The following is a 111859-nucleotide window of genomic DNA, read 5'->3' as shown; positions in this document are numbered from 1 at the left end:
CTGGTGGCCAACCTCGTCGACCCGGCACCGACCGCCGCGCCGACCACCGCGGTGACCAGTGCGGCAGCCGTCCCCGGCGGGCCGTCCTCCTCCGATCCGGCCACCCCGACCACGGCGCCGCACACCACGCTGGTCGACGGCTGCGCGCTGCTGCGCCCGGAGACGGTCGAGCGCTACGTCAAGGGAGCCACCTGCACCGCGCCGACGTCCGTCGGTGGTACGACCCTGTCGAGGGGGGCTTGGACGAGCAAGGACTCCGGCTACGCCGACGCGCAGGTCGGCGTCATGCTGTCCCCGCTGGCGGAGAGCGTCTACCAGCAGACGCTGACCACCAGTCGGACCATGGCGACCACCACCGGCGCGAAGATCACCGATGACCGGGCCGTACCCGGCCTCGGCGACAAGGCGACCCTGCTCTACACCTCCTACAGCGGCTTCGGCCACGTCGACCTCACGGTGGTCCAGCGCAATGCGCTCGTCACCGTCAGGTACTCTGCGCTCACCCACTCCGGCCTGACCCTCAAGGACGTTCCCAGCGACACCGCCGAGGCCGCCGCCATCGCCTGTGCCAAGGACGCCCTTGCCACGCTCACCACGTCGTGAACCCCGTCCCGGTCGCCTTTTTCGACCGACCGACCGACCGACTCGCCGTCGCCGCAGGGCCGTTTCAGTGGGGGCGCTCAGTCGCGTGGCGCGGGGCCCGCTTCGGGGCGCAGGTCTTCGAGGAGTCCCGCGCGGTCGGTCAGCAGGGCGGTGAGGATGGAGCGGGCGACGGTGAGGAGTTCGCCGATCTCGGGGCTGGTGAGCCGGTAGAGGACGGAGGCGCCCTCGCGCCGGGACGTGACGACGCCGGTGCGGCGCAGGATGGCGAGTTGCTGGGACAGGTGGGCCGCCTCGACGCCGACCTCGGGGAGGAGTTCGGCGACGGCGTGCTCGCGTTCGCTGAGGAGTTCCAAGACGCGGATGCGCACGGGGTGGCCGAGGGTTTTGAAGAACTCGGCCTTGTGCTGGTAGAGCGGCACGGCGGTGACGGAGGGCTGTCGCGGAGTTTCGCCGGTCATGGCGTCACCGCCCCCGTCGGCTGGTGGGTGGGGTGGTCATCATCGCTTCAGACTCTAGCAACGCCGGGAAAGCGCCCTGGTCAGTGCGGGTCGAGGGCGCGCGCCGCTCTGGTCGACGGCCACGGCCAACGGGGCCGCCACGTTCTCGCCGACGAAGCCGGACAGGCGCAGCACGCCGATGTCACCGGTTCGCTCCAGCTCCCCTTGCATGCTCACCGCCACCTCTTCTCAGCACACCCGAGGTGGCGGTGAGCACCGGCGAGGCCCCGACGACCCATCAGGGGCAGGGGTCCGGGATACCCGCCCGGTGTGTGCCGGTGCCGTCCAGCTGCCGGCGGACGCCACAAGTCGTCCGCCGCCGCCACGAACGGAGCAGGCGGCACCCGTGCACACCGGTGCGTTGCAACACGCATCCCGATCCCCTTCCTCGCTGTTGCCAATATTAGCAACTGCTAAGCTCTGCAATGTGCAGGGCCGGAAGCGCCTGTCACACCGTGGCCGCCCTGGAACCGACGCCGGGGCGGCCACGTCGGCGTGGGCCGGGGCGAATGGGGCGCCCCGGCCCACGGCCGCCCGTTCCGGTCGGGCTGGGGTGGTCAGTGGCGGTTGCCGAGGGCGAAGAGCAGGATCACGAAGCCGGCGAACAGGTGGGTGCCGGCGACGTAGATCGAGGCGCGGATCACCATGGCCTTGCGGCGCTTCTTCTCGTCATCGCCGGCCGAGCTCATCTGTGCTCCTCGGGGTGTGTGCGGGTGCCGGCCGGGGCCGCGGGTGGATGTGCAGGCGCCGCCCGGTGACGGCCGCGCGGGCGAGGTGTTCGCGTAGCTGTGCCAGGTCGGAGGTGACGGTCGGGTGGGGCGTTCCGTGGTCCTCGTGGAGGGTGATCTCGAAGCGCAAACGTGGCTCCTACGGTCGGGGCGGTGGGGGTGGCGGGAGCGGGACGGCGGGTCACGGCCGCCCCGCCTCCGTCGTCTTTGTCGCAGCGGGTTGCGTGCCCGTCAGGTGGCGCCTGGCGTAGCCGATGGCGTCGGGGGTTGCGGCGAACACCCGGTGCCGGGTGTGCAGGGCATCGAGGACACCGAGGGCGTCGAGCGTCTTCAGGTGGTCCTCCCGGGCGCCGGAGACCAGGACGAGGATGCCGCGCCGTTCCAGTTTGGTGATGGCGTCTCCCAGGACGAGGGCGCCGGTGGCGTCGATCGCGCTGACCCCCGACAGGCGCAGGATGACGGCCTTGACGTCGGTGGTCTCGGCGAGTTCGAGGAGGAAGCGGTGGGCGCCGGCGAAGAAGACGGGGCCGTCGATGCGGTAGGCGACGATGTGCTCGGCGAGCAGGGCCTGCTCCTCGGCGTGGTGGTCGGCCGGGGGCAGGCCTTCGTGCAGCGGCACCCTGGTGAGTGCGGCGGAGCGGGCGACCTGGCGCAGGGCCAGCGCGCCGGCGACCAGCAGGCCGACGATGACGGCGGTGACCAGGTCGAAGGCCAGGGTCGCGGCGGCGGTCAGGGCGAGGATCGCGGCCTCGCCCCGGCCGCTGCGCGCCAGCGCCCGCAGTGAGGCGACCTCGACCATCCGGATCGCGGTGGCGATCAGCACCCCGGCGAGCGCGGCCAGCGGGATGCCCGCCACCAGCGGGGCGGCGGCGAACACCACGACGGCCAGCACGGCGGCGTGGACGAGCGCGGCGAGGCGGGAGGCGGCGCCGGAGCGGACGTTGACGGCGGTGCGGGCGATCGCTCCGGTCGCGGCGACGCCGCCGAACAGCGGGGCGACCAGGTTGGCGATGCCCTGGCCGAACAGTTCACGGTCGCTGTCGTGCCGCTCCGAGACGCTCATCGCGTCCGCCGCCGTGGCCGACATCAGCGACTCCAGGGCCGCGAGGGCGGCCACGGCGAGGGCGGCGGTGGCCAGGTGCGGGATGTCACCGAGGTTCAGGAAGCCGAGGGAGGGGGCGGGCAGCCCGGCGGGCAGGTGCCCGATCGTGGCCACGTCCAGATCGGCCAGGCTGGTGGCCAGGGTGGCGGCGACCACCGCGATCAGCGAGAACGGGATGCCCGGGCGCAGCCGGGCGCCGATCAGCATCACCGCCGCGACCCCGGCGGACAGCGCGAGCGCGGCAGGGTGCGGGTCGTGGGCGAAACCGGCGAGCGCATCCCGGGCGGCGGCCATGACGTTGTCCGCGCCGGAGGCCTTCACCCCGAGTGCGGCGGGTACCTGCTGGAGGCCGATCACCCCGGCGATGCCCAGGGTGAAGCCTTCCACCACCGGGGCCGGCACGTATGCCATGAACCGCCCGGCGCCGCCGAGCGCGGCGGCGACCAGAAGTACCCCGGCCAGCAGCCCGACCGTCAGCACCCCGGCGGTCCCGTACCGGTGGACGATCGGGACCAGGACGACCGTCATCGCCCCGGTCGGCCCCGACACCTGGAGGTTGGAGCCGCCGAAGAACGCGGCCAGCGCGCCGGCCACCACCGCGGTGGCTAGCCCGGCCTCGGCCCCCGCACCGGAGGCCACCCCGAAGCCGAGTGCCAGCGGCAGCGCGACGATCGCCACCGTCAGCCCCGCCAGCAGGTCCTTGCGCGGCGAACGGCCCAACGTCGCCATCGTCGCCCGGTTCGGCAGCACCGCGCGCAGCCGTGCGTCCGCCCGCCGGGCAAGGGTCGCGAACGTGGAAGGCGCGGTGAAGCCCGTGGGAGTCCCGCTCATGCGCCGTGCGCCTGCCGTTCGGGCTCGCGCAGCTCGGCCAGGAGCGTCCCCTGCTCGTTGATCATCTCGGTGAGGATCCGCCGGGCGGCACGCAGCAGCTCGGCCACGTCCGGCGTACTCAGCGCGTAGACCACGGTGTTGCCCTCCCGGGTCGCCGTGACCAGCTGGGTTCGGCGCAGCACGGCGAGCTGCTGGGAGAGGTTCGAGGGCTCGATCTCGATGGCGGCCAGTAGTTCGCGCACCGGGCGCGGGCCGTCCTGGAGCAGCTCCAGGACCCGGATCCGGACCGGGTGGCCGAGGGTGCGGAAGAACTCCGCCTTGGCCTGGTACAGCGGCACCGCCATCGTTCAGTCCTCTTCTTCCTCGTCCGCCACGCGCACCACGGCGATGCCGTAGTGCGCGGCGATCCGCAGCAACTGCGTCACCCGGCCCGCGTAGGCCTGGACGCCGTCCTCGTCACCGGCCTCCCGTGCTCGGGCACGCATCCTGCGGGCCTCGGCCAGCTGCTCGCGCAGCTCCTCGTCGAACACGTCGCTCATCGTCGCCCTCCCGGGCCGGGCGCCATGGCGGCAGCCGACCTCACTGACCCTCTCGATACAAGAATGCAGCATCTATGAATGTGAAGAATTCTTCAACTTCTTATCAAGGCAAGCTGCTCTCGGCGCGCAACGGGTCGATCACGATCCCTCTCCTTCGAGACGCCGATGCTCTTCGCGGTGAGTGACGCACCGGTCGCGGCCCTGCACCAGGGCGGCACGCCCGGCGCCCCGGGTAGGCGCCCTTGCCCGCCGCCGGCCCGTGCGCCGCCCTGCTCCGGTGGACCGGGGCGGTCGAGCAGGCCTCCGGTGGACGGTGGCCGCGCACCGCCTCGTGAGTCGGCTGTGCGGCGGAGCCACAGCCGGGTGAGGATCCTCCTGATCCGGGCAGACGCGCTCGTGGGAGGCCCGCGGCGTTGCGGGCCGAGCCCCTGTGCCCCAGCTGTCAGGAGTGACCGCGATGACCACCACGCCCACGTCCGGACCCTTCTTGTCCCGCGCCCTCGCACAGCCGTGCCCGGTCTGTGGACACCCACGCCGCTGGATTCTCGGCGAGACCGCCGTCCCAGCCGGTCACCGGACCGGCGTCCGGCGGCCCGAGCCCTGCCCCGACCCGCACTGCCCCGGGCCGAAGGCGCTCGGCGCAGCCGATTGACCTGGAAGGAAGCCGCCCATGGCTGCACGGATCGCCTACCGGCGGATCTACGAGGGAGCCTCGCCACAGGACGGGCGGCGGGTGCTCGTCGATCGGCTCTGGCCGCGCGGGATGACTAAGGAGGACGCCGACCTGGACGAGTGGCTGCGCGACGTCGCCCCGTCGAGCGAACTGCGCCGCTGGTACGGCCACGACCCGGAGCGCTTCGCCGAGTTCCGGCGCCGCTACCTGGCCGAACTACGGGATGCGCGGCACCGCGAGGCGGCCGGACACCTCCGCGACCTCGCCGCCACCGACAAGCTCACGCTGCTGACCGCCACCAAGGACGCGGACCACAGCCAGGCCGCCGTACTCGCCGAATGGCTGGCCGGGAGGGGACGCTGACCGGGACCGGCCCCGGCTGCGGACGCAATCCCCGTCGCGGGCCTGGTACGAGCGCTGGGTTCGCGGCACCGGCCGGCCCGGCCGGCTCCCACAAGCTCAGGGCTATGGACGCAGGTGGGTCTGCAGCAAGCCCAGCGCTTCGGCCACGCACTGCCGCTGGATGCTGTGCCGGTCGCCGTCCAGGTGCGGCGAGATGACCTGCGTGCCCCGGGTGTCGGCGAGCGCGATGAAGACGGTGCCGACCGGTCGGCCGTCCTGGGGCTGCGGACCGGCCACTCCGGTGGTGGACAGGGCGTACGTGCTGCCCAGGAGCCGCCGTACTCCCTGCGCCATCTGCCGGGCGACCTCGGCGTTCACCGCGCCGTGGCGCTCCAGCAGGGCCCGCTCGACACCGAGAGCCCGATGCTTGGCGTCGTCCGTGTAGGCCGTGACCGAGCCGACGAACACGTCGCTCGCGCCGGGGGCGTCCGTGAACGTGAACGCCAGCAGGCCACCGGTGAGTGACTCCGCCACCGCCACCGTGCTGTCGGCGGCCTGGAGCGCCCCGTGGAGTTCGCGCGCCACCCTTCCCTGGCTGCCTTCATCCATCGACGTGCCCGCGATCACGGGGCGTCACGGCGCGGGCCGGTGCCCGCCCGCGCCTCGCCGGGGTGGGGCGTGAGGACGGCGGCGCTGACCGATCGGTGCCAGCCGTTCAGGGTGCGGGCCTGGTCGGCGGCCCGCTCGGAAAGGCGGTCCAGCTCCACCTGGTCGAGGCGTGGATCGGTGTCGGCGATCGCGCGCAGCGCCCGCCACAGCGCGGCCTTGCCCTCCACGCCGGTGCGCAGCGTCTCCAGTTCGATCAGGTCGCTGAGCGGGGAGCGGCGCACGACGGTCCCGTTGGGCTTGAGGCGGCCCAGGCGTTCACCGGCGAGGCCGAGCCACGTCCGGTAGTGCCGTACGGGCACGCCGAGGCGATTCATGATCCGGACGAGGTCGTCGCGGTCCTGTTCGATGTCGCCGGCCAGACGCTTCAGGTCCCCCGCGCGGCTGTCGGGATGGGCGCGGGCCATGCGGGCGGCAAGCGCGGCGCCGCCGAACGCGCCGGTCAGGTGATCGTTCAGGTAAATGTGCAGGGGCTCGGCCAGGGGCTGGGGAGACACTACGACTCCTCCCAGATGGGGCCGGTCGTGGGGGCGCCCAGATGGGCGGTGCGTCCCCGCGGCCGTCGACGGACAGCGGGATGGTCTGGTCATTTCATCGTGCCGCGTGCCGTCGCCGGGCGCTCGCCGTCAGACAGGGCGTCCGGCTCGGCCGGCTCGTGCGCGCCGTCGAAGCCGGCCAACGGCAGGGGGCCGGCCGGGGGTCTCGTCCGGCGGCGCCGCGGACCGCCGCGCCGAGGCGGTGCGGCCCCGCCGAGCGGTCGCCCCCGGAGACGTCGCGCTACCCGCCGCACGCGGATTGACCACCGGGCCGAGGGGTAGGCGCACGGTATGGCGGACATCGAACCCCCGGCGGGCGACCGGCCCGGCGGCGACGTCGACGCGTACGACCTGTGCGACCAGTGCGGCCGGGTCGTGCCGGAGGAGGACCTGCTCGGCATCCTGGTGCCGGACTCCTCCGCCCTGCACGCCACCGACCCGGAGCTGGACGGCAAGCGGCTGGTCACAGCCTGCTGCGTCGCCCACCTGGACACGCTGGTCGACGAGTACCGCCGCCGCCCGTTCGTCCCCGAGGAGCAGTGGGCCGCCAAGGTGTGCCGGGCGCTCGCCGGCTACGACGAGCCCGTGCCGCTCGGCACGGTGGCCGCCCTGACCGGCCTCTCCGAGCAGCAGGCCCAGGAGGGCGTCGACTGGCACAACGCCCGCGCCCGCGAATGGCAGGAGCGCTACGGGGACCCCGGTGGGGACGCCGCCACCGAGGAGGAGCAATGAGAGGAGCAATGAACAGGGTTGAGCGCCGCCGCCGGACCATGGCCGACCTGGCACGGCGGTGACGGAGCGAGGCCCACGTGGCTCGGAGGTCCCGGCCCCGGCCCGGGGCTCCCGGCCCGCGGCGGGCCGAGTGGCGCGCGTTTGACCGGGGGGCGAGCGGGGACACGTCCTGCCGGACGGGGGAGACGTCGAGAAGGAGTGCAGCGATGTCGAACGATGCCATCGTCCTGCTGCGCGAGGACCACAAGGAAGTGCGCCGGCTGTTCCGTGAGTACCGGGAGACGACCGGGGCGACGGGCGGTGGGAGCGGTGACGGAGCCCGCGGCGACCGCGCGGCGCGACGCGAGACGGTCGACCGGATCGTCGAGGCGCTGACCGTCCACACCTACCTGGAGGAGGAACTGTTCTACCCGCGCGTCCGCCGGGAGGTGCCCGGACTGGCGGAGGAGATGGACCGCGCCCGGGAGGAACACCACGTCGCCGACGTGCTCTGCGAGGAACTGAGCCGGATGAGCCCGGAGGACGAGGGCTACGACGCCAAGACCGCCGTGCTGATCGACGCCGTGGAGCGTCACATCGCCGAGGAGGAGGGCGACTGGTTCCCGCTGGTGAGGGCCGCGCTCGGCCGGAAGGAACTCCAGGAGGTCGGCGAGCGGATGCGAGTGGTCCGCGAGACCGCGCCGCGCCGTCCGATCGGCGGCGGCGTCCTGCACCGGATCGCCGACGCGATCGAGCGCTGACCGCCGCGTCCGCACGAAGGGAAGTGCAGCCGTGCACCACGACCATCACCAGGACCTGCTGGACCAACTCATCGCCGACCACCGGTCGATGGTCGTTCACTTCAGCGAACTCAGTGGCATCCCCGGCGGGGACCCGCAGCGTAAGGAGATCGTCGACCTGGTGACCGATCAGCTGGTCCGCCACACTCGGGTCGAGGAGGAACACCTCTACCCGGTGGCCCGCGACCGGCTGGCCGACGGCCCGGCCGTCGTCGAGCGCGAACTCGCCGATCACCACGCGGTCGAGGCACTGCTGGGCGAACTGCGCCCGACCCACGTCACCTCACCCCACTTCGACCGCCTGGTGGCCCGCCTCGTCGAGGAGGTCACCCGGCACGCCAACGACGAGGAGGCCCGGCTCTTTCCGGCCGTCCGGGCCGTGACCACCGAGGACGAACGGCGGCTGCTCGGCGCGCGCGCCCGGGAGACCAGGGCGAACGACTCCGGCCGGCCCCGCCACCAGCCCCCGAGCGCACGCCCCGCCGATCACCTGCCGCCCCCCGAACGCCCGCTGCACGAGCGGATCCGGGACTTCCTTCTCCCGGGGTGGCCGGGCTCCCGGGGTGACCGGGCTGGTCGCCGATGGCCCGGTCGGGCGTGACCGGCCCAGGAGGACGTACTTCGGCGCTGCGGCGTAGTGTCGGTGGTGAGGGCCGGCGCGTGTGCCGCGGTGTGCGGTGCGCACTGCGGAGGTGGCCGGTATGGGTGTCGGTGGGCCGGGCGCGGGGGAGGCGCCGTACGGCGGTGGTGACGCGTTGCTGGGGGCTGTGCTGGCGCAGGCGCTGGAGGCCTCGCACCGGATCGCGCCCCGGGAACTCGCCGACGTGGTGGGCGGTGCCGCGCGGGCACTGGGTCTGGGGACGGCGGAGGTGTACCTCTCGGACCTTCAGCAGCGGGTGCTGGTGCCGTTGCCCGATCCGGAGCTGCGGGAGCCGCCGGGGGCACTGGACGTGGACGGCACGCTGGCGGGTCGCGCCTACCGGATGGGGCGGACGGAGACGGTCGCGGGGCCGCCGGGGGTGGGTTGGGTGCCGCTGGTCGACGGGATCGAGCGCGTCGGTGTGCTGCGCGTCGGCGTCCACATCCCGCCGGGGCCGCTGCTGGCACGGGCCCGTGCCCTGGCGTCCCTGGTGACGCTCCTCGTCATATCGAAGTCCGCTTGCGGCGACGTGCTCGTCCGCACGGCCCGGACCCGCCCGATGAGCCTGCAGTCGGAGCTGCTGTGGGCGTTCGTGCCGCCACGGACCATCGGGACCAGGCACGTCACGTCCAGTGCCGTGCTGGAGCCCGCGTACGAGGTCGCGGGAGACGCCTTCGACCACAGCCTGGCCGGTGACCTCTTCCACCTGACGGTGGTCGACGCGATGGGGCACGACCTCGCGTCGGGCGGGTCGAGCGCCGTCGCCCTCGCCGCCTGCCGCTCGACCCGCCGCGCGGACGGCACGCTCGCCGACATCGCGGAGGCGATCGACACCACGCTGACCCGCTGGATCCCGGACCGGCTGCTGACGGCAGTGATCGCCGACCTCGACACCGTCACCGGACACCTGTCGTGGGTCAACTGCGGCCATCCGCCGCCGCTGCTCATCCGCGGCGGCCGCGTCGTGCCCGGCGCGCTGGAGCGCCACGCGAACCCCCCACTGGGCATCGACGTGCACCACCGGCCGGTGCCCGTCCACCAGGCCCGCCTCCAACCGGGGGACCGCATCCTCGTCCACACCGACGGCGTCACCGAGGCCCGCTCCGCCGACGGCGACCTCTTCGGCGAGCAGCGCCTCATCGACACCGTCGTCCGTGCCATCGCCACCGGCCTCCCGGCGCCCGAGGCCCTGCGCCGACTCATGCACGGTCTCCTCGCCCACCGCGACCACGACCTGCGCGACGACGCCACCGTCATGCTCGTCGAATGGCATCCCGACCGGTGAACGTGCGCCGCCGCCGGCCCCGTGCCGCTCATCGCCGCGGCCGCCCGGTACGGCTCAGGCGGGTGGGTCGGGCTTATAGCCGAGAACCCACCCGAGGGCCTGGGCGACGCCGCGGGCCTGCCGGCGTTGTTGCGGGGACCGGTGCGGGTCGTACCGGACGGCGAGAGCCGTGCGCTCCTGCATCATCAGGCGCAGCAGGGCGTCGGCGGGGGCCGGTTCCATGGCGAGGGGCGGCGTCTGCCAGGGGTCGAGTGCCCAGCGCAGGGCGGCGCGGGCGCCGCGGACGCGCGGCTTGTCCCGGCAGCCCCGCAGCCGGTGCAGGACGCCCTGGATCTCGTAGCCGGAGCGGATGCCGACGCTGTGCTTCGGGAGGGTACCGATGCTCATGTCTCCACCGTAGAGAGCCCACCCGCGGGACGTCCTGCGTTCCGTCCGCCGGATGGCAGGCAATCCCGGACGGCACCCCGGGACGGCAGGCAGGCCCGGGTGGGAGAGCGGGGCCCCGGCCGGCGGGGAGCAACGATTGGACGTGCCGCTCGCGGGTAACCGCCGGATATGGTCACCGTGGGTGTGGAGGAGGAGTACCTGCTCCTCGACGCTGCCACCGGTGTCCCCGTCGCCCGGGCCGAGCAGGTCCGGCAGACGGCTCACCTGCAGCCGGCGGTCGAGAAGGCCGAGGTGCAGCGCGAACTCCTCCAGGCCCAACTGGAGATCGCCACCCCGGTCTGCCGGACCCTGGAGGAGGTCGGCACCCACCTGGAGCGGCTGCGCCGCGCGCTCTCGGCAGCCGCCCGGGTGCACGGCTGCCGGCTCGCGGCCTGCGGCGCCGCACCCTTCGCCGACCGCCGGCCCGTACCGGTCAGCGACGCCCCCCGGTACCGTGCCATCCGCGCCGAGGCCCCCCAGCTGACGGACGAACAACTGATCACCGGCATGCACGTCCACGTCGGCGTACCGGACCGCGGTGCCGGCGTCGCCGTCCTCAACGGCCTGCGCCCCTGGCTGCCGCTGGTCGTCGCCCTGTCGGCCAACTCGCCCCTGTGGCACGGCGTCGACACCGGCTTCGCCAGCTGGCGGACGGTGGTCTTCGGCCGCTGGCCCGTCAGCGGGGTACCGCCGGAGTTCGACGGTGCCACGGACTACGACCACCGGATCCACAGCCTCGTCGAAACCGGCCTGATCGGCGACGTGGGCCAGCTCTACTGGCAGGTCAGGCTCTCCGAGCGCTACCCCACGGTGGAGATCAGGGCCATGGACGTCCAGCTCCGCGTCGACGAGGCGGTGATGCTGACCGGGCTGGTCCGGGCGGTCGCCACCACCCTCCTCATCGACCACGGCCGGCACCGTCCACGCCCCGGGCGGTGCCCCGCCCCCCGCCCCGAGGCGCTGGCCGCCGCGGTCTGGTACGCCGCCCGCCACGGCTGCACCGATCGGCTCTACGACCCCCTCACCGGCACGCTGGACGCCCCGCCGGCGGTCGTGGCCCGCATCCTCGACGTTCTCGGTCCCGCACTCGCCCGCAGCGGCGACACCTCCCGGGTGGAGCCCGCCCTGCGACGCCTCCTCCGGGACGGCAACGGCGCGGCCCGCCAGCGCCGGGAACTGCGCCGCGGCGGCCGGAACGGACTCGTCGGGCTCATCGGAGCCGTCGACGGGACGGCCGCCGGATGACGTGACGGACGGCGGCGCCACTCGCGCCCCGGCGGGCGGGGTCGGCAGCTGTTTCCGTCCTGGCCGGCGGGGCACGCGCCCGTCATGGACCAGTCCCAGGCGCCCGTACCGGAGGCCCTCGCGGCTGAGGCTGGATCAGGTCCTGCTCCCGCGGGCCGCGTTCTTCGGGTCCGTGGAGCGGGTGCCGATCGAGGAGGCCGAGGACCGGATCACCGCCGAGATGCTCACCCCCTACCCGCCCGGCACCCGGCACGGCGGCGGCGGGTCGGCGAGCGGCTCGGACGGCGCCGGCCCACGGCCTCCGTCGGTGGCCCGGAAGCGGGTGTCACGCGCTGGTGAGCAGTTGCGGGGACAGGGTCTGGATCATGGTGTTGGTCCAGCGCATCTGCCGCAGGGTCTGCGGGTGGCAGGCGGTGGCGAGTTCGAGCAGGCGGCTGTCGTTGCCGGCCTGGGCGGCCTGGGCGAGCATTTCCCAGTTCAGGGAGTTCTCGGTGGCGGCGAGGTGGAGGTCGCGCAGGCTGTGCAGGAGGAGCAGACCGGCTTCGGGGCGCCGGCCGAGGGCTTCGGCACTCGTCCGGGCCGCCGTCCACGGGCCGGGGCCCGGGGTGTCGGCGGGGCCGGGCAGGTCCAGGCCGTAGTGGCGGCCGGTGTCCGCGATCCGTTCGGTGTGTTCGTGGGACCAGCGGGCGATGTCGGTGGCGACGTGGCGGACCTCGTGGTCGGCGCGGTGGCGTTCGGCGGCGGCGAGCAGCGCGCGTTCCAGTCGCCGTTCGCCGTCGTACAGCGACTGCAGGGTGATCGAGATGCCGCTCACGGTCGGTCTCCTTCGGGGGCCGGAGTGGATTGGGTGGCGACGGCGGTCGGCCCTCCGGTCGTCGATGGGGCGGAGGACGGGTCGGCCGGGGCGGAGGCAGTGGTGGTGGGCGCCGGTGACACGGCGCCTTCAGCCCGCTCGATCAGCCTGAGGCGGGCGGCGGCGGTCTTGAACAGCGGCTGTTTGGAGACCGGGTCCCAGTCGTTGACGGTGCTCTCGTTGGCGGCGCGGCCGCCGGCCTCGCCGGGCCGGGGGCCTGCCGGGGTGTCCCAGTAGCCGTAGTGGAACGGCAGGAAGACCGTGCCGTCCCGGATGCCGGTGATCCGCAGGCGGCCGCGGACCGAGCCGCGCGGGCTGGCGACCTCGACGAGGTCGCCCTCGGCGACGCCGTGGCGCCGGGCTTCGGCGGGTGAGAGTTCCACCCACACGTCGGGGGCGGCGGCGTTCAGCTGGGGGGCGCGGCCGGTCTTGGTGCGGGTGTGGAAGTGGTAGAGGGTGCGTCCGGTGTTCAGCTGGAGGGGGTACTGCCGGGTGGTGTCCTCGTGCGGGGGCAGGTATTCGGCGGCCTTGATCACCGCCCTGCCGTGCGGGTTGAGTGCCCGGTACTCGGTCTCGGACACGGACGCGCCGGTCACCAGGTCCTTGCCGTAGGTCTCGCAGTCTTCCGGCGCCGCCCAGCTGATGCCGTGGGTGTAGAGCCGTTCGGTTCCGCCGGGTGCGTCCGGCGTGCAGGGCCACTGGATGCCGCTGCCGCCTCGGAGCTTTCGGTAGGTCAGGCCGGTGTAGTCGCAGGGCCGTCCGGCCGAGCAGCGTTTCCACGCCTCGAAGGCGGACTCGGCGTCGTGCCAGCCGACCAGTGGTGAGCCGTCCTTGTCGCGGAGGTCCATCCGGCGTGCGAAGTCGAGGAAGATGTCCAGGTCGGCCCGGGCTTCGCCAGGAGGGTCCACGGCCTTCTCGGACAGGTGGACGGTGCGGTCGGCGTTGGTGAACGTGCCGGTCTTCTCGCCCCAGGTCGCGGCCGGCAGCACCACGTCGGCCAGCTGCGCCGTCTCGGTCAGGAAGAGGTCCTGGACGACGGTGAACAGCTGCTCCTGTCCGAGGATCGACCGGATGCGGTGGAGGTCCGGCAGGGAGACGGCCGGGTTGGTGGCGCTGATCCACAGCATGCGGATCGACCCCTGCTCGGCGTAGCGGAACATCTGCATCGCGGGGGTGGGGGGTGCGTAGTGCGGGATCGCCGACGGGTCGACGTTCCAGACCCGGGCGAGATCGGCGACGTGCTGTTCGTTCTCCCAGTTGCGGAAGCCCGGCAGGTCGCCGTTGGCGCCGCACTCGCGGGTGTTCTGCGCCGTGGGTTGGCCGTTCATCTGCAGCACCCCGCAGCCGGGGCGGCCGAGCATGCCGCGAAGCAGGTGCAGGTTGTTGACCTGGACGGCTGCCGCCGTGGCCTGGTGGGACTGGTAGAAGCCCTGGAGCACGGTGGACAGCAACCGCTGGGCGCCGCCCAGGATTTCCGCGGCGTGCTCGATGTCCCGGGCCGGGACGTCGCAGATCCGTCCCGCCCACGCAGGTGTGCAGTCGGCGACCTTCTCGCGGAGTTCGTCGAAGCCGACGGTGTGGGGTTCGAGGTAGCCGTGGTCGATGCGGTCGGCGCGGATGATCTCGTGCAGCAGGGCGTTCATCAGGGCGACGTTGGTGCCCGAGCGGGGTGCGAGGTGGACGGTGGCGCTGCGGGCGACCGGGGTGGGGCGCGGGTCGACGCAGACCAGACGCGGCGGTTCGGCGCCGGCCAGCCGGTCGAGGACACGCATCCACAGCACCGGCTGGGTCTCCGCCATGTTGTGGCCGAACAGGGCGATGACATCGGCGTGGTCGACGTCCGTGCAGGAGCCGGGCTGGCCGTCGGAGCCGAAGGTCTGCTTCAGCGCCTCCGCGGCGGTCGCCGTGCACAGCCGGGTGTTGCCGTCCAGGTGGTTGGTGCCGATCCCGGCGCGGGCGATCACCGCCAGCGTGTAGTACTCCTCCAGGAACAATTGTCCGGTGGTGTAGAAGCCGATCGATCCCGGGCCGCGCTCGCGCAGCAGCCGCTGGGACTCGGTGACGACCCGGGCCATGGCGGTGTCCCAGTCGCACGCCACCAGCAGCCCGTCCCGGCGGACGAGGGGGCCGGTCAGCCGGTCCGGCGATCCGTTGGCCTGCCAGCCGAACAGGTCCTTGGGGCCGAGCCGGCCGTGGTTGACCCGGTCCCCGGACCGTCCGCGGACCCCGACGATCCGGCCGCCGCTCACCGCGATGTCCATCGCGTCGCCGTTGGAGTGCAGGAGCGACGCCGACTGCACCCACCGCTCCACCGCGGCCGCCTCCGTACCGGGGGCGAGGAACGTGTCCACCCGCACGGGCCACCGCTCGCCGGGGCCGAAGGGGGTGCGGTCCCCCCAGGGCTGCGCAATCCGGTCCACTGTGGGCTGCATCGCCGACCTCCCTGCTTACTTCCCGGGGTGAGGCGTGTGTCCGCGCCGCCGCGCGGACGCTCCCGTTCCGGCCGCGGGCGGCTGCGCCCCGTCTCATCGTGCGGGGCGCCGGAAGGGCTCGCGCGGCGGCGGGATACCGGAACCCCCGCGTGCTGGTCACCGGACGTCGCAGCCGGAATGGCCCGGACGAGCGCGCACACCGGCCCGACAGGCGGGCTCGCGACCGCCGTGGCAGCCTGTCGGTGTCCGGCACCCCGTGCCGGCCCGGGCGAGGCGGGCGGCCGGGCGGAGCCTCCTTCCCCCGCCGCCCGGCGCCGTGCCCCGCTTCCCGGCCGCCCGCGACCCGCGACCCGCTCACCTCACACCGAGGAATTGCTCATGATCACGCTGCAAGGCATGACCGTCGCGCTGCTCGTCGCCCCCGAAGGGGTCGAGCAGGTCGAGCTGACCGAACCTCGCCGGGCCGTTCTCGAAGCCGGGGGCGCGGCGTCGCTGCTGTCCACTCGCGAAGGCAGAATCCAGGCGTTCCACCACCTCGACCGGGGTGACACCTTCGCCGTCGACGCGGTGGTCGCCGACGCCGCCCCGGACGACTACGACGCCCTGATCCTTCCGGGCGGAGTGGCGAACCCCGACGCCCTGCGCCTGGACCCCGCCGCCGTCGGTTTCGTCCGATCGTTCTTCCGCGGGGGAAAGCCCGTCGCGGCCATCTGCCACGCCCCCTGGACCCTGATCGAGGCCGAGGTGGTGCGCGGGCGCAGCCTGACGTCCTGGCCCAGCCTGCGCACCGACCTCGTCAACGCGGGGGCACGGTGGGCCGACGAGCAGGTGGTCATCTGCCGGGACGGTCCGAGCGTCCTCGTGACCAGCCGCAAGCCGGACGACCTGCCCGCGTTCAACGAATCCCTGGTCACGGTCTTCGCCGCGCACGCACGCTGATCGGACACGGCTCGGACCGTACCGCTGGGCCCGGGCACGCGGTCTGTCCGGGCCCGCGATGATGAACGGCTCCGACAGCGTCGGCCGCCACAGAGCCCCTACCCGGTTCGCCGGTACTGACGCGTGCAGCACGCCACCGGCCGGTCTCAGGGCATTCGGCCGCGCCGGTAGGAGGAGAATGGAAGGCCCCCATCTCCTCGGTCGGTGCTGGCAGGCCGGCCGCGCGCGGAGTTCCCATGCACCAGACGTACGTGATCACGTTCCCCGGTCCCGTCGGCGCCCACGCCCTGCAGCGCCAGGTCACCGTCACCGCGACCGGTGACCTCAGCCCCCTCGGCAACCCCGTCTACAGTGACCCGGTCGGCGCCCTCCGGGTGGAGATCACCCCGGACGGGAATGCCTGCCTGCTGACCGCGGGCACCGACGCACCGTTGCACGCCCAGCCCCTCGACTGATCCCGCGCGGACACCCTGCCACCACACCGTCCGCGCGTGAGCGACGAGGCCCGGCGGTGTCACGCCCTCTCGGCGCCCGCCACGTTCAGCCTTTCCACGAGGTCGGCCCGGTGCAGAACGGCGACGGGCTCCAGCAGGTCCGGATGGCGCAGCAGGGCGGCGGCCTCGGTGTCGTGGGCGCCGGGGTCGGTGAGGCGTCGCAGGGCGCCGGTCTCGGCGTGGTGCTCGGTCGCGGCGAGAGCCTGGCGGGCGGGTGCGAGGAGGGCGGGATCGGCGAGCAGGCAGGCGGCCCAGCTGACGACGGTCTCGTCGACCCAGGTCCGCCAGGCGGCGTCGTCGGGATGGGCCTCGCAGCCGGTGAGCCAGTCCAGGCGGTCGGCTCCGCCGGGGCCGAGCAGCTCCAGGAGCTGGACGTCCATGGCGGTGGGGTAGCGCAGGCCGGCGGCGAGCGTGCTGGCCTGCCGGGCCTGGGTGTGGGCCAGCGCGCGGCTGAGCGCGCCCTCCGGCGGCGGGTAGGCGTTGAGGAGCCAGCGGGCGCTGGCGGCTATGACGGGTGTCAGGTCGGGCACGGCGATCCGTCCTCGGGGAAGGTGCTCGCCTGTGTCCGGTTGGGTTCGGGGCGCGAGCTGCGGGGATGCGGAGCCGCGCTGCCCCGCTCGTGGCCGACCAGTGTAGGCAGCTGTCCGCCGCCGGGTGCATGACCCGCGTCACGCCTGCCCGCTCGGGTGCTGGGGCCGGACCGGCCATGTGCGGTCCGGCCCCAGGGCGCCGCCCGCCCGCCGGCGGGCGGCGCGGGTCAGGCGGTCAGGAGGTCAGGAGATCAGGACTTGCCGCGGCCGGAGACGAAGTCGCGGGCCCGGTCGACCAGACCGACACCGGGGGCGAGCAGCTTGCTGGCCATCGGGCTGTCGGGTGCGGCGGGGTGCGGGCGGGTCGGGGCCATGGACTTGGCCCGGCGGACCTTGTTCCCGAGGTCGTTCAACTGCTCCGGGGTACAGGCCTGGCGCAGCATCGGGAAGAGGTTCACCTCCTCGTCCTGGACGTGGGCGGCGACCTCGTCCATGAGCTGCTGCAGCAGCGGGCTCATCCGCGGGTCGTCCGTTCCCGTGCTCTCCAGCTTCTTGAGGATCGTCTCGACCCGGGCGTGGTCGGCGGTCTCCTTGTCCGCGAGCCGGTCGCCGCCCTGGAGGTGTTCGCGCACCGCCGGGTAGAGGTACTGCTCCTCGGCGACGGAGTGGCGCACCAGCTCGATGGTGACCTCGTCGACGGCGTCCCGCAGCTGCTGGCCGCCGCCGGGCATCGCCTGGATACGGGCGAACATCTCCTCCACCTCCCGGTGGTCGGTCATCAGTTCGTCGATCACGTTTCCGCCGTGTGCCATGACGTGCCTGCCTCTCGTTGGTTCCGTTCAGGTCGGGCCTCTCCCGGCCACCTGGCAGTCGTTCCCGGGCAGGCGCGCGGGGTGAGCGTCGGCGAAGGCACCTCACCCGATCGGCGGCCGACCGCCGTCATGTCCACGGCCGTGGCCCCGAGACCGGAAGGCGGCCTCCGCATGCGGCCTGAGTCTTCGGGCCCGTTCCAGGGGGAGGTACGGGACGGCTCACCGACCGGATCCGCGCGGGCGGGCCCACGAGTCGGCCCTCGCGTTCCGGGTAGACGCCGAGGCGGACCGCGAGAAGGAGGAGCCATGCCTGCCGGTTCGAACAAGAAGCGTGAACGACAGTACGAACACATCAAGGACAGCGCCCTGGAGCGCGGGGAGAGCCAGAAGAGGGCCAAGGAGATCGCGGCCCGGACCGTGAACAAGGAACGGGCCCGGCACGGCGAGTCGAAGACCGCCAGCCGCTCCTCCACCCACGACACCTCCTCCTCCCGGCGCGGCGGACAGCGCTCGCACTCCGGCTCGCAGGGGCCGACGAAGGAGCAGCTGTACAACGAGGCCAAGCAGCGCAACATCCACGGCCGCTCGAAGATGAACAAGAAGGAACTTGCCAGCGCCCTCGGCCACTGACCCGGGCGCCGGCCACTGGCCCGGCCCGGCCCACAGTTCACGCCTGCGGTCGGTGCAGCCGGTAGACGGTGTACGCCCGCCCGATCACCGGCTGTGCCACGTTCCGGACGCGGACTCCGCAGGCGGTGAGGCCGCGTTCCGTCCCCAGATGGGCGTGGCCGTGCACGGCGAGGTCCGCACCGGCCTCGTCGATGGCCTCGGCCAGCAGGTAGCTGCCCAGGAAGGGGTAGATCTCGGGCGGCTCACCGGCCACTGTGGCGGGTACGGGCGCGAAGTGCAGAAGCGCGATCCGGACATCGCACCGCTGCGACGCCAGCTCGTCGAGCGCGCCGCGCAGACCGTCGGCGCAGGTACGGGTGTGACGGATGAAGGCCTTCATCTCCGGCTCGCCGAACTCGCCGCCGCTACCACCGGCGAAGCCACCGCCGAAGCCCTTCGTTCCCGCGACGCCGACCAGCGTGGCATCCACCCGGACGGTCGTCGCGCTCCGTTCCAGCACCCGGATGCCGCGTTCGCCGAGGATCCCGGTGACCTCCTCGGGCCGGCCGGCGTCGTAGTCGTGGTTGCCGAGCACCGCGATCACCGGGACGCCCAGCCCCTCGAACTCCTCGGCCACCACGGCCGCCTCCTCCGGAGTGCCGTGGCGGGTCAGGTCGCCGGCGAGCAGCAGGACGTCCGCCCGGTCTTCGAGGTGGGCGAACGACGGGCGCAGCAGTCCCCGGCTGTCGGGACCGAGGTGGATGTCCCCGACGGCGGCGACGCGGATCATGTCAGGTCCTCGGCGGTGACGGGCGGCCGGACGTCGGCGAGCACGATGTCGGTGTGGACGGCCAGCCCGGCCAGCGCGTCGGCGAGGATGCGTTCCACCGCCGCCCGCCGCTGCTCCGTGGCCACGGTGCCGTAGACGGCGACGTGGCCGCCGTGCAGTTCGATCCGCAGCCCGAGTTCGCCGATCTCGTCGCCCGCGAGGCGATCGCGCAGGTGGGCGATCCGGTACTCGGTGTCGTCGACGGCGGTCATCGCCGGGCCTCCTCGCGGTCGGCTTCCTCGGGGGCGGCTTCCTGCGGCTCGATCACCTGGAGCCGTTCCAGCAGGAAGAGGAACGCGGCGGGCATCGGTGCGTCACCGCGCTCGGCCCGGACCCGCCGCCAGTCGACCTTCTCGCGCAGCGGCCGGACCACCGAGAGCACGGCGCCGAAGTCGCAGTGGTGTTCCGAGAAGGCCGCCAGCAGGCTGCTGACCAGGTCGGTGGCGGAGAGCACCGGCATGTGGACGGAGTCGACGGGCAGCACCTCGGCCCGGTCGAGCAACTCGGTGGTGACGGGGCGCTTGGCCAGTTCCAGGATGAGGTCGACGTCCTGGCCGAGGCAGCGGGCCTTGATCAGCCAGTCCTCCGGCGGCAGGTAGACCTGAAGTCCGGCTTGGCGCAGGGTGCGGGTGACGTCGTCCGCGTCCTCCCGTCTGATGCAGAAGTCGGCGTCGTGCTGGAGCCGGACGACCGCGCCGTGGGCGTAGGCGGCGACACCGCCGGCCAAGGCGAAGGGGTGGCCCTTGGTCTTGAGGAGGGAGCCCATCTGCTTGGCCGCCTCCAGGATGGCCTGGGTGCGGTCGGGCGGCAGTCCGTCGTCGCCGCGCAGACGCGACCCGTCCGCCTGGAGGTGCGGGACCGTCGTGCTCTCCTGGCCCATGGCGACCTCCTCGGCGGTCGGATCCCGGGGGAACGCTGCGGCGGGTACCCCGGGCTGCCCGGGTTCACTCGGCCGTTCCAGCGCGACAGGGCGGGGCGCGGGTCAGGGAGCAGCCCGGCTTCAGGCCTCAGCCCGGGGCCTGGAGAGCAGGCTCCCGTCCAGGCTTTCCAGCAGTGCGGCGGTGTCCCGGTGGATCTCGGCCGCGCCGGCGCCGAGCAGTTCCTGGGCGGCGAAGCCGCCGCTCTCCACGGCGACGCACGGGACGTGGGCCCGCTCGGCCGCGATCACGTCCCAGACGGTGTCCCCGACGAACACCACGTGCTCTGCCTCTCCACCGGCGCGGTCGATGGCGGCCCGCACGAGGTCCGGTGCGGGCTTGGTCGTGTCGACGTCGTCCGCCGTGGTCACGGCCGTGATCACGTCATCGGCCCCGAGCGCGCCGCGCAGGACCGTCAGTTCGCGTCCTGAGGCGGAGCTGGCCAGGACGACCTGCCAGCCTCGGTCCGCGCAGGCGCGTAGGAGCTCCGGGGCCCCGGGCAACGGCTGGATCACTGGCCAGAAGCGGGCGTAGAGCGCGTCGTGGGCGCCGGTGATCGCCGGATCGTCGTCGCGGTCGCGGTCGGTGCCGAGCAGGTGGTCGAGCAGTTGGTCGGCGCCCATGCCCACGGACCGGTGGACCCGGGAGGCGGGGACCGTCCGCTGGTACTGGCGCAGGGCCTCCCACCAGGCCAGCGTGTGGAAGTACGTGGTGTCGAGCAGGGTCCCGTCGACATCGAACAGTGCGGCCGCGGTGCTTCTCATGGGTGCGTCCTCCTCATGACGTGGTCGATGACCCCGGCGGCGCGGCTGTCCGCCGTCGGTCCGGAGAGGCCCGGAGAGCGGCGTCAGCCCGGGGCCTCCGGCGGGAGCGGGCCCGACGGGTCGGACTCCGCGGAGGGGACCGGTCCGTCGGGCCCGTCCACCCGTTCCGGGGCCGCCCGGTCCTCCAGTTGTTCGCGCAGGCGCGCGAGAGTGGTGCTGAGCAGCCGCGAGACGTGCATCTGGGAAACGCCGATGCTGTCGGCGATCTCCGACTGCGTCCGGCCTTCCCAGAACCGAAGCCTGAGTACGGTCTGCTCGCGGCGCGGCAGTCGGGACAGCAGTGGGCGCACGGCGGCGCGGAACTCGGCGAGTTCGATGCCCGGGTCGCAGGCGCCGAGCCGGTCGAGCATGGCGTTGCCGCTCAGGCCGCTGTCCTGGTCGCGCAGTGCGTCCAGTGAGTCGGGCCGGTAGACCCGGCCGGCGATCAGCCCCTCGATCACCTGCTCCTCGGTCAGGCCGAGGTCCGCCGCGATCTCGTCGGGGTGCGGGAGGCGGCCGAGGAGCTGTTCGAGCCGATCGGAGCCCCGGGCCACGGTCAGGTAGAGCTCCTGCATGCTGCGCGGGACGCGCACCACCCACGAGGTGTCGCGGAAGAACCGCTTGATCTCGCCCGCGATGGTGGGGATGGCATAGGTGACGAAGGCGACGCCGCGCTGCGGGTCGTAGCCGTCGACGGCCTTGATCAGGCCGATGGTCCCCACCTGGAGGATGTCGTCCATGTCCTCGGCACGGTGGCGGAAACGGCCCGCGATGAAGCGGACCAGTGCCATGTTGAGTTCGATGAGGGTGCCGCGCACGTAACTGTAGGAGTGGCTCTCCCGGGCGAGCCCGGTCAGACGTTCGAAGAGCGCGTCGCTGAGTTCCCGAGCCTCCGACGTGTCCATGGTGCGCAGCTGCGCCTCGGTCGGGCGCGGTGGCACGTCGGGCGGGAGGTCGGACGGCGGCGTGACCGTCCGGCCGGCAGGAAGACCGGTTTCCAGCATGGGGGACACGGTTGCCTCCTGGGGAGGAGGAACGCCTCGGCCTGCGGGGGCGTGCCGCGGCTTCGTCAGTGGACCTGTGCCCGGCTACTTCACGCGGTGGTCCCGGTGACACCCGATCGGCGTGCGAAGGCCGGCACGGTGACCGCCTCATTCGTGTGCTACCCGATACACGACATCTCATTCATATGTTCCCGTGGTTCGTCCGTTCCCCGGGTAGCCGGCTCACCGGCTCACCGGCCGGGCCGGGGCCGCGAGACGGACCCGCGCCGTGCGCCTGCCCGTCCTGGCCGCGGGCAATCGCGCACCCGGGGGGGCGGGTCCGGCCAGGACGGCCGCGGCAGTCCGCGCGGGGCGGACGCCGGACGCCGGCGGGGCGGGGACACGGTGGCGACGCGTCACCGCACCGCGTGCCGGCCGAGCGGGGAGGGCACCTCCAGCCAGACCAGCTTTCCCGTGCCCTCCGGCAGCGAGCCCCAGGCCCGCGCGAGCCGGTCCACCACGCGCAGACCGTGTCCGCCGGGCCGCCCCGGGTCGGCATGGAGCACCGGGCGCGGCGGCTCCGGGCTGGCGTCCGTGACCTCCACCCGCAGCAGCGTGCCGTCCCAGCTCAGCCGCAGCTCCGTCGGGCCTCCGGGGGTGTGCAGGCACGCGTTGGCCACCAGCTCGGAGACCATCAGCAGGACGTCGTCCGCCGCCGCCAGTTGTTCCTCGTCGAAGGCGGGCAGCCAGTGCCACTCGACCAGGGCGTGCCGGCTGAAGTCGCGGGAACGCTGGACGGCGCCCGGGCTGTCGTCCAGCACCAGCCGTCTGGTCTGCCACGCGCCGCTCGGCGGCCGCTCGTAAGGAACGGACATCCCACAGCCTCACTCGGCGCCGGAGAGGTCACCTCGGTCCCGGGCCATCCGGCCGTGGCCCGGCCGCACACAGGGAGCGAGCCCGGCATCGGCCGGGGTGGCCGGGTGGCCTTCCATCGCCCGAACCCGGCGTGTGCCCGGGGAGGGCCTCGTTACACGCGTCCGTGGAACGGACCAGGCCGTACCCGTGCGGGAAGAGGCACGGTAGGCACCGACGGACAGTGGACGAGTGCCGGTGTACGGCACCGGACGTCCGCGCGGTGTCCCACTGGGCGGACCGGGGCGCGGGTTCGAGCGCGACCTAGTCGGAGGGCGGTAGCAGGTTCCCCAGGGGCCCCAGATCCAGGTTGAGGTCCTCCATGGTCAGGCCGTAGCGGCTGCAGAGTTCGCCCATGCGGTCGTGAAGGGCCATCAGTGTCGCGCCGAGCGCCTCCTCCTGTTCTTCGGTGAGGTCACCGGCGTCGACGCGGTGGAGGGCCTGCCGCTCCATGAGCTGACGCAGCAGTTCGACGATCGTGAGGACGAGCTTCATCAGGTCCCGCTCGACCGTCTCCGGGTTGGTGGAGAGCCTCTGCGGCCGCCCCGGTGATGTGCCCTGCCCTTCGTGCTGCCCCTGCGATGTCGCGGGCAGAAGGCGGAAGGCCCGGGCGGCCGCTTCAGCGACCTCGTCGAATCGGTCGGGGGGCCGGCGGGGGTCACCGGTCATGGCGGTTCCCCGCCTGGTGGAACGCTGATCGTGCGAGCGGAGGGGTTCTGTTCGCCGACGGAGAGGATGAGCGCGCGCAGGGAGATCCGGACGAGATCGATGTCCGCGATGGACAGGACGAGGTCGCCGGTGAGGACCACCCCGCCGCTGAGCAGCCGGTCCAGCAGGTCGATGAGGGCGGCCCGGCGTTGCGGCGCGGGCGCACCGGACGGTGTGCCGGGGGCTCCGTTCATGGTGCGGTCTCCCCGGCCGGGCCCGGGGCGGCGAAGGAGTAGGGAGCCCATGGCCCGGTGACGACGACGCGCACCCCGGTCAGGCCGTCGGTCGAGTTCAGCACGTCGGCCCGGAACGCTTCGGCGTGGTCCAGCGGCACGAGGTAGGCGTCGTTCATGACGTTCACGCCCGGTTCGAGCGCCAGCTCGCCTTGCTGCACCCGGTGCCGGGCACGGCCGGCGCCGTGCTCGCGGGCCGCCGCCCCGATCCGCTCGGCCGCTTCCTCGGCGGCGCGGAAGGCGTCGTGCTGCGACTCCTGCTCGGCCCGGCGCCGGTGCAGGTACGCGCGCCCGGGGCTGAGGTCCGGCGCTCGGGACGGCGCCGCCTGCGAGGCGGCCGGAGCCTCGACGTACAGCTTGACTCCCCACTCCACGTGCTCGGCCAGGCGGGACAGCTGGTCCAGGAAGGCGCCTTGCCCGTCGTCGAGCACGCTCCGTACCCGGTCGTCGTCGAGGTACACCGTTGCCAGGCGCAGTGGGAGAACGGTGGTGCACCTGGCGATGGCCTCGATCACGCCGTGGTGGGAGCGGGCGAGTGCTTCGAGCCAGGGGAGGTCCTCCAGATGGGCGGCGAGCGCGGCCTGGTCGAAGTCCTCGGCCGGCACGGGGCTCACGGCGGCCACGGGGTCCCCGCCGCGGGTCGGGCGCACCAGGTGTACCGGCTCGCGGAGGACTCCGGTGAGGCCGTCCAGGGCACTCCGCAGGCCGGGCGCGTCCTGTGCCACGGCGTAGGCGTAGGCGAGTGACCGGGCGGTCATGCTTCACCCCGCCGCGTGGCGGACCGGGTCGCGGGTTCTGCTCGCTTCGGGCGGGCCGGACGGCGGGGGGCCGCCGCGTTCTCCGCCGTGCCTTCGGTGGGTGGCAGCGCGGCGGGGTCGGCACGCAGGGCACTGAGCTCTTCGCGCAGGCGCCGGTTCTCCTCGATCTGCTCCCGCAGGAGCCGGTTCTCCTCCTCCAGGGACGGGGCGCTGCCCGCTCGGGAGGAGAGCGAAGGATCGTGTTCCCACCAGTCGATACCCATCTCCTTCGCCTTGTCCACCGAGGCGATCAGCAGGCGGAGCTTGATCGTGAGCAGTTCGATGTCCAGGAGGTTGATCTGGATGTCGCCGGCGATGACGATGCCCTTGTCGAGGACGCGTTCCAGGATGTCCGCGAGGCTGGCGGAGGACTGGCCGTACGGCGGCGCGGATCTGGAGGGGAGGGGGCCGAGGCGGTTGGCGATGGGGTCTGTCACGGCTCGACCTCGTTTCGCTGGCGGGTGCGGCGGGTGCGGCGGGTGCGGCGGGTGCCGCAGGTGCGGCGGGCGCGCTTACGGGGCGCCGCGTTGCCTGTGGGCGCTTATCTCGTCGAGCCGGTCGAGGAGTTCGTCCTCGCGGCGGTCGAAGGTCTCCTCGTCGATTTCTCCGGCCAGGAGTGCCCTTTCGAGTTCGGCGAGTTCCCGTTCGACCGGCGCGGGATCGTAGTACTCGTCCTCCGCCGCCTCGACCACACGCTCCAGGACCCACACGGTGGCGCGCACCGGTGCGAGCGGGAGGGTGATGAGCTGGGTGAGCAGGCCCACGGGGTGCCTCCCTAGACGAAGCTGTAGGGCGGCAGCGGACCGTAGAGGCGGAAGTCGAACTCCTGGCCCAGTTCGTGGGTGAGGCCCTTCTCCGCGGCGAGGAAGACCTGCCGGTGTTCGTCGTCCACGAGGAAGGAGATGTTCAGGAAGTCGTCGCCGGTCGGCTCGGAGACCCGCTCCTGCCGGGTGTGGGGGCGCAGTGCCTCGACGACGCCGGAAGCCAGGGCCTGGTGGCGGGCCAGGACTTCGTGGGCGACGAGTTCACCCAGGGCGAGTGGCAGTTCCGGTCTGGTGCTGCCGGCCCTGATCTCGTCGTTGAGCCGTCTGGCCTCGGGTGTCTCCTGAAGGATCCGGCGCAGCAGCACCTCCTCGTCGATGGCCGCCTTGACGTGGTATTCGGCGCACCCCTCCAGCGCCGTCAGGCGCTGGGTGTACTCCTCCCGGCGCTCCGTGAGCACGGCGCGTACGGCGTCGTCGTCGGGCGCGGTGAAGCCGAAGCGCAAGGGCAGGACGGGGCCGGCGGCCATGAGGCGCTCCTGGACGGCCTGGTGGGCCACGAGGTCGCGCCGCTTGGACCGGAGCCCTTCGGGTGCGTCGCTGACCACTGCGCACAGCGGTCCCGCGCACACGGTACGCAGCTCCGCAGGGGTTTCCCCCACCCCGGTCAGGCCGTGGAGGTCGGGGGCGTGCGGGGCAGCGGTGATCGAGTAGACGTAGACGGCCACGTCATTCCTCCCGTCGCCTGGTGGGCCGTCGAGTGGGTCGGGCCCGCTTCGGCTCGGCCTCCTCTTCCTCCGTGTCGTCCTTGTCGCGTCCCAGGTGGAGGGAGTCGGTGACGGCCTCGACGGCGCCGGTGAGCGCGCCCTTGCTCTTGCCGCGCGCCCCGCTCTCGGTCGCCTCGCCGACGATGTCGGTGAGCTGCGTCGGCGCCTTGCGCCCGGATTCCAGGTCCAGGCGGTTGCACGCTTCGGCGAACCGGAGGTAGGTGTCGACGCTGGCGACGACGATCCGGATATCGATCTTGAGGATCTCGATCCCGACCAGCGACACCCGGACGAAGACATCGATGACCAGTCCGCGGTCCAGGATCAGTTCGAGGATGTCGTAGAGGTTCCCGGTGTTTCCGCTGCGGGACACGCTGGCTGTGCTTTGCGGCACCACAGTCACGGTGCCTCCCTTCGCCGGTCCGCCGTCGCGGTGGGGGAGCGGTCGGCTCCGCTGCGAAGCGGCGGTGTGTGTTCAGGGGCGGGGGTCGATCTGACCGCGGGTGTATCGGCGGATCCGCTCGTACGCCACCAGTTCGCCCTCCTCGTCGAGTGACACCCGGTAACTGGCCATCACGCTGGTCGTCTCGGGAATGCGTTCCAGTTCCACCACCTCCACGTCGGCGCGCCACCCGTCCTCGGTGGGCTTGAGTGCCGAAACCGACTCGGGCACCCGGCCCAGGAGTTGGCCGAGCTGTTCGGCGGCGTAGCTGATGGCCTGCGGGGCCGAGACACGGCGGGGGCGCCGCCTCGCCGCGCCCGCCTCGCCCGTCGCGCGGCGACCGGCGGAGCCGGTGCGGGCGGGGGGCGGATCCGCGGGGGCGGATCGACGCTCCCTGACGCCGTTCTCTCGCTTCTCTGGGGCCATCTTCCCTCTCCGGAATCGGAGGTGACGTACCAGGTTGAGTGGATTTGGAGCTTATTTCATGATAGACGGCATTCTCCGCCGGGTGGCGTGGTCGGCCGCCCCCGGCCGGTCCGCAGGGTTGCGAGGCGATGAACTCGGTGCGACCCCAAGGCTGTTGGCGGTGCGGCCCCGGCAGCGCGCCGGTCTGCGGAGGCCGGGGGCGTCCGGATGGGCCGGTGGCCACGTGGCGCGCAGTTTCGTGTCTGGCCAGACTGGACATACGGAGTGCTGGTACGAACATCGGGCCGGGACTCGTGGTCGCAAGCGGACCGGCAGATGGGCGGGCATCGCGCATGTGCCAGTGCGAGAGCGGACACCGCCCGCGTCCCGGCTCCACCGATCGCGGTTGTGGCCTGCGGCAGACGTCGCCCCCACGCTGTGCGGTCGATTTCGCCCGCCTCGGGTGGTGGGAGATCTTGACGATGGCGCCGCGGTCATCGACAGGCCGCCCGCGTCGCCGGGCCACGCGGTCAGGGCGGGCGCCGGAAGGGATGACCCATGAAGGACACCACCAAAGCGGCTCTGGCGGCGGCGGTCGCCGGGGGATACGTGCTGGGCCGCGCGAAGAAGGGACGGCTCGCATTCGCCGCCGCGACGTATCTCGCGGGCAGGCGGTTCGGGCTGGATCCGCGCCGGCTCGCCACCGAGGGACTGCGGCGGCTCACCGAGATGCCGCAGGTCGCCGAGCTGAACGAGCAGGTCCGGGGCGAGCTTCTCGACGCCGGTAAGCGCGCGGTGGCCGCCGCGGCCGACCGGCGGATCGGCGAGTTCGCGGACACCCTGCGGGAGCGCACCCTGAGCGTCGGCAAGCCGAAGGAGGCCGAACCGGACGAGGAGGAGGACGAGGAGCCGTACGACGCGGAGGAACCGGAGGAGGCGGACGAGGAGGAGGAGCCCGAGGAGGCGGACGAGGAGGAGCCCGAGGGAGAGGAGCCCGAGGAGGCCGAGGCCGAGGAGGCACCGCAGCGCGAGCGCGCACCGCGCCGCCGCCGGACTGCCGCCGCCACCGACGAACGACCGAGCTCCCGCGCCTCCCGGGCGGCACCCAAGGCCGCGTCGAGGTCCTCCGCCGAGCGCAAGCCCGCCAAGAAGTCCGCAGCTCCGGCGAAGAAGACCGCCCCGGCCGCGAAGAAGTCCCCCTCGAAGACGGCCCCGCCTGCCAAGCGGTCGTCGACCCGCTCGACCCCGTCGAAGGCCACCGCCGGCAGGGCCCCGGGCAAGAAGGCGGCCGCGCCCGCGAAGAAGACTGCAGCGAAGAAGACCGCAGCGAAGAAGACCGCGGCCAACAAGACGGCCGCCTCATCCTCCACGCGGCCCTCCCGGCGGAGGTAGGTCATGGCCAGGACGGAAGAGAAGCCCCCCGAGGTATCGGGTGTCGATCGGCTCAAGGAAGAAGCCGTCCACTACCTGGGCGCCCAGGTGGAGCACCTGGTCGGGAAGGCCGGCGACAAGGTGGCCGACATCGCCGGCCAGCTGGGCGAGGTGGCGGAGAACGGCGGCGTGTTGCCCAAAGTGGGCGCCCGGGTTCTGCAGGGCGACTCACCGGCCGCGGCGTTCCTCGGTGAGAAGGCGAAGAGCATCAAGGACGACGTCGTCGACAAGGTCAAGGGAGCCTTCGGCAGGGGAAAGGCCGGACGCAAGGCCGGCAAGAAGGTCATGAACATCGTCGAGACGCTCGACGTCGGCGTGCCGGTACGGACCGCGTACGACCACTGGACCCAGTACGAGGACTTCAGCGGCTTCGCCAAGGGTGTCCAGGACGTCTCGCAGGGCGACGAGGTGACCACCGACTGGAAGGTCAAGGTCGGACCGTCCAAGCGCAGCTTCAAGGCGACGGTCCAGGAGCAGATTCCGGACGAGCGAATCGTCTGGTCCTCGTCGGGGGCCAAGGGCAGCACCCGCGGGGCCGTGAGTTTCCACGAGATCACTCCGACCCTGACGCGCATCGTGCTGGTCGTCGAGTACTACCCCTCGGGCCTGTTCGAGAAGACCGGGAACATCTGGCGCGCCCAGGGCCGCCGCCTGCGGCTGGACTTCAAGAACTTCCAGCGGCACGTCTCCCTCACCAACGACGAGGCCGAGGGGTGGCGCGGCGAGATCCGCGACGGCGAGGTCGTCCGCACCCACGACGAAGCCGTGGAGGAGGAACAGGCGGCCGAGAACGAGCACCAGGACGAGGAACCCGAAGGCGAGGACTACGAGGACTACGGGGACGAGGAACCGGAGGAGGGCGAGGAGTACGACGGTGCGGAGGCCGAGGACGAAGCGTACGACGCGGAGGAGCCCGAGGACGAGGAGTACGAGGACGCCGGAGCCGACGAGGAGGAGTTCGAGGAGAACGAGGACGAGCCCGAGTATGCGGACGAGGCCGAGGACGAGGCCGAGGACGAATACGAGGACGAGGACGAGGACGAATACGAGGAGGAGCGCGGCCCGCGGACACGATGAATGAATGGCGCCAAATCGGGCAACCGCAGGGTGACGCACCGATCCGGAACAGGAGAACGCCATGAGTGCGGGCAAGAAGATCAAGCACACCGCAGAGACAGTCGAGGGCAAGGTCAAGGAGGCGACCGGGAAGGCCGTGGGAAACGAGAGTCTCGTCGTCAAGGGCAAGGCCAAGCAGGCCAAGGGCGACATGGCCCAGGCCGGCCAGAAGGCCAAGGACGCTCTGAAGCACTAGCGGCGTACCTCATGGGGCCTGGGCGGTTTGTTCCGTTGCGTCGAACCGGTGGTCGGCACCCCGTGCGGGTGTCGGCACCGGGAGGAGGTGGAACGGGTACCCCGGGTGGCCCGGTCTGTGGCCCCTGACCGGCCATGAAAGGTCCCGCATGACTCCTGCCAACGAGACCGCCGTCACCTTGGAGGTGAACGGCGAAGGCCACGACCTGCGGCTGGACAACCGGTGCACGCTGCTGGACGTGCTGCGCGAGCGGCTGACGCTGACCGGCGCCAAGAAGGGCTGCGACCACGGGCAGTGCGGGGCCTGCACGGTGCTGCTGGACGGCCGCCGTGTGAACAGCTGCCTGGTACTCGCCGTCACGGTCGACGGCTGCGCGGTGACCACCGTCGAGGGCCTCGCCCCCGACGGTGGACTGCACCCGCTGCAACAGGCCTTCCTGGACCACGACGCCTTCCAGTGCGGGTTCTGCACTCCAGGCCAACTCTGCTCCGCCGCAGGGCTGCTCGCCGAGGCGAAGGCCGGCGGGGAGGCCCTGCGGGAGTCTGCGGTCAGGGAGGGGATGAGCGGCAACATCTGCCGCTGCGGCGCGTACCCCCATATCGTGCGGGCCGTCCTGGAGGCGGCGCGGTGAGGGAGTTCGCCTACGTCCGGCCGACCGGTCCGGAGGAAGCCGTCCGGCTTCGTCTCGACGGCACCGAAGTCCGCTACCTGGCCGGCGGCACCAACCTGGTCGACCTGATGAAGCTCGGCGTGGAACAACCGCGCCTGGTGGTCGACCTCGGCCGGATGCCGTTCGGCGACGTCACGCCGACCCCCGACGGTGGCCTGCGCATCGGCGCCCTGGTGTCCAACGCCGACCTCGCAGCGAATCCGCGGGTGCGCGCCGCGTACCCGCTCCTGTGCCAGGCACTTCTCTCCGGTGCGTCCGGACAGTTGCGCAACCGTGCGACCACCGCGGGCAATCTGTTGCAGCGCACCCGCTGTCTCTACTTCCAGGACGTCACGAAGCCGTGCAACAAGCGCCGTCCCGGCAGCGGCTGCCCTGCCCGCGAAGGCGTGCACCGCGACCTTGCGGTGCTGGGCGCGTCCGAGCACTGCATCGCCACCCATCCCTCGGACCTCGCGGTCGCACTCGCCGCGGTCGACGCCGCCGTGGAACTGCTCGGGCCGGACGGCCCGCGGACCCTGCCCGTCACCGACCTGCACCGGCTGCCGGGCGACCGGCCGCACGAGGAACACCGACTGCTGCCCGGTGAGTTGATCACAGCCGTCACGCTCCCTCCCCCGGTGCCGGACGCGGCGTCCGCCTATCGAAAGGTCCGCGACCGTGCCTCGTTCGCTTTCGCGCTGGCCTCGGCCGCGGGCGTTCTCGCCGTACGCGCGGGTCGGGTCACGCACGTGACGCTTGCTCTCGGCGGGCTGGCGCCGAAGCCGTGGCGCGCCCGTGTCGCCGAGCAGCGGCTGACCGGAGCGGTCGCCGACGAGGCGGCGTTCACCGCGGCGGTGGAGGGCGAACTCTCGGCCGCCCGGCCGCTGCGCGACAACGCCTACAAGATCCCACTGGCCCGCAACCTGACGGTCCGACTGCTGTGCGACCTCGCCGCGAGGGGGGAGTCACGATGAGTGGCCACGCCCGGTTGGAGGGCCGGGACAAGGTCACCGGCTCCGCCCGGTACGCCGACGACCAGCGGCCGGTCGACTGCCTGTACGCCTGCCCGGTGCCGGCCACCGTCGCCCGTGGCGCCGTCGCCGCGATCAACAGCTCGCCGGCCCTCGCCGACCGGCGAGTGGTGGCGGTGCTGACCCACCTGGGCGCCCCGAAGCTCCAGGCGGTGGAGGACCCGACGCTGGCGGTCCTCCAGTCGGCCGCCGTCGCCCACCGGGGGCAGTACGTGGCGCTGGTCGTCGCCGAGACCCTCGAAGCCGCCGAGCAGGGCGCGTCCGACGTCAGGGTGACGTACACCGCGGAACCGCACGACGTCGTGCTGGCGGACGACCATCCGGGGATCTACGCCCCGGAGGTGGCCAACGGCGGCTACCCGGCCGACCGCGCAAGAGGCGACTTCGCCGCCGCCTGGGCCGCCTCCGAGGTACGGATCGACGCCACCTACCGGATCTCGCCGCTGCACAATCACCCGATGGAGCCGCACGCCGCAACGGCCTGGTGGGAGGACGGACGACTCGTCGTCCACGACTCCAGCCAGGGCACCGCCGAGGTCCAGAAGACCCTCGCCGCACTGTTCGGGCTGGACCGCGCGCAGGTGCTGGCGGTGAGCGAGCACGTCGGCGGCGGCTTCGGCTGCAAGGGCACCCCCCGGCCCCATGTGGTGCTGGCCGCGATGGCCGCTCGGGTGGTGCGCCGGCCGGTGCGGCTCGCCCTGCCACGCGCACAGCTCGCCGCCGTCGTGGGCCATCGCGCGCCGACCGTGCAACGGGTACGGCTGGCGGCCGGGCGCGACGGGCGGATCACCGGGCTCGCCCAGGAGATCCTGACCCGCTGCTCGACGCTGAAGGAGTTCGTGGAACAGGCCGCGGTGCCGGCTCGGGTGATGTACGGCTCCTCCAGTTCGCTGACCACCCACCGCGTGGTGCGGCAGGACGTGCCGGCGCCGTCCTGGATGCGTGCCCCCGGTGAGGCACCCGGCATGTTCGCCCTGGAGTCGGCGATGGACGAACTGGCCCTGGCGTGCGGCATCGATCCGGTGGAGCTGCGACTTCGGAACGAGCCCGACACCGAACCGGACAGCGGCCGGCCCTTCTCCAGCCGGCATCTGGCCGATTGCCTGCGCGAGGGTGCCCGCCGCTTCGGGTGGGAGCGGCGTGGCACCGCGGGTCGCGTCGAGGGCCGGCTGCTGGTGGGGACGGGAGTGGCGGCCTCCACGTACCCGGTGCTGATCAGCCCGGCCGCCGCCGAAGTACGGGCGGCCGCGGACGGAACCTTCGTGGTGCGGGTCAACGCCACCGACATCGGGACGGGTGCCCGGACCGTGCTGGCGGTGATCGCCGCCGAGGTGCTGGCGGTACCGGTGGACCGCCTCGGGATCGAGATCGGGCGCAGCGACCTGCCGCACGGCGGGGTGGCGGGCGGCTCCAGCGGCACGTCGTCCTGGGGGTGGGCGGTCCACGCGGCTGCGTCCGAGCTGGCCCGGCAACTCGCGGCGGGTGTCCCGGTACCAGCGGAGGGCCTGTCGGCGAGCGCCGACACCGGGGAGCTCGTCCGGCAGGGCACCGACTACGCCCGGCACGCGTTCGGTGCGCAGTTCGCCGAGGTGCAGGTCGATCGGGACACGGGCGAGGTGCGACTGCGGCGGCTGCTCGGGGTGTTCGCGGCGGGGCGGATCCTGAACCCGCGCACGGCCCGGTCCCAGCTGCTCGGTGGCATGGTCATGGGGGCGTCGATGGCGTTGCTGGAGGAGTCGACGATGGACCCGCGGTTCGGTGACCATGCGGAGCGGGACCTCGCCTCGTACCACGTCGCGGTGAATGCCGACGTCCCGGATGTGCAGGCCTACTGGATCGAGGAGGACGACCGGCACGTCAGTCCGATGGGTTCGAAGGGCATCGGCGAGCTCGGCATCGTCGGCACGGCCGCGGCGATCGCCAACGCGGTGCATCAGGCAACCGGAGTACGGGTGAGGGAGCTCCCGATCGGGGCGCGCACCCTGCTCGGGCAGGTGGGTGGACATTGAGCCCACCGGCCGGTCCTCCACGGCCGTTTCGCAAATAGACCTCTGGACCCAATTGGTTTGTCATGCAGGGCCTTGTGGCCATGACGACCCACCCTGCCCCGTCCCCGGGCGACCCCCGCCCTCTCCGGGTCCTGGAGAAGGCCGGGCTGGTCACGATCGACAAGGGTTACGAGGGAAACGCGCCCGCACCTGGAACAGGTCGTCGGGTTCACTGCCGATATGACGATTCACCCTTGTAGGTACGGTTTCTGTACATACCAGCTTTGCCGTGGCCAGTTCGTGCTGTCATAGCTCTGCCAGATCCCCCGGCACGTATCGCATTTTCGCGGGAAGGCAGGAAGATGGGCAGATCCACGTTCGCGGCCACGGCGACGGCCGTCGTACTGACGGCTTCGGGGTTGCTCGCCGCAGCAGGGAGCCCGGCCCACGCCGAGGCGGGGCAGGACAACATCGGCATGTACAAGCAGGAGAAGACCCAGTGGTGCTGGGTGGCCTCCGGGTTGACGATCGCCAAGTTCCAGGGCTACGGCAGTACGCAGACGGACTTCTGCAACCGGGCCCAGCCCACCTACGGTTGCAACAACCAGCCCGCCACGCTCGGCGACATGGCCAAGGGCTGGACCAGCCTCGGCATGACCCACTCCGGTTCGGGCCTGGAGAGTGCGGCCACGTTCAATCAGGTCTACACCGACGTCAAGGCGGCCCGGCCGGTCGCCGCCCGCATCGGGTGGACGTCCGGCGGTGGCCACATGAACGTCGTCTACGGCTTCGACACGTCGAACAACACCATCGGCGTCGCCGACCCGTGGCCGGACACCGCCACCTACACGTGGTGGAACTACAACGACTACGTCAGCAACAGCTCGTTCAAGTGGACCCACTCCCGGATCGGCATCTCCCGTTAAGGCAGGCGGCATGCACGACACACGCACCTCCAGCAAGCGGGCGGCCTCCCGCCGCGCCCGCCTGACCACCGTCCTGGTGCTGAGCGCATCCGCGCTCCTGTCCGTCGCCGGCCCCGCCCGTGCGACCGCGCCCACGGACCCGCTCCCGGCGGACATCCCGGACTACCGGGCCGCCCTCGACCTGGTGAAGTCGGCCGACGTCCGCAACACCGTCTGCCGGTTCCTCAGCGTTCCGGTGCCCCAGGGGGACGGGGCCGGGACGCCGCAGCCGATCCCCGACAAGGCCGACCCCTGCGAGGGCATGCCGGCCTTCACCGTCAACGACCCGTTGGCCCTGAACGAGATCACCCCCGGCTTCGTCGCGGGGACGTCGCTGCCGATCGCCACCGAGGCGGTCAAGCTGAGTCACCTGGTCTCGGCGCTGAACGCCCCGGTCAACGGGCGGAACGCCACCGTCATGCTCGCCCCCACGCAGGGTGGCGGCTGGCACTTGGCGGCCGTGCGCGAGGGCGACAGCGACGCGACGTACGCGGGCAAGGCCACGGTGGGGACTCTGGTGTTCACCGAGCCGCAGATCCGCGGCTGGTACCAGCTGAGGCTCACCACGGTCGAACCGCTCAACGACCAGGCGCGGCAGGGCCTGGACGGCCGGTCGTCGGTCTCGCTGAGTGACTACCAGAAGCTGGTCAAGGCCCGCTACGCCGACAAGCTGCCCGGCTCGGAGTACGACACCGCGGGCATGTCCAGCGGCTACGGTGCTGCGACGAAGACGGAGGACGCCTCCTCCACGACACCCGTGCTCGTCGGCGGTTCGAGTGCGGCCCTCGCGCTCGCGGGCGGTGCCTTCGCCCTCCGCCGCCGGCGTAACACCACCGGCTGAACCCGGCCCCCGCACCCCCGCCTCCGGCCGTCGGCCAGGGGCGGGGCGCAGCCGTTTCCCCACCGCGTCGCCATCGGTGATGATGCGTCGGCACGGATGGTGTTGCACTCGGAGCACCGGGGCGTGGAGAACCTCATGGTCCTGGACACGTGCCGGTACTGATTTCCCCCCACGGAACCGACGGGCCGTCACGAGCCGGGTCGGACGACTGCGTCGAAGCCCTGATGCGGCTCGGTAAACAGTTTGCCGCCCTATCGGGCGTGTGCCACTGTTCGGCCTGGATCGGCAGTCGGTCGATGGTGGCGATGCCGGTCGCCTCTCAGCGAATCCGTTGAAGAGACTTGGGAATCACGAGGATCGGTGCCATGGGGAACCAGTACGAAGACGAGTGCCGCCGAGCGTTGGCCGCAGAGCAGGCGAAGAGTCTTGCCGAGACCAACCACTGGGAGCATGTGGACCGGGATCAGGTCCACCAGGACTGGGATGTGCTGTACCGGGAGATTGCGGCCTGCCTGGACGGCTCACTGCCCGGGGATCGACACGTTCAGGAGCTCGTTCACAGGCACTTCGACATAGTGTGCCGATTCTACGTCCCTACCGGGAAGGCTTACGCCGGCATGGCGCTCTTCTATGCGGAAGACGATGCCATGAGGGCGTTCCACGATTCCTACCATCCTCGGCTGGTGGAATTCCTGGGTGCGGCCATGAACGTATTCGCTGAACGGGGAGTCGGTTTCGTTCCGTCGCTGGTTCCGCCCGCCCTCGACCGGACCCGGGAGTAGCCCGAGGTCGCGGGCGCTCGGGCACCTCCGGAGCCACGGTGCGGCCGCCGCCGACACCCGTCGCGATCAGTGCGCCGCGCCCTCCCAGCCCTCCCCGCACGGCCCTCCATCGAGGGCTTCGGCCAGGTCGACCTCGCTGCCGTCCGGGGCGACCAGCGGCAGGTACGGGCGGGCGATCTCGACGCTCGCCCGAGGCACGTAGTGGAAGATGAGCGAACGACGGAAGCGGTCCGCGGTGGTGTTGGGCAAGGACCCGTGGACGGTGCTGCCGTGGAAGAACAGGACGTCGCCCGCCCGCATGTCGGTCTGGACGGCGGACAGACCCTCCGGCGGGCGGACGAGTCCGCGGGTGAAGGATTCCGCCGGGTCGGCCTCCTCGGGGCAGACCACCTCCAGGGTGTGGCTGCCGGGAACCACGCCCAGTCCTCCGTTCGTCGCGTCACAGTGGTCGATCGCGATCCACGCCGCGACGCAGGTCTCGGGGTGAGCGCGAAGGAAGTAGTTGTCCTGGTGCATCGCCTGGCCGCGTGCGCCCGGGGGCTTGAAGTAGAACATCGACTGGGCTCCGTACACGGGGCCCACCAGAGCTGTGACCACGTCGAGGACGCGCGCGTCGGTCATGAGCGTGCGGGCGACGCGGCCGATCTCCAGGTCCGGACGGCGATGCGGGTTCATGAAGCGCGGGTACCGGGCGAGGATGTCGTCGGCCGGTACCTCGTCCACGGCACCGACCGCTCGGCGGTCCGTCTCGACCTGGACCATGAACGCCGCCCGGACCGTCTCGACCTCGGCGTCGGACAACAGGCCGTCGACCTGGATCACGCCGTCACGCTGATAGCGTTCGCGCAGGGCGTCGGTGTCTTCGGGCGCGAGCGAGAGTGCGCTGGTAGTCATGGGTACATCGTCGTGTTCACGAGCAGGTAAGGGCATGGCAGAACCGGTCGACGGCATGGACGATCCTGTCGCAACCCCACCCCGCGCAGCGGTGACCATCGCGTCCGCACATGATCGCGTCGTGTGCGGAGAGCTGGACGAGGGCCGCACGTACCGCACCGTGCGATCAGGGGGTACGACCGACTGGGTCCTGTTCGTCACCCTGGCGGGGCGCGGCAGGTTCCGACTGCCCGGTCACCCCGACCTCCTCGCCGGACCCGATCTCATCACGGCCGTCGAACCCGGCACTCCCCACGACTACGGCACCGACCACGAAGCCCGCGGGTGGTCTCTCCGGTGGGCGCACCTGAACCCGCGCCCCGACTGGCTGTCCCTGCTCGACTGGCCCACCGCTGCCCCCGGCATCCGTCAGGTGGAAGTGGACGACACCGTGCGGACCCGCGTCGTCCAGGCACTCGATCGCGCCATCTCCGCCCGGCGCGCAGGCCTTCGCCGCAGCACTCTCTTCGCCATGAACGCCGTCGAGGAGGCACTGCTGTGGTGCGACACGCGCAACCCGGGCGGGACGGTCCTCGATCCGAGGCTCCTGACCGTTCTGGAACACGTCGGCAACACCATCGAAGAGCCGCACACGGTCGACTCGCTGGCCCGGATCGGTGGGCTGTCGCCGTCCCGCCTCGCCCACCTCGCCTCGGCGCAGCTCGGCACCGGCCTGATGTCCTACGTGGACCGTCGGCGGATGGACCTGGCCCGTCAACTGCTCATGGTGACCGACCTGCCCGTGGCCACGATCGCCGCCCGAACCGGCTTCACCGACCCGCTGTACTTCTCCCGACGGTTCCGCGTCGCCACCTCGCTGTCCCCCACCGCCTTCCGAGCCCGTGAGCAGGGGAGGACGGAGGAGCGAGGGGCCGAGGAGGATCCCCCGCGCACCGGGTCATGACCTGGGAGGACGTACCGGTGTCCGGCCGGCCCGGCCCGCCCGGCCGGGCCATGGGAAGGGATGCCGGCCCTGGAAGGTCGGGTGCTCGGGGCCGCTGCCGTGCGGTGTCGGGTCCGGCGGTCCGGCTCCCCGCCCCGGCGGTCGGGATGCGGCCCGACCGGGCGGGGGGCAGGGTCGAGGTATGAGCGGAGTGGTCGTGCTGGTCGAGCTGGAGTCGTCCACGGAGGTGCTGGACGCGGGGGAGGTCGATGTGGGCGCCCGGATTCGCTGGGTGCACGCGGCGCCGGCCGACCCGGACGTGCCGGACGACCCGGGGCCGGTCACGTTCTGCGGGATCGACACCGGGGACCTCGAACGGGAGAGCTATCAGCCGTCCGGGCCGGGGGAGCCCTGGTACCCGCCGTCCCAGCGCACGCGACGGTGCCGGGAGTGCGAGGCCGCGCTCAGGGCACTCTGAGCGCGGCGCGCGACCTGGGCGCGACCGTCCGCCGGGCCTCGGCCCGGCCGCCCGCCCGCCCGGCGGGGCTCCCCGGTCAGGCCTCCCGGTCAGACCTTGCCGGGCCCGGCCGTGCCTTGCGGTCGGACCGGAAGGCCACGGTTCGGTGCCCCGCAGGGCCACTGCGGATGCCCCGAAGGGCGGCTGCCCCGGACCCGAAAGGGCGGATCGGCGGGCCGACGCCCGAGGGGAGGAGCCGCCGGGGGTTCAGGGCGTGGGGTCGACGATGTGGCCGTCGCGGAGTTCGATGACGTGATCGGCGAGTTCCATGAGGGTGGGGTCGTGGGTGGCGACGAGGGCCGTGACGCCTTCACTGCGAACGACGGCGCGGAGCAGTTCCATGATGGAGCGGCCGGTCTCGGAGTCGAGTTGACCGGTGGGTTCGTCGGCGATGATGAGGTCGGGGCGGTTGGCGAGGGCGCGGGCGATGGCGACGCGTTGCTGCTGGCCGCCGGAGAGCTCGGCGGGGCGCTGGTTGGCGTGGTCGGCGAGGCCGACGAGGGCGAGAAGGGTGCGGGCGCGCTCCTCGCGTTCGGCGGCGGGCGTGTTGCACAGGCGCATCGGGATGCCGACGTTCTCGGTGGCGGTGAGGACGGGGATCAGGCCGAAGGACTGGAAGACGAAGCCGATGCGGTCGCGGCGCAGGGCGAGCCGGCCGTTCTCGTCGAGGCGGTCGAGGTCGGTGCCGTCGAGGGTGATGGTGCCGCCGGTGGGGGTGTCGAGGCCACCGACGAGGTTGAGGAGGGTGGTCTTTCCGGAGCCGGAGCGGCCTTTGAGGGCGGTGAGTTCGCCGCGGCGGGCGCTGAAGGAGACGCCCCGCAGTGCGTGCACGGTGCGGTCGCCGGTGCCGAAGCTGTGGGTGAGGTCGGTGACGGTGACCATGTCGGTGGTGACGGTGGCGGCCGATTGCTGCGTCATAAGGCGTCCCCCTGGATGTTCCTCGACTGAAGTGAAGTACTCATGACGGGCGATGATATTGAGGAGTACATGGCATATTGAGCGGTCATTGAACCGCCCTGCGCCGCCGAGGCGTTGACCATGCATCGGCGGTGCGGATCCACTGAGCTGCTAACGCGGAGAATTTGCTCACTAGTTACATGATTCGCGCAAGTCCCTTCCGTTCGAAGAGCGAATCTGACAGCATCGTCCGCTATCCGGTGATCAAGCGCCGGTGGTCACCGTAGCGGTGCGTGACAGGCGTCCATCCCGTGGCAGGAGTGCACGGACGGAGAAGCCGGACGCGACCGGGATGTACCGGGGGAGGAAAAGGATGCTCGGCTTTGTCGTGCGCCGTCTGCGCGGGCGACTGCCGTTGGCCACCGCCGTCCTGCTCACGGTGTTGATCACCACGGCGGTGCTCACCGCACTGGTGGCGTTCAATCGCACCGTGGGGGAGGCGGGGCTTCGGCAGTCGCTCCAGGGGCCGGGCCAGGCCCGGACCGTCGTCCTGGTCAAGGCCGAACACGGCCTGGACAAGCGGGCCGCGGACGACACGGCCGTCGCCGCCTATGCCGGCCGGCTCTTCGGTGACCTGCCCGCGCACAGCGAGAGCCTGGCCCGCAGCCGCTCCTACGGTCTCCCGGCCGAGGCTGCCGGTGGTGCCGCCGCCGGTGGTGCCGCCGCCGGTGCGGTCGCCCCTGGTGCCGGAGCCCCCGCTGCCGGAGCCGCCGCTGCCCAGGCGGCAGGAAGGCCGACCGATCTCACCGTGCTCGCGGCGCTCGACCACGACCGTGTCACCCTCCTGGCCGGATCGTGGCCCGCCGGCGGGTCCGCGGCCTCGGCCGGAGCGGGGCCGGTGCAGGTCGCCGTTCCGCAGGCCGCGCTGGTCCGGTTGGGGCTGAGCGCCGAGGCGTTGCCCGCCGAGGTCCGGTTGGACGACCGGCTGAGCGGTGCGCCGCTCACCGTCCGGGTCACGGGTGTCTACCGTGCCGCCGACCCCGCCGATCCGTACTGGCGGCTGGATCCGGTGGGTGGCCACGAGATCCTGGTCGGTGGCTTCACCACCTACGGCCCGCTGCTGGTCGACGACACCGCCTTCACCACGGCGGGCGTCCCGCAGAACGGCCGGAGCTGGTTGCTCCGGGCGGACTTCACCTCGGTCCGTGCCACCGAGGCCACCGCCCTGCGGGACCGGGCCGCCGGCCTGGCCGGGGAGCTGGGCAACTCCTCGGGCCTCCAGGTCTCGACCGAACTGCCGGTGCTCCTGCAGGAGCTGGAGTCCAGTGCCCTGGTCGCCCGGTCGACCCTGCTGATCGGCGCCCTGCAACTGGTGGTGCTCGCCGGCGCCGTGCTGCTGCTGGTGGTCCATCTGATGGCAGCCCGGCAGGTGGGTGAGAACGCCCTGCTGGCCGCGCGGGGTGCGTCCGGGGTGCGTCTGGGGGTGTTCACGGCTGCCGAGTCCCTGCTGCTGGCCCTTCCGGCGGCGGTGCTCGCGCCGTTGCTCACGCCGCTTCTGCTGCGGGCGCTCGCGGGGTTCGGGCCGTTGTCCCGGGTGCCGTTGGACACCGGGCTGAGCTGGACGCTGTGGCCGGTCGCGGCGGCCTGTGCCCTCGCCTGTGTCGTGTTGACCACCGCGCCCGCCCTGCTGCGTGGCGCCGGTGGTGCGGTGCTGCGCCGGGCGGGGCGGCGTCAGGCGCTCGTGGCGGGGGCGGTGCGTTCGGGCGCGGACCTCGCGGTGGTCGCTCTGGCAGCGCTCGGCTACTACCAACTGTCGCAGTACAGCGGCGGGTTGTCGGCGGACTCGGCCGGGCGGCTGGGCCTTGACCCGGTGTTGATCGCCGCTCCGACCTTGGCGTTGTGCGCGGGGACGCTGTTGGTGCTGCGGCTGTTGCCGTTCGCGGCCCGGCTGGGCGGCAGGTTGGCCGCGCGGCGGCGTGGTCTGGTGCCGGCGTTGGCGGGTTGGCAGTTGGCCCGTCGGCCGGGGCGGGCGACCGGGCCGGTGCTGTTGCTGGTGTTGGCGGTCTCGACGGGGGTGTTGGCGCTCGGTCAGCACTCCAGTTGGGAGGGTTCGCAGCGCGACCAGGCGGACTTCGTGACGGCGGGTGGTCTGCGGATCGTCGGTTCGACGACGGCGTCGATGGGGCAGGGCGGCCGGTACGGGGCGCTGCCGGGTGGTGACCGGTTGATACCGGTGGTCCGGCAGGAGAGCTCGCTGCCGAACGGTGCGGCCGGGCAGTTGCTGGCGCTGGATGTCGCGGGGTTCGCCGACCGGGTGCCGGTACGGGCGGATCTGCTCGACGGGCAGCGACCTCGGGAGGTGTTCGCGCCGCTGGCCGAGCCCGCGCCCACCGGCGTCCAGGCCGGGCTGCCGCTGCCGGGCCGGCCCCGGCGGATCGACGTCGACCTCACCAACGCGCCGGCCGAGGTGTCCGATGCCCACCCGGAGGTGTGGCTGTTGCTGCGCGACCGGTTCGGCAGCACGTTCCGTGCCCCGCTGACCGGTGTCCCCAACCAGGGCGATGCCGTGGCCACCGCCGATCTCGCGGCGCTCACCGGCGTGCCGGTCGGCTCCGCCGCCGCCCCGCTCACGCTGGCCGGACTGGTCGTCGTGTTCGGTACGGACCGCACCCCCGCGCTCCTCGGCGATCTGACCCTCCGGGGGGTCCGCGTCTCCGACAGCGCAACCGGGCCGGCCACTCCCGTCACCGCGCCGGGCGGCCTCGGCTGGAGCACCGTCGCCCCCGCGGGTGCGGAGACGTCGGCGTCCACCGTCGTTCCCCCCGGAGCGGGCGAGCAACAGCTGGTCAAGATCCACTACCAGAAGGGGCGCGGTGGCGTCGACAGCGTTCAGGTCAACGTCGCCCCCGCCGGCGCCCCGGTCCCGAGCGGCGTCTCCGGGGTCGCCACGCACGCCTACCTGACCGCCGTCGGAGCGGCGGTCGGCGACATCATCAAGGTGCCGTTCGCCGGCGCCGTCCTCCAGGTCAAGGTCACCGGTGTGGTCGAGGCCCTGCCCGTGGCCGGGGACACGGCGATCGTCCTCGACCTCGCCACCACCGGGCGGCTGCTCGCCACCTCGGGCCGCCAGCTGCCGGCCACCTCCGAGTGGTGGCTGCCCGCCACCGGGCCGGGGGACGAGGCGCCCGCCGCGGCCGCCGCCAAGCTGCGCGCGGAACCGGGCGGCCAGCAACTGCTGCTGCGTGACGAGGTGGCGGCCGATCTGCTCGCCGACCCGCTCAGCGCCGCCCCGCAGAGTGCGCTCGCCGCGATCGCCCTGGTCAGCACCGTCCTGGCCGCAATCGGCTTCGCCGCCGCCTCGGCGGCCTCCGCCCGCGAACGCGCCGGGGAGTTCACCGTACTGCTCGCGCTCGGCACGCCACGGCGGTGGCTGCGATGGACGGTCGCCGCCGAGCAGAGCGTCCTGGTCGGTCTCGGCAGCCTCGTCGGGCTGGCCCTGGGCGGCCTGATCGTCCATCTGATCGTGCCGCTCGTGGTGCTCACCCCGGCCGCCCGCCGCCCGGTGCCCGAGCTCCTGGTCGACCTGCCGCTCGGCCGGGCCGTGCTGCTCGCGGCCGCGATCACCGCCGTTGCCCTGCTGTCGGCCGCCCTCAGCGGGCGCCGCCGTCGAGACGTGGCCGACCGGCTGCGGCACGTGGAGGAGATGTGAGCACCCCGGCCGGCACCGGCACGCCCGGCAGCACCGGTACCACTCCCAGCCCCGGCGGCGCCGACCGGGGCGCCGGACACCGGCCCGCGCCCTGGGTGCGGACCAGGCTGCGCTCGGCGCCGCTGGCCGCCGCGCTCATGGCGCTGCTCGCCTTCGGCACCGTCTTCCTGGCCGCCGCCTTCCCCCGCGCCGTCGACCGGGGAACGGACGACGCGCTGCGCGAGTACCTGAAGGACCGCGGCCCGTCCTGGACCAGCATGCTGGCCACCTCCAGCCACCGCCTCGGCGAGGCCGACCTCGACCAGGTGGCGCAGAAGCTCACCTCGTACCCGAAGGAGACGTTCAGGATCGCCGCGAGCGGCCCGGTGTACGGAACGCGCGGCAACAAGCCGCGCAAGATGTGGAACCCCGGCTTCGCCACCCTCGGCGAGGCGAAGCCCGTGCTCGACCTGCTCTCCTTGCACGGCATCACCGACCGCGCCACCCTGGCGGAAGGCCGCTGGCCCGCCCCGCCGGAGCCTGACCAGGGCGGCGTCAAGCCGGTCGCGATCGCGCTCAGCAAGAGCGCCGCCGACACCATCCGGATCCACCTGGGCGACATCATCGACGGTGGGACCGCCCCCTCCGGCGGCCGGTTCCAGGCCGAGGTGGTCGGCCTCTACACGGCCGACGACCCGAGCGACCGGTACTGGTACGACCTGCCGTGCCCCGAGCGGGCCTGTGTGGAGGGCGCCAAGGAGCAGTTCTGGCACACCGCCGGCGTGGTCTCGCCCGGGGCGATCGACTCGATCGGCCCGTGGGGAGGCGGCGCGACCGACTTCTGGCGGCTGCCCGTCGACATCAGCGCCCTGCGCGCCGACCAGCTGGACCGGAGCGGCAAGGAGATCTCCTCCTACGTCGCCGGCCCCACCGCCACGCGGCTGTCCGTCGTCACCGGCCGCGAGGACCTGCGCATCGGCTCGGAGCTGCCGCAGCTGTTCCAGCAGGCCATCGCTCGGCACGATGCGGCCGCCCCGTTGGCGGCGGTCGGTCCGGCCGGGCTGGCCGGTGTCGCCGCGGTGGTGCTCTGTCTGGCGGCGGGTCTGACCGGGGACCGGCGGGTCGGCGAACTCCGGTTGCTCCAGGCCCGTGGCGGGTCGCGGGGCGGGGTGTTGCGGCGGCTGCTCGGCGAGGGCGCGGTGACGGTGTTGCCCGCCGGGGTGCTGGCGGCGGCCTTGGCGCTGTGGCTGTTGCCGACGCCGCGCTGGTCGGGTTCGGTGCTGGCGGCGCTGGCCGTTCTGCTGCTCGCTCTGCTGGGATTTCCGGCCCGGGCGGCGCTGCTCTGGTCAGCGCCGCGTGCCCCGGGTTCGGGTGGGCGGCGTCGGTTGGTGGGCGAACTCGTCGTCCTGGCCGTCACGGTCGCGGCGGTGCTGGAGGTCCGGCGCCGGGGCGTCGTCCCGCCGGGGGAGGGGCTGGACCCGATGCTGGTGGCGGCTCCGCTGCTGCTGGCCCTGACGGGTGGCCTGGTCCTGGCGCGGCTCCAGCCGGTGCTGGTGGGTGCGCTCGCCCGGGTGGCCGGCCGGGGTACGGGACTGATCGGGTTCCTCGGTCTGGCCCGGGCGGCGCGGGGGACCGGCGGCCGGCCGCGCCCGTCCGTGCTGCCGCTGCTCGCGCTGATGCTCGCGGTGACCACGGCGGGTTTCGGAGCCACCGTCCTGGACGCCGTGGACCGTGACCGCGCGCACGCCGCCCGGAGCGCGGTCGGCGGTGACGCGGCCGTCGGGACACCGTCCGGTGTCGTCCTCCCGCCCGGCTTCCTCGCGGCGGCCGCCGCCCTGCCCGGGGTGAGGACGGCGACCGGCGTCTGGTGGGAGAACGAGGCGTTCCTCCTCGGCGCCGACAGCGGGCTCATCCGGGTCAGCACGTTGATCGTGGACCCGGTGGCGTACGCCGAGCTGTCCCGGACCGTCGGGCGCGGCGCGTTCGACCCGGCCGTCCTCGCGGGCGACGGCGGCGGGAGCGACAGCCCCGTGCCGGCGCTGTTCAGCACCGAACTCGCGAAGAAGATCACCGGCGGGAGCTACCGCCTGCGGATGCCCAACGGGAAGGAGCTCCTCGCGAAATCGGCCGGCACCGTCGACGGCACACCCGCGCTGGAGGAGACGACCCGACGATTCGTCGTGCTGCCGTCCGGCCCCGTGACCGCGAGCCTTCCCGAACTCGGGCAGGCCAACCTCTGGTTCGCCACCGGTGACATCGACGATCGGCAGCTGAAGGGGCTGGTGCGCGAGCTGGAACCGATGAGGATCGGCGGCGTCGCCCCGTCCACCACCGGCGTCGCCCCGTCCACCACCGGCGCGTCGGCAGGCGCCTCGCCGGCCGCCCCCTCGCCTGTCGCGTCCGGGCCGGCCCCGGCGGCCCAGGCCCCCGCGGACACCGATCCCGAAGCGGTACCGCCCGGGTACATGGTCCGGACCAGTGCCGCCCGGGCTGCCGAGCTCGCCACCGATCCGCTCCAGCTGTCGGCCGCGCGGCTGTTCTGGGCCGCGGTGATCGGCGCCGCCGGCTTCGCTCTGCTCGCCGTCCTGCTGACGCTGCTCCGGGCCGCCCCCGAACGGGTGGCCGTGCTGGCGCGGTTGCGCACGATGGGTCTGCGGCCCCGCCAGGGCCTGGCGCTGATCGTCGCCGAGACACTGCCGCAGACCTTCGCCGCGGCGGTCGGCGGAGGAGTGGTCGCGCTCGCCGCGGTCGCCCTGCTCGGTCCGGCGATCGACCTGTCCGCCCTGGTCGGCGCCCCGGTGCCGGCCGGCCTGCGACCTGCGGTGCTGCCGGTCCTGTTCCAGGTCCTCGGTCTGGCGGCGCTGGTCACGGCCGGTGTGCTGGTCGAGGCACTGATCTCCGGCCGACGCCAGATCAGTACCGAACTGCGGGCGGGGGAGCAGCGATGACCACAGCCCGGGCAGCGCGGCCGGTCCGGCCGGATAGGCCGGTTGGGCCGGCCGGCCCCGACGGACCCGGCCCGGCAGGCGGCGACGGCGCGCCCCACCGGGCAGCCGGCACGGCAATCGACTCGCGGCAACCGCGATCAGGAGCGCACCCAGGCGCAGCGGCGACAGGAGATCAGTGGTGAACGGTGGCCTCGAGGGCCGGGCGGTTGTCCAGGCTCCGACTCTTCAGGAGTTGCAGGACCGGGCGTTGGCGGCTGCGGCGCCGAGGGCGCATGCGGCGGATGCGGCGATCGTGTGTGAGCGGTTGGTGCGGATCTTCAGCGCCGAGGGTGTGGAGGTGCAGGCGCTCCAGGGACTGGAGTTGACGATCCGTCAGGGTGATCTGGTGGCGTTGGTGGGTGCGTCGGGCAGTGGCAAGTCGACGCTGTTGACGATTCTGGCGGGGCTGGACGTGCCGACGGCCGGGACGGCGACGGTCGCGGGCTGCGACCTGCTGGAGATGTCGGCCCGGGAACGGCTGCGCTACCGCCGAGAGGTGGCCGGGTTCATCTGGCAGCAGACCGCCCGCAACCTGCTGCCCTTCCTCACCGCCGCCGAGAACATCGCCCTGCCGATGCAACTGCGCGGCCGCGCCGGCGGCGCCGCCCGCTCCAGGCAGCAGGCGGCCCGGGTCGCCGAACTCCTGGAGGCCATGGAGCTGGGCGACCTCGCCCACCGCCGCCCGGCCGAACTCTCCGGAGGCCAGCAGCAACGCGTGGCCATCGCCGTGGGCATGGCCAACAACCCGCCCGTGCTGCTCGCCGACGAGCCCACCGGCGAACTCGACTCCGAGACCGCTGCCGGCATCTTCGCGGCCTTCCGCACCGTCAACCGCGAACTCGGCGCGACCGTCGTCATCGTCACCCACGACCCCATGGTCGCCGCCGAGGTCCGCCGCACCGTCGCCATCCGCGACGGCCGTACCAGCAGCGAGGTGCTGCGCCGGACGGTGACGGACGAGCACGGCGAGGAGTCGGTGAACGAGCGTGAGTACGTGATGCTCGACCGCACCGGCCGGGTGCAGCTGCCGGTCAAGTTCCTGGAGGCGCTGGGCATGGAACACCGGGTCGCCGTCGACCTGGGCGCCGACCACATCGCGGTGCGCCCGGACGACATCGCCGGCCACTGACGGGCGGGTGCCCGGCCCCACGGCACCGGGGCCGGGCGCGGTGGGATACTGAACCGGACGTTCCGGGCGAGAGGTGCCGCATGAGCAGCCGAGTGAGGGTGCTGAGGAAGCAGAACCGGCTGAGCCTGGAGGCGCTGGCGGCGCGGGTCGGGGTGACCAAGAGTTACCTCTCCAAGGTGGAGCGGGGGCTCAGCGATCCCTCCATCTCGACCGCCCTCAAGCTGGCGCACGCGCTGAAGGTCGACGTCGGCCGGCTGTTCTCGGAGGACGTGGAGCCGGAGCTGATCACGGTGGTCCGGGCCGGCGAGCGGACGCCGATGGCGGACGGCGCCGGCCCCGGCGCCCCGCACTACGAGGGCATCGCGACCGGCCTCAGCGGTAAGCGGATGGTGCCGTTCATGGTGTACCCGCCGGTCGAGCCGGGCGACTCGCCCTTCAAGTCCCATGCGGGCGAGGAGTTCTTCTTCGTCCACGCCGGGACGGTCGACCTGGAGTTTCCCGAACGGACGGTCGAGCTCGCCCCGGGGGACAGCGTCTACTTCAACTCGGCGCTGCCGCACCGCTGCCGGAGCACCGGCCCGGTGCCGGCCGCGGTCCTCGTGGTGATCCACGACGACCCGGCCGGCCCGTCGGAGCGGGTGCCCAGCCTGCCCTGACGGCGGGTCGGTCCAGCGCCGCGAGGAGTTCGGCGGGGCGGCGCGTGCGCGGCACCGGCCGGCCGCGAACGGGGGCACCGGACAGGCGATGATCTCCTCCAGGGTCGGCCCGGCCGTCTCAGGCGCCGCCCTCCGGGGCGAAGGTGTCGAGCGCGTCGCCGTGGCCGGCCCGCAGGGCACGGCGGGCGTAGTAGCCGAAGGAGGCCTGGCCGCGCTTGGGGGTGGAGATCCAGTCGTGGGCCTCGCGGGCCAGCAGGTCGGGGATCTCCCGGATCCGGCCGGCCGCCGAGGCCAGCAGCTGGAGTTCGGCGGCCCGCTCGAACAGCACGGCGAGGACGCAGGACTCCTCGACGCTGCCGGTGGCCACCAGCTGGCCGTGGTGGGCGAGGAGCAGAGCGCGCTTGTCGCCGAGCGCGGCCGTGATGATCTCGCCCTCCTCGTTGCCGACCGGGATTCCGGGCCACTTCTCCAGGAACGCGCAGTCGTCGTAGAGCGGGCAGAGGTCCATGTGCGAGACGACCAGTGGTGTCTCCAGCATCGACAGCGCGGAGATGTGCAGCGGATGGGTGTGGATGACGCAGTCGACGTCCGGGCGGGCCCGGTACACCCAACTGTGGAAGCGGTTGGCGGGGTTGGCCATGCCCTCGCCGGCCAGGACGTTGAGGTCCTCGTCCACCAGCAGCAGGTTGGACTCGGTGATCTCGTCGAAGCCGAGCCCCAGCCGCTGGGTGTAGTAGGTGCCGGGTTGTTCGGCGCGGGCGGTGATCTGGCCGGCCAGGCCGGAGTCGTGACCGGCGTCGAACAGGATCCGGCAGGTCAGCGCGAGCTTCTGTCGGGTGGTCCAGTCGTTGTCGGGGATGGCGGTCTGCATCCTGCGGTGGGCGAGCTCCACCAGCTCCGCCTTGGTGGCGGTGAGGGTCCCTGCCATGGCCGTGCTCTTCTCCTTCGTGCGGGAACGCCCGGGTGTGGCACGGCCGTTGAGCAGGCGGCGGCGCCGTGCCGGCCGCCGGAAGGCGGGCGGGGTGACACGTTCTTCACCCTAGGACACGTGGTGTCCTGGCGTCGACGGTGCGCGCGGTCGGGCCGGCGGTCGCTCATGCCGTCACCGCCAGGCCCGGCCGCCGCCCTGCCCGGCCGTCGAGGGCCCTCCGTCGTCCGGTCCACCGCTGCCAGGCTGTCCCGGGGTCAGACACCGCCGCCGCAGCCCCCGCACCCGCCGCCGCATCCCGACCCGCCGCCGCAACCGGAGGACCCGCCGCACCCCGCGGAGCCACCGCAGGCGGACGCCCCCCGCCCGTGACCCGAGCCCGAGGCACCGCCGGAAGCGCCGCACCAGCTGCCGACACCGGCGCCGCCGTCGCCGGACTGCCACCCGCCGCCCGACGCCGCCTGGACCTTCATGGCCTCCTCCCGGGTCGCGGCGGTCAACAGGGCTGTCTGGACTGCCGGATCCTCCACCGACAGCGCGCCGTTGACGGCCACCGCGCCGAGAACCGTCAGGCCCGTCACGCGTACGACCTCTGGCGCGACATGCGCCCGCGCGGCCTCTGCCGAGTGGTCGGTCGAGGCTCCGAACCACTGGAGCTTGCGGCGCACCCAGCGCGGTACCCGGTCACGCCCGGGGCCGACCAGCCGGACGATCAGCGTCATGAGCGCACCGGCCGCGGCCACGAGCAGCAGGGCCCACCAACTCGGCCGGGGTGTGGAGTCGTCGACCAGGGCGAGTGCACCGGCGACGGCTGCCACCAGGACGGCGGCGAGTGGTGCGGCCGACAGGACCTGCCGGCTCCGGGCGTAGCGGCGTCGCAGTGAGCGGCTGATCAGCAGGCGGTCCGCCTCCAGTCGGTCGCCGATGCACTGCACGGCGGTGCTCCGTGCGACTTCCGGCCGCAGCGTGGTGAGTTCCGCGCGCCGCAGCGGACCGGTGGCGTCGATCACCGCCTGCTCGACCGGGGTGGCCGACGCGCCGCCGGTACCGGCGGCGATGTCGGCTCCCGGGTCGGCGGCGGTGAGGGTGACCTCGCCCGCCCGGGAGATCACCAACCGCCCCTCGCGCTCCATCCCGACCAGGACGGTGTCCACCACCCGCCCCGGCCCGCCGGCCAGGAAGGCCACTTCGAGCAGCGACAGTTCCCGGCTGAGGGCGCCCGCCCGCTCGACGGCGTTGTCCCTCGCCAGCGCGCCCCCGAGGCCGGTGAGCCAGGCCGCCAGGGTCAGCCCGGCCGCAATCCAGAAGTACGTGTCAAGCCACATTCGCCGGCCCCCCTGCCGCGGCGCCTCGCGCGCCCTCACGTGAGGTTCCCGCCACTGGCCTTTCACTGCAAGGGGCTTTGGGCCGTCGGACGATGTGCTCAGCGGTCGCCGTCCATGCGTCGGATCAGCCCACTGCGCTCGGCCTCGTCGCGCAGATCCCGCTGCGGGTCGTCGCGGCTGCCGCGGTCGCCCCGGGCGGCGGCGGTGCAGAGGGCGAAGACCAGCAGAGCGCTGGCGGCCACGGCGAGGATGCCGAGTGCGGTCAGGACGCGGAGCCAGGTCACGACGGGTGCCTCCGATGGGCGGTGCGACGGGAGTTGTGCCGGGAGTATCGGCAGGACGCCCCACGAGGTCGAGCGTCCACGGGCGGTTCCGCCGTGCGCCCGCCGCCGGTGTGGGAGCATGCGCGGGCAGTCGAGGCGTCGGCAGCGCGCACCAGTTCTCGGTCTGCGCCCCCGGTGCTCCCACGCGCCTCCCCGGCAGGGGCTTTCCTCCGCGGGTCCCGCCGCTCGTGCCGGTCCGGCCGGTGGGCGGGCCGGCCTGCCCTTCCGCACCCGGGAGCGGTGCCCTCCCGGCCCTGGCCTCAAGGCCGCCACCACCGAGAGAATCGCGATTTCTACATGACATCAGCGCACGGAGGAAGACGCGCGGGTCCGTCTCGTCATATGAGGTCACATCAGCTCGGGTCGTGTGACGGGGAGTTGACACGGTGCGCTGGACGACGAATCAGCTCGGCGAGGCAGAGCCTGCCCGTCTCCTTCGATCTCGGACAGGGAGTACCATGCCTCGTTCCACTCTTCGCGGCGTCCGCAGCGGGCCACGGGAATGGCGCCGCCGGCTGACGCATCTCGTGGCTCTGGGCGTCGCCGTGAGCGCGACACTGCTCGTGCCGGGCTCCGCCACCGCGGCCGGATCGGTGTACACCGACGCCGTCGAGCTCGGGTCGACGACTCGGGCGGACTGGATGAACAACATCGCCGGGGGGACCTCGCTGTCGGCGCTGTCACTGCCCGGAACCCATGAGACGCTCGCCATCCACGGGATCGAACTGACTAAGACGCAGCATGACTTCGGCGACAGTGCCGAAACGCTGACCGCACAACTGGAGCGAGGCATTCGTGCCGTCGACATCAGGGTGCGCGTCACCGAGGGCAAGTACTTCACGGTCCATCATGCGGTGCAGTACCAGAACGCCAACTTCGACGACGTACTGACCAAGGCGCAGGCCTTCCTCAGGCAGCACCCGAGCGAAACCATCGTGATGCGCCTGAGGGCCGAGTGTCCTCGTCCGAAGGGTGGCGCCACCGACTGCACCAACGATCCGTCGACCGTGGACAGCACAGCGGTCGAGGACATCTTCCGCGGCTATGCCACCTCACCCAAATATCCGAACCTCTTCTACGCCCCGTCGACGGTCCCGGGAGTGCCCACGGAGATCCCCACCCTGTCGGACGTGCGCGGCAAGATCACGTTGAGCAACTTCGACAACGTCGACCGCCAGTACGGCATCAAGGCCTTCAACGCCCACACCGAGGACACCTGGGCGGACCCGGGCGTCAACAACAAGTGGGACAAGGTCCAGGCGAACATCAGGAAGGCGGTCGCCGCCGGCAGCGACCAGATGTTCGTGACCTACACGTCCGCGAGCGGTGTCGGCGCCTCCCCGTTCTCGTACGCGGGCGGCAGTGGCTGGGACTCGACCAGAAAGGAACCCGCTGTTCTGGGCATCAACCCCCGGTTGATGCGCTACCTCAACGGCGGCGGCGGGAACGGGCGCATCGGCGTCATCATGATGGACTACCCCGGCTGGGCCCTGGTGGAGGACATCATCGCCCGCAATGACGGGTACGTCGTCAAGGGGGCCCACCAGGCGATCTGGCAGGTCAGGGCCGACAAGACCTACGTCGACACCAGGTACGGCCGGTGCATGGTGCGGGGGCCCGAGTTCGACGGTTCCAAGACCGGCGGGCTGGTCACCCAGCGTGCCTGTCAGTCGACGGCGCCCAGCAGCCACCAGTGGGGCGCCGAGCGTCCTTTGACCTACGACGGCCAGGGCTACTACTGGATCAGGGCCAGCAACGGCAAGTGCCTGACGGCTCCTTACAACAACGGCACGCCGCCGCCGGCCGGGACCCAGTTGTACTGGTGGGGCTGCGAGACCCGCTGGTTCTCCGGCAACCAGCTGTGGAACGTCATCCCGACTCCGATCAAGGTCGGGGGCAAGGACACGGGGGCCTACAAGTTCATCAACCATTGGACGGGCTTGTGCCTGTCGGTGGATCCGGCCACCGCGGCCACCGCCGGCGGCAGGGTGACGCTGGACACCTGCCCGAAGTGACGGCCGCACGCGCGCGCTGAGCCCCCTCCGCGAGCCGGCCTTCGTGCGCGGCGTCCGGCCCTCGGAGCTCGGACACCGGGGTGAGTCGGCGTTCCGTTTTCCCCGGTGGGACGGGACGGCGGTCGGTGTTGTTATCGTTCCAGGTCGGGTACCGACGGGGATGAGTGAGCACCATGGACAGGCCGACCACGCCGGGCGGGCGGACCGCGGTACGGCAGGGGGCGCAGACGAGGATGGAACCGCGAGGCCTGGTCGACCTCAGGGGTGCGGCCGGGGCGGCGTTCACCGTCCGCTACCCGCCGGGCGCCGTCGTGGTGGTCTCCGGGCTCCCCGGCAGCGGCAAGAGCACGCTGCTGCGCCGCTGGTCGGCCCAGCCCCGTCCGGCGGCCACCGTCGACCCCCGGGCCGTCCACGAGGCCTGTGCGGCGGTGATGCCGGCCGCCCTGCCGTACGCGGTCTACCGCCCGTGGGCCCGACTGGAGCACTTCCGCCTGCTGCGGGCGTCCGTCCGCGGGGGTGGTCCGCTGCTGGTGCACGACTGCGGCAGCCGGGTCTGGATGCGCCGCTGGCTGGCGGGCGCCGCCGCCCGGCAGGGCCGTGAGCTGCACCTCGTCCTGTTGGACGTGGGCGCCGAGACCGCGCTCGCCGGTCAGCGGGAGCGCGGCCGCTGGGCCCCCCGTCGTGTCTTCGCGCGCCACCGCCGGGGCCTCGGTCGCCTGCTCGTGGCGCTCACCCGGCACGCCCGGGGCGAGGGACCGACGCCCACGCCGGAGGCGGCCTCGGTGCTGCTGCTCGACCGGGTCTCCCGGGAGCGTGCCGCCGCCGTTCACTTCGGCCCGGCGGGACCGGACAGTTAGGGACCGGCCGGGGGTCTCCGGGGGTCTCCGGTGGTCTCCGGGGGTCGTGACTCCAGGAGGGTCGTGGTGTCCGGTGGTGCGGCAGGGGAGACTGGGGAGGAAGAGCACGCAGCAACTGACCCGATCTCAGGGAGGTCGTCCCGCATGGCCCGCAGTACCGCCACCGAGAGCCTGTGGTTCCGCCGTTTCCACCCCGTCGACACGGCGCCCGCCCGGGTCGTCTGCTTTCCGCACGCGGGCGGGGCGGCGAGCTACTTCCTCGACTACGGCGTGGCCCTCGCGCCGTACGCCGATGTGCTCGCCGTCCAGTACCCCGGTCGGCAGAACCGCTTCGGCGAATCCGGGATCGACTCGGTCGACGTCCTCGCGGACCGCGTGTACGAGGCGTTGCTGCCCTGGGCCGACCGGCCGCTGACCTTCTTCGGTCACAGCATGGGCGCCGCCGTCTCCTTCGAGGTGGCCCGCCGCTTCGACCGCGACGGTGAGGCCGGGCCGGAGCACCTGTTCGTCTCCGGCAGTCGCGCACCTTCCTGGCCCCGGGAGTCGACCGTGCACCGGCTCTCCGACGACGGCCTGCTCGCCGAGCTGTCCGGGCTCGGCGGCACCGATGAACGACTCCTGGCCGACCCGGAGCTGCGTGCCGTCATCCTGCCGGCACTGCGCAGCGACTACACCGCGATCGAGGCGTACCAGTGTGCGCCGGACGCCGTCGTGCCGCAGTCGATCACCGCGCTGACCGGGGACGCGGACCCGCGCGCCACCCTGGAGCAGGTGGGCGACTGGGCCCGTCACACCACGGCCGCCTTCGAGCTGAAGGTCTTCCCCGGCGGCCACTTCTACCTGGCCGAGCAGCGGGACGCGGTACTGGAGGTGGTGGCCGCGCAGCTGCGGGGGTGAGCCGGGCGGCGGGCGGGCGGTGTCCCGCCCGCCGCCCGGGGCCGGGCCGCGCCGTGGGTCCCCCGTCGGCCCGGGGCATCCGGTGGGCGGCTGGGAGGGGGTGACGGGTCGTCGAGTGGTCCAGGGCGGGGGCGGCCGTCGGGGTTCTCCGGAGGACGGGCCGGTGGGTCGCCCGGCAACCTGTCCAAGTACACGAACGAACGGGTGTCGGCGGCACCGGTGGTCACCAGGGTGGGCGCGGGGGCGCGGGATGGCGGACCGCGTGGCGGACCTCCGGGGGGTGGGTGGACGGTCGGCCGGCGTGGGTGCTCCGTCGGTGCGACATCAGAAGTTGACACGGTTGTGACAAGCGGTCATGCGTAAAGCCTTCCCCAAGTGCTCACTGATCTGGCATGTTGCGTTCAAACTCCGTGCGAACCCCTCACGCACGGGCCGATCGGAGGACACACGTGTCACCCCTGATATCCCGGCGGCTCGGTCGCCCGGCCGCCGCGCTCGCCGTTCTCGCGGCCATGGCGCTGGCCGCTCCCGCCGTGACGGCCACCGCCGCCCCCACCACGGCCGGCGCCCCCACCGCAGCGGAGGCGCCCGCTGCCGCCGGCGTGCCAGTCGGCGCGATCGCACCCGCTGCCGTCACCGCCCCGCAGGTCGCCGCCGGTTGGGCGGCCGGCACCCGCTCCTACCTGGTGATCAGCGCGCCCGCCGACACCGCCGCCGCCAGGAGCGCCGTCACCGCCAACGGCGGCACGGTCTTCGCGAGCTACGACGCGATCGGCGTGATCGTCGCCCACTCCACCTCGGCCGGCTTCGCGGCCGCACTGCGCGGGGCCGCCGGAATCCAGCAGGTCGGCGCGACGCGCACCTCCGACGTGCCGGCCGACGCGTACAACCCCGCACTGCCCGCCAACCCCGCCCAGGCGACCACCACCCTCACCGAGTCGAACCGCTGGGACATGACCCAGATCAAGGCCGACCAGGCGTGGGCCGTCACCACCGGCTCGCCCACCGTCAAGGTCGGCGTCCTCGACACCGGCGTGGACGACCAGCACCAGGACCTCGCACCGAACTTCGACGCCGCCGACTCGGCCTCCTGCGCCTACGGGAAGGCCGACACCCGCACCGGCGCCTGGCGGGACGTCGACACCCACGGCACCCACGTGGCGGGCACCATCGCGGCGGCCAAGAACGGCAAGGGCGTCATCGGCGTGGCCCCGGGTGTGAAGATCGCCTCGGTCCGGATAGCCGAACCGACCAGCACCCTCTTCTACGCCGAGAACACCGTCTGCGGCTTCGTCTGGGCCGGCGACCACGGCTTCAAGGTGACCAACAACAGCTACTACACCGACCCCTGGCAGTTCAACTGCCCGGACAACGTCGACCAGGCGGCCATCATCGAGGGCGTCAAGCGCGCCCAGGAGTACGCCGAGAACAAGGGCTCGCTGCAGGTGGCGGCGGCCGGCAACTCGAACTACGACCTCGCCAACAAGACGACCGACAGCGAGAGCCCGAACGACTCGACCCCGGTCACCCGGACGATCACCAACGCCTGCCTGGACATCCCGACCGAGCTGCCGGGTGTGGTGACCGTCGCCGCGATGGGCAGCGGCAGCGTGAAGGCCTCGTACTCCAACTTCGGCAACGGCGTCATCGACGTCGCCGCGCCCGGCGGCGACGGCGCCAACGGCGTCTACTCGACCCTGCCCGGCGGCAAGTACGGTACCAAGAGCGGCACTTCGATGGCCTCGCCGCACGTCACGGGCGTGGCCGCACTGCTCGTGAGCGCCGACCCGACGCTCACCCCGGCCGGCATCCGGGCCCGGCTGGCCACCCAGGCGGGCGACGTGGCATGCCCCGCCTCGGACGGCCGCTGCACCGGCACCACCGCGAACAACGCGTTCTTCGGCGAGGGCCAGGTCGACGCGCTGAAGGCGGTCAACGGCACCACCACGCCGCCGACCGGCAAGTACTTCGAGAACCTGACCGACGCGGCGATCACCGACAACGCCACGGTGGAGAGCCCGATCGCCGTCACCGGCGTCACCGGCAACGCCCCGGCGACGCTGAAGGTCGGCGTGGACATCAAGCACACCTACCGCGGTGACCTGGTGATCTCGCTGGTCGCCCCGGACGGCGGCGTCTACCTGCTGGAGGACTTCGCGAACGGCGACAGCGCCGACAACGTCGCCAAGACCTACACCGTGAACGCCTCCGCGAGCGCGGCCAACGGCACCTGGAAGCTCCGGGTGAAGGACGGCGCCTCCGGCGACACCGGCACGATCGACGCCTGGAACCTCACCTTCTGATCCCACCGCCGCACCGACGGCCCGTGCTCCGCCGCCACCGGGTGGCGGAGCACGGGCCTCCGCAGTGGCGGGACCGGGCCGCCGCTGGCCCGCCGGCCGGCTCGACGTCTCCGGGCCGGCCCTCTGGTGCGCGGCCGGGCCGGGACGAGCAGAATCGGTGGGGAACGACGCCGACCACCAGGAGCAGGCGATGGACACGACCGAGCCCGCAGCCGGGCGGCCCGTGCGGGTGTTCCTGCTCGACGACCACGAGGTGGTCCGCCGGGGAGTGCGCGACCTGCTGGAGGCGGAGCCGGACATCGAGGTGGTGGGCGAGGCCGGGACCTGTGCGCAGGCGCTCGCCCGCATCCCGGCGCTGCGCCCGGGCGTCGCCGTCCTCGACGTGCGGCTGCCGGACGGCGACGGGGTCACCGTCTGCCGGGACCTGCGCGACCGGATGCCGGAGCTGGCCTGTCTGATGCTGACCTCGTTCGACGACGACGACGCACTGCTGGACGCGATCATGGCCGGTGCCGCCGGCTACGTGCTGAAGCAGGTCAAGGGCGCCGACCTGGTGAGCGCCGTGCGGACGGTGGCCTCCGGACAGTCCATGCTCGACCCGGCGACCACCCGCAAGCTGATGGAGAGCCTGCGCCACCACGAGGAGAGTCCCACCGAGGTGGCGCTCGCCCGACTGACGCCGCGCGAGCGGGAGATCCTCGCGCTGGTGGGGGAGGGGCGGACCAACCGGGAGATCGCTGAAGAGCTCTACCTGGCCGAGAAGACCGTCAAGAACCACGTCTCCCGGCTGCTCGCCAAGCTCGGCGTGGAGCGGCGTCTCCAGGCCGCCGTGCTCGCGGCCCACACCGACACGGAGCACCAGCCGCAGCACCAGCGCCCGCACTGAGCCGCCCGGCCCGCCGGAAGGGGCCGGTCGGCCCAAGCGCGGGGGGCGCGCCCCGGCGCACGGTGGAGGTGAGGCGACAGGCCCGCCCCGCTTTGCCGAGGAGCCCGCGATGATGTACTGGAACGATCACGACATGAACGGCTGGGGCTTCGGCCTCATGACCGTCGCCATGCTGCTGTTCCTCGGGCTGGTCGTCGTGGCGATCATCCTCCTCGTCCGTCACCTGGTCGACAGCCCGCAGCACGTACCGGGTGCGCACCACTCCCCGCCACCCGAGCGTCCTGCCGCCGAGCAGCTGCTCGCCGAGCGCTTCGCCCGCGGGGAGATCGACGCCGACCAGTACCGCCGGCGCCTGGAGACCCTGCGCACCGGCGGCGGACCGCCCTCCGGCTGACGGCACACCCCGGGAGACCACCATGCCCACTCTCGCCCTCGACGCCGCCGCCCTGGAGAAGCTCGTCTCCGCCGCGGTCGCCGCGCCCTCGATCCACAACACCCAGCCCTGGCACTTCCGGCTGGAGCCCGAGACCTCGCTGCTGGAGGTGCGCGCCGTACGGGAGCGTGCCGTGCCGGCCGCCGACCCCCAGGGCCGGGCGATGCACATCTCCGTCGGCGCCGCGGTGCTGAATCTGCGGGTCGCCGCCAGCCACCTCGGCCGGGCACCGGAGGTGCGGCTGCTGCCCGATCCCGCCGACCCGGACCTGTTCGCCACGATCCGTCTCGACGGGACGTCGCCGATCCGGGCCCCCGGAGCGGAGGCCCTCTCCGACGCGATCTGGCGCCGCCACTCCATTCGCACCCCGTTCACCGGCGAGCCCGTCCCGGCGGACCTCCTGGACCGGCTGGTGACAGCTGCCCGGGCCGAGGAGGCGACGCTCCGCCTCCCCGGCCGGGAGGAGACGGCCCGGCTGCTCGAACTCAGCGCCGAGGCCGAGCGCCGCAACACCACCGATCCCGCCCAGTGGACCGAGAGCCGCAGCTGGATCCGTAGCGGCGAGGTGCCGGCCTACGGCATCCCGGCCCGCGCCCTGGGCCCGCAGGACCGGGACGGCCACCTGCCGATGCGGGACTACGCCGCCATCCGTTCCGCTGAGCACCGACCGCCCGCCACTTTCGAGCACGAGCCGCTCATCGCGGTCCTCAGCACCGAGCACGACCGCCCCGAGGACTGGCTGCGTGCCGGGATCGCCCTGGAACACGTCCTGCTGGAGGCCACCGTCCACGGGGTGCGGGCTTCGCTGCTGCACCAGGTGATGGAGTGGCCGGAGCTGCGCTGGGCAGCCCGGGAGCCGCATCTGGGACCCGAGTACGTGCAGATGCTGATCCGCCTGGGCTACGGTCCGGAAGGCACGGCGACCCCCCGACTGGCGGCCGCCGACGTCCTCGATCCCGGAACCCTAGGGCAGGGGGACTCGCCACAGTAGTTCGGTGCCACCGTCGGTCAGCGCCCGGGCGCCGAAGCCACCACCCAGTTCGGCCGCCCGTTCGGCCAGGTTGGCCAGCCCGCTGCGTCGGCCGCCCTCGGGCAGTCCGACACCGTTGTCCGTCACCGTGAGCACCAGCTCCACGCCGGCCGCGAGCGAGATCTCGACCGCGCTCGCGCCGGCGTGCCGGGCGGCGTTGGCGAGTGCCTCCTCCAGGACGGCGACGGCCGCGTCCGCGATCTCGGTCGGCACGGTGACGTCGAGCAGGCCGGTCATTCGCAGGCCCGGAGTGAAGCCGAGGGCCCGCGCCGCCCGCTCGACGACCTCGACCGCCCGGGCGCGCAAGCCGCCGGCCGCCGGTCCGGACTCGCGGGCGCGCAGCCCGAAGATGGTGGCCCGGATGGTCTTCGCGGTGTCGTCGAGGTCGTCGATCGCCCGCAGCACCCGGTCCGCCGCCTCCGGGTGCTCGATGAAGCGGGTGGCGCCCTGGAGGGTCATGCCGGTGGCGAACAGCCGTTGGATCGCGAGATCGTGCAGGTCGCGGGCGATCCGGTCGCGCTCCTGGAGCAGCGCGACCTGTTCCGAGTCCCGGCGACGCTCAGCCAGTTCCATGGCCACGGCCGCCTGGCCGGCGAAGCCCGGCAGCGGCCCGCACTCCTCCTCGCCGAACAGGGGCGCCCCGGCTGCCCGGGCCAGCATCAGCACCCCGCGCATCCCGTGCCCCGCCGTGCCGATCGGCACCGCGACGGCCGGGCCGAGGCCCTCCCAGCGGGGTGGCCCGGCGGTGATCCGTGGGTCCGTCCGGACGTCACCGCTCACCACCAGGCCGCCGGTCCGGGCGGCCGCACCGACGAAGGACCCGCTGAGCGGCAGGAGCAGGCCCAGGTGCCGCTCTTCCCCCAGGCCGACGGCGATCCGCACCTCCAGGTCGTCCGAGTCCGGAAGCGGCAGCGCCACCACCGCCAGATCGGAGCCGGTGATCTCGGCCGCCCGGGTGACCAGCAGGTCGAGTACGTTCCGCTCCGAAGCACCGGCCAGCAGGCTGGCGGTGATCTCCGCGTTGGCCGTCAGCCAGCGTTCGCGCAGCCTGGCACGGGCGTAGAGGCGGGCGTTGTCGATCGCCACCCCGGCCGCCACGGCCAGGGTGGCGAGCACCGACTCGTCCTCGGCGTCGAACTCGCCGCCCCCGCGCTTCTCGGTCAGGTAGAGGTTGCCGAACACCTTCTCCCGGATCCGGATCGGTACTCCGAGGAAGCTGCCCATCGGCGGGTGGTGGGCGGGAAACCCGTAGGACGCCGGATGGTCCGAGATCCGGGACAGGCGCAGCGGCACCGGGTGGCGGATCAGCTCGCCGAGGACACCGTGGCCGGAGGGCAGCGGTCCGATCCGCTTCACCTGTTCCTCGGTCACGCCGACCGGGATGAACTGGGAGAGCTGCTGGTCCTCGCCGATCACCCCGAGGGCGCCGTACTCGGCGTCGACCAGCGTGACCGCCGCCTCGACGATGTGCCGCAGGGCCTGTCCGAGCTCCAGGTCGCGACCCACCGCCAGGACGGCCTCCAGCAGGCTGTGCACCCGGTCGCGGGTACTGCGGGCCGCGTCCAGCCGCGCCTGGAGCTCGTCCAGCAGCTCGTCGAGACGAAGCTGCGGCAGAGGGGCCGAACTCTCCGATGCGCTGCCCACCGGTTCCTCCGAGATCCGAGACTCGCCGGGTGCCGTTGCCAGACTAGACGCTGCGGATCGGGCGCGCCCCGCTCCCAGGGCCACCGTCGGGGCCCATCGGCCCAGCTGCGGGCCCCACCAGGCCCATGGCGAACAACAGCCCCAGCGGGAACGCTGGAAGGGAGAGCGGGATGACGGGGACGACATTGCCGCGGGTCCCGCACCGGCGAGGTCCGACAGGAGTGATCAGGACATGAAGGCGCTGGCTCACCACGGACCGGGCCGCCGAACCCGGGGCGAGGTCCCGGACGCCGCCGTCCGTGATCCCGAGGACGCCGCCGTCCGAGTGGACGCGGTCACCATCCGCGGCGTGCACGGCAGGCCGACACGCACTGCACCCCGCTGCCGCTCGACATGCCGGCCGCCGGCCGGCTCGACGTCTCCGGGCCGGCCACCCACCGGTTCGGCTTCGACGAGACACAGCAGGCCTACGACGTCTTCGCCGACGCGGGCACCGACGGCGCACTCAAGCTCGCGCTCTTCCGCCCGTGACCCGGACACCGGCGAGCCAAGGAGCACACGGTGAACCAGAACCACGACATCAGAGCCGCGCGCCCCGCGGATCCCGCGGACGTCGCGCGCAGGATCACCGAGCGTCGATCCCAACTCGGCCTGACCGAGCAGATGTTGGCGTATCAGGCGGCGATGGCGCCGCGTTACCTCCAGCACCTGCTGGCGGCGGGGCCCGCTTTCGACCCGGCCGGCTTCCTACGGATCGCCGCCGCCCTTCGACTCACCTACCGGGACTTGCTGGAGGGCCGTGCCGACGCTCCGCCCGGACAGGCGCAGGCGGCCCCGCGCCCCTTGCTGTTCCACCTCACCCCCGCGGAGTGCTGGGAGCGGATCGGCACCCGTGGCGTGGGTCGGATCGCGCTGCCCGTCGAGCCAGGACCGGCGGTCTTCCCGGTCAACTACACCGTCGACGGCGCGTCCGTCGTCTTCCGCACAGCCACCCGAAGCAGTGCGGCGCCGGACGACGGGGCCCCGGTGTCGTTCCAGGTCGACCGGATCGACGACCACCTGGGCGAGGGCTGGAGCGTTCTGATTCTCGGCGAGGCGCAGCACGTGACGGACGCCGACGAGGCGCGGCGGCTGTCGAAGCTGCCCGGAATCACCCCGTGGGCCGGCGGGGACCGCCCGCTCTGGGTGCGGATCCGGGCGGACGAGATCACCGGCCGCAGGATCGGCGGTGGCTGAGCCGGCGCCGGAGGGGCAGGTCAGGCGGTGTGCAGGCCGTGCGCCTCGAAGACGGCGCGGGCTTCGGCGGTTTGGCAGGGAGTGGGCACCGGGGTGTCGGCGAGAGGGAATCCGAGGCCGAGTGCGCGCCGCTTGGCGGCGCCGAGCGGGTGGAAGGGCAGGACGTCGACGCGGGAGACGTTGCCGAGCGAGGCGGTGAAGGCGGCGACGCGCTCGATGTTCGCGGCGGCGTCGGTCAGGTTCGGGACGACCACGAAGCGGACCTGGACCTCGGTGCCGAGGCCGGCCAGCCGGTGGGCGAACTCCGGTCAGGTGCCGGTAGAGCGTGGTGTCCCACGACTTGATGTCGAGCAGGACGAGGTCGGTGTCGGCGATCAGCGCGTCGGTGGCGCGGGAGCCGAGGAAGCCGGAGGTGTCCAGCGCGGTGTGCAGGCCGAGTTCGTGCCGTCCAGGACGCCGACCAGGTTGGTGATCCGATCCGCCTCGGTGCGGCCCCGCGCGTCGGGGGCGACGGTGTTGGTGAGCGAGATGCTGTCCTCGGCGTGCTCGTACGGCAGCTTGGCGACGGACATCGCGCTGGCCACGTTGCCGGTCCGAAGGTTTCTGGTGGTTAGTCCGGGCCGACGCTGGGCAGCCGCTACGGCGGACCGCGGGAACCGGCGGCAGGAGGTGGCAGGATGCGGCGGTGGAATCGGACTGCTCCGGCGGCAGGGATCCGCAGGAGCCGGTGGTGAACGCCCTCCCGCAGGCCCGCGGGCCGCTCTCCGCCGCGGTGCTCGGCCTGGTCACCGCCGGGCCGCCGAGCCCCGGCCGGGTGCTCGGACCACCGGCGGGGCCCGCCGACCCCTGGAGCGAGGACCACCAGCTCGCCCTCCACCTGTGCTACGAACTCCACGACCGCGGCCTGCCGGACACCGACCCCGCCTGGGAGTGGGACCCCGGTCTCCTCGCCTTCCGGGCCGCCCTGGAGCGGCCGTTCCTCACCGCCCTCCGGGCCGAGGCCGGGCCGGTCCGGCCGGTCAGCGAGGCGCTGGAGCGGCTGCTGATCGAGCCGGTCGACGGCACCGGGCCGTCCCACTACCTGCTCGCCGAGGGCGAGCGCTGGCAGGCCCGCGAATACCTGGTGCACCGCTCGGCGTACCACCTCAAGGAGGCCGACCCGCAGATGTGGCTCGTCCCCCGGGTGCACGGCCCCGCACAGGCGGCGCTGATGGCGGTCGCGTACGACGAGTACGGCGCGGGTCGCCCGGAGCGAGCGCACTCCCTGCTGTTCGCCCGGATGATGGTCGACCTCGGCCTGGACCCGCGCTACGGGTACTACCTGGACCAGGTGCCGGCCCCCGCCCTGGCGGTGGTCAATCTGATGACGCTGTTCGGCCTGCACCGGGCCCTGCGGGGTGCGGCGGTCGGCCTGTTCGCCGTGGTCGAGGTCACCTCCTCGCCCGGCTCGGCCCGCCTCGCGGCCGCCCTGGAACGGCTCGGCGCAGGCCCGGACGGCACCCTGTTCTACCGCGAGCACATCGAGGCGGACGCCGTGCACGAGCAGCTGATGCGGCGCGGGGTGGTCGGGGAGCTGATTGCCGCCGAGGCGGAACTGGAGCCGGACATCGCGTTCGGGATCGCCGCGGCCGAGCTGGTGGACGACCGGTTCGCCGCCCATCTGCTGGAGCACTGGCGGGTGGGCCGCAGTTCGCTGCGCTCACCCCTGCCGGACGGGCCCGGCTGACCCGCCCCGCCCCTCGCGTCACCGCTCCGGCTGTTCCCGCTCCGGCTGTTCCCGTTCCCGCTCCCGCTCCCGCTCCGGCTCGGGCGCTTGCGCCGGCGGGGCGTGGCGGCGCCGGTGGCTGGTGTCGCAGAACGGGTAGCGGCGGCTGCGTCGGCAGGCACAGAGCGCCACCACCGGGCGATCCGAGCGGCGCAGGGTGCCGTCCGGCAGCACCACCTCGACCGGGCCCTCGACCAGCACCGGGCCGCCCGGCACCAGCGTCACCCTGGTCGCCGGGGCCGGCCGCTGCCCGTCGCCCGGCCGCTGCCCGTCGCCCGGCCGTTCAGCCTTCCCGGACACCGCGCACCACCACCAGCTCCTCCTTGCGCTCACCGGGCGCGATCAGCCCCCGCCGCTCGAACAGCCCGGCGCGCGCGGTCATCACCGGCCCGAACTCCTGCCACCGGGCCGCGGCCACCGAGGTCCGCAGTCCGGCCCGCCGCAGTCCGGCCAAGGTCTTCGGGACGTCGGCGAGCGAGGACTGCACGATCAGCAGCACACCGCCCCGGGCGAGCAGCTTCGGCGCCTCCCGGCAGATGCGGTCCAGCACCAGCCGACCGTCCCGCCCGGCGTCCCAGGCCAGCGCCGCGCCCGTCCCCGGGACGTCCGCACCGCCGCCGGGGCCGGTGCCGGTGTCCGAGGGCACGTACGGCGGGTTGGCGGTGATCAGGTCGAACCGCTGCCCGTCCACCGGCTCCACCAGGTCACCCCGGCGCAGCCGAACCCGGTGCCGGTGCAGCCGGGTGTTCAGCCAGGCGGCCGCGACGGCCCGTGCGGAGAGGTCCACGGCGGTGACCCTGGCCCCGGTACCGGCGGCGGCCAGTGCCACCGCGCCGGTCCCGGTCCCGAGGTCGAGCACCCTGCGGGTGGCGTCCAGCGGCTCCTCCAGCAGGCAGGAGATCAGTAGTTCGGTGTCGCCCTGGGGCTGGTAGACGCCCGGCGGTCTGATCAACAGCATGCCGGGCGGGTGCCCGTGATCCGCACGGCTACACGCACGGCCGACGGATGTCCGCCAGGTCCTCGACGGCTGCCCGGCCGGGTGACCTCCCGGCGCGATCAGTCCGTCCCGGGGTCGCCGTCGCCGTCGCCGTTGTGGACCAGGTGGGCCTGACCGTGGTCGGCCTGATCGCGGTCGGGAGCGAGGAGGTCGAGCAGGGCGCTGACGCTCAGCCCGGACTCGGCGGGGTGTCTGAGCCAGGTGCCCGAGGCGATGCGGTAGTGGTTGCGTCGGCCGGTGCGGGTTCGGGCCAGGTAGCCGGCCTGCTCCAGATCGGTCACGATCGCCTGGACGGCGCGCTCGGTCAGCTGGATCTCCAGGGCGACGTCCCGCAGCCGCACACCGGGGTCGCGCGCGATCGCGGCCAGCACCCGGGCGTGGTTGGTCACGAACGTCCAGCTCGTCCTCGCGGATTCTTCGAGGGCCATGACTCCATCGTAGGAGCTTTGGTTCCCCGTTTGCCACACGTGAATCCGGGTTCAAGTATCTGTTGACGTGAAAGGCGGTGCGGGGCACGCTGGAAATGTCTTCGTCCTCGCCGCCCTCCGAGGAGTGATCATGTTCGAGGACCCGTTCACCTTCGGCCGGCCCGGCCCCGAGGCCGCCGTTCCCGGCGCCGCCGCCGGGCAGCGGCACCGCGCCCGCCGACTGCTGCTCGACTACCTGGCCGTCGACTTCACGGCCGGATCGGAGCGGCCCCGGGCGCAGCTGAAGGGCGAGATCGACATGGACGTCACCGACCGCCTCCACGACGTCCTGGAGCAGGCCCTCGTCCACAGCCGAACCGGTCTCGACATCGACATGTCCGGCGTCGAGTTCTGCGACAGCTCCGGTCTCAACGTCCTTCTGCGCCTGCGCCTGACCGCCCAGGCCGGCGGACGCACCCTCACGATCACCGACGCGAGCCCCCAGGTGAAACGCCTGCTCGCCGTCACCGAGACCGCCGCCCTGTTCACTGCCGTCCCCGCTGATCCCCACACCCCCCACACCCCCCACGACGAAACCCACCGGCCATGACCACCACCGCACTGCCCCCCACGACGTCCACGGCCGTCACCGCCCTCGCGGTCGGCATCCACCGCGACCACGGCCACAACCGCCTCCTGCTGCGCATGCCCGGCGGCCACCGCGCGGTCAGCCTGCCGTTGACCGCCCGCGACACCGGGCTCGTCCTGGTACCGGAGTCCACCGCCCGGCCGGAGCACAGCCTCGTCCGCTGGTTCACCCCACCCGTGTCGGTCCGGGTGCGGGCCGCGCCCGACGGCCGCGGCATCGTCTTCGCCGGCCGCGCAGCCCCGTCTCCGGCCACCGCCGACCGCTCCGGCGGTGCGCCATGAACACCGTCACGCGCTACGCCGTCGCGCTGCCCGGGATTCCGGGCGGCCACGCCGCGCCGCGCACCGTGATCGTGCACCGCACCGACCGGCTCGGCCCGGCGTCCGAACCGGTCTACGAGGACGCCACCGGCCGCTTCCGCTTCCAGATCGGCGGGACGGTCGCGGAAGTCCTGGAGTTGCCGTCCGAGTACGGCCCGACGCACCCCTGCCTCGAAGCCGTGCCGATGCCCTGAGATGGCCGCGTGCCGCCGGGGTCCGCACAAGGCCGGCCGGACTGCTCCCCGCAGCGCGGCCGGCCACCCTCAGGTCTGGGCGGCGATCGCGGCGCACAGCACCGCGACGCCGAGAGCGAGCCAGGCCAGATAGTCCCCGAGCCGCCCGGAGTGCAGGCGGCGCAGCGCCCGGACGCCGCGGGCGGCGGGGTGGCGCCGCGGCAGCTGGGGGGTGCGCCGGTGGACCGCTGCAGTGGCGAGGGCGACGGCGAGTGCGGCGGACAGCAGGCCGAGGAGGACGCCCGCGGTGGTCCAGGCGGCGGGCGGCACGGGAACGGCGGCCAGCGCAGGAACGGCGGGCGATGCCCCCTGCCCCGCGGTGACGGCGGCCGCGTAGGCGGCGGGGTCGGTGAAGACGACCGCCCCGTGCGCGAGGGTGTCGGCGACCGCCGGCAGACAGCCCACGGCGGCGGCGAGGGCGAGGAGGAGGGCGGGGACGATGGTCATGGTGGGTGGCAGGGTGCGCTGGGGCGAGCGGATTTCGGGCTCCTCGCCCTCTCCGGTGGTCTCCTCCTCGCCGGGCCTGTCGCTGGGCGGTGGTCCGGCGCCCCAGAAGACCCGCAGGCCCGCACGGAGCACCGCCGCGCCGGTGAGGGCGGAGGCGGCGACGAACACGGCGGGAAGCCACGGTTGCCAGTGTCCGGCGGCGTGCTCGGCCACGGCTTTGCCCAGGCCGGTGCCGAACGGCGGCAGCCCGGCCAGTGCCAGGGCGCCGGCGACGAACAGCACACCGACCGGGCGGAGTTCGCGGGCCCTGCCGTGCAGGCCGTGCTCGTCGACGGAGCCGTAGCGGTCCAGCAGCACCCCGGTGAGGGCGAACAGGGCGGCCTTGACGCAGCCGTGCGCGGCGACGTAGAGCGCTGTCCCGGCCGTGCCGTCGGGGGTGAGCAGCGCGATACCGATGAGGAACAGGCCGACGTGGCTGATGGTGGAGAACGCCAGCAGGCGCTTCAGGTGCCGCTGCTGCCAGCACATCACGGCGCCGATCAGGGCGGTCAGCACGCCCAGGGCAGCGAAGGTGGTGCGGATCGCGTCGTGGGGGATGCCACCGGGGCCGGAGAAGACGGTCCAGTAGACGCGGGCGATGCCGTAGACGCCGAGTTCGACCATGACGCCGGACATCAGCATGCACACCGGGGTCGGGGCGACGGCGTGCGCGTCGGGCAGCCAGAAGTGGAAGGGGACCGCTGCGGCCTTGACCAGCAGGGCGGTCACGATGAGGACGAACGCCAGGACGGTGAGCAGGTCGGTGCGGTGGCCGACCAGTTGCTCGCCGAGCCGGGCGAGGTTCAGTTCGCCGGTCCGGGCGTAGACGAGGCCGATGCCGAGGAGGGAGCAGTAGGCGGCGAAGGAGGTGACGATGCCGAAGGTGAGCGCGCCCTGGAGCGGGCGGGGGTCCTCGATGTGGTAGCCGGTCAGCGCGTAGGCGGCGGCGCCCATGAGTTCGAAGAAGACGAAGGCGTTGAACAGGTCTCCGGTGAGTGCGAAACCGGCCATGCCGGCCTCGAACAGCAGGATCAGGGCGGGGAAGATTCCGGCGTGCTCGCCCTGCGGTTCGTCGAAGTACCGCCAGGAGTAGACGATCACGGCGAGGACCAGGGTGGCGACCAGCAGGGCCAGGCCGGTACCGATCGGGTCCGCGGCGAGCACGATGCCGACCCGGGCGGGCCAGCCGCCCAGGTCGGCGGTGGCGGGTCGTCCGCCGCGCGTCCACAGCAGGACGAGGCAGATCACCTCGGCCGTGGCGACCGTGGTCGCCACGATGTCGCAGCCGAGCCGGGGCAGCAGGCGTCCGACCACGGCGAGCAGGGCGGCGCCGAGCAGCGGGACGACGACGGCCAGCGGCAGGAGGTCAGCCGCGGTCACGGCCGGTCAGCCCTTCAGACCGGTGAGGGCCTGCGGGTCGACGGTGTGGTGGCGTTTGCGCAGCTGGACGGTCAGGGCGAGCAGCAGTGCGGTGACGGTGGCGCCGACCACCACGTCGGTCAGGGCCAGGGCCTGGACGACGGGGTCGACGACGGGGCGGGCGCCGGGCGTGAGGTCGGAGTAGACGGGGGCGGTCGCGTCTGCGCGGTAGCCGACGGCCAGGAGCAGCAGGTAGGTGGAGGACTGGGCGACGGCCAGGCAGCCGATGGCGTGGATGAGGTTGCGGCTGGTGACGAGGCCGTAGAGGGCGATGAGCAGCACCCATCCGGCGGCGAGGTAGGGCCAGACGCCCATCAGCGTTCTCCGGTCTTGTGGTCGTCGGGGTCGGTGAGTTCGACGGCCTGGTCGAGGAAGTGGGCGAGCAGGGCGATCAGGCCGGAGGCGACCTCGACGCCGACGGCGGCGTTGAGCACCGGGACGGTGCCGCCCGAGGTGATCTCGTTGAAGGTGCCCAGTGGCAGCACGTTCGCCAGGAAGGCGCCGCCGGCGATCAGGCCGGCGAGTCCCACGAGGCTGAAGGAGGCGGCGGCGAGGGAGTCCGCGACGTCCAGGACGGTCAGCGGGCGGAGCCGCTTCAGGGCACGGTAGTCGGCGGCGACGTAGGCCAGGTGCAGGGCGGTGGCCAGCACGACGCCGCCCTGGAAGCCGCCGCCGGGGCTGAGCTGCCCGTGCGCGACGATGTACACGCCCACGACCAGGGTGACCGGGAGCAGCAGCGCGCCGAACAGGCGGGTGGTGGGCGCGGCGCGTTCGGCCTCGGCGCGGCGGTGGCGTTCGTCGCGGGCCCGGCGCAGCAGCAGGGTGGCGCCGAGGACGGTGCCGAACAGGATCGACTCCTCGCCCAGGGTGTCGAAGGCGCGGATGTCGAAGTTGACGGAGGAGACGACGTTGGCGGTCCGGTGGGTCAGCGCCGCCGCCACCGCCCGGTCGCCGTAGGGGTGGTCGGGTGTTCCGAACGTCGGCAGCCGGGCGCAGGCGGCGACGAAGAACGCGGCGATCACGGTGGCGGCGACCGAGAACATCACCAGACGGGCGCGCGCCGTCACCCCGCCTCCTCCCCGGCGCCCTTGTGTGGGTCGTCGGTGCCGGGCTTGCCGGTGCCGGTGGGACGGCGGGTGACCTTGCGGACGCTGAGCAGGATCAGCAGCGGGGTCAGCGCGGTGCCGACCGCGAGCTGGGACAGCGCCACGTCGGGGGCCTGCAGCACGGCGAACAGCACCGCCAGGCCCAGGCCCAGCGCGGACAGGACGACGGCCTGGCGGGCCGGGTCGCGGGTGAGCACCGCCGCGGTGGCGGCGAGGACGACGAACGCGAGGGCGGCGCCGATCAGCCATTCGTTCACGAGGCTCCTTCCTCGGTGTCTTCGGCCTGCCGGGAGGCGCGGCCGATGGCGATCGTGGTGACCGTGCCCCCGGCGGCGAAGAGCAGACCGATGAAGAGCGTCTTGACCGCCGCCCGCCCGACCCCCTGCTCCAGGGCCACGGCCGCGGCGATCAGCGGCATCCCGGCCACGGACGCGGGAGTCAGGGCGTGCAGCCGCATCAGCGTCCCGCGAAGGCGCAGCATCGCCAGCGCGGAGAGCAGCAGGAACGCCGCCCCGGACCACAGCAGCACGAGCACGATCAGGTGGCGCGCCGTCATCCGGCCCTCCCGTTCTCCCGTGGGCCCGGGCCGTGGCCGGGCGGACCACCGGTCACCTCCGGGTGCCGGAAGGGTCGGACGCCGGCCGCGGGTCGTGCGGCCGGCCGGCCACGAAGCGGGTGAAGACCAGCGTGCCGGCGGGCGCGAGGACGGCCAGCATCAGCGCGAGGTCCTGGTAGGAGGACCGGTCGTAGGCCTCCGGCAGCAGCAGGAACACCGCCCCGACGACGGTCGACAGCAGCGAGGCCCCGGCGAGGCGGCGCACCGCGGTCCCACGCGCCACCACCCACAGGCAGACGGGCACCGCCGCGGTCAGCAGCACCAGGGCGGCCGCGGCCCACGCGTTCACCGGCTTCCGTCCCGCCGGGTGACGGCCGCTTCCACCGGCCCCGCCTCCGGGCGCAGGGCGTGCACCACCACCTCGTCGTTCCCCGGCACGTCGATCACACAGGTGTCCGGGGCGGCAGCCAGCAGGACGCCGGCCCAGCCCGCGTCCGTCCCCGGCCTCAGGCGGACGTGCCGTACCGCCGCGTCGTCGGGGCGGTGCGCCATGGCGGCCACCAGGACGGCCAGGCCGCGCAGGACGGCCCACGGCACCGCCGCCACCGCCCGCGCCGCGCGGCGGGGGTCGCCCCGGAAACCGGAGCCGGCGGCCAGGCGCATCCTGCGGGCCGCGAACGCCCCGCCCAGCGCGGCGGCGCCGGCCACCGCCAGCTCGACCGGCGACACCGAGCTGATGGACACCAGCGTCAGCCCGAGCAGCACGGCGCACCACACCGCGATCTCGAAACCAGCGTGCACCGCACCTCCTGCTGCTCAGGTCATTGTTCGACGATCCGTGGTCGGCCGCCGCACGATGCGCCGTGGCGTCACCGACCGTCACCCGCACGGGGCCCGCGCTGCCGGGCGTCCCTGTTCAGTCGGGCGGCTCCGGCGGATGCGGTCCCGGTTCCGGTGCGACGGGTTCGCCCGGACGGGGTGGGGCGGGCGGTTCGGGCGGCGGGGTGGGCGAACCGGGAGGCGCGGGCGGGTCCGGTGGCGTCGGGGGCCGGGTCGGCTCCGGCGGACGCGGCGGCTCGGCCGGCTTCGGCGGTACGGGGGGCGGCGGGGGCCCGGGCGGCGGTGGGGGAGCGACGTCGGGGTCGTGCGGTACGGGAACGGTGCCCATGAGTGTTCCTATCGGCCGAGGGCGTTCTCGAGCTGCTTCTTGTTCATCTTCGAGCGGCCGTGGATGTTGCGCTGCCTGGCCTCGTTGTACAGCTGCTCCTTCGTGGGGCCCTTCGAGCCGCTGTGGGAGCGCAGGCCGCCGCGCCGGGAGGAGGAGATGTCCTGGACGGAGCTGCGACTGGCGGTCTTCGACTCGCCGTGCCGGGCCCGTTCCTTGTTCACCGTGCGGGCGGCGATCTCCTTGGCGCGCTGCTCGCTCTCGCCGCGCTCCTGCGCGCTCTCCTTGATGTGCTCGTACTGGCGTTCCCGCTTGGGAGACGATCCGCGAGGCATGTCACTCACTCCTACTCGTCGGGTGGCTGCGGGCCCGGGCGCCCCGCAACAGGGAGACGAACCCGGCCCGGGCCCGGGGCAAACCCGCGCCCACCCGTCCGGCCGCGGACCGCGCACCGCCGGCGAGGGCGCCGAGACGCTGGGCGGCTCGCTGCTGGACGCTGCGGGCGCGGGCCCGGTCGTCGAACCGGCCGTGGGCTCCGAAGTCCTGCCACGAGTCCACCGGCTGGAACAGGTTGTCGGGGTCGTCGGCGCGCCGGTGCTCATCGGTCTGCTGGGAGGCGAAGCCGGTGCGGGCCAGGTAGCGGTCCAGCAGGCCCGGCACGAGTGCGTTCGCGACCAGGGTGGCCACCGTGCTGGCTCCGACCCAGTACTCGCGCCGCGCCGGGTGGTCGGCCGCGTACAGCACGGCGCGGGCGGCGACCTCGGGCTGGTAGATCGGCGGCACCGGCTGCGCGCGCCGGGGCAGCCGGGAGCGGACCCAGTCGAACTGCGGAGTGTTCACGGCCGGCATCTGCACCATGGTGCTGTGCACCCGGGTGCCGGAGGCGAGCAGTTCGCAGCGCAGCGCCTCGTGCCAGCCCTGGATGGCGTGCTTGGCGCCGCTGTAGGCGCTCTGCAGGGGTATGCCGCGGTAGGCGATGGCCGAGCCGACCTGCACGACCACACCCGAGTCGCGGGGCAGCATGCGGCGCAGCGCGGCGCCGGTGGCGTACACGTAGCCGAGGTAGCTGACCTCGGTGACGTGCCGGAACTCCTCGGGGGTGATCTCGGTGAAGGGGGCGAAGACGGTGGCGAACGCGTCGTTGACCCACACGTCGATCGGTCCGAGCTCCTCCTCGACCCGCTGCGCGGCCTCCTCCACGGCCCGCGGGTCGGCGACGTCCGTCTCGATGGCGATCACCTCGGCGGCGCCGGCCCGCTCGGCCTCGCGCACCGCCCCGTCCAGGCCGGCCCTGCCGCGGGCGATCAGGGCGAGCCGGTCCCCGCGGGCGGCGAACGCCACGACGCAGGCGCGCCCGATGCCGGCGCTGGCCCCGGTGACCACCACGGTCCGGACGGCGGGTTCGTGAAGTGTCATGCGGTGCGGGTGCCCGCGATCGGCGGCCGGAAACGGCCGTGGCGGCCGTGCGACGGGGCGCCGCCGGGCCGGGGCGTCGAGAGCCGGTGAACCCGTCCGGACGCGAGCGAGGAGGCGGTCGACGCCGGCTGCGGCGCCGCCCGGTGCCGTGGCCGCCCGCCGGTACGCCGTTCGGCTCAGCCGGGCCCGCGCGGCCGCGGGAGTGCGGGCAGCGTGGTCTCCATGGGAACTCTCATTGCCCGCCTCACCGCCGCTGCTCGGTCGGACGGCGACGGCGGTATCGGTGGTATCGGTGATATCGGTGTCCGGGCGCTGAAGGTGCTCGACGCCGTGGGTGGGGCCGAGGAGCTCGACGTGGTCGTCGAGCCGTTGAAGCGTGTCGTCCAGGGCCTTCCGTTGGGGCGGTTGCGCGGGGTGTTGCACGGCCGGCCGCTGGGGCACCCGCTGCATCCGGCGCTCGTGCAGGTACCGGTGGGTGCGTGGCTGTCGGCGGGTGTTCTCGACCTCGTGCCGGGCTCGGAGCGTGCCGCGCGCCGACTGGTCGCGGTCGGTGTCGTCGCGGCCGCGCCGGCGGCGTGGGCGGGTTGGGTCGACTGGGCCGAGCAGCCCGAGCGGCAGCTGCGGACGGGTCTGCTGCACGCCGCGTCGGTCGCGACCGCGATCGGGCTGTACGGCGCGTCCTGGGTGGCCCGTTCGCGCGGCCGTGACGGGCTGGGGCGGGTTCTCGGCTTCGCCGGGCTGGCCGCGGCCGGCTGCGGCGCGTCGATCGGTGGCCACCTCGCGTACCGGCAGGCGGCCGGCGCGAACAAGGCGGAGCCCGTCCCGCACCTGATCGAGCCCGGCTGGCACGTCCTCGGGCGCGTGGCCGACTTCACCGTCGGTGAGGCGGCGCGTCGGATGGTCGGCGAGGTGCCGGTGCTGGTGGTCCGGGAGTCCTCGGAGGTGTTCCACGTCCTGGCCGATCGCTGCAGCCACTCCTCCGGTCCCCTCTCGCAGGGGGAGGTCGCCGACGGTTGTGTGACGTGTCCCTGGCACGGGAGCGTCTTCCGCCTCTCGGACGGCTGGAACGTGGGCGGCCCGGCGACCGCCCCGCAGCCGCGCTTCGCCACCCGCACGGACGGTGACGGAAACCTCCAGGTGCGGCTGCCCGACGCCGGCTGAGCGCGCCCGGCCCGCCCGTCCGCCCGGCGCACCGCCGCAGTCCTCCGCGGCCGACCCAGGAAGGCAGACCCTTGAGCGAGTTCGACCGTGCGCGAGCCCACCGGAAGTCCGAGGACCTGTCGCACCTCAAGGACGAGGTCGACGAGAAGAACACCGAGCACATCGAACGCGCCCGGCAGGACGAGGACGAGAGCCCCCGCCCCGAACCCGAGCAGGACGCCGCCGAGCGGCCGGAGAGCTCCGAGCCGGACTGACCCGGCCGGTACCCGACCGCCGGACCGCGTCGGCGGGCCACCGGAAGCCGACCGGTCCGGGGGCCCGCTCAGGGACCGGGGGCGAGCCGGGCCGCGGTTTCGAGCATCAGCGCGTGGACGAAGGCCTGGGGCAGGTTGCCGCGAAGTTGGCGCTGGGCGACGTCGAACTCCTCCGCGTACAGGCCGGGCGGCCCGCAGGCGGCGCGGTTGCGTTCGAACCAGCGCAGCGCCTGCCCGTCGTCGTGCTGCTGGTGCTCGGCCAGGGCCATCACGAATCCGCACAGCAGGAACGCTCCCTCGGCGTCCTGGAGCGGCCGCCGGTCGTGGCGGAACCGGTAGACGTAGTGGTCCTGCACGAGGTCGGCGCGCACCGCGCGCAGGGTGGCGGTGCTGCGGGGGTCGTCGGCGGGCAGGGCGCCGCGGACGGCGGGCAGCAGGAGGGACGCGTCCACGCCGGCCCGGGTCGGGGAGCGCTGCCACCGCCCGGTGGGGTGCAGGCAGTCGGCGGAGGTGCCTGCCACGATCGCGTCCGCCAGCGCCTCCCAGCGGGCGGCGCGCCCGCCGTCGGCCCGGGGCGCCGCGGCGGCGATCGCGCGCAGACCGGCCGCGCAGATCAGGCGGCTGTGCGCCCACCGGTCGTCGTGCAGTTCCCAGATCCCGGCGTCCGGCTCGCCGTGCCGGGCGGCGATCGCGTCGGCGGCGGTGAGCGCGGCGCGCCGGCCGTCGGAGTCGAGCCGGTCGTGGCGGGCGGCGGCGGCGAGCAGCAGCAGGCTCTCGCCGAACACGTCGAGCTGGAACTGGCGGTTGACGTGGTTGCCGACGACGTCGAAACCGCCGGGGTAGCCGGGCAGGTCGAGGGGGCGCTGGTCGGGCACCGCGGCACCGGTGGCGGTGTAGGCGGGGGCGAGCGCGGGGCCGTGTTCGAGCAGGCGGGCGGTGACGTACCGCACGGAGTCGTCCAGCAGCGGGTACGGCCCGGCGGCGGCGACGGCCTGGCCGATGTAGGCCTGGTCGCGGATCCACACGTACCGGTAGTCGTAGTTGCGGCCCTGCTCGGCGCGTTCGGGCAGGCTGGTGGTGGCGGCGGCGACCGTCCCGCCGCCGGGACCGGTCAGCCCGGTCAGGACGGTGTAGGCGTGCCGGGCATCGCGGCGGCCCAGGGTGTGCGCGAGGTCGGGCACGCGGGCGGCCCAGGCCGCTTCGGTCGCCCGCCACAGTCCTTCGGCCGGCTCGGGTGCGGGCAGGGGCCGGTCGGAGATCTCCAGGACCAGGTCGTGGTGCTCGCCGTCCTTCAGGCGCAGGGCGGCGGACAGCGCCGAACCGCCTCGGTGGGCGTCCGGTGCGCCGCTCCAGCGCAGGTGCAGTCCGCCGGCCCGCGCCGTCCACCTGCCCTGCTCGTCCCGTTGGACCTCGCGCAGTCGGTGCGCGCCGAAGCCGGGCGCCGGCTGCAGGTGGACGTCGACGCGGGTGTCGCCGTCGACGGCCAGGACCCGGCGCACGACCACCGCGCGGTGCGGGTCGCCGGGGTGGGCGAGGGCTTCGCGGCACTCGACGATGCCGCTGGTGGTGATCCAGCGGCTGCGCCAGATGAGGCTGCCGCTCTCGTAGTAGCCGCCCCAGACGAACGGTTCGGCGGGAGTGACGCTGTACCAGCCGGGCCCGCCGATCAGGGCGGCGAAGACGGCGTCGCTGTCCCAGGCGGGTGCGCACAGCCACACGATGTCGCCACGCGGTCCGACCAGGGCGCCGCGCTCGCCGTCCGCGAGCAGGGCGTAGTCGCGCAGGGCATGGGGAGCGGGCGGGCCGTCGGCGGATCCGGTCAAGGTCTTGCCTCCCTCGGTGCGGGGCTGCGTCTGAGTGCGCGGGGTGGCGCCGACCGGCGCCGTCGGGGGCGGGCCGGTCGTTCTCAGGCGTGGACACGGAAGCGCTGCGCCACCTCGGACCGGACGGTCAGGCCGAGGCCGGGCTCCCCGCTCCGGCCCGGGCTCACCGATCCGCCGTCCGGGTCGAGGGCCCCGTCGAAGAGGAGGTCCTCGATGCGGACGTGGTCGTGGAACCACTCCAGGTGGCGCAGGTTGGCGGTGGCCGCGGCCGGGTGGGCGTGGACGTGCGGGGCGCAGTGCCCGGACAGTTGGAGGCCGTGCGCCTGGGCGAGGGCGGCGGCGCGCAGCCAGACCGTGATGCCGCCGCAGCGGGTGGCGTCCGCCTGCAAGCAGTCCACGGACGGGGCCATCCGGGCGAAGTAGGGCAGGTCGTAGCCGTATTCGCCGGCCGCGACGTCCGCGGTGACGGCGTCGCGGACGTGGGCCAGGCCGGTGAGGTCGTCGGAGGAGACGGGTTCCTCGAACCAGCCGACCCCCGGGCCGGCCAGTGCCCGTCCGACGCGGACGGCCTGTTTGCGGGTGTAGGCCCCGTTCGCGTCGACGTACAGCTCGGCGTCGTCACCGACCACCTGCCGGGCCTGCTCCACGCGGTCCAGGTCGCGCCGTTCGCGGGTGCCCCGGCTCTCCCCGATCTTGATCTTGAAGCGGTCGATCCCCTGGTCGGCCCAGCCCGCGAGCTGCTCGGCGAGTCGCCGGTCGGTGTAGGTGGTGAAGCCGCCGCTGCCGTAGACCGGGACGTCGTGGTGGGCGGCGCCGAGCAGGTCGATGAGGGGGAGGTCGAGGAGGCGGGCCTTGAGGTCCCACAGGGCGATGTCGATCGCGGAGACGGCGCCGGCGATCAGCCCGGGCCGGCCGGCGTTGCGCATCGCGCGGCTCATCGCCTCGTTGGCCGCGGGGACGTCGAACGCGGGGCGGCCGACGACGATGTCGTGGAGTTGCCCGGCGATCACCCGGGCGGTGGCGGGGGCGCCGTAGGTCCAGCCGAGGCCGGTGACGGCCTGGCTGCGGGCCTGGACGAGGACCATGGTGGTGGAGTCCCAGGCGAGGGTGCCGTCGGCCTCCGGGGCGTCGGTGGGGAAGTCGAGGACCTGCACCTGGAGGGCCTCGACCATCGGGGCGGCGGCGGTCCGCACGGCGGTCACCCCCTCCTGGCCAGGCGGCGCCGGGTGGCGAGGACGGCGACCGCCGCCAGGCCGGTCAGCGTGCCCGCGACGCCTGCGGTCAGCAGACCGGCCGCCAGGGGACGGGGCCGTGGTCGCGGGGTCGCCTTCTCCGGGTGGTCGGCGGGTGGTGGTCCGTCCAGTGCCAGGGCGAGGGCTTCGGCCAGGTGCAGGGCCCGGCGGCCGGTGGCGGCCTGGTCGATCTGGGTGCGGCAGCTGAAGCCGTCGGCCAGGACGAAGGCGCTGGGGGCGGTGTCGCGGACGGCCGGCAGGACGCCCTGCTCGGCGATGGCCCGCGACAGGTCGTAGTGCCCTTGCTCGAAGCCGAAGTTGCCAGCCAGGCCGCAGCAGCCCTCGTCGAGCACGTTCGCGTCCAGGCCGGCGCGGCGCATCAGTTCACGGTCCGGATCGGTGCCGAGGACGGCGTGCTGGTGGCAGTGGACCTGTACGGTGGCCGCCCGGCCGGCCCGGGGCGGTTGCCAGCCGTCGGGCGCGTGGTTGGCGAGGTGTTCGGCGAAGGTGCGCGTCTGCGCGGCCAGACGCGCGATGTCCTGGTCCCCGGCGAGCAGGTCGGGGGCATCGCTGCGGAAGACCGCGGTGCACGAGGGTTCGAGCCCGATGATCGGGGTGCCGGCCTCCAGCCACGGTCGCAGCACGCGCGTGGTGCGCCCGAGGACGCGGCGGGCGGTCGCGAGCTGGCCGGTGGAGATCCACGTCAGACCGCAGCAGACCGGACCGGCCGGCACCGCGACCTGGAAGCCGGCGTCCTCCAGGACGTGGACCGCGGCGTCCGCGACGTGCGGGTGGAAGTGGTTGGTGAAGGTGTCCGGCCACAGCAGCACGGTGCGCGGATCGCGCGGATCGGGCTGAGGCCCGCCGGTCCGGTGCCAGGTCTCCTGGAACGACTCGGCGGCGAACAGCGGTGCGTCGCGGCGGGGGTCGATGCCGGCCAGTGCCTTCCCGATCCGGCCCAGGGCCGGCGCGTGCAGGGCGGCGTTGGCCAGGCCCGGCGCCGCCAGCGTCCGGGTCAGGTGTGTCCACAGGGGGAGCCAGCCCATGGCGTAGTGGGCGGGAGGGCGCAGCCGGCCCTGGTAGTGGTGGGCGAGGAACTCGGCCTTGTAGGTGGCCATGTCGACCCCGACCGGGCAGTCGGACTTGCAGCCCTTGCAGGCCAGGCACAGGTCGAGGGCGTCGCGGACCTCGGTGGAGCGCCAGCCGCCGGTGACGGGGGAGTCCTCGTGGCCGCCGAGCATCTCGAACAGCAGCCGGGCCCGGCCGCGGGTGGAGTGCTCCTCCTCGCCGGTGGCCCGGTAGGACGGGCACATCACCCCGCCCTGGTGGGTGCGGCAGTTGCCGATGCCCACGCAGCGCAGCACCGCCCGGCCGAAGTCGTTGCCGTCGTCCGGGTACCCGAAGTGCGTCTGCTTCGGCTCGGGCCGCCACGCGGCGCCCAGGCGCAGGTTCTCGTCCACGCGGCGGGGGTGGACCACCTTGCCGGGGTTCATCCGGTCGCCCGGGTCGAACAGCGCCTTGACCTCGCCCATCGCGTCGACCAGGGGCTGCCCGAACATCCGCGGCAGCAGTTCGCCGCGGGCCTGCCCGTCACCGTGTTCGCCCGACAGTGAACCGCCGTAGGAGGCGACGAGGTCGGCCGCGTCGAACAGGAACGCCCTGAACTCCTCGACGCCCTTGCCCGCGCGCAGCTCGAACGGGATCCGGGTGTGGACGCAGCCCTGCCCGAAGTGCCCGTACAGGGAGGCCTGTTGGTAGCCGTACCGGTCGAAGAGTCGCTCCAGGTCGCGCAGGTAGTCGCCGAGCTTCTCCGGGGCGACCGCGGAGTCCTCCCAGCCCTCCCACGTCTCGGAGCCGTCCGGCGGCCGGGCCGTCACGCCGAGTCCCGCCTCCCGGGCCCTGAGCATCTCCTGCTCGCGCGCCGGGTCGTCGGAGAGCGCCACCCGCGGGTCGTCCTCGGCGCGGCCCAGCGACCGCAGCAGCTCGTACGCCTGCGCGTCGGCCTCCTGCCTGGTGGCGCCGGTGAACTGGACCAGCAGCCAGCTGTCGCCCTCGGGCAGACTCTCCAGCGAGTCCAGGTAGGCCCGCTCCTCGCGCATCAGCTGCGCCATCCGCCCGTCGATGGCCTCCAGTTGGGTGGGGCGGCCGTGTTCGAGCAGCTCGGGGACGGCGTCGGCGGCCCGGTAGATGTCGTCGAAGCCCAGGACCAGCAGGGCCTCCGCGGCCGGCACCTCGACCAGCTCCAGCTCGGCCCGCAGGACGGTCACCAGCGTTCCCTCGCTGCCCACCAGGGCGCGGGCCACGTCGAAGCCGCGCTCCGGCAGCAGGGAGTCCAGGTTGTAGCCCGAGACCCGGCGCGGGATCTTCGGGTAGCCGCGCCGGATCTCGGCCAGGTGGGCGCCGGTGATGTCCCGTAGCCCCCGGTAGAGCCTCGCCCTCGGCCCGCCGGCGGCCACGATCCGGGCGTACTCGTCCTCGCCGGTCGGGCCCGCCCAGAACCGGGTGCCCTCGTAGGTGAGGACTTCGAGACGGCGGACGTTGTCGGCGGTCTTGCCATAGGCCTGGGCGGATGCTCCGCAGCTGTTGTTGCCGATCATGCCGCCCAGCGCGCAGTGGCTGTGGGTGGACGGCTTCGGGCCGAACTTCAGGCCGTGCGAGGCGAGTCGGCGGTTGAGCTCGTCCAGGACGATGCCCGGCTCGACCACACAGGTCCGTGCCTCGGGATCCACCGAGAGCAGCTGGTCGCAGTACTTGGTCCAGTCGATGACCACCGCCTCGTTGGTGCCCTGCCCCCCGAGGCTGGTACCGCCTCCGCGCGAGAGTACCGGGGCGGCGAACCGGGAGCAGACGCCGACCGCGACGGCGCCGGCCTCCACGGTGCGGGGCAGGACCACGCCGATGGGGACCTGACGGTAGTTGGAGGCGTCGGTGGCGTAGGCGCCGCGGCTGCCCGCGTCGAAGCGGACCTCGCCGTCCACCTCGGCGCGCAGGGCCCGTTCGAGTGCGGCGAGGTCGAGTTCAGGGCGGCCGGACATCGGTCAGCTCCGTCCGTTGCCGGGCAGGAACTCCTGGATCTTCGCCTTCACGCCCTGCCGGACGACCGACGTCCGGTCGCTGTCGCCGTGCAGGACGGCGGAGGCGGCGGCCTTGATCTGGTCCCAGGGAGCGTGCGGCGGGATCGGCGGCACGGCCGGATCGGTGCGGAAGTCGATGACGAACGGCCGGTCCGCGGCCAGTGCCTGACGCCACGCCGGCTCCACGTCCTCGGGGCGCTCCACCCGCACTCCGTCGAGGCCGAAGGTCCGGGCGATGTCGGCGTAGCGCACGTCGGGCAGGCTCTGGGACGCTTCGAACTGCGGCGCGCCCTGCATCGCGCGCATCTCCCAGGTGACCTGATTCAGGTCGTGGTTGTTCAGGACGGCGACGACCATCCGCGGGTCGGCCCACTCCCGGTAGTACTTCGCGGCGGTGATCAGCTCGGCGAGGCCGTTCATCTGCATGGCGCCGTCGCCCACGATCGCGATCGCCGGCCGGTCGGGGTGCGCGAACTTCGCGCCGATCACGTACGGCACACCCGGCCCCATGGTCGCCAGCGTCCCCGACAGCGAGCCGCGCATGTCGCCGCGCATCCGCAGGTGCCGTGCGTACCAGTTCGCCGCGGAGCCGGAGTCCGCGGCCAGGATCGCGTTGTCGGGCAGCAGCGCGTCGAGGGTGTGGACGACGTGTTCGGGGTTGACCGGGTCCGCGGACACCTCGGCGCGGCGCCGCATGACCTCCCACCAGCGTGCCGCGTTCTCCTCCACCGTCTTGCGCCACGCGCCGTCCGCCTTGCGTTCCAGCAGCGGAATCAACCGGCGCAGCGCCTGGCCGGCGTCGCCGACGAGATTGACCTCGAACGGGTAGCGCAGCCCGACCATGGCCGGGTCGATGTCGATCTGCACCGCCCGTGCCTGGCCGAACTCGGGCAGGAACTGGGTGTAGGGGAAGCTCGAACCCACCACCAGGAGCGTGTCGCAGTCCCGCATCATCTCGTAGGACGGGCGGGTGCCGAGCAGGCCGATCGAGCCGGTCACGTACGTCAGGGTGTCGGGCAGCGCGTCCTTGCCGAGCAGCGCTTTCGCCACACCGGCACCGAGCAGGTCGGCGACCTGCTCGACCTCGGGCCGGGCCGAGCGGGCGCCCTGCCCGATCAGCATCGCGACCTTCTCGCCGGCGTTGAGGACCTCCGCCGCCCGCGCGAGCTCCTCCTGCACCGGCACCGGGGCGTAGCGGGGCACGCCGAGGCTGGAGGGGACCTGCTTGAACGCGTGCGCCGGGGGCTCGTAGTCGAGTTCCTGCACATCGGCCGGGATGATCACCGCGGTGACCGTGCGCCGGGTCGCGGCGACCCGCAGGGCGCGGTCCAACACGTTCGGCAGCTGGGCCGGGACGGTGACCATCTCGCAGAACTCCGAGGCCACGTCCTTGTAGAGGGTCAGTAGGTCGACTTCCTGCTGGTAGGAGCCGCCCATCGCGGAGCGGTCGGTCTGCCCGACGACGGCGACCACCGGGACGTGGTCGAGCTTGGCGTCGTACAGGCCGTTCAGCAGGTGGATCGCGCCCGGACCGGAGGTGGCCGCGCACACTCCGGTCCGGCCGGAGAACTTCGCGTACCCGACGGCCTCGAAGGCGGCCATCTCCTCGTGCCTCGCCTGGACGAACCTCGGCCGGTCGTCGGCGCGGCCCCAGGCCGCGAGCAGCCCGTTGATGCCGTCACCGGGGTAGGCGAAGACGTACTCGACCTCCCAGTCACGGAGCCGCTCGAGTACGTAGTCGGAAACCTTCATGACCCAACTCCTCCCTGTGCGGTTCGGGCACTTCGGGTATCTCGGGCACTTCTGGTACTTCGGGCCCCTTGGGCACTTCGGGCGCGCCTCGGGCACAGATACGGCTAACCGCTGGTGCCGCGATGAAACCGGCCCCGGCGTCACCGGCGGGGTAACCGGCGGCGTCACCGGCGTCCGGCCGGGGTGCGGTCGGTCCAGTCGAGCAGCCGGTCCAGGGGCCACGTGGTGACCAGCCGGTCCGACGACAGCCCGGCTCGCGCCGCCCGGGCACAACCGGAGGACTGCCAGTGCAGTTGCTCGGGAGCATGGGCGTCGGTGTCCACGGCGAACAGGCAGCCCGCCTCCACCGCCAGGTGCAGCAGTTCGTCGGGCGGGTCGCGCCGCTCGGGACGGCAGTTGATCTCCACGGCCGTCCCGTGCTCGGCGCAGGCGGCGAAGACGGCGCCGGCGTCGAAGCGGGACTGCGGTCTGCCACGACCGGTGACGATGCGGCCCGTGCAGTGCCCGAGGACGTCGACCCGCGGACTGCTCACCGCCGCGAGCATCCGGGCGGTCATCGGCCCGGGTTCCGAGCGCAGTTTCGAGTGGACCGAGGCCACCACGACGTCGAGCCGGTCGAGCAGCTCCTCCTCCTGGTCGAGCGAGCCGTCGTCGAGGATGTCGCACTCGATTCCGGACAGCAGGCGGAAGGGCCCCGGTCGTGCGTTGTAAGCCGCCACCGCCTCCAGTTGGAGCCGGAGGCGGTCGGGGCTGAGGCCGTGGGCGATCGTCAGGCGCGGGGAGTGGTCGGTCAGCACGGTCCACCGGTGTCCGACCGCGCGGGCGCTGTCCGCCATCTCCTCGATCGGGCTGCCACCGTCGGACCAGTCCGAGTGGACGTGGCAATCGCCCTGGGTGGCGGCCAGCAGTCTCCAGCCTTCCCCGGCGGCCGGACCGGCCTCCGCCTCCAGACGTGCGAGGTACGCGGGCACCTCGCCGGCCGAGGCCTGGGCGATCACCTCCGCGGTGACCGGGCCGACGCCGCGCAGCCGGCGGGCCCGCTCCGCGTCCACCGGGCCGGACGGCAGGGCGCGAGCCGCGTCGGCCGCCGTGTGGAAGGCGCGGACCCGGTACGGTGACGCGTCCTTCCACTCCAGCAGGAAGGCGACGCGGCGCAGTGCCTCGACCGGTTCCATTCCTCCAGTGTTCGCCAGGTCCCACCGGTCCGCGCGGCTGCGTCGGTCCGCGGCGTTCGTCTGGTTTCCGGGCGATCGGGCGGCGGCGGCCCGGGCGGTGGTCACCGCCCTCCGGGTCCACGGTCAGGACCGGGCGCGCCGGAGGAGTCGGGACGGCGGGACGGGCCGGGGCGCGCGACCCTCGGCCGTGGGCCGGGCCGGCGGGGAGCCGGTCCGGCCCGGGCGTGGCCCGGGCGGCGCCCGGAGTCCACCAGGCGGCGACCGGTCAGGACGTACTGGACCAGGCACCCGGCGGCGACCAGGAGCGCCCCCGCCACCCCGTCGAGGAGCCAGTGGTTGGCGGTACCCATCACCACCAGCAGGGTGGCCGCCGGGTAGAGCACCGCCGCGAGGCGGACCCACGGGATCCGGGTGGCGGTGACGACGACGGTGGTGCACCAGAGGGACCAGCCGATGTGCAGGGAGGGCATCGCGGCGTACTGGTTGGTCAACGCCGTGACCACGCCGCCCGGCTCGACGTCCGGACCGGCGGCGCCGGGAGCGTCCCGCAGCCCGAGCCCGGGGGTGAGCCGGGGCGGGGCGAGTGGAAGTCCCCAGTAGCCGACCAGGGCCAGCCCGGTGGTGACGAACAGCACGGTACGGCCGGTGCGGTAGTGCACGGGCCGGGTCACGTAGAGCCAGCCCAGGACGGCCAGCGGTATCGCGAAGTGCAGGACGTGGTAGTAGTCGAGCATCAGGTCCATCAGCCACGCGTGGCCCCGGACCCAGCGGTTGACGGCGCCTTCCGCGTCCACGTGCAGCAGCTGTTCCAGGTGCAGCAGCTGCTCCGCGTTCTCGACGGCGGTCGCGTTGCGATTCGGGGGTGCGTTGCGGATGAAGGAGTAGATGCCGTAGCAGACCTGGATCAGCAGCAGTTCGAGCAGCAGGTCGGGTCGGCTGACCGGTCGCAGCCGCGGCGGCAGGAGCGGCAGGAAGGGACGTCCGAACGGCCGGCGGCCGGCCGGCCCGGGCGCCCGCCGCACCTGCCAGAGCGGGTCGTCGCGCAGGCGGAACGGCAGCACGGCGGCCGCCCCGGCGGCGAACAGCGTGCCGGCGCCCCGGAGCAGGGCGCTGGTCACCGGGTCGGGACGGGGCGCCAGCAGTCCGGCCGGCAGCAGTACCGCCGTCGCCGTGGCGACCGGCCACAGCGGCCGCTCCTCCGGGCGCGGCCTCAGCCGTCCCAGAGCTGCCAGCAGCAGCCAGCCGAGGTCGGACGGAAGAGCGACCGCCGACAGCAGGACGCTCGCACAGCCGACCACGGCCAGGGACAGCAGCACCTGTCCGTCGCCGTGGTAGCGCGCACAACGGCGGACCGCGAGCCCGCCGACGGCGAGTGCCACGGCCGCCCAGACACACGACAGCGGCACCCCGTGGAGGCCGAGCCGCACCAGCAGACCGAGCGCGGACCTGTTCTCCGGGTCCGTGACCGGCTCCGCGAGGTGGTGCCAGGCCGCGACCGTCGCGGAGGGGCGGAGCACGAGGGCCGCGCCACCGAGCGTCAGGGCGGTCGTGAGGGCGACGAGTGCCGGGCGCCGTCCGCGCCACCGCCAGGCGGGCACCAGGAACAGCAGCAACGCCGGCTGGACGGCGATCGCGGCCCCGAGCGCCGGCCCCCCGGGCCGCCGACGGCCGGTGGCCAGGAACTCGGTCAGGACGAGCGCCAGGCAGGACAGGGCCAGTACGGCGTCGACGGCGTAGCCTCGCAGATCGGCGCTGATCAGGACGGCGCTCGGTCCCAGCGGGGCGATCCAGTACGACAGCGATGCCGCGTCGGGTCGTTCGCCGGCGGGCGGTGCGGTCGGGCGGCCGTTCCCGGGCGGGCCGGGGGCCGGGCCGCCGGGGCGGCGCGGCCGAGGCGCGGTGCGTCGGGCGGCCGCATCGGGACGCGGCACCGCGGCCGGCAGGTTGCGGGCCACCAGCGCGCCGGCGGCGGCGACCGCGGCGAGCGCCGCAAGCAGCAGCACGATGCGCGGCACGGTCTCTCCCGGGCCGAGCGCACGGAGGACCGCGCCCGCGACGGGGTTCTCCCTACCGGTGGCGAGCGCTTCGACGCGCCGTCGCTGAGCCGGACGCCCGAGGGCGTGCCAGGTGACGGCCGCCGCCGTGCCCAGAGCCAGCAGCCTGCAACAGAGCGGCCCGTACCGACGGACGGCGGTGCGGGACTTCGCGACGGCTGAGCGGCCGGCGGACTTCCGGGTCGCCGGGACCTCCATCAACGCCCACCTCCCGGCTCCGTACGCCGCTACCGGGTCGGGTGCCCCGGGCGGGTGCGTTGTAACGCGCCGGGTGGCGAGGATCCGCCCGGCGCTTCACCCGGGCGGGTCGCCGGGCGCGTTACCCGCCGACGTTCCGGGTAGGCGCTGCGGCGCACCCGGACGAGGACCGGAAGCCGGGCCCGACGTCGGGCCTGCCGCCGCGCCCCTGCGGCGGACGCCTCCGCGGCCCGGTCCGGGGGCCGGCCGCACCCGGAGCCCCTGGGGGCCGCCGATGCCACGAACGACCAGTCCGAACCACGACCGGGAAACGAGGGCGACGCCATGAGCACTCCCGACGAGCAGGACACCGCGCGGCGCGACGAGGATCAGGTGCGGGAGCGGTCCGCGGAGCAGCGGAACATCACGTCACCGACCCCGAAGGACGTCCGGGCCAAGGCCGAGGACGACGATGAACCCGAACCGCCGGCGGCCGATACCCAGGCGCCCTGACACCCGGTCCCGACCCGGACCCGACCCGGACCCGAGCTGGTCTCGGCCAGGTCGGGACCGGGTGCGGCCACGCGACGGCCCGGCGATTAATGGCTCGACATCGGTCACGGTGATCGGGGACGCTTCGCGTGATGACCAGAATCGACGACACACCGCCCGCGTGGGACGAGCGCACCCAGCTCACCACGTTCCTCGACTACACACGTGACACCGCCCGCGCCAAGTGCGAGGGCGTCTCCGCGGAGAACGCCCGCAAGGCGCTCCTGCCGGGCTCACCGCTGATGACCATGAGCGGAGTGATCAACCACCTCCGCTGGGTCGAGTACTACTGGTTCCAGGTGGTCTTCCTCGGCGAGGAGGACCACGGCCCCTGGACCGAGGAGGACCCCGACCGCGAGATGCGGATCGCCGTCGACTTCCCGCTCACGCAGTTGCTCGACGAGTACGCCGAACAGAGCGCCCGCTACCGCGAGCTGGTCGCCGGGAACGGCCTGGACGACCGGGCCCGGCGAGCCGTCCGCGACGGCCTCCACGTCGACCTGCGCTGGATCCTCCTCCACCTCACCGAGGAGACGGCCCGCCACAACGGCCACCTGGACATCCTGCGCGAGCTGCTCGACGGCACGACCGGCGACTAGGACCAGGGCCGGGTGCGGTCGTGATGGTTCGGCCGTTCACAGGAGGCCCAGGTGGTGGGGGACGCTGACGACGGAGACGTAGTGCCCCAGGTCGTGGATGAACCGGGACTCGTCGTCGCCGAAGGCCAGCGCGCGGGTGACGGAGCGCAGGCCGTCCGCGCCGATGACCAGGTCGTAGTCCCGCACGAGTCCGCCGGCGAAGGTGACCGTGACGTGGTCGGCCGTCTCGTCGAGGGCGGTGACGGAGTCGTCGAAGAGGTACTCGACCTCTCCCGTCGCGGCTCGCCGGTGTCGGTCTGCGGAGCCTCCCTCGGCGGGCGAACCCCGCCCGGTCTCGGCCCTATGCGGTGTCGGGAAGCAGGGCGTCGTCGGGCCGACCGGGTGTCGCGCCGGCCGCTTCGTGGCCGGGGCGGCGGGTGCGTTCCGCCCATGCGGCCACCGGCGGGCCTGCCGCGCCCAGCGCCGCGAAGAACACGCCGAGCAGCAGCCAGCCCGTGTGGCCGAGTCCGAGGACCGCCGTCGTGAGGACCACCGGCGCCAGGGCCTGCCCGGCGTCGAAGCCGATGCCGAAGAAGCCCTGGTACTGCCCCTGGGCGTGGTCGGGGGCGAGGCCGAAGCCGAGCGCGAAGCCGGCCGAGGACTCCCACACCTCTCCGAGGCTGTGCACGCAGACGGCGAGGACGGCGAGCCCCGGCGCGACCCAGGCCGGGACGTCCGCGGTCAGGGCCATCAAGGGGCAGCTGACCAGGAAGAGCAGCCCGGCGACCCGGAACGCCCGGCCGCCCTGGCGCGGTGTCTCCACCCGGGAGCCGATCCTGCTCTGGAGCAGCACGCACACCCCGCTGTTGACCGCGTAGACCGCGGCCACCGTCCAGCGGGGCGCGTCGGTGTGGGCGGAGAGCCAGATCGGCAGGAGCAGGGAGACGGTCTGGTACTGCAGGCCCATGGCGCCGTAGAGCGCGGTGAAGGACACGAACAGCCGGTCGGAAAGCACGGCCCAGCGGTGGTGCTCCTCGGGGCGGGGCAGGGGCTGGTAGTCGGGGACGCCGATCAGGGCGATCAGGGCGGCGCAGGCGAAGCTGGCGGCGTTGGCGAGGATGAGCACGGTGTAGGCCATGCGGGTGTCGACCGAGATGGCGAAGGCGGCGCCGAGGGTGCCCAGGACCACGCCGAGGTTGACGAAGGTGCGGAGTCTCGCCCTGAACGCGGCCGGGCGTTCACCGCCGGTCCGGGCGATGAGCGCACCGCCTGCGGCGCCGCCCGCCGTCGCCGCCAGTCGGTCCAGGGTGGCGATGAGCGTGAACGTGACCCAGTCGTGGATGAGGACGAAGGCGGCCATCGTCGCGGCCTGCATCACGAGGGCCGTCAGCCAGACCTTCCGCGGCCCGTACCGGTCGGCCAGGTTCCCGGCCGGGATGCCGGCCAGCAGCCCGACCAGCCCGGCGATCGTGAGGCCCAGGCCGACCTGTGCGGCAGGCAGGTGCACCACCAGCGTGAAGTAGAGCACCGAAGCGGTGTTGAACAGTCCGTTGCCCACCCGGCTGACGAAGCTCGCGACGATGAGGGCACGCTGAGGACCGCTTGGCGCCGCCGAGTTGGATATCCGCGGTCCGGCGCTCTTCCCGATCATGCGGAACAGGCTAACAGCGCCCTCGCGGGCACCCTCCGCAAGGCCCGGGCCGTCTCCGGCTGACCCCAGGGCCTGCGCGGGGAAGACCCTTCGCGACGTGCGCGATAGGGAGCCTTTGCCAATTCTTCGCTCGACTTCCGGCCAGACACGACCGCACCGGCTGATGAGCTGTTGAGGAGTCAAGGAGCCGATCTGTCGTGCCATCGTGGGAGCCGGGCGGCGTTGCAGGGCTGTTGCACGGGAAGTGGTGTGGCTCACAGCCGTCCGGGGCGGTTCGTGATCGCATCGCCTGATGGACGAGTTCGAGAAGACCGGGCCGCTGTCGAAGGCCCGGCGGCCGGCCGCCGCCGTGGCGCTGGTGGCGGTCGCCGTGACCCTGCTCGCGGGCTGCGGGTCCCGTCCGGCCGGTACGGCGAGCGCGGGCGGCGCTTCGTCGGCGTCCGGCACCGCCGGCCCGTGCGGCGTACCGCAGCCGTCGCCGTCCGCAGGGGCGCAGGTGCCGACCGGGTCGGCCCGGGGCGGGGTGCGGATCACCGCCGCCAATGCGGTCTGCGCCGAGTACGAGGTGACCAACCCGGGCAGTGAGCCGGCCGACGTCACCGTGACGTTCAGTCGGCTCGACGCGTCCGGGGGCGCGCTGGACAGCGTGACGCGCACCGTGACCGCGCTCGCTCCGGGCGCCGTCGAGACGGGGCGGGTCGACCTGGGCGCGATCGGGCCGGTGCGGCCCGGTGCGCGCCAGCAGGTCAAGATCCTCAAGGTCCGAAGCGTGCCCAGCGCCGAGGCCCCGCGGCCCGGTGGCCCGTGTCCGGCGTCCGGACTGCGGCTCTCCGCGGACGACGGTAACGCCGCGATGGGCCTGCGCGTGGTCGGCCTGAGCCTGCGCAACTGCGGGACGTCCGCGGTGACCGTCAACGGCTACCCGGCACTGGAACTGCTCGACCTGGAACACCGACCGATCGACGGGGTGAGCATCCTGCCCGGTGGCGCCGCGATCGCCACCGGCACCGGCGCGGACGACCCGCCGCGCAAGATCGTGCTGCGGCCGGGGGAGGGCGCCCGGGCCGCCCTGGTCTGGCGCAACACCACCGAGGCCGGCGAATCGGTCAACGCCCCCTACGTGCGGGTCCGCGCCACCCCGGACGCGGCTCCCGTGATGGTCACCCCGGAACTCGACCTGGGTACCACCGGACGCCTCGGTGTCGGCGCCTGGACGAGGGACGAGCAGCCGCCCGCGACCGGGCCGTCGGCCGCGCGATGACGGCGCCGGGCGCGGCCGTCACGCCGTCCGGGGGCCGGCGGTCGATGAGGCGGTCGATGAACTCGATGGGTCGCCGCTCCCGTTGGTACCGGTGAGGGCCCGTCGGGCGGGTGCCCGGGACGGGTAACGGCCCGGGTGACCCGGGCCGCCGGCGAGGCCTGGTCCCGACCAGTCAGGAGCACACATGAGCAAGACCAGGATCAAGGCCGCCGTCGCGGCCGCCGCAGCCGTCGCCGGCATCGGGCTGGGCGCGGCGCCGGCGTCGGCGGGTGACATCGACGTCACCCCTCACTGCAGCAACAAGCAGTTCGGCGGCACCTTCCTGTGCGGCGGCGCCTACGGTGAGGGCGGGACCTACGTCACCCTCCGGGACGGCACCAGCGAGATCTTCGTGATCGGGACCGACCACGCCGTGTGGACGCGCTGGACGATCGGCAGCTCCGGCAAGCAGAGCGCCTGGACGTCCATGGGCGGCTACTTCACGAGCAAGGTCCAGATCACCCACCAGAGTTCCACCGGCGCCTTCAGCATCACCGCGCGTGGCAGCGACTACAACCACATGTGGTCCCGGGACCGTAGCCAGGGCGGGAACTGGAACGCCTGGTACGTCGACGGGCCGCCGATCGCCGGCGGGGGCGTCGTCATCTCCTGATCCTGCTGATCCTGCGGGGGACTCCCGGAGAGCCGGTCCACGACCGCTCCGGGGCTCCCCTCATGCGTCGGCTGCTCATGCGTCGGCTGCGACTGGATCCGGCGCATCCGGTGGCGTCGCCGGTTCCGGGTCGGGTCCGGCCAGGGGCGGCCCCTGCTCGGAGCGGGGCCGCCCGGAGGTGGTCAGGCCGTCGGGTCGGCGGGCGACTGGAGGAGGGCCGCCAGCACCTTGGGCAGTTCGTCGGCGGAGGCGGCCGTCCGGGCGCGCCACGCCACGTGCCCGTCCGGGCGGACCAGGACGCCACCGTCCGCGTCGACCTCGCGCTGCCGCTCCCAGGTCCCGTACGGGTCGCGCAGGCCCTCGGCGGCGCCGATCGTGCGGACGGTCACCGGCACCCCGGTGAGCCGGGCCGCCTCCCGGGCCGCGTCGTGCCAGCGGTCGCCGCCGCGCCCGGTGAGCAGGACGAAGCGGCCCTGGCCGACCACGTCCAGGGTGGAGCGGCGCCGCCCGCCGTCGTCCAGCCAGGCGTGCGGCAGGCGTGCGCCAGGCCAGGTGGTGGGCCGGTAGTACAGCTCCGCGTCCCGGTCGTCGACCGGCTCGGCGGTGCCGTCGTCCACCCGGGCGCCGCTGCGGTAGCGGTAGCCGATCTCGACGCCGTGCGCGTTGACCTGGTAGTTGATCCGGTCGGTGGCGGCGGCCAGCGCGGTGCGCCGGGCGGCCGCCTCCTCGGTGTCGTCGGCGAGGCCGCGCAGCAGCGCCCACTGCTCCGCCGCGCTCTGCCCGGCGGTGAAGCCCAGCGCCGCCGGGATGCCCAGGAAGTCGAGCATGCTGCGCACCGCGCGGTCGACGATCTGCCCGCCGACCGGCAGCCGCTCGGCCTGGTAGGTGTCCAGCAGGGCGGGGGAGGCCGTGCCGTCCAGGACGAGCTTCAGCTTCCAGGCGAGGTTGAAGGAGTCCGCGACCGCCGAGTTCAGCCCGAGGCCGTTGGTCGGCGGCATCTGGTGCACCGCGTCGCCGACGCAGAACACCCGGCCGCTCCCGTAGCGGGGCGCGACGACCGCGTTGACCTCCCACGGCGAGACCTTCTTGATCCGGACGTCGACGGACGGGTCGCCGATGCTCTCCCGGATGTGCGCGAGGATCTCCTCGTGGTCGTCCGGGTCGAACTCCCCGCCGTGGTCGAGGAAGCGCAGGTAGACCCACTCGGTCCAGGGACGGATGCTGACGAACACCCGGCCGTCCTCCGGCGGGTTGCCGGGCACGGCGCCCATGTAGAGGATGGCCGGGCGGTCGGCGCAGTAGGCCGTGAGGTCCGCCTCGAACCAGACCGAGGCCACCTTGGCCAGCCCGGTGGCGCCCTCCACGGTGAGCCCGGCCTGCTCCATCACCCGGCTCCTGGCGCCGTCGGCGCCGATCACGTAGTCGGCCCGGACGGTGTACTCCAGGCCGGACTGCCGGTCGGCGACCACCGCGGTGACCCCGTCCTCGTCCTGCTCCATGCGCAGGAACTCCTGGCCGAAGCGGAGTTCGCCGACGCCGGCCTGCCGGACCTGCTCGACCAGCAGCGGCTCCAGCCGGTGCTGCGCGAGGTTGCACATCGTGCTCGGGCTGGCCGCGAGGTAGTCGCCGATCCGGTCCGGTCCGTTGCCGTACGCGTCCAGCCGGCTCACCTCGGGGCCGGCGAAGGTCGACATGAAGACGTGGTTGGCCAGCAGCGGGCTCGGCGTGGCCTCGGCCAGCACCTCGCGCTCGACGCCGAGGTCGCGCAGGATCTCGCCGGTGCGCTGGTTCAGCAGGTGGGCGCGCGGGGTGTGCGCGGTGCCCGGGTACTTGCCGACCAGCAGGTGCGGCACGCCGTACCGGGAGAGCGCCAGCGAGGCGGTCAGGCCGGCCGGGCCGGCGCCGACGATCAGGACCGGCACCCGGACGTCGGGGGTGGGGGTCGCCATGGTCAGTTCCCTGCCTTCCGTGCGTAACCGGCGTAGATCACCGACGTGTCCTTGTGAACGCCGAGCTGGAACTGCCGCCCCAGCTCGCCGTAGCTGATCTCGCCCCTGGCGCGCCGGCGCATCGCCTTCAACAGCTCCAACTGCGGGCGCTTGGAGGCGAATCCGACCAGGTCCTGGTTGGTCAGGCCGTGTTTGCGGAAGACGGCGTGCAGCTCGGCCGGCTTGATGAAGCCGGCCCAGTCGTGCAGGTCCTTGGGTGCGAAGCTGACGGACTTCCAGTCCTGCGCCATCTTGATCATCGCGAGCTTGGACCGGAAGGTCCGGTTGATCGTGTCGTACAGGTAGTGGCCGCCGGGCTTGAGCACCCGGACCGCCTCGGCGACCGAGGAGTCCACCGAGGTGACGTGCTCCAGCGTGTCGCAGCAGTAGACGATGTCGAACGAGGCGTCCGGGAACGGGAGTTCCTCGGCGAAGCCCTGGTGGTACTCGATCTCCAGGCCGGACTGGCGGGCGTGCTCGCCGGCGGCCTTCAGCGACGGGCCGGACGGGTCCATCCCGGTGACCCGGCAGCCGGCCTTGGCGAAGTGCTCGGCGAGCAGACCGCCGCCGCACCCCACGTCGAGCACCTTGAGGCCCTTGGGGTCCAGCCGCAGCCGGGTGGTCAGCACGTCGTGGAAGTACTCGAACCGGGCCGGGGTGAACGCCTCCAGCGTGGCGAACGGCTGGTCGTCGTCCCACCAGGAGTGGGTGTTGTAGACGTCGTTGTCGACGGGCATGGCGGGCTCCTCAGGAGGTCTTGACGGTCGGGCGGTAGAGGTCGAGCCAGACGGCCAGGTCGAGGACGCGCTCGAACGCCTCCCGCTCGTCCCGGTCGACGGCCTCGGGCTGTGCGCCGACGGCCGCGGCGAGCGCGGCACGGTCGAAGAGCGTCACCGCCTCGTGGTCCCCGGACAGCAGATCACCGACCTGGCGCTGCAACTGTCCGACGTAGGCGAGCTGCTGGGTGTGCGGGTAGAGCGCCTTGCGCCGCTCCACCACCGAGCTCGGCAGGATGTCCCGCACCGCGGCGCGCAGCAGGCTCTTCTCCCGGCCGTCGAAGGTCTTCATCGCCCAGGGCGTGTTGTACACGTACTCGACCAGGCGGTGGTCGCAGAACGGCACCCGGACCTCCAGGCCGACCGCCATGCTCATCCGGTCCTTGCGGTCCAGCAGCAGGCCCAGCAGGCTGGTCAGGTGCACGTGGCAGAACTCGCGCATCCGCCGCTCGTGCGCGTCCTCGCCCGGCACGACCGGGACCGCGGCCACCGACTCGGTCCAGCGCTGCGCCCAGTAGCCGGGGACGTCGAGCGTCTTCAGCAGCAGCTCGGGGTCGATCAGCTTGGTGGGGTGCTTGCGCGGGCCGAGGCCGGAGGCGGTCACCCACGGGAACATCGGGACCTCCTGCACGGCCGGCAGGTGGAACCACGGGTAGCCGCCGAAGATCTCGTCGGACGACTCGCCGGAGAGCGCGACCGTCGAGTGCTCGCGGATCGCCTTGAACAGCAGGTACAGCGAGTTGTCCGCCTCGCCGAACCCGAACGGAAGGTCCCGGGCGGTCACCGTCGCCCGGCGCACCTCCGGGTCGGCCAGGGCCTGGTGGTCGAGCCGGATGTCGTGGTGCAGCGTGCCGACGTGCTCGACCACCTCGCGGGCGAACGGGGCGTCCTGCGAGCCGCGCAGGTCGTCCGGCCGGAACGCGTCCGGCTGCTCGAAGTCGACGGTGAAGGTGCGCACCTGCTCGCCCTCGGCGGCCAGCCGGCGGCCGGCCAGGGCGGTCAGGGCGCTGGAGTCGAGCCCGCCGGAGAGCAGCACGCACTGCGGCACGTCGGCCACCAGCTGCCGGGCCACGCTGTCCTCCAGCAGCTCGCGGACGTGCCGGACGGTGGTCTCGGTGTCGTCGCGGTGCTCGGTCGCCTCCAGGCGCCAGTACACGTGCTCGCGCAGCCCGGAGCGGTCGAAGGTCACCATGGTGCCCGGCTTCACCTCGTGCATGCCCGCCCAGACCGCGCGGCCGGGGGCCTTGACGAAGCCGAACATCTCGCGCAGGCCGTCGGCGTCCACCACCGGGTCCACCGACGGGTGGGCGAGCAGGGTCTTCGCCTCCGACCCGAAGAGCACGCCGTCCGCGGTGGGGTGGTAGTAGAGCGGCTTGATGCCCAGGCGGTCGCGCAGCAGAACCAGCTTCTCCACGCGGCCGTCCCAGATGCCCAGCGCGTACATGCCGTTGAGCCGGTCGGCGACTCCCTGCCCCCATTCCAGGTAGCCGCGCAGCACCACCTCGGTGTCACTGGCGGTGCGGAACTCGTGCCCCCGGCGGCCGAGTTCGTCCCGCAGCTCGGTGAAGTTGTACGCCTCGCCGCTGTACGTCATCACGACCGGACCGTCCGGCGTCTCGACCACCATCGGCTGCACGCCGCCCGCCAGGTCGATGACGGCGAGCCGGCGGTGGCCCAGTGCGGCATGGCGGGACAGCCAGGTGCCGCCGGCGTCCGGACCGCGGCAGATCATGGTGTCGGTCATCGCGCTCAGGGCGGGGAGTTCACGTTCGAGGTCGAGCTGGAAGGAGATCCAGCCGGCGATCCCGCACATTCGGGTCTTCTTTCGTTCGGGGTTCGGGGTTCGGGGTTCCGGGCTTTCGGGCTTTCGGAGGGCTCGGCGGTCCGTGGGTTCCGTGGGTGCCGTGGGCAGGGGTGGCAGGGGCGGCGGGGTCAGTCGCGCTCGGAGCGGGGCAGCCCGGCCATGTAGGCGGGCAGGCCGTCGATGTGCGAGCGGCCGGTGGGGCCGAAGAAGAAGCGGTCCAGCGGGCCCTGGAGGAACGACCACGGGCGGTTCAGCTCGGCCGCCCAGCGCCAGCTGAACCGGGCACCGTTCTCGGTGGGTTCGACGACGTAGTCCTCCACCAGGTGGCGGAAGATCGGGCGGGTCGCCCCGGTCGCGGTGAAGGTCTTGCGGGTGCCCTCCTCCCAGCGGTAGAAGCGCTCGCGCAGGACGAGGTCGCTCTCCATCTCGATCTCCCGGGTGGTGCCGACGCCGAACGGCCGCGGCGAGGTCCAGGTGAGCCGTCGCATCCCCTTGGTCCAGCTGGACACGCCGTCGCCGGTCAGGGCCGCCCAGGTCTCCTCCGCGGAGTGCGGCACCTCGACGGAACGGGCGTGGTACAGCGGGGCCGTGGCGAACAGCGAGTCGTCGGCCTCCTCGATCGGATACCAGCGTGCGGCCATGGCGGCGGGTCCTTTCCGGAACGGTTCTGGGTGGCGCGGGCGGTTCTGGGGTGGCGCGGGCGGTTCTGGGGTGGCGCGGGCGGGCGTCAGGCCTTGCGGGCCCGGAAGAGGCCGACGGAGCCGCGGGTGACCAGGTCGAAGTCGTCGAAGTTCTCCTTGAGCTGGTCGCGCAGGTCCGCCAGGTCGTCCTGGTCGTTGTGGAAGACGCCCTTGGCGTTGAGGTTGTTCATCAGCCAGCGGCCGGCGCCCGTGACCGGGACGCCCGAGGACAGCACCGTGCTGCCGAACACCGTGCCCCCGGGCCGGACGGCAGCGGCCGCGTGCCGGATCGCCACGCCCTTCTCGCGCAGGCTGCCGGGGATGCAGTGCAGCAGGAAGCTGAGGGCGGCCGAGTCCTGGCTCCCCTCCTCCACCGGCAGCGGCTCCAGGGCGTTGGCGACCACCTTGGTGGTCCGGTGGTGCGCGAGCCGCTCCGCCGTGAAGTCGAGTGTGGCCGGGTTGAGGTCGGCCAGGGTGATGTGCGGGTTCGAGACCGGGAACCTGGTGTGCGACAGCAGGTAGCCGGTTCCGACGCCGATCTCCAGGTGCTTCGCGCCGACGCAGGTGTTGTACATCTGCAGGAAGTTCTTCGGCGAGCAGCGCCAGAACAGCGGGGCGCTGCCGCGGAACACGATCAGGTCGTAGAAGGTCAGCGCACGGCGGTGGTAGGGGGCCTGGCCGTCCAGGACGGCCTGGTCCACGGAGCCGGGCTCGGGGCTGTGGTCGGTGCTCATGGTCTGCTCACCCTCGGTCGGGAACGGATTCAAGGTGCGGTGCGGTGTGGTGCGGAGGGGACGGTGTGGTCGGGGACGGTGCGGGGCCGGACGGTCAGGTGGACGGCCCGGTGAGGTGGTCGAGGACGGCCCGCATGGTGGCGGGTCCGTGCTCCCCGGTCATGGTGAAGTGGTTGCCGGACACCTCGGCCTCGGTGTGCGGGACCGGCCAGCAGGCCTGCCAGCCGGTGGCCGGGAAGCCGGGCAGTGGCCGGTCCGCGCGGAACTGGAGCGTCGGGGTGGCGAGAGGCTGCGGCTCCCAGGCCTCGAAGAGCCGGGCGTAGCCGCCCGTCGCGGTGAGGCAGGTGTCGTCCAGCAGCTGATCCGGCGTGAGGCGCCCGTCCGCCAGCTGACGGGCGATCTCCGCCTGGATGCGGGGGAGCGTCGCACTGCCGGGCCGGTAGCTGTCCAGCAGGACGAGCGCGGTGGGGGAGGTGCCGAGCTTCTCCAGGTGGGCCGCCACCGCGTGCGCGATCCAGCCGCCGGCGGAGTGGCCCAGGAGCGCGAAGGGCTGCCCGGCGGCCAGCCGTTCGACATCCTCGGCGTGCAGGCGCACCAGCGCGTCGAGGTCGGCGGGCAGCGGCTCGCCCGCGACGAAACCGGGGGCGGGCAGCGCCCACAGCTCGTGGCGGTCGCGGGCCGCGGCGGCCAGCCGGGCGTACTGGTGGGCGCCGGACCGGGTGGCGAAGGAGGGGAAGCAGAAGAACCGCGGCGCCGCCGGGCCGTGGGCGAGGCGGACCGGAGCCGGGCGGGCGGCAGGGTCCGGCGAGGAGTCGAAGGTCTCCCTGAACCGGGAGGCGGCCGCGAGGAGCTCGCCGAACTCGGCGAACCGGCCGAGCTCGGCGGCGCGTGGCGCCAGCGAGGCCAGCAGGCCGTCGACCGGTGTGTCCGGCGAGGCGGGGGCGGCGTCCAGCTCGGTCCGCAGCCGGGCGATGAGCGCGTCGAGCGTGGGGTGCTCGAACACCGCGGTAGGGGGCAGGGCGAGACCGGTGGCTGCCAGCAGCGCCGTGCTCAGCTCGGTCGCGGCCAGTGAGTCGAACCCCAGCTCCGGCAGGCTCAGATCGGTCTCCAGCTCGTCGGCGGAGGTGTGACCGAGCGCGGCGGCGACCTGGTCGGCGACCAACTCCCTGAGAGCGGCGTCACGTTCGGCCGGGCCGAGGGCGGCGAGCCGCTCGCGCAGCCGGGCGGGGGCGTCCGCGTCGGCCGGTCGGACTGCCGCCGGTGTGAGGCCGAGGTCATCCGGTGCGAGGCCGTCCTGCGGTGTGGGGCCGGGCCCGTCCGGTCGGGGCGCCGGGGAGGCGTCGGGCCAGAACCGGCGGTGCTGGAACGCGTAGGTGGGCAGGGCGACGGGGCGCGCCCCGGGGTGGGCGAGCACGGCCTCCCAGTCGACCGGGATCCCGCGGACGTGGACGTGCGCGAGCGCCGTCAGCGCGCTCTCCGACTCCGGTCGGCCGCGCCGCAGCAGCGGCACCGCCGCCGGGGCGGGCGCACGGTCGGCCAGCGCCTCCCGGGTCAGGGCGGACAGGACACCGCCGGGGCCGAGTTCGAGGAAGGTGGTCACGCCGTCCGCCGCCATCCGGCGTACGCCGTCGTGGAACCGGACCGTCTCCCGGATGTGTCGCACCCAGTACTCCGGCGTGCCCACCTGTTCGGCGGTGGCCTGCTCGCCGGTCAGGTTCGACAGGAGCCGGATCCGCGGCGGCCGGTACGTCAGCTCGCCCGCCACCTCGTGGAAGCGTGCCAGCACACCGTCCATCAGCGGCGAGTGGAACGCCCGGGTGACCCGCAGCCGCCTGGTCCGGCAGCCGCGCGCGGCGAGCACGGCCGCGACCTCGTCGACGGCCTCGGCCAGGCCGGACAGCACGACGGCGCGCGGCCCGTTGACGGCGGCGACGCCGAGCTGCTCCTCCCGGCCCGTCAGCAGCGCCAGCACCTCGTCCTCGGCCGCCTCCACGGCCACCATCGCGCCCCCGGCCGGTGTGGCCTGCATCAGCCGACCGCGGGCCGCGACCAGCCGGCAGGCGTCCTGCGGAGTCAGTACGCCGGCCGCGCAGGCCGCCGTCAGTTCGCCGATCGAGTGGCCACCGACGTAGTCGGGCGTCACGCCCCAGGATTGGAGGAGGCGGAACGCGGCCAGGCCGACGGCGAAGAGCCCGGCCTGGGTGAACACCGTCTCGTCGAGCAGGGCCGCCTCGGGGCTGCCCTGCGGGGCGAACAGGACGTCGCGCAGCGCGGGGCGCCCGGGCACGGCGAGCTGGTGGTCCAGCAGCTCGCACACCTCGTCCAGGGCCCGCGCGAAGACGGGGTGCGCCGCGTGGAGGCCGCGGCCCATGCCGGGCGACTGGCTGCCCTGGCCGGGGAAGAGGAAACCGACCCGGCCGGCCGCCGCCGTACCCCGGACCAGGCCCGGCGCGGCCGTACCCGCCGCCAGTGCGGCCAGGCCGGCGTCCAGATCGTCGAGGTCGCGGCCGAGCAGAACGGCCCGGTGCGAGAGGGTGGAGCGGGTGAGCGCCAGCGAGCGTCCGACGGCGGCGGGGGCGAGGCCGGGCACGTCGTCGAGGTGTGCGCGCAGGCGCTCCGCCTGGCCGCGCAGGGCGGCCTCGCCGCGCGCCGAGACGGGCCAGAGGACGAGCGGCCGGTGCTCGGCCGACGGTACGTCGGCCGGGGACCCGGGCGCCGACCGGGTGGCTGCGGCGGTGTCGGTGGCCGCCGGGAGGAGCGGGCCCCCGGGCTCCTCCGGGGCCGGTTCCACGGGCGCCGCCGGAGCCTGTTCGAGGACGACGTGGGCGTTGGTGCCGCTGATGCCGAAGGCGGAGACGCCGGCGCGGCGGGGGCGGCCGTACTCCGGCCAGGCCACCGACTCCGTGAGCAGGGCGATCGCGCCCGAGCCCCAGTCCACGTGCGGGGTGGGGGCGTCGGTGTGCAGCGTGGGCGGCAGGACGCCGTGCTCCATCGCCATCACCATCTTGATCACGCCGGCCATCCCGGCGGCGGCCGCGGTGTGGCCGATGTTCGACTTCACCGAGCCCAGCCGGAGCGGCCGTTCGGCCGGCCGGCCCCGCCCGTACGTCGCCAGCAGCGCCTCGGCCTCGATCGGGTCCCCGAGCGGCGTTCCCGTCCCGTGCGCCTCGACCGCGTCCACCTCGTCGGCGGTCAGCCGGGCGTTGGCCAGCGCCTGCCGGATGACCCGCTGCTGGGCGGGGCCGTTCGGGGCGGCCAGGCCGTTGCTGGCGCCGTCCTGGTTGGTGGCCGAGCCGCGGACCACGGCGAGCACCGGGTGTCCGTTGCGGCGGGCGTCGGACAGCCGCTCCAGCAGCAGCACGCCCGCCCCCTCGCCCCAGGCGGTGCCGTCGGCCGCGGCGGCGAAGGGCTTGCAGCGCCCGTCCGGGGCCAGGCCCCGCTGCCGGCTGAAGCCGATGAACGCCTGCGGTGTGGACAACACGGTGACGGCGCCCGCGAGGGCGAGCGTGCTCTCGCCCGACCGCAGTGACTGGCAGGCCAGGTGGATGGCGACCAGGGAGGACGAGCAGGCGGTGTCCACCGTGACGGCCGGGCCCTCCAGCCCGTACGTGTAGGCGAGCCGGCCGGAGAGGACGCTGGCCGCGTTGCCGGTCAGCAGGTACCCCTCCAGGCCGTCCGCCGATCCCTGCGCCAGCAGGTGGTAGTCCTGGCCGGAGCTGCCGGCGAACACGCCGGTGCTGGTGCCGCGGACCGATGCCGGGTCGATGCCGGCCCGTTCGAAGACCTCCCAGGAGGTCTCCAGCAGCAGCCGCTGCTGCGGGTCCATGGCGAGGGCCTCGCGCGGGCCGATCCCGAAGAAGGCGGCGTCGAAGCCGTCCGCGTCGTGCAGGAAGCCGCCCTCGCGGGCGTACGTGCGGCCGGGGCGGTCCGGGTCGGGGTCGTAGAGGTTGTCGAGGTCCCAGCCCCGGTTCGCGGGGAACGGCGTGATGGCGTCCCGGCCGTCCGCGACCAGCCCCCAGAGCTGTTCGGGACTGCGGACCTCGCCCGGGTAGCGGCAGGCCATGGCGACGATGGCGATCGGCTCGTCGTTGCCGACGGCCGATGCCGGCGCGGGCGGCGTGTCGGCGGGCTCGGCCGCGGTGTCGAGGAGCCGGCCGTGCAGGTGGCGGCTCAGGGCCTCGGGCGTCGGGTGGTCGAAGGCGACGGCGGCCGGGAGCCGCAGGCCGGTGGCGGCGTTCAGCCGGTTGCGCAGTTCCACGGCGGTGAGCGAGACGAACCCCAGCTCGTGGAAGGAGCGCGTGGGCGCGATCGGATCGTCGAGGCCCAGGACGGCGGTCGCGTGGGACCGCACGAGGTCGGACAGCAGCTGCTCGCGGTCGGGCTCGGACAGTCCGTCGAGCCGCCGCCGCAGTTCGGCCCCCGCGGACGCCGCGGCGCGGTCGTCGGGCTCGGTGACCGGGGTGCCGGTACCCGTGGTGTCCACCCAGTAGCGGCGCCGCCGGAAGGGGTAGGTGGGGAGGTCGGGGTGGTGGCCGGGGCGGACGAGTGGGGTCCAGTCGACGGGGGTGCCGTGGGCGTGGAGGTGGGCGGCGGAGGTGAGCAGCCGGGTCCAGCCGTCTTCGTCGCGGCGCAGGGTGCCGGTGACGACCGCCGGGTGGTCGGTGGTGTCGAGGGTGTCCTCGATGGCGGGGGTGAGGACGGGGTGGGGGCTGGTTTCGATGAAGGTGCGGTGGCCGTTTTCGGCGAGGGCGTGGACTGCCTGTTGGAAGAGGACCGGCTGGCGAAGGTTGGTGTACCAGTAGTCGGCGTCGAGGGTGGTGGTGTCGGTGAGTTGGGCGGTGACGGCCGACATGAAGGGGATGGTGGCGGCCGCGGGCTTGATGTCTGCGAGGTCGGCGAGGAGTTGTTCGCGCAGGGCCTCCACCTGGGGGGAGTGGGAGGCGTAGTCGACGGGGATGGTGCGGGCGCGGGCGCCGTTGTTCCTGGCCTGGTCGACGACGGCGTGGACGGCGGTGACGGTGCCGGCGATGACGGTGTGGCTGGGGCCGTTGACGGCGGCGATGCTCACCTCACCCCGGTGCGGCGTCAGGAGCGGTTCGACCTGCGAGGCGGGCAGCGCGACGCTGGCCATGGTTCCGGTACCGGCCAGGGTGGTGATCGCCTTGGCGCGGAGGGCGACGATGCGGGCGGCGTCTTCCAATGTGAGGGCGCCGGCGATGTGGGCGGCGGCTATTTCGCCTTGGGAGTGGCCGAGGACGGCGTCGGGGTGGACGCCGAGGGTCTGCCAGAGGCGGGCGAGGGAGACCATGACGGCGAAGAGGGCGGGTTGGACGACGTCGACGCGGGTGAGGTCGTCGTTGCCGCGCAGGACGTCGGTGAGGGACCAGTCGACGTGCGGGGCGAGTGCGGTTTCGCAGTGGGCTATCGACTCGGCGAACACGGTTGAGGTGTCCAGGAGTTCGGCGCCCATGCCGATCCATTGGGAGCCCTGGCCGGGGAAGACGAAGACGGTCCGGCCGGGGTCCTCGGTGGTGCCGGCCGGGGTTTCCTCGCCGGCGAGGGCGGTGAGCTGGGTGAGGAGTTCGTGGGGGGTGCGGCCGAGGGCGACGGCGCGGTGGTCGAGGGTGGCGCGTCCGGTGAGCAGGGTGTGTCCGACGGCGTGCAGGTCGGTGTCGGGGTGGTCGCGGAGGAAGTCGGCGAGCTGTGCGGCGTGTGCGCGCAGGGACTGCGGTTCGCGGGCGGAGAGCACCCACGGGACGACGGGGGAGGGCGAGTCGGCGACGGTGGTCTCGTCCTCGGCCGGCGGGGCCTCCTCCAGGATGACGTGCGCGTTCGTCCCGCTCGCTCCGAACGCCGACACCCCGGCGCGTCGGGCGCGCTGGCCGGCCGGCCACGCCCGGTTCTCGGTGAGCAGTTCGACCGCGCCGGCGCTCCAGTCCACGTGCGGCGTCGGCTCGGCCACGTGCAGCGTCCGCGGCAGCATGCCGTGCTGCATCGCCATCACCATCTTGATCACGCCGGCCACGCCCGCCGCGGCCTGGGTGTGGCCGATGTTGGACTTCACCGAGCCGAGCCACAAGGGCTGTTCGGTGCCCCGCTCCTGGCCGTAGGTGGCGAGCAGGGCCTGTGCCTCGATCGGGTCGCCCAGCGTGGTTCCCGTCCCGTGCGCCTCCACCGCGTCGATGTCCGCCGCCGAGAGCCGGGCGTTGTCGAGCGCCGTGCGGATCACGCGCTGCTGCGAGGGCCCGTTGGGAGCCGTGAGCCCGTTGGAGGCGCCGTCCTGGTTGACCGCGCTGCCGCGGATCACCGCGAGTACCCGGTGCCCGTTGCGCCGCGCGTCGGAGAGCCGCTCCAGCAGCAGGACGCCGGCGCCCTCGCCCCAGCCGGTGCCGTCCGCGGCGGCTGCGAAGGCCTTGCACCGTCCGTCCGGTGCCAGGCCGCGCTGGCGGCTGAACTCGACGAACATGCCCGGCGAGGCCATCACCGCGGCCCCGCCCGCGAGTGCCGTCGTGCACTCCCCGCGGCGCAGCGACTGGCAGGCCAGGTGCAGGGCGACCAGCGAGGACGAGCACGCGGTGTCCACCGTGATCGCGGGGCCTTCCAGCCCGAACACGTAGGAGAGCCGGCCCGAGATGACGCTCGCCGCGCCGCCGGAGAGGAGGTACCCCTCCAGGCTGTCGGTGGCCCGCTGGGCGAGCGCGGCGTAGTCGACCTGCCCGGCGCCCATGAAGACGCCGGTGCTGCTCCCGCGCAGCGTGGCCGGGTCGATGCCGGCCCGTTCGAAGGCCTCCCAGGAGGTCTCCAGCAGCAGCCGCTGCTGCGGGTCCATGGCGAGGGCCTCGCGCGGGCCGATGCCGAAGAACCCGGCGTCGAACCGGTCCGCGCCCGCCACGAAGCCGCCCTCGCGGGCATAGGTGTGGCCGGTGCGGTCGGGGTCGGGGTCGTACAGCGCCTCGACGTCCCAGCCGCGGTCGGCGGGGAACGGCGTGACGGCGTCCCGCCCGTCCGCGACCAGCTGCCACAGCCGCTCGGCCGAGTCGGCGCCGCCGGGGAAGCGGCAGGCCATGCCGACGACTGCGATCGGCTCGCCCGTGACGGACTCCATCTCCTGGAGCCGCCGGCGGGTCTCGTGCAGATCGGCGGTCACCCGCTTGAGGAAGTGGCGGAGCTTGTCCTCGGTCTCGCTGGCCACAGTGGCGCAACCCCTTCGGATCGGACAGGAACAGGACGGACGGCCGGCACGGTGGCCGGCGGGCGGGTCAGGAGATGCCGAGCTCGTTGGTGATGAAGTCGAAGACCTCGTCGTCGTCGGCCGAGTCCAACTCCAGTTCGGCTACGGGTGATTCGCCTGCGGTCGAACCGTGCTGGTCACTCCACCGGGCGGCCAGGACACGCAGCCGGCCGGCGATCCTCGCCCGGTCCGGGTGGTCGGCGCCGACCCCGCCGAGGACGGCTTCGAGGCGTTCCAGCTCCGCCAGCACCGGCGTGGCCGACGGCGCTCCCTCGCGCGGGAGCTCCGCGTCGAGGTACCGGGCCAGCTCCGCCGCCGTCGGATAGTCGAACACCAGCGTCGACGGCAGTCGCAGGCCGGTGGCGGTGGTCAGGCGGTTGCGCAGCTCCACGGCGGTGAGCGAGTCGAAGCCGAGGTCGCCGAAGGCCCGGTCCGCTCCCACCGGGGCGGCGTCCGAGTGGCCGAGCACGACCGCCACCTGAGCGCGCACCAGGTCGAGCAGGGCGCGTGCGCGGTCGTCCCCGGACAGTCCGGCCAACCGCCGCTTCAGGCCTTCCGCCGCCCCGGCGTCCGGCCGGTTGCCGGGCCCGGAGGCCGGGCCGGCCAGCCCGCGCAGCAGCGGTGGGAGGTCGGCGCCGGCCCGGCGCAGCGCGGCGACGTCCAGCCGGACCGGCAGCACCGTCGGGTCGGCCCCGGCGATCGCCGTGTCGAACAGGGCGAGGCCGTCCTGCGGGGTGAGCGGCCGGACGCCCGCGCGCCGCATCCGGCCGAGCGTGGCCTCGTCGAGCGCGCCCGCCATGCCGGTCTCCTGCTCCCACAGGCCCCAGGCCAGCGACCGGGCGGGTAGGCCCTGCGCGGCGCGGTGCTGGGCGAGCGCGTCGAGGAAGGCATTGGCGGCGGTGTAGCCGCCCTGGCCGGCGCCGCCGAGGGTGGCCGTCGCGGAGGAGAAGAGGACGAACGCGGCGAGTCCGGCGTCGCGGGTGAGCTCGTGCAGGTGCCAGGCGGCGTCCGCCTTCGGGCGGAGCGCGGCGTCGAACCGCTCCTCGTCGAGCGAGGCCAGCGCGCCGTCCACCGCCACGCCGGCGGCGTGGACGACGGCGGTGAGCGGGTGGTCGGCCGGGATGCCGGCGAGGGCCTTGGCGAGGTCGTCGCGGTCGGCGGTGTCGCAGGCGGTGACCGTCACCCGGGCGCCCAGCGCGGTGAGTTCGGCGGTCAGCTCGGCGGCGCCGGGGGCCTCGGGGCCGCGTCGGCCGAGCAGCAGCAGGTGCTTCGTTCCGTACGCGGTGACCAGGTGTCGGGCCACCAGCGCGCCGAGCGCGCCCGTGCCACCGGTGATCAGCACCGTGCCGTCGGGGTCGGGGGCGACGGCCGGTGCGGGCGCTGCAGGGCGGGCCCGGACCAGGCGGGGGGCCAGTACGGCGCCCGCGCGCTGGGCGAGCTGCGGCTCGTCGCCCGTGGCCGCCCGGCGGAACGCCCCGGCGGTGTCCGTGCCGCCGTCGAGGTCGAGCAGGACGAAGCGGTTCGGGTGCTCGGCCTGGGCGGCCCGGGCGAGGCCCCAGAGCGGCGCCTGGGCGAGGTTCGGCACGTCCCCGTCGCGGCCGGCGGCCACCGCGCCGCGGGTCACCAGGACCAGGCGGGAGCCGGCGAAGCGGTCGTCCGCGACCCAGGCCGTCAGTGCCGCCCACGCCCGGTGCACGGCCGTGCGGACCGCTGCGGGGAGATCGCCCGTGGTGTCCGGGAGGGTCAGGAAGACCGCGTCCGGCACCGGCAGTCCGGCGGTGACGGCCTCGCCGAGTGCCGCGAGGTCCGGGTACCGGTCGAGGTCCGGGTACCCGGCGGCGTCGCCGAGGACGGCCCAGCGTCCGTCGACCGGCTCGGTCGCCGGAGCGGGCGACCACTCGACGCGGAACAGCGCGTCGGCGGGACCGGTCCGGGACGCCGCACGCAGCTGCTCGACCGAGACCGGCCGGGCCCGCAGCGAGGCGACCGAGGCCACCGGCGCTCCGCTCCCGTCGGCCACCTGGAGGGACATCGCCTGCGGGCCGCCCGGGGCCAGCCGCAGCCGCAGGACGGCCGCACCGGGGCGGTGCAGGCGCACGCCGTTCCAGGCGAAGGGCAGCAGCACCTCGCCCCCGGTGTTCCCGACCAGGCCCGCGTGCAGAGCGGCGTCGAGCAGGGCCGGGTGCACGCCGTACCCGCCGGCCTGGGCCCGCTCCGGCTCCGGCAGGGCGACCTCGCCGTACACCTCCGTGCCCGCGCGCCACATCGCCCGCAGGCCGCGGAACGCGGGGCCGTAGACGAACCCGTCGTGGGCGACGGACGGGTAGAAGCCGTCGAGGTCCACCGGCTCGGCGCCCTCGGGAGGCCACACCCCGGCCGGGTCCCAGCCGTCGGTGCCGTCGTCCGCGGTGCTGTCGTCGTCCGTAGTGCTGGTGGAGAGCGTGCCGGCGGCGTGCCTGGTCCAGGCCTCCTCGCCGTCCGGTCGTGAGTGGACGCCGATCGGCCGCCGGCCCGCCGCATCGGCCTCGCCGACCACCAGCTGCACCTGCACCGCGCCGTCCTCGGGCAGGATCAGCGGCGCCTCCTGGTCCAGCTCCTCGATCGTCGTGCAACCCGTCAGGTGCGCCGCGTGCAGGGCCAGCTCCAGGTAGGCGGTGCCGGGCACCACCACGGAGCCCAGCACGACGTGGTCGGCGAGCCAGCGGTGCGAGCGGGTCGACAGCCGCCCGGTGAGGATCAGCCCGCCGCCGTCGGCCGGGGTGACGGCGGCGCCGAGCAGCGGGTGCCCGGCCGGGGTCACACCCAGGCCGGTCGCCCCGGCGGCCGTGCCCGCGGGCCCGGCGACGGAGTCCAGCCAGTACCGCTCGCCCTGGAACGCGTACGTCGGCAGGTCCACCCGATGCGCGGCCGGCCCGGCGAGGGCCGTGAGATAGGCCGGCCAGTCGACCGGGACGCCCCGCACGTGCGCGTGGGCGACGGCGGCGAGCACGGTGTCCGGCTCCGGGCGGCCCCGGCGCAGCAGCGGCACCGCCGCGATGTCCGCCGCGCGCTCGCCCGCGCTCTGCTGGGTCATGGCGGACAGCACGCCGTCCGGGCCCAGCTCCAGGAAGGCCGTCACGCCTTGCCCGAGCAGGTGCTGGACGCCGTCGTGGAACCGGACCGTCTCCCGGATGTGCCGCACCCAGTACTCGGCGGTGCTGAGCTGCCCGGCGGCCACCGGCCGGCCGGTCAGGTTGGAGACGACGGGGATGGTGGGCTCGTGCAGCGTCACCCCGTCGAGCACCGTGCGGAATTGGTCGAGCATCCCCTCCATGCGCGGGGAGTGGAAGGCGTGACTGACGGCGAGCCGCTTGGTGCGGCGGCCCTCGGCGCTCAGCCGTTCGGCGATCTCCGCCACCGCCTCCTCGTCGCCGGAGACCACCACGGACCGGGGGCCGTTGACGGCGGCGATGCCCACCGGGCGGGCGCTGTCCGCGAGCAGCCCGGCGACCTCCTCCTCCGTCGCCTCGACCGCCACCATCGCGCCGCCGGGCGGGAGTTGCTGCATCAGACGGCCGCGGGCGGAGACCACCGTCACCGCGTCCTCCAGTGAGAACACCCCGGCCGCGTGGGCCGCCGCCAGCTCGCCGATCGAGTGCCCGAGCAGGAAGTCCGGTCGCAGGCCCCAGGATTCGGTCAGCCGGAACAGCGCCACCTCCAGCGCGAAGAGGGCGGCCTGGGCGAACGCCGTCCCGTCGAGCTGGGCCGCCCCGGGCGAGCCCTCGGCGAGCAGCGCCTCGCGGACCGGCAGACCGCTCCGCTCCGTCAGCAGGGCGCAGACCCGGTCCAGCTCGGCGGCGAACACCGGGAAGCGGCGGTGCAGTTCGCGTCCGGCGCCGGCCCGCTGCGCACCCTGGCCGGTGAACAGCAGGGCCAGCTTGCCGGTGCGGGCGCTGGCCGGGCCCCGGACGACCTGCGGTGCGTCGTCGGCGCGGTGCAGCGCGTCGAGGCCGGCCAGCAGAGCTGCGCGGTCGGTGCCGAGCACCACCGCGCGGTGGTCGAGGCCGGCCCGGGCGGTGGCCAGCGGCCAGGCGATGTCCGCCGGCTCCCAGGCCGGGTTGGCGGCGACGGCGTCGGCGAGCCGCCCGGCCTGGGCGCGCAGCGCCTCCGGCTCGCGGGCGGAGAGCAGCCACGGGGTGGCGGCGGGCTCCGCGCCGGTGGCGGTGGCGGGCGCGGTGGCGGGAGCGTCGGCGGCTGCGTCGGTGGGCGACTCCTCGACGTGCTGCTCCAGGATCACGTGGGCGTTGGTGCCGCTGATCCCGAAGGAGGAGACGGCGGCCCGCCGGGGCCGGCCGGTCGCGGGCCAGTCACGCCGCTCGGTGAGCAGTTCGACCGCGCCCCGGGACCAGTCGACCTGCGGCGTCGGTTCGTCGACGTGCAGGGTGGCCGGCAGGACGCCGTGCCGCATCGCCAGGACCGTCTTGATGATGCCGGCGACCCCCGCGGCGAGCTGGGTGTGGCCGATGTTGGACTTCACCGAGCCGAGCCAGAGCGGCTGTTCGGCGCTGCGCTGCTGCCCGTAGGTGGCGAGCAGGGCCTGCGCCTCGATCGGGTCGCCGAGCCGGGTGCCCGTCCCGTGCGCCTCCACCGCGTCGACGTCCGCCGCCGAGAGCCGGGCGTCGGCCAGCGCCGCCCGGATGACCCGCTGCTGGGCGGGCCCGCTCGGTGCGGTCAGGCCGTTGGAGGCGCCGTCCTGGTTGACGGCCGAGCCGCGCACCACGGCGAGCACCGGGTGACCGAGGCGCCGGGCGTCGGAGAGCCGCTCGACCAGCAGCACGCCGACACCCTCGCCCCAGGCGGTGCCGTCGGCGGCGCCGGCGAACGCCTTGCAGCGGCCGTCCGGGGCCAGGCCCCGTTGGCGGCTGAACTCGATGAACATGTGCGGCGCCGCCATCACCGCAGCCCCGCCGACCAGTGCCATCGAGCACTCGCCGTCGCGCAGGGCCCGGCTCGCCAGGTGCAGGGCGACCAGGGAGGAGGAGCAGGCGGTGTCGACCGTGACGGCCGGGCCCTCCAGCCCGAAGGTGTAGGACAGCCGGCCGGAGGCCACGCTGACGGTGGTGCCGGTCAGCAGGTAGCCCTCGGAACCCTCGGCGCTGCGCGGGTCGGCGGCGTAACCGAGCGGGGACGCGCCGACGAAGACGCCGGTGCTGCTGCCACGGACGGAGGAGGGGTCGATCCCGGCCCGTTCGAAGGCCTCCCAGGAGGTCTCCAGCAGCAGCCGCTGCTGCGGGTCCATGGCGAGGGCCTCGCGCGGGCTGATCCCGAAGAACGCGGCGTCGAACCGGTCCGCGTCCCGGACGAAGCAGCCCTGCCGGACGTAGCTGCGGCCGGGCCGCTCCGGGTCCGGATCGTACAACTCCTCCGTGTCCCAGCCGCGTTCGGCTGGGAAGTCGGAGCGGGCGTCGCGTCCGTCGGCGACCAGGCGCCACAGGTCCTCGGGGCTGCGGACGTCGCCGGGGAACCGGCAGGCCATGCCGACGATCGCGACCGGCTCGTGCCGGGCCTCGGTCAGCCGGTGGTTCTGCTGCTGGAGCCGCTTGGTCTCCTTGAGCGAGATCCGCAGCGCTTCCAGCACCTTGTCCGGTGATGCAGCCTGTGATGCAGCCATCGTTGTTCTCCGCAGTCCGATCGCGATCAGAGGTCAGTGGTGCCGAAAGCCAGGCCGACCAGGTCGTCGGCATCCATGGCGTCGATCTCGTCCAGCTCGCCGTCCAGCTCGTCGTCCGTGCCGGCCGGCGGCGCCTGCGGGACGGTGCCGGCCAGGGCCAGCACCGCGTCGAGCAGCCCGGCGGCGCGCAGCCGGGCCGGCGTGACGGTGGCCAGGAGGCGGCTCACCTCGTCGTCGGGGACCGGCGGGCCGGCCGGCTCCGCCGGGGCCAGCTCGGTGTGCAGCCAGGCGGCCAGTTCGTCCGGCGTCGGGTGGTCGAAGACCAGCGTCGCCGGCAGCTTGAGCCCGGTCGCGGCGTTGAGCCGGTTGCGCAGCTCGACGGCGGTCAGCGAGTCGAAGCCGAGCTGCTTGAAGGCCCGGTCCGGCCGGATCGCCTCGTCCGTGGCGTGGCCGAGCACGACGGCCGCGTTGGCGCGGACCAGCTCCAGCAGGGCACGGGCGCGTTCGGCCGCGGGCAGCGCGGCCAGCCGGCGGGCCGGCGCGGAGTCCCCGCCGCCCGGGCCGGCCGCCACCGCCGGCCGGCCCGGCGCACCGACCAGCCGGCGCAGCAGCGGCGGCACCGAGCCGTTCCGGAAGGCGGTGCGGGCGGCCGCGACATCGAGCTTCATCGCCACCAGCACCGGCTGGTCGGCGTGCAGGGCCGCGCTGAACATCGCCAGGCCGTCGGCGTCGGCGAGCGGGCTCACCCCGGAGCGGCGCAGCCGGGTCAGGTCGTTGGCGTCCAGGTGGCCGGTCATGCCGCTGGCCCGCTCCCACAGGCCCCAGGCGATCGACTGGCCGGGTAGTCCCTCGGCGCGGCGGCGCTGGGCGAGCGCGTCGAGGAAGGTGTTGGCCGCGGCGTAGTTGCCCTGGCCGGGGCCGCCCAGGACGGCGGCCGAGGAGGAGAACAGCACGAACGCGCCGAGGTCCGCGTCCAGGGTCAGTTCGTGCAGGTGCCAGGCGGCGTCCACCTTCGGGCGCAGGACGGCCGCCAGCTGCGCCGGGGTCAGCGAGGCGATCACCGCGTCGTCGAGCACGCCGGCGGCGTGGACGACGGCGGTGAGCGGGTGGTCGGCCGGGATGCCGGCGAGGGCCTTGGCGAGGTCGTCGCGGTCGGCGGTGTCGCAGGCGGTGACCGTCACCCGGGCGCCCAGCGCGGTGAGTTCGGCGGTCAGCTCGGCGGCGCCGGGGGCCTCGAAGCCGCGCCGGCCGAGCAGCAGCAGGTGCTTCGCGCCGTGCTCGGTGACCAGGTGCCGGGCCACCATGGCGCCCAGCACCCCCGTGCCGCCGGTGATCAGGACCGTGCCGTCGGCGTCCCGCCCGGTGGGCATGGTGAGCACCACCTTGCCGACGTGCCGGGCCTGGCTCATGAAACGGAACGCGTCCGTGGCGCGCCGCACGTCCCAGGTCCGCGCCGGGAGCGGCCGGAGCACACCGCGTTCGAACAGCGGCATCAGCTCGGCCGTCATCCGGCCGATCCGGTCGTAGCCGGCCTCGATCAGGTCGAACCAGAGGTAGGAGGTGCCGGGGTGGGCGGCGGTGACCTCGGCCGCGTCGCGGATGTCGGTCTTCCCCATCTCCACGAACCGGCCGCCGTCCGCGACCAGGCGCAGCGAGGCGTCGACGAACTCGTTGGCGAGGGAGTTCAGGACCACGTCCACGCCCCGGCCGCCGGTGGCGTCCCGGACACGCTGCTCGAAGTCGAGGCTCCGGGAGGAGGCGATCCGGTCCTCCGGGATGCCGAGCGCGCGCAGGGTCTCCCACTTGGCCGGGCTCGCCGTGGTGAACACCTCCGCGCCCAGGTGCCGGGCCAGCTGGATCGCGGCCATGCCCACACCACCGGTCGCCGAGTGGATCAGCACCGATTCGCCGGGGGCGAGCCCGGCGAGGTCCACCAGGCCGTAGTAGGCGGTGAGGAAGGCGATCGGTACCGAGGCACCCTCGGTGAACGTCCACTGCGGGGGCAGCGGGACGAGCAGCCGGTGGTCGACGACGGCGACCGGCCCGAACGAGCCGGGCACCATGCCCATCACCCGGTCCCCCGGTGCGAACCCGGCGACGTCGGTGGCGGCCTCCAGCACGACGCCGGCCGCCTCGCCGCCCATCACGTCCTGGTCGACCATGCCCAGCCCGAGCAGGACGTCGCGGAAGTTCATGCCCGCGGCGCGCACGGCCATCCGGACCTGGCCGGGGCCGAGCGGAGCGGCGGCCGCGGGGTGCGGCAGCAGGGCGAGGTTCTCCAGGGTGCCCTTGGCGGTGGTGTCCAGGCGCCAGTGCGGCGTGTCCGCCGGGGGTTCCAGCAGCCGGCCGGCGGCCGCACGGATCAACCGGGGGGCCAGCAGGACGCCCTCCCGTAGGGCGAGTTGAGGTTCGTCGGCGCCGACGGCCCGGGTCAGGGCCCGGGTGAGGAGATCCCCCGGCGCGGTGGCGCGGTCGTCGAGATCGAGCAGGACGAAGCGGCCCGGGTGCTCGGTCTGGGCGGAGCGCAGCAGGCCCCAGAGCGGGGCGTGGACGAGGTCGAGCACAGGCTCGCCGCCGCCGGCGGCCACCGCGCCGCGGGTGAGCAGGACCAGCCGCGAGGCCGCGAAGCGGTCGTCGGCGAGCCACTGCCGCAGGAGCGCCAGCACGTCTTCGGTGACTGCGCGGACGGCGGCGGGCGTGTCGGGCGACGCGGGGCCGGTGCAGGTGACCAGGACGGCGTCGGGCACGGCCGCGCCGGCCGTGACGGCCTCCGCGAGGGCGGGCAGATCGGCGTACTCGCCGAGCCGGAGACCGTCGGACAGTGCGAGGCGATCGGTGCCGAGCAGCACCCAGCGGCCGGTCGGCGCCTCGGGAGAGGCCGGCAGCTCGGTCCACTCCACCCGCAGCAGCGGGTTCGCGCCGCCGTCGCGGGCCGCCCGCACCTGGTCCCGGTCCACCGGGCGACTCGTCAGTGAGGCCACCCGGGCCACGGGGGCGCCGGTCGCGTCGGCCACCGAGAGTGCCAGCCCGTCGGAGCCGGTGGGCGTCAGCCTGACCCGCAGCTCGGTCGCGCCGGTGGCGTGGAGCGTGACGCCGGTCCACGAGAACGGCAGCCGTACCTCGCCGGGCGAGGCGGCGGCAGCAGCGTGCAGGGCGGCGTCCAGCAGGGCGGGGTGCAGGCCGAACCGCGCGGCGGCCTCGTGCTGGTCCTGCGGCAGCCGCACCTCGGCGAGCAGGTCCTCGCCCTGCCGCCAGAGTGCCCGCAGGCCCTGGAACGCCGGACCGTAGCCCAGGCCGTCCTCGGCCAGGCGAGGGTAGAGGTCCTCGACGTCCACCGCGACGGCGCCGGCCGGGGGCCAGGCGGCGAGGTCCCAGGCCGGCCGCTCGGCGCCGGTGGCCAGTACGCCGGTCGCGTGGCGGGCCCAGGGGGCGTCGGGGCCGTTGGGAGCGTCGGGGGCGTCGGGCGCGGAGTGGATGGAGAAGTTCCGGCGGCCGTCGTCGTCCGGCGCGCCGACGCGGACCTGGAGGCGGACGGCGCCGTCCGCCGGGAGCAGCAGCGGGGCCTGGAGGGTGAGTTCTTCGAGGTGCTCGCACCCGGTGTGGTCGCCGGCGTGGAGGGCGAGTTCGAGGAGGGCGGTGCCGGGGAGGAGTGGGGTGTTCCAGAC

Annotated in this window: 106 protein-coding genes and 2 pseudogenes (1 of these 108 cut by a window edge); 45 read left to right on the top strand and 63 right to left on the bottom strand. The window is 73.7% G+C overall.

Translation table 11 applies throughout. The features are described 5' to 3' along the window. On the top strand, nt 1–603 hold the 3' portion of the coding sequence (locus tag AB0J08_RS17825; protein ID WP_360634267.1) for a hypothetical protein. 198 nt of this gene lie to the left of the window's left edge; the window shows 603 of its 801 coding nt (coding positions 199–801); its start codon lies beyond the left edge, outside the window; the stop codon is at nt 601–603. A gap of 77 nt (nt 604–680) precedes the next feature. Here AB0J08_RS17825 and AB0J08_RS17820 read toward each other — a convergent pair whose 3' ends face one another. From AB0J08_RS17820 to AB0J08_RS17795, 6 genes are all read right to left on the bottom strand, one after another. Next, the gene (locus AB0J08_RS17820) at nt 681–1061 is read right to left on the bottom strand and encodes a metalloregulator ArsR/SmtB family transcription factor (RefSeq protein ID WP_360634263.1); all 381 of its coding nucleotides are present in this window, start codon (nt 1059–1061) and stop codon (nt 681–683) included. Nucleotides 1062–1115: 54 nt separating this feature from the next. Continuing rightward, nucleotides 1116–1277 (bottom strand): hypothetical protein, encoded by a 162-nt coding sequence (locus tag AB0J08_RS17815; protein WP_360634260.1) that lies wholly within the window; start codon nt 1275–1277, stop codon nt 1116–1118. A gap of 380 nt (nt 1278–1657) precedes the next feature. Then, nucleotides 1658–1789 (bottom strand): DUF6126 family protein, encoded by a 132-nt coding sequence (locus AB0J08_RS17810; protein WP_360634257.1) that lies wholly within the window; start codon nt 1787–1789, stop codon nt 1658–1660. Nucleotides 1790–2009: 220 nt separating this feature from the next. After that, nucleotides 2010–3761, bottom strand: coding sequence for a SulP family inorganic anion transporter (locus tag AB0J08_RS17805; RefSeq protein WP_360634254.1), 1752 nt, complete (start codon nt 3759–3761; stop codon nt 2010–2012). Beyond that, complete coding sequence (locus tag AB0J08_RS17800; protein ID WP_360634251.1) at nt 3758–4105, bottom strand: metalloregulator ArsR/SmtB family transcription factor; 348 nt, start codon at nt 4103–4105, stop codon at nt 3758–3760. Before AB0J08_RS17800 ends, AB0J08_RS17805 begins: the two co-directional genes overlap by 4 nt. A gap of 3 nt (nt 4106–4108) precedes the next feature. Beyond that, complete coding sequence (locus AB0J08_RS17795) at nt 4109–4300, bottom strand: hypothetical protein (protein WP_360634248.1); 192 nt, start codon at nt 4298–4300, stop codon at nt 4109–4111. 670 nt (nt 4301–4970) lie between these two features. Between AB0J08_RS17795 and AB0J08_RS17790 the strand changes: the two genes are divergently transcribed. Further along, on the top strand, nt 4971–5336 hold the full coding sequence (locus AB0J08_RS17790) for a DUF488 family protein (RefSeq protein ID WP_360634245.1): 366 nt from the start codon (nt 4971–4973) through the stop codon (nt 5334–5336). Nucleotides 5337–5438: 102 nt separating this feature from the next. On the opposite strand, the gene AB0J08_RS17785 is transcribed toward AB0J08_RS17790, so the two are convergent. Together AB0J08_RS17785 and AB0J08_RS17780 are read right to left on the bottom strand one after the other, a co-directional pair. Beyond that, nucleotides 5439–5900 (bottom strand): CinA family protein, encoded by a 462-nt coding sequence (locus AB0J08_RS17785; RefSeq protein WP_360634242.1) that lies wholly within the window; start codon nt 5898–5900, stop codon nt 5439–5441. A gap of 38 nt (nt 5901–5938) precedes the next feature. Then, nucleotides 5939–6478, bottom strand: coding sequence for a hypothetical protein (locus tag AB0J08_RS17780; protein WP_360634239.1), 540 nt, complete (start codon nt 6476–6478; stop codon nt 5939–5941). A gap of 330 nt (nt 6479–6808) precedes the next feature. Between AB0J08_RS17780 and AB0J08_RS17775 the strand changes: the two genes are divergently transcribed. The 4 genes from AB0J08_RS17775 to AB0J08_RS17760 all read left to right on the top strand — a co-directional run bounded on the left by AB0J08_RS17775 (nt 6809) and on the right by AB0J08_RS17760 (nt 9953). Beyond that, complete coding sequence (locus tag AB0J08_RS17775) at nt 6809–7249, top strand: hypothetical protein (RefSeq protein WP_360634236.1); 441 nt, start codon at nt 6809–6811, stop codon at nt 7247–7249. Between the two features lie 206 nt (nt 7250–7455). Further along, nucleotides 7456–7989: a hemerythrin domain-containing protein gene (locus AB0J08_RS17770; RefSeq protein ID WP_360634233.1), complete on the top strand. Its 534-nt coding sequence runs from the start codon at nt 7456–7458 to the stop codon at nt 7987–7989. Nucleotides 7990–8020: 31 nt separating this feature from the next. After that, complete coding sequence (locus AB0J08_RS17765) at nt 8021–8629, top strand: hemerythrin domain-containing protein (protein ID WP_360634230.1); 609 nt, start codon at nt 8021–8023, stop codon at nt 8627–8629. 100 nt (nt 8630–8729) lie between these two features. Further along, complete coding sequence (locus tag AB0J08_RS17760; protein ID WP_360634227.1) at nt 8730–9953, top strand: PP2C family protein-serine/threonine phosphatase; 1224 nt, start codon at nt 8730–8732, stop codon at nt 9951–9953. A gap of 54 nt (nt 9954–10007) precedes the next feature. Here the strand turns inward: AB0J08_RS17760 and AB0J08_RS17755 are convergent, their stop codons facing one another. After that, nucleotides 10008–10340 (bottom strand): hypothetical protein, encoded by a 333-nt coding sequence (locus AB0J08_RS17755; protein WP_360634224.1) that lies wholly within the window; start codon nt 10338–10340, stop codon nt 10008–10010. 168 nt (nt 10341–10508) lie between these two features. Between AB0J08_RS17755 and AB0J08_RS17750 the strand changes: the two genes are divergently transcribed. After that, nucleotides 10509–11624 (top strand): glutamate--cysteine ligase, encoded by a 1116-nt coding sequence (locus tag AB0J08_RS17750; RefSeq protein WP_360634221.1) that lies wholly within the window; start codon nt 10509–10511, stop codon nt 11622–11624. 1 nt (nt 11625) lies between these two features. Further along, nucleotides 11626–11859: pseudogene (locus AB0J08_RS17745) on the top strand (ornithine decarboxylase); the annotation flags it as partial. Between the two features lie 90 nt (nt 11860–11949). On the opposite strand, the gene AB0J08_RS17740 reads toward AB0J08_RS17745, so the two are convergent. Then, nucleotides 11950–12438: a hypothetical protein gene (locus AB0J08_RS17740; RefSeq protein ID WP_360634218.1), complete on the bottom strand. Its 489-nt coding sequence runs from the start codon at nt 12436–12438 to the stop codon at nt 11950–11952. Beyond that, nucleotides 12435–14909, bottom strand: a complete 2475-nt coding sequence (locus tag AB0J08_RS17735; protein WP_360634215.1) for a nitrate reductase — start codon at nt 14907–14909, stop codon at nt 12435–12437. Before AB0J08_RS17735 ends, AB0J08_RS17740 begins: the two co-directional genes overlap by 4 nt. A 396-nt stretch (nt 14910–15305) precedes the next feature. On the opposite strand from AB0J08_RS17735, the gene AB0J08_RS17730 reads away from it, so the two are divergent. Together AB0J08_RS17730 and AB0J08_RS17725 are read left to right on the top strand one after the other, a co-directional pair. Next, nucleotides 15306–15848 (top strand): type 1 glutamine amidotransferase domain-containing protein, encoded by a 543-nt coding sequence (locus tag AB0J08_RS17730; RefSeq protein ID WP_360634286.1) that lies wholly within the window; start codon nt 15306–15308, stop codon nt 15846–15848. 236 nt (nt 15849–16084) lie between these two features. After that, nucleotides 16085–16303 (top strand): DUF6296 family protein, encoded by a 219-nt coding sequence (locus AB0J08_RS17725; RefSeq protein ID WP_360634212.1) that lies wholly within the window; start codon nt 16085–16087, stop codon nt 16301–16303. Between the two features lie 59 nt (nt 16304–16362). Here AB0J08_RS17725 and AB0J08_RS17720 read toward each other — a convergent pair whose 3' ends face one another. Further along, nucleotides 16363–16872, bottom strand: a complete 510-nt coding sequence (locus AB0J08_RS17720) for a hypothetical protein (RefSeq protein WP_360634210.1) — start codon at nt 16870–16872, stop codon at nt 16363–16365. Between the two features lie 251 nt (nt 16873–17123). Beyond that, nucleotides 17124–17684 carry a hemerythrin domain-containing protein gene (locus AB0J08_RS17715; RefSeq protein WP_360634207.1) on the bottom strand — a complete coding sequence of 187 codons (561 nt, stop codon included), beginning with the start codon at nt 17682–17684 and terminating at the stop codon, nt 17124–17126. Between the two features lie 306 nt (nt 17685–17990). Here AB0J08_RS17715 and AB0J08_RS17710 point away from each other — a divergent pair, with 306 nt between their 5' ends. Then, complete coding sequence (locus AB0J08_RS17710; RefSeq protein ID WP_360634204.1) at nt 17991–18314, top strand: plasmid stabilization protein; 324 nt, start codon at nt 17991–17993, stop codon at nt 18312–18314. Between the two features lie 37 nt (nt 18315–18351). Here AB0J08_RS17710 and AB0J08_RS17705 read toward each other — a convergent pair whose 3' ends face one another. The 14 genes from AB0J08_RS17705 to AB0J08_RS17640 form a co-directional block, all read right to left on the bottom strand. Then, entirely contained in the window at nt 18352–19083 is a 732-nt protein-coding gene (locus AB0J08_RS17705; protein WP_360634201.1) for a metallophosphoesterase, read from the bottom strand. After that, complete coding sequence (locus tag AB0J08_RS17700; protein ID WP_360634198.1) at nt 19080–19334, bottom strand: hypothetical protein; 255 nt, start codon at nt 19332–19334, stop codon at nt 19080–19082. Before AB0J08_RS17700 ends, AB0J08_RS17705 begins: the two co-directional genes overlap by 4 nt. Continuing rightward, nucleotides 19331–20002 (bottom strand): nucleotidyltransferase family protein, encoded by a 672-nt coding sequence (locus AB0J08_RS17695; RefSeq protein WP_360634195.1) that lies wholly within the window; start codon nt 20000–20002, stop codon nt 19331–19333. The genes AB0J08_RS17700 and AB0J08_RS17695 overlap by 4 nt, the downstream gene beginning before the upstream one ends. A gap of 120 nt (nt 20003–20122) precedes the next feature. Next, nucleotides 20123–20803, bottom strand: coding sequence for an HAD family hydrolase (locus tag AB0J08_RS17690; RefSeq protein WP_360634192.1), 681 nt, complete (start codon nt 20801–20803; stop codon nt 20123–20125). Between the two features lie 83 nt (nt 20804–20886). After that, nucleotides 20887–21846, bottom strand: coding sequence for a SigB/SigF/SigG family RNA polymerase sigma factor (locus AB0J08_RS17685; RefSeq protein WP_360634189.1), 960 nt, complete (start codon nt 21844–21846; stop codon nt 20887–20889). Between the two features lie 395 nt (nt 21847–22241). Further along, nucleotides 22242–22700, bottom strand: coding sequence for an ATP-binding protein (locus tag AB0J08_RS17680; protein ID WP_360634186.1), 459 nt, complete (start codon nt 22698–22700; stop codon nt 22242–22244). Between the two features lie 301 nt (nt 22701–23001). Then, the gene (locus AB0J08_RS17675; RefSeq protein ID WP_360634183.1) at nt 23002–23406 is read right to left on the bottom strand and encodes a gas vesicle protein K; all 405 of its coding nucleotides are present in this window, start codon (nt 23404–23406) and stop codon (nt 23002–23004) included. After that, the gene (locus AB0J08_RS17670) at nt 23403–23639 is read right to left on the bottom strand and encodes a gas vesicle protein (protein ID WP_360634180.1); all 237 of its coding nucleotides are present in this window, start codon (nt 23637–23639) and stop codon (nt 23403–23405) included. The genes AB0J08_RS17675 and AB0J08_RS17670 overlap by 4 nt, the downstream gene beginning before the upstream one ends. Beyond that, nucleotides 23636–24436: a GvpL/GvpF family gas vesicle protein gene (locus AB0J08_RS17665; protein WP_360634177.1), complete on the bottom strand. Its 801-nt coding sequence runs from the start codon at nt 24434–24436 to the stop codon at nt 23636–23638. The genes AB0J08_RS17670 and AB0J08_RS17665 overlap by 4 nt, the downstream gene beginning before the upstream one ends. Then, on the bottom strand, nt 24433–24912 hold the full coding sequence (locus tag AB0J08_RS17660; RefSeq protein ID WP_360634174.1) for a gas vesicle protein: 480 nt from the start codon (nt 24910–24912) through the stop codon (nt 24433–24435). Before AB0J08_RS17660 ends, AB0J08_RS17665 begins: the two co-directional genes overlap by 4 nt. A 75-nt stretch (nt 24913–24987) precedes the next feature. Then, nucleotides 24988–25239, bottom strand: a complete 252-nt coding sequence (locus AB0J08_RS17655; RefSeq protein ID WP_360634171.1) for a gas vesicle protein GvpG — start codon at nt 25237–25239, stop codon at nt 24988–24990. An 11-nt stretch (nt 25240–25250) separates the two neighbouring features. Then, complete coding sequence (locus AB0J08_RS17650; RefSeq protein WP_360634168.1) at nt 25251–25964, bottom strand: GvpL/GvpF family gas vesicle protein; 714 nt, start codon at nt 25962–25964, stop codon at nt 25251–25253. A gap of 1 nt (nt 25965) precedes the next feature. Further along, nucleotides 25966–26406, bottom strand: coding sequence for a gas vesicle structural protein GvpA (locus tag AB0J08_RS17645; RefSeq protein WP_360634165.1), 441 nt, complete (start codon nt 26404–26406; stop codon nt 25966–25968). Between the two features lie 72 nt (nt 26407–26478). After that, a complete protein-coding gene (locus AB0J08_RS17640; RefSeq protein WP_360634162.1) occupies nt 26479–26871 on the bottom strand; it encodes a gas vesicle protein in 393 nt (130 codons plus the stop codon). Between the two features lie 537 nt (nt 26872–27408). Here AB0J08_RS17640 and AB0J08_RS17635 point away from each other — a divergent pair. From AB0J08_RS17635 to AB0J08_RS17595, 9 genes are all read left to right on the top strand, one after another. Next, entirely contained in the window at nt 27409–28242 is an 834-nt protein-coding gene (locus AB0J08_RS17635) for a histone protein (protein ID WP_360634159.1), read from the top strand. A 3-nt stretch (nt 28243–28245) separates the two neighbouring features. After that, the gene (locus AB0J08_RS17630; RefSeq protein WP_360634156.1) at nt 28246–29358 is read left to right on the top strand and encodes an SRPBCC family protein; all 1113 of its coding nucleotides are present in this window, start codon (nt 28246–28248) and stop codon (nt 29356–29358) included. 61 nt (nt 29359–29419) lie between these two features. After that, nucleotides 29420–29593: a CsbD family protein gene (locus tag AB0J08_RS17625; protein WP_360634153.1), complete on the top strand. Its 174-nt coding sequence runs from the start codon at nt 29420–29422 to the stop codon at nt 29591–29593. A 148-nt stretch (nt 29594–29741) separates the two neighbouring features. Further along, complete coding sequence (locus AB0J08_RS17620) at nt 29742–30224, top strand: (2Fe-2S)-binding protein (RefSeq protein ID WP_360634150.1); 483 nt, start codon at nt 29742–29744, stop codon at nt 30222–30224. Continuing rightward, on the top strand, nt 30221–31216 hold the full coding sequence (locus tag AB0J08_RS17615; RefSeq protein ID WP_360634147.1) for a xanthine dehydrogenase family protein subunit M: 996 nt from the start codon (nt 30221–30223) through the stop codon (nt 31214–31216). The genes AB0J08_RS17620 and AB0J08_RS17615 overlap by 4 nt, the downstream gene beginning before the upstream one ends. Beyond that, nucleotides 31213–33282 (top strand): xanthine dehydrogenase family protein molybdopterin-binding subunit, encoded by a 2070-nt coding sequence (locus AB0J08_RS17610; protein WP_360634144.1) that lies wholly within the window; start codon nt 31213–31215, stop codon nt 33280–33282. Before AB0J08_RS17615 ends, AB0J08_RS17610 begins: the two co-directional genes overlap by 4 nt. 341 nt (nt 33283–33623) lie before the next feature. Continuing rightward, the gene (locus AB0J08_RS17605) at nt 33624–34187 is read left to right on the top strand and encodes a papain-like cysteine protease family protein (protein ID WP_360634141.1); all 564 of its coding nucleotides are present in this window, start codon (nt 33624–33626) and stop codon (nt 34185–34187) included. A gap of 10 nt (nt 34188–34197) precedes the next feature. Further along, nucleotides 34198–35067 (top strand): hypothetical protein, encoded by an 870-nt coding sequence (locus AB0J08_RS17600; protein WP_360634138.1) that lies wholly within the window; start codon nt 34198–34200, stop codon nt 35065–35067. Between the two features lie 365 nt (nt 35068–35432). Next, nucleotides 35433–35849 carry a TipAS antibiotic-recognition domain-containing protein gene (locus AB0J08_RS17595; RefSeq protein ID WP_360634135.1) on the top strand — a complete coding sequence of 139 codons (417 nt, stop codon included), beginning with the start codon at nt 35433–35435 and terminating at the stop codon, nt 35847–35849. Nucleotides 35850–35915: 66 nt separating this feature from the next. On the opposite strand, the gene AB0J08_RS17590 is transcribed toward AB0J08_RS17595, so the two are convergent. After that, entirely contained in the window at nt 35916–36743 is an 828-nt protein-coding gene (locus AB0J08_RS17590) for a phytanoyl-CoA dioxygenase family protein (protein ID WP_360634132.1), read from the bottom strand. Between the two features lie 121 nt (nt 36744–36864). Between AB0J08_RS17590 and AB0J08_RS17585 the strand changes: the two genes are divergently transcribed. Continuing rightward, nucleotides 36865–37686 carry a helix-turn-helix domain-containing protein gene (locus tag AB0J08_RS17585; RefSeq protein WP_360634129.1) on the top strand — a complete coding sequence of 274 codons (822 nt, stop codon included), beginning with the start codon at nt 36865–36867 and terminating at the stop codon, nt 37684–37686. Nucleotides 37687–37867: 181 nt separating this feature from the next. Then, nucleotides 37868–38143: a hypothetical protein gene (locus tag AB0J08_RS17580; protein ID WP_360634126.1), complete on the top strand. Its 276-nt coding sequence runs from the start codon at nt 37868–37870 to the stop codon at nt 38141–38143. A 246-nt stretch (nt 38144–38389) separates the two neighbouring features. Here AB0J08_RS17580 and AB0J08_RS17575 read toward each other — a convergent pair whose 3' ends face one another. Then, entirely contained in the window at nt 38390–39100 is a 711-nt protein-coding gene (locus AB0J08_RS17575; RefSeq protein WP_360634123.1) for an ABC transporter ATP-binding protein, read from the bottom strand. A gap of 352 nt (nt 39101–39452) precedes the next feature. On the opposite strand from AB0J08_RS17575, the gene AB0J08_RS17570 reads away from it, so the two are divergent. The 4 genes from AB0J08_RS17570 to AB0J08_RS17555 all read left to right on the top strand — a co-directional run bounded on the left by AB0J08_RS17570 (nt 39453) and on the right by AB0J08_RS17555 (nt 47539). After that, the gene (locus tag AB0J08_RS17570) at nt 39453–42788 is read left to right on the top strand and encodes an ABC transporter permease (protein ID WP_360634120.1); all 3336 of its coding nucleotides are present in this window, start codon (nt 39453–39455) and stop codon (nt 42786–42788) included. After that, nucleotides 42785–45715: a hypothetical protein gene (locus tag AB0J08_RS17565; protein WP_360634117.1), complete on the top strand. Its 2931-nt coding sequence runs from the start codon at nt 42785–42787 to the stop codon at nt 45713–45715. The genes AB0J08_RS17570 and AB0J08_RS17565 overlap by 4 nt, the downstream gene beginning before the upstream one ends. A gap of 232 nt (nt 45716–45947) precedes the next feature. Further along, on the top strand, nt 45948–46883 hold the full coding sequence (locus AB0J08_RS17560) for an ABC transporter ATP-binding protein (protein WP_360634283.1): 936 nt from the start codon (nt 45948–45950) through the stop codon (nt 46881–46883). 80 nt (nt 46884–46963) lie between these two features. Beyond that, a complete protein-coding gene (locus AB0J08_RS17555) occupies nt 46964–47539 on the top strand; it encodes an XRE family transcriptional regulator (protein ID WP_360634114.1) in 576 nt (191 codons plus the stop codon). Nucleotides 47540–47657: 118 nt separating this feature from the next. On the opposite strand, the gene AB0J08_RS17550 is transcribed toward AB0J08_RS17555, so the two are convergent. From AB0J08_RS17550 to AB0J08_RS17540, 3 genes are all read right to left on the bottom strand, one after another. Further along, nucleotides 47658–48467, bottom strand: a complete 810-nt coding sequence (locus AB0J08_RS17550; RefSeq protein WP_360634111.1) for an aldolase — start codon at nt 48465–48467, stop codon at nt 47658–47660. Between the two features lie 257 nt (nt 48468–48724). Next, on the bottom strand, nt 48725–49792 hold the full coding sequence (locus AB0J08_RS17545; protein WP_360634108.1) for a TIGR04222 domain-containing membrane protein: 1068 nt from the start codon (nt 49790–49792) through the stop codon (nt 48725–48727). A gap of 98 nt (nt 49793–49890) precedes the next feature. Then, a complete protein-coding gene (locus AB0J08_RS17540; RefSeq protein WP_360634105.1) occupies nt 49891–50076 on the bottom strand; it encodes a hypothetical protein in 186 nt (61 codons plus the stop codon). 632 nt (nt 50077–50708) lie between these two features. On the opposite strand from AB0J08_RS17540, the gene AB0J08_RS17535 reads away from it, so the two are divergent. The 7 genes from AB0J08_RS17535 (at nt 50709) to AB0J08_RS17505 (ending at nt 58497) form a co-directional block, all read left to right on the top strand. After that, nucleotides 50709–52130, top strand: coding sequence for a phosphatidylinositol-specific phospholipase C domain-containing protein (locus AB0J08_RS17535; protein ID WP_360634102.1), 1422 nt, complete (start codon nt 50709–50711; stop codon nt 52128–52130). A 173-nt stretch (nt 52131–52303) separates the two neighbouring features. Then, complete coding sequence (locus tag AB0J08_RS17530) at nt 52304–52987, top strand: AAA family ATPase (protein WP_360634099.1); 684 nt, start codon at nt 52304–52306, stop codon at nt 52985–52987. A gap of 144 nt (nt 52988–53131) precedes the next feature. After that, nucleotides 53132–53884 (top strand): alpha/beta fold hydrolase, encoded by a 753-nt coding sequence (locus tag AB0J08_RS17525; RefSeq protein WP_360634096.1) that lies wholly within the window; start codon nt 53132–53134, stop codon nt 53882–53884. Between the two features lie 449 nt (nt 53885–54333). Next, nucleotides 54334–56187 carry a S8 family serine peptidase gene (locus AB0J08_RS17520; protein WP_360634093.1) on the top strand — a complete coding sequence of 618 codons (1854 nt, stop codon included), beginning with the start codon at nt 54334–54336 and terminating at the stop codon, nt 56185–56187. A 190-nt stretch (nt 56188–56377) separates the two neighbouring features. Beyond that, on the top strand, nt 56378–57073 hold the full coding sequence (locus AB0J08_RS17515; RefSeq protein WP_360634090.1) for a response regulator transcription factor: 696 nt from the start codon (nt 56378–56380) through the stop codon (nt 57071–57073). A gap of 109 nt (nt 57074–57182) precedes the next feature. Beyond that, nucleotides 57183–57467 carry an SHOCT domain-containing protein gene (locus AB0J08_RS17510; RefSeq protein ID WP_360634087.1) on the top strand — a complete coding sequence of 95 codons (285 nt, stop codon included), beginning with the start codon at nt 57183–57185 and terminating at the stop codon, nt 57465–57467. Between the two features lie 22 nt (nt 57468–57489). Further along, nucleotides 57490–58497: a nitroreductase family protein gene (locus AB0J08_RS17505; RefSeq protein ID WP_360634084.1), complete on the top strand. Its 1008-nt coding sequence runs from the start codon at nt 57490–57492 to the stop codon at nt 58495–58497. On the opposite strand, the gene AB0J08_RS17500 is transcribed toward AB0J08_RS17505, so the two are convergent. Continuing rightward, on the bottom strand, nt 58471–60180 hold the full coding sequence (locus AB0J08_RS17500; RefSeq protein ID WP_360634081.1) for a GAF domain-containing protein: 1710 nt from the start codon (nt 60178–60180) through the stop codon (nt 58471–58473). The genes AB0J08_RS17505 and AB0J08_RS17500 overlap by 27 nt on opposite strands. Before the next feature lie 393 nt (nt 60181–60573). Here AB0J08_RS17500 and AB0J08_RS17495 point away from each other — a divergent pair, with 393 nt between their 5' ends. Both AB0J08_RS17495 and AB0J08_RS17490 read left to right on the top strand, forming a co-directional pair. Next, a complete protein-coding gene (locus tag AB0J08_RS17495; RefSeq protein ID WP_360634078.1) occupies nt 60574–60711 on the top strand; it encodes a hypothetical protein in 138 nt (45 codons plus the stop codon). Nucleotides 60712–60741: 30 nt separating this feature from the next. Further along, a complete protein-coding gene (locus AB0J08_RS17490) occupies nt 60742–61416 on the top strand; it encodes a pyridoxamine 5'-phosphate oxidase family protein (RefSeq protein ID WP_360634075.1) in 675 nt (224 codons plus the stop codon). A gap of 20 nt (nt 61417–61436) precedes the next feature. Here AB0J08_RS17490 and AB0J08_RS17485 read toward each other — a convergent pair. Together AB0J08_RS17485 and AB0J08_RS17480 are read right to left on the bottom strand one after the other, a co-directional pair. Continuing rightward, nucleotides 61437–61857 (bottom strand): annotated as a pseudogene (locus AB0J08_RS17485) (pyruvate formate-lyase 1-activating enzyme); the annotation flags it as partial. Beyond that, nucleotides 61791–61988 (bottom strand): hypothetical protein, encoded by a 198-nt coding sequence (locus AB0J08_RS17480; protein ID WP_360634280.1) that lies wholly within the window; start codon nt 61986–61988, stop codon nt 61791–61793. The gene AB0J08_RS17480 and the pseudogene AB0J08_RS17485, both read right to left, overlap by 67 nt. 113 nt (nt 61989–62101) lie before the next feature. On the opposite strand from AB0J08_RS17480, the gene AB0J08_RS17475 reads away from it, so the two are divergent. Next, complete coding sequence (locus AB0J08_RS17475; RefSeq protein WP_360634072.1) at nt 62102–63142, top strand: iron-containing redox enzyme family protein; 1041 nt, start codon at nt 62102–62104, stop codon at nt 63140–63142. A gap of 18 nt (nt 63143–63160) precedes the next feature. Here the strand turns inward: AB0J08_RS17475 and AB0J08_RS17470 are convergent, their stop codons facing one another. From AB0J08_RS17470 to AB0J08_RS17460, 3 genes are all read right to left on the bottom strand, one after another. Continuing rightward, nucleotides 63161–63406 (bottom strand): CDGSH iron-sulfur domain-containing protein, encoded by a 246-nt coding sequence (locus AB0J08_RS17470; RefSeq protein WP_360634277.1) that lies wholly within the window; start codon nt 63404–63406, stop codon nt 63161–63163. Nucleotides 63407–63464: 58 nt separating this feature from the next. Then, nucleotides 63465–64139, bottom strand: a complete 675-nt coding sequence (locus AB0J08_RS17465) for a HemK2/MTQ2 family protein methyltransferase (RefSeq protein WP_360634069.1) — start codon at nt 64137–64139, stop codon at nt 63465–63467. A 98-nt stretch (nt 64140–64237) separates the two neighbouring features. Then, nucleotides 64238–64606 carry a helix-turn-helix domain-containing protein gene (locus tag AB0J08_RS17460; protein ID WP_360634066.1) on the bottom strand — a complete coding sequence of 123 codons (369 nt, stop codon included), beginning with the start codon at nt 64604–64606 and terminating at the stop codon, nt 64238–64240. A gap of 130 nt (nt 64607–64736) precedes the next feature. Here AB0J08_RS17460 and AB0J08_RS17455 point away from each other — a divergent pair, with 130 nt between their 5' ends. The 3 genes from AB0J08_RS17455 to AB0J08_RS17445 are packed head-to-tail and all read left to right on the top strand — an operon-like array spanning nt 64737 to nt 65748. Beyond that, a complete protein-coding gene (locus tag AB0J08_RS17455; RefSeq protein ID WP_360634063.1) occupies nt 64737–65195 on the top strand; it encodes an STAS domain-containing protein in 459 nt (152 codons plus the stop codon). Then, a complete protein-coding gene (locus AB0J08_RS17450; RefSeq protein WP_360634060.1) occupies nt 65192–65515 on the top strand; it encodes a hypothetical protein in 324 nt (107 codons plus the stop codon). Before AB0J08_RS17455 ends, AB0J08_RS17450 begins: the two co-directional genes overlap by 4 nt. Continuing rightward, nucleotides 65512–65748, top strand: coding sequence for a DUF6296 family protein (locus AB0J08_RS17445; RefSeq protein WP_360634057.1), 237 nt, complete (start codon nt 65512–65514; stop codon nt 65746–65748). Before AB0J08_RS17450 ends, AB0J08_RS17445 begins: the two co-directional genes overlap by 4 nt. A gap of 69 nt (nt 65749–65817) precedes the next feature. Here the strand turns inward: AB0J08_RS17445 and AB0J08_RS17440 are convergent, their stop codons facing one another. The 9 genes from AB0J08_RS17440 to AB0J08_RS17400 all read right to left on the bottom strand — a co-directional run bounded on the left by AB0J08_RS17440 (nt 65818) and on the right by AB0J08_RS17400 (nt 71935). Continuing rightward, on the bottom strand, nt 65818–67653 hold the full coding sequence (locus tag AB0J08_RS17440; protein ID WP_360634054.1) for a complex I subunit 5 family protein: 1836 nt from the start codon (nt 67651–67653) through the stop codon (nt 65818–65820). A gap of 6 nt (nt 67654–67659) precedes the next feature. Next, nucleotides 67660–68007: a sodium:proton antiporter gene (locus tag AB0J08_RS17435; protein ID WP_360634051.1), complete on the bottom strand. Its 348-nt coding sequence runs from the start codon at nt 68005–68007 to the stop codon at nt 67660–67662. Next, complete coding sequence (locus AB0J08_RS17430) at nt 68007–68759, bottom strand: MnhB domain-containing protein (protein WP_360634049.1); 753 nt, start codon at nt 68757–68759, stop codon at nt 68007–68009. The genes AB0J08_RS17435 and AB0J08_RS17430 overlap by 1 nt, the downstream gene beginning before the upstream one ends. After that, complete coding sequence (locus tag AB0J08_RS17425) at nt 68756–69055, bottom strand: DUF4040 domain-containing protein (protein ID WP_360634046.1); 300 nt, start codon at nt 69053–69055, stop codon at nt 68756–68758. Before AB0J08_RS17425 ends, AB0J08_RS17430 begins: the two co-directional genes overlap by 4 nt. Next, on the bottom strand, nt 69052–69354 hold the full coding sequence (locus tag AB0J08_RS17420) for a monovalent cation/H(+) antiporter subunit G (RefSeq protein ID WP_360634043.1): 303 nt from the start codon (nt 69352–69354) through the stop codon (nt 69052–69054). The genes AB0J08_RS17425 and AB0J08_RS17420 overlap by 4 nt, the downstream gene beginning before the upstream one ends. A 52-nt stretch (nt 69355–69406) precedes the next feature. Continuing rightward, on the bottom strand, nt 69407–69703 hold the full coding sequence (locus tag AB0J08_RS17415) for a monovalent cation/H+ antiporter complex subunit F (RefSeq protein WP_360634040.1): 297 nt from the start codon (nt 69701–69703) through the stop codon (nt 69407–69409). Beyond that, nucleotides 69700–70155, bottom strand: coding sequence for a hypothetical protein (locus AB0J08_RS17410; RefSeq protein WP_360634037.1), 456 nt, complete (start codon nt 70153–70155; stop codon nt 69700–69702). The genes AB0J08_RS17415 and AB0J08_RS17410 overlap by 4 nt, the downstream gene beginning before the upstream one ends. A 375-nt stretch (nt 70156–70530) precedes the next feature. Beyond that, on the bottom strand, nt 70531–70854 hold the full coding sequence (locus tag AB0J08_RS17405) for a plasmid stabilization protein (RefSeq protein ID WP_360634034.1): 324 nt from the start codon (nt 70852–70854) through the stop codon (nt 70531–70533). A gap of 1 nt (nt 70855) precedes the next feature. Then, complete coding sequence (locus AB0J08_RS17400; protein ID WP_360634031.1) at nt 70856–71935, bottom strand: SDR family oxidoreductase; 1080 nt, start codon at nt 71933–71935, stop codon at nt 70856–70858. 222 nt (nt 71936–72157) lie between these two features. Between AB0J08_RS17400 and AB0J08_RS17395 the strand changes: the two genes are divergently transcribed. Next, entirely contained in the window at nt 72158–73096 is a 939-nt protein-coding gene (locus tag AB0J08_RS17395; protein ID WP_360634028.1) for a Rieske (2Fe-2S) protein, read from the top strand. 71 nt (nt 73097–73167) lie between these two features. After that, nucleotides 73168–73350: a hypothetical protein gene (locus AB0J08_RS17390; RefSeq protein ID WP_360634025.1), complete on the top strand. Its 183-nt coding sequence runs from the start codon at nt 73168–73170 to the stop codon at nt 73348–73350. Nucleotides 73351–73418: 68 nt separating this feature from the next. On the opposite strand, the gene AB0J08_RS17385 is transcribed toward AB0J08_RS17390, so the two are convergent. From AB0J08_RS17385 to AB0J08_RS17360, 6 genes are all read right to left on the bottom strand, one after another. Then, the gene (locus tag AB0J08_RS17385) at nt 73419–75173 is read right to left on the bottom strand and encodes a glycoside hydrolase family 15 protein (protein ID WP_360634022.1); all 1755 of its coding nucleotides are present in this window, start codon (nt 75171–75173) and stop codon (nt 73419–73421) included. Between the two features lie 83 nt (nt 75174–75256). Next, nucleotides 75257–76345, bottom strand: coding sequence for an enolase C-terminal domain-like protein (locus tag AB0J08_RS17380; protein WP_360634274.1), 1089 nt, complete (start codon nt 76343–76345; stop codon nt 75257–75259). Between the two features lie 26 nt (nt 76346–76371). Beyond that, entirely contained in the window at nt 76372–79440 is a 3069-nt protein-coding gene (locus tag AB0J08_RS17375; protein ID WP_360634019.1) for an FAD-linked oxidase C-terminal domain-containing protein, read from the bottom strand. 3 nt (nt 79441–79443) lie between these two features. Further along, complete coding sequence (locus AB0J08_RS17370; protein WP_360634016.1) at nt 79444–81231, bottom strand: thiamine pyrophosphate-requiring protein; 1788 nt, start codon at nt 81229–81231, stop codon at nt 79444–79446. A gap of 164 nt (nt 81232–81395) precedes the next feature. Next, nucleotides 81396–82406 carry a PHP domain-containing protein gene (locus AB0J08_RS17365; RefSeq protein ID WP_360634013.1) on the bottom strand — a complete coding sequence of 337 codons (1011 nt, stop codon included), beginning with the start codon at nt 82404–82406 and terminating at the stop codon, nt 81396–81398. Between the two features lie 101 nt (nt 82407–82507). Beyond that, nucleotides 82508–84658 (bottom strand): phosphatase PAP2 family protein, encoded by a 2151-nt coding sequence (locus AB0J08_RS17360; protein WP_360634010.1) that lies wholly within the window; start codon nt 84656–84658, stop codon nt 82508–82510. A 324-nt stretch (nt 84659–84982) separates the two neighbouring features. Between AB0J08_RS17360 and AB0J08_RS17355 the strand changes: the two genes are divergently transcribed. After that, nucleotides 84983–85150 carry a hypothetical protein gene (locus AB0J08_RS17355; RefSeq protein WP_360634007.1) on the top strand — a complete coding sequence of 56 codons (168 nt, stop codon included), beginning with the start codon at nt 84983–84985 and terminating at the stop codon, nt 85148–85150. Between the two features lie 131 nt (nt 85151–85281). Further along, complete coding sequence (locus AB0J08_RS17350) at nt 85282–85788, top strand: DinB family protein (protein WP_360634004.1); 507 nt, start codon at nt 85282–85284, stop codon at nt 85786–85788. 36 nt (nt 85789–85824) lie between these two features. Here AB0J08_RS17350 and AB0J08_RS17345 read toward each other — a convergent pair whose 3' ends face one another. Then, nucleotides 85825–85974, bottom strand: a complete 150-nt coding sequence (locus AB0J08_RS17345) for a hypothetical protein (RefSeq protein WP_360634001.1) — start codon at nt 85972–85974, stop codon at nt 85825–85827. Between the two features lie 154 nt (nt 85975–86128). Next, on the bottom strand, nt 86129–87418 hold the full coding sequence (locus AB0J08_RS17340) for an MFS transporter (protein ID WP_360633998.1): 1290 nt from the start codon (nt 87416–87418) through the stop codon (nt 86129–86131). Nucleotides 87419–87710: 292 nt separating this feature from the next. On the opposite strand from AB0J08_RS17340, the gene AB0J08_RS17335 reads away from it, so the two are divergent. After that, entirely contained in the window at nt 87711–88679 is a 969-nt protein-coding gene (locus tag AB0J08_RS17335) for a DUF4232 domain-containing protein (protein WP_360633995.1), read from the top strand. A 184-nt stretch (nt 88680–88863) separates the two neighbouring features. Beyond that, the gene (locus AB0J08_RS17330; protein WP_360633992.1) at nt 88864–89331 is read left to right on the top strand and encodes a hypothetical protein; all 468 of its coding nucleotides are present in this window, start codon (nt 88864–88866) and stop codon (nt 89329–89331) included. Nucleotides 89332–89513: 182 nt separating this feature from the next. Here AB0J08_RS17330 and AB0J08_RS17325 read toward each other — a convergent pair whose 3' ends face one another. The 8 genes from AB0J08_RS17325 to AB0J08_RS17290 form a co-directional block, all read right to left on the bottom strand. Next, nucleotides 89514–91280 (bottom strand): FAD-dependent monooxygenase, encoded by a 1767-nt coding sequence (locus AB0J08_RS17325; RefSeq protein ID WP_360633989.1) that lies wholly within the window; start codon nt 91278–91280, stop codon nt 89514–89516. Between the two features lie 2 nt (nt 91281–91282). After that, entirely contained in the window at nt 91283–92056 is a 774-nt protein-coding gene (ubiG, locus tag AB0J08_RS17320; RefSeq protein WP_360633986.1) for a bifunctional 2-polyprenyl-6-hydroxyphenol methylase/3-demethylubiquinol 3-O-methyltransferase UbiG, read from the bottom strand. A 10-nt stretch (nt 92057–92066) separates the two neighbouring features. Next, nucleotides 92067–93908 carry an asparagine synthase (glutamine-hydrolyzing) gene (gene asnB / locus AB0J08_RS17315; RefSeq protein ID WP_360633983.1) on the bottom strand — a complete coding sequence of 614 codons (1842 nt, stop codon included), beginning with the start codon at nt 93906–93908 and terminating at the stop codon, nt 92067–92069. A 119-nt stretch (nt 93909–94027) separates the two neighbouring features. Beyond that, nucleotides 94028–94540, bottom strand: coding sequence for an SRPBCC family protein (locus tag AB0J08_RS17310; protein ID WP_360633980.1), 513 nt, complete (start codon nt 94538–94540; stop codon nt 94028–94030). Between the two features lie 86 nt (nt 94541–94626). Beyond that, nucleotides 94627–95313: a class I SAM-dependent methyltransferase gene (locus AB0J08_RS17305; RefSeq protein WP_360633977.1), complete on the bottom strand. Its 687-nt coding sequence runs from the start codon at nt 95311–95313 to the stop codon at nt 94627–94629. 94 nt (nt 95314–95407) lie between these two features. Further along, entirely contained in the window at nt 95408–102505 is a 7098-nt protein-coding gene (locus AB0J08_RS17300; protein ID WP_360633974.1) for a beta-ketoacyl synthase N-terminal-like domain-containing protein, read from the bottom strand. A gap of 67 nt (nt 102506–102572) precedes the next feature. Beyond that, entirely contained in the window at nt 102573–108194 is a 5622-nt protein-coding gene (locus tag AB0J08_RS17295; protein WP_360633971.1) for an SDR family NAD(P)-dependent oxidoreductase, read from the bottom strand. A gap of 26 nt (nt 108195–108220) precedes the next feature. Further along, nucleotides 108221–111859 (bottom strand): SDR family NAD(P)-dependent oxidoreductase (locus AB0J08_RS17290; protein WP_360633968.1); only part of this gene is annotated, 3639 nt, incomplete at its 5' end.

The organism is Kitasatospora sp. NPDC050463 (assembly GCF_040655255.1).
In the GTDB taxonomy this organism is placed as follows: domain Bacteria; phylum Actinomycetota; class Actinomycetes; order Streptomycetales; family Streptomycetaceae; genus Kitasatospora.
Note: the sequence above shows the minus strand (reverse complement) of the source record. Positions and strands in the feature narration are given on the sequence as shown.

Excerpts from the sequence above, each read along its gene's own strand:
- AB0J08_RS17525 (WP_360634096.1), top strand. The coding sequence starts at position 53,132 with ATGGCCCGCAGTACCGCCACCGAGAGCCTGTGGTTCCGCCGTTTCCAC.
- AB0J08_RS17370 (WP_360634016.1), bottom strand. The coding sequence starts at position 81,231 with ATGAAGGTTTCCGACTACGTACTCGAGCGGCTCCGTGACTGGGAGGTC.
- AB0J08_RS17625 (WP_360634153.1), top strand. The coding sequence starts at position 29,420 with ATGAGTGCGGGCAAGAAGATCAAGCACACCGCAGAGACAGTCGAGGGC.
- AB0J08_RS17710 (WP_360634204.1), top strand. The coding sequence starts at position 17,991 with ATGCCTGCCGGTTCGAACAAGAAGCGTGAACGACAGTACGAACACATC.
- AB0J08_RS17495 (WP_360634078.1), top strand. The coding sequence starts at position 60,574 with ATGCCGGCCGCCGGCCGGCTCGACGTCTCCGGGCCGGCCACCCACCGG.
- AB0J08_RS17820 (WP_360634263.1), bottom strand. The coding sequence starts at position 1,061 with ATGACCGGCGAAACTCCGCGACAGCCCTCCGTCACCGCCGTGCCGCTC.
- AB0J08_RS17635 (WP_360634159.1), top strand. The coding sequence starts at position 27,409 with ATGAAGGACACCACCAAAGCGGCTCTGGCGGCGGCGGTCGCCGGGGGA.
- AB0J08_RS17675 (WP_360634183.1), bottom strand. The coding sequence starts at position 23,406 with ATGACCGGTGACCCCCGCCGGCCCCCCGACCGATTCGACGAGGTCGCT.
- AB0J08_RS17405 (WP_360634034.1), bottom strand. The coding sequence starts at position 70,854 with ATGCCTCGCGGATCGTCTCCCAAGCGGGAACGCCAGTACGAGCACATC.
- AB0J08_RS17450 (WP_360634060.1), top strand. The coding sequence starts at position 65,192 with ATGACCACCACCGCACTGCCCCCCACGACGTCCACGGCCGTCACCGCC.
- AB0J08_RS17510 (WP_360634087.1), top strand. The coding sequence starts at position 57,183 with ATGATGTACTGGAACGATCACGACATGAACGGCTGGGGCTTCGGCCTC.
- AB0J08_RS17755 (WP_360634224.1), bottom strand. The coding sequence starts at position 10,340 with ATGAGCATCGGTACCCTCCCGAAGCACAGCGTCGGCATCCGCTCCGGC.
- AB0J08_RS17465 (WP_360634069.1), bottom strand. The coding sequence starts at position 64,139 with ATGCTGTTGATCAGACCGCCGGGCGTCTACCAGCCCCAGGGCGACACC.
- AB0J08_RS17420 (WP_360634043.1), bottom strand. The coding sequence starts at position 69,354 with ATGACGGCGCGCCACCTGATCGTGCTCGTGCTGCTGTGGTCCGGGGCG.
- AB0J08_RS17770 (WP_360634233.1), top strand. The coding sequence starts at position 7,456 with ATGTCGAACGATGCCATCGTCCTGCTGCGCGAGGACCACAAGGAAGTG.
- AB0J08_RS17750 (WP_360634221.1), top strand. The coding sequence starts at position 10,509 with ATGGTCACCGTGGGTGTGGAGGAGGAGTACCTGCTCCTCGACGCTGCC.
- AB0J08_RS17665 (WP_360634177.1), bottom strand. The coding sequence starts at position 24,436 with ATGACCGCCCGGTCACTCGCCTACGCCTACGCCGTGGCACAGGACGCG.
- AB0J08_RS17690 (WP_360634192.1), bottom strand. The coding sequence starts at position 20,803 with ATGAGAAGCACCGCGGCCGCACTGTTCGATGTCGACGGGACCCTGCTC.
- AB0J08_RS17805 (WP_360634254.1), bottom strand. The coding sequence starts at position 3,761 with ATGAGCGGGACTCCCACGGGCTTCACCGCGCCTTCCACGTTCGCGACC.
- AB0J08_RS17445 (WP_360634057.1), top strand. The coding sequence starts at position 65,512 with ATGAACACCGTCACGCGCTACGCCGTCGCGCTGCCCGGGATTCCGGGC.
- AB0J08_RS17435 (WP_360634051.1), bottom strand. The coding sequence starts at position 68,007 with ATGGGCGTCTGGCCCTACCTCGCCGCCGGATGGGTGCTGCTCATCGCC.
- AB0J08_RS17725 (WP_360634212.1), top strand. The coding sequence starts at position 16,085 with ATGCACCAGACGTACGTGATCACGTTCCCCGGTCCCGTCGGCGCCCAC.
- AB0J08_RS17590 (WP_360634132.1), bottom strand. The coding sequence starts at position 36,743 with ATGACTACCAGCGCACTCTCGCTCGCGCCCGAAGACACCGACGCCCTG.
- AB0J08_RS17570 (WP_360634120.1), top strand. The coding sequence starts at position 39,453 with ATGCTCGGCTTTGTCGTGCGCCGTCTGCGCGGGCGACTGCCGTTGGCC.
- AB0J08_RS17395 (WP_360634028.1), top strand. The coding sequence starts at position 72,158 with ATGGGAACTCTCATTGCCCGCCTCACCGCCGCTGCTCGGTCGGACGGC.
- AB0J08_RS17735 (WP_360634215.1), bottom strand. The coding sequence starts at position 14,909 with ATGCAGCCCACAGTGGACCGGATTGCGCAGCCCTGGGGGGACCGCACC.
- AB0J08_RS17360 (WP_360634010.1), bottom strand. The coding sequence starts at position 84,658 with ATGGAGGTCCCGGCGACCCGGAAGTCCGCCGGCCGCTCAGCCGTCGCG.
- AB0J08_RS17670 (WP_360634180.1), bottom strand. The coding sequence starts at position 23,639 with ATGAACGGAGCCCCCGGCACACCGTCCGGTGCGCCCGCGCCGCAACGC.
- AB0J08_RS17350 (WP_360634004.1), top strand. The coding sequence starts at position 85,282 with ATGACCAGAATCGACGACACACCGCCCGCGTGGGACGAGCGCACCCAG.
- AB0J08_RS17365 (WP_360634013.1), bottom strand. The coding sequence starts at position 82,406 with ATGGAACCGGTCGAGGCACTGCGCCGCGTCGCCTTCCTGCTGGAGTGG.
- AB0J08_RS17760 (WP_360634227.1), top strand. The coding sequence starts at position 8,730 with ATGGGTGTCGGTGGGCCGGGCGCGGGGGAGGCGCCGTACGGCGGTGGT.
- AB0J08_RS17715 (WP_360634207.1), bottom strand. The coding sequence starts at position 17,684 with ATGGCACACGGCGGAAACGTGATCGACGAACTGATGACCGACCACCGG.
- AB0J08_RS17505 (WP_360634084.1), top strand. The coding sequence starts at position 57,490 with ATGCCCACTCTCGCCCTCGACGCCGCCGCCCTGGAGAAGCTCGTCTCC.
- AB0J08_RS17545 (WP_360634108.1), bottom strand. The coding sequence starts at position 49,792 with ATGTGGCTTGACACGTACTTCTGGATTGCGGCCGGGCTGACCCTGGCG.
- AB0J08_RS17330 (WP_360633992.1), top strand. The coding sequence starts at position 88,864 with ATGAGCAAGACCAGGATCAAGGCCGCCGTCGCGGCCGCCGCAGCCGTC.
- AB0J08_RS17295 (WP_360633971.1), bottom strand. The coding sequence starts at position 108,194 with ATGGCTGCATCACAGGCTGCATCACCGGACAAGGTGCTGGAAGCGCTG.
- AB0J08_RS17705 (WP_360634201.1), bottom strand. The coding sequence starts at position 19,083 with ATGATCCGCGTCGCCGCCGTCGGGGACATCCACCTCGGTCCCGACAGC.
- AB0J08_RS17595 (WP_360634135.1), top strand. The coding sequence starts at position 35,433 with ATGGGGAACCAGTACGAAGACGAGTGCCGCCGAGCGTTGGCCGCAGAG.
- AB0J08_RS17455 (WP_360634063.1), top strand. The coding sequence starts at position 64,737 with ATGTTCGAGGACCCGTTCACCTTCGGCCGGCCCGGCCCCGAGGCCGCC.
- AB0J08_RS17775 (WP_360634236.1), top strand. The coding sequence starts at position 6,809 with ATGGCGGACATCGAACCCCCGGCGGGCGACCGGCCCGGCGGCGACGTC.
- AB0J08_RS17575 (WP_360634123.1), bottom strand. The coding sequence starts at position 39,100 with ATGACGCAGCAATCGGCCGCCACCGTCACCACCGACATGGTCACCGTC.
- AB0J08_RS17580 (WP_360634126.1), top strand. The coding sequence starts at position 37,868 with ATGAGCGGAGTGGTCGTGCTGGTCGAGCTGGAGTCGTCCACGGAGGTG.
- AB0J08_RS17480 (WP_360634280.1), bottom strand. The coding sequence starts at position 61,988 with ATGTCCGTCGCCAAGCTGCCGTACGAGCACGCCGAGGACAGCATCTCG.
- AB0J08_RS17800 (WP_360634251.1), bottom strand. The coding sequence starts at position 4,105 with ATGGCGGTGCCGCTGTACCAGGCCAAGGCGGAGTTCTTCCGCACCCTC.
- AB0J08_RS17700 (WP_360634198.1), bottom strand. The coding sequence starts at position 19,334 with ATGACCGCCGTCGACGACACCGAGTACCGGATCGCCCACCTGCGCGAT.
- asnB (WP_360633983.1), bottom strand. The coding sequence starts at position 93,908 with ATGTGCGGGATCGCCGGCTGGATCTCCTTCCAGCTCGACCTCGAACGT.
- AB0J08_RS17680 (WP_360634186.1), bottom strand. The coding sequence starts at position 22,700 with ATGTCCGTTCCTTACGAGCGGCCGCCGAGCGGCGCGTGGCAGACCAGA.
- AB0J08_RS17555 (WP_360634114.1), top strand. The coding sequence starts at position 46,964 with ATGAGCAGCCGAGTGAGGGTGCTGAGGAAGCAGAACCGGCTGAGCCTG.
- AB0J08_RS17620 (WP_360634150.1), top strand. The coding sequence starts at position 29,742 with ATGACTCCTGCCAACGAGACCGCCGTCACCTTGGAGGTGAACGGCGAA.
- AB0J08_RS17400 (WP_360634031.1), bottom strand. The coding sequence starts at position 71,935 with ATGACACTTCACGAACCCGCCGTCCGGACCGTGGTGGTCACCGGGGCC.
- AB0J08_RS17340 (WP_360633998.1), bottom strand. The coding sequence starts at position 87,418 with ATGATCGGGAAGAGCGCCGGACCGCGGATATCCAACTCGGCGGCGCCA.
- AB0J08_RS17325 (WP_360633989.1), bottom strand. The coding sequence starts at position 91,280 with ATGGCGACCCCCACCCCCGACGTCCGGGTGCCGGTCCTGATCGTCGGC.
- AB0J08_RS17685 (WP_360634189.1), bottom strand. The coding sequence starts at position 21,846 with ATGCTGGAAACCGGTCTTCCTGCCGGCCGGACGGTCACGCCGCCGTCC.
- AB0J08_RS17605 (WP_360634141.1), top strand. The coding sequence starts at position 33,624 with ATGGGCAGATCCACGTTCGCGGCCACGGCGACGGCCGTCGTACTGACG.
- AB0J08_RS17810 (WP_360634257.1), bottom strand. The coding sequence starts at position 1,789 with ATGAGCTCGGCCGGCGATGACGAGAAGAAGCGCCGCAAGGCCATGGTG.
- AB0J08_RS17630 (WP_360634156.1), top strand. The coding sequence starts at position 28,246 with ATGGCCAGGACGGAAGAGAAGCCCCCCGAGGTATCGGGTGTCGATCGG.
- AB0J08_RS17530 (WP_360634099.1), top strand. The coding sequence starts at position 52,304 with ATGGACAGGCCGACCACGCCGGGCGGGCGGACCGCGGTACGGCAGGGG.
- AB0J08_RS17550 (WP_360634111.1), bottom strand. The coding sequence starts at position 48,467 with ATGGCAGGGACCCTCACCGCCACCAAGGCGGAGCTGGTGGAGCTCGCC.
- AB0J08_RS17310 (WP_360633980.1), bottom strand. The coding sequence starts at position 94,540 with ATGGCCGCACGCTGGTATCCGATCGAGGAGGCCGACGACTCGCTGTTC.
- AB0J08_RS17355 (WP_360634007.1), top strand. The coding sequence starts at position 84,983 with ATGAGCACTCCCGACGAGCAGGACACCGCGCGGCGCGACGAGGATCAG.
- AB0J08_RS17610 (WP_360634144.1), top strand. The coding sequence starts at position 31,213 with ATGAGTGGCCACGCCCGGTTGGAGGGCCGGGACAAGGTCACCGGCTCC.
- AB0J08_RS17460 (WP_360634066.1), bottom strand. The coding sequence starts at position 64,606 with ATGGCCCTCGAAGAATCCGCGAGGACGAGCTGGACGTTCGTGACCAAC.
- AB0J08_RS17795 (WP_360634248.1), bottom strand. The coding sequence starts at position 4,300 with ATGAGCGACGTGTTCGACGAGGAGCTGCGCGAGCAGCTGGCCGAGGCC.
- AB0J08_RS17640 (WP_360634162.1), bottom strand. The coding sequence starts at position 26,871 with ATGGCCCCAGAGAAGCGAGAGAACGGCGTCAGGGAGCGTCGATCCGCC.
- AB0J08_RS17515 (WP_360634090.1), top strand. The coding sequence starts at position 56,378 with ATGGACACGACCGAGCCCGCAGCCGGGCGGCCCGTGCGGGTGTTCCTG.
- AB0J08_RS17695 (WP_360634195.1), bottom strand. The coding sequence starts at position 20,002 with ATGGGCCAGGAGAGCACGACGGTCCCGCACCTCCAGGCGGACGGGTCG.
- AB0J08_RS17305 (WP_360633977.1), bottom strand. The coding sequence starts at position 95,313 with ATGAGCACCGACCACAGCCCCGAGCCCGGCTCCGTGGACCAGGCCGTC.
- AB0J08_RS17375 (WP_360634019.1), bottom strand. The coding sequence starts at position 79,440 with ATGTCCGGCCGCCCTGAACTCGACCTCGCCGCACTCGAACGGGCCCTG.
- AB0J08_RS17790 (WP_360634245.1), top strand. The coding sequence starts at position 4,971 with ATGGCTGCACGGATCGCCTACCGGCGGATCTACGAGGGAGCCTCGCCA.
- AB0J08_RS17335 (WP_360633995.1), top strand. The coding sequence starts at position 87,711 with ATGGACGAGTTCGAGAAGACCGGGCCGCTGTCGAAGGCCCGGCGGCCG.
- ubiG (WP_360633986.1), bottom strand. The coding sequence starts at position 92,056 with ATGCCCGTCGACAACGACGTCTACAACACCCACTCCTGGTGGGACGAC.
- AB0J08_RS17600 (WP_360634138.1), top strand. The coding sequence starts at position 34,198 with ATGCACGACACACGCACCTCCAGCAAGCGGGCGGCCTCCCGCCGCGCC.
- AB0J08_RS17730 (WP_360634286.1), top strand. The coding sequence starts at position 15,306 with ATGACCGTCGCGCTGCTCGTCGCCCCCGAAGGGGTCGAGCAGGTCGAG.
- AB0J08_RS17380 (WP_360634274.1), bottom strand. The coding sequence starts at position 76,345 with ATGGTCGAGGCCCTCCAGGTGCAGGTCCTCGACTTCCCCACCGACGCC.